The sequence below is a fragment of the Pseudomonas sp. SD17-1 genome (assembly GCF_029201585.1).
Taxonomy (GTDB): Bacteria; Pseudomonadota; Gammaproteobacteria; order Pseudomonadales; family Pseudomonadaceae; genus Aquipseudomonas; species Aquipseudomonas palmensis.
Genome location: NZ_CP104044.1, coordinates 2253002 through 2359285 on the forward strand (window position 1 = coordinate 2253002; position 106284 = coordinate 2359285).

Consider the following 106284-nt stretch of genomic DNA (forward strand, 5'->3'; position numbering starts at 1 on the left):
GTTAGAACCGGCGATCACGATTCACTGGTGTCCTTCACCCCGCTGACCTACCTGGAGGGCATGGACTGGTTGATCGGCGTGGTGCTCGACCAGCGCATCGTGATGGCCGAGGCCGACAGCCTGACCTGGCGTGCAGTGCTGGCCACGCTGCTCGGCGTGCTGGTGAGCCTCGTGGTGCTGGGCCTGCTGCTCGGGCGCCTGCTCAAGCCGCTGGACCTGCTGCACCGCTCGTTCCATGAGGTCAACCAGGGCGACGGCGACTTGACGCGGCGCCTGCCCGACGGCGGCAATGACGAGGTGGCGCTGGTGTCGCGCGAGTTCAACGGCTTTCTGGGCAACCTGCAGAACCTGATCCATCAGGTGATGAGCACCTCCAACCAGGTGCGCGAGAGCACCCACCTGACGTCGGCCGAAGCCACCCGGACCGATGAACGCCTGCAGCGCCAGTTGCAGGAGCTGGACCAGCTGGCCACGGCCATGCAGGAGATGGCCTCCACCGCCGAAGACGTTGCGCGCAACGCCCAGGCAGCGGCGCAGGCCGCAGTGATTGCCGACGAGGAAGCACACGGCGGCGAGGACGTGGTGCGACGCTCGACCGCGGCGATCCGGCAACTGGCCAGCGAAATGGACGACACCGGCCATGCAATCAATGACCTGTCGCGCCTCAGCGACAACATCGAGTCGATCCTGGCGGTGATTACCAGCATTGCCGAGCAGACCAACCTGCTGGCGCTCAATGCCGCCATCGAGGCTGCACGTGCCGGCGAGACGGGGCGAGGTTTCGCGGTGGTGGCCGACGAGGTGCGCACGCTGGCCTCGCGCACCCAGCAGTCGACCCAGGAGATCCGCCAGATGATCGACCAGCTGCAGGCCGGGGTGCGCCACGCCGAGTCGCGCATGCAGCACAACCGCGACAGCGCCGGCAAGACCGCCGAGGAGGCGGGCGCGGCCAACGACAGGCTCGTGCGCATTCGCCAGGCGATCACCCGCATCAACGACATGAACACCCAGATCGCCACCGCGGCCGAGCAGCAGAGCGCCACCAGCGAAGAGATCAACCGCAACACCACGACCATTCGCGACATCAGTCATGAAGTGGCCGCAGGCACCCAGGTGCAGGTGCGCCAGTGTGCGGTGATGGTGGAGCAGGTGGGGCAACAGCACCACCTGCTGGGGCGCTTCAACCTGTGAGGCGGGGGCTCAGGCCTTGAGCGAGGCCATGTCGATCACGAAGCGGTACTTCACGTCGCCGGCGATCATGCGGCTGTAGGCCTCGTTGATGTGCTGGATGTCGAGCATCTCGATGGCGCAGCAAATGCCGTGCTCGGCGCAGAAGTCCAGCACCTCCTGGGTTTCGGCGATGCCGCCGATCAGCGAGCCGGCCAGTACGCGGCGCTTGAGCACCAGGTTGGCGGCGTGCAGGGGCGGCTCCACCGGTTCGATCAGGCCCACCAGGATGTGCACGCCGTCGAACTTCAGGGTTTCCAGGTAGGGGTTGAGATCGTGCTGCACCGGGATGGTGTCGAGCAGAAAGTCGAAGTGCCCGGCCACGGCGGCCATCTGCGCGGCATCGGTGGACACCACCACATGGTCGGCGCCCTGGCGGCGGGCTTCCTCGGCCTTGCTGGCCGAACGGGTGAACAGGGTGACTTCGGCGCCCATGGCCTTGGCCAGCTTGATGCCCATGTGGCCCAGGCCGCCCATGCCGAGGATGCCGACCTTGTGCCCGGCCTTGACCCCGTGGTGCTTGAGCGGCGAATAGGTGGTGATACCGGCGCAGAGGATCGGCGCGGCGCTGGCCAGGTCCATGCCGGCCGGGATGCGCACCACGAAATGCTGGTCGACCACGATACTGCTGGAATAGCCACCCATGGTGTTGCTGCCGTCGACCCGGTCGGGGGTGGCGTAGGTCATGGTCGGGCCTTCGAGGCAGTACTGTTCCAGGTTGGCGGCGCAGGCCTGGCAGTGGCGGCAGGAGTCGACCATGCAGCCCACACCCACCAGGTCACCCACCTGATAGCGGCTGACGCTGGCGCCCACGGCAGTGACCTTGCCCACGATTTCGTGGCCGGGCATCAGCGGGTACACGGCGATGCCCCATTCGTTGCGGGCCTGGTGGATATCGGAGTGGCACACGCCGCAGTAGAGAATCTCGATGGCTACGTCGTCGGGGCGTGGGCTGCGGCGCTGGAAGGTCATGGGGGCGAGGGGTGTGGTGGCCGACTGGGCGGCGTAGCCGATGGCGGTGTACATGGGGGAACCTCGCAAAAGCAATGACGATAGAGGCGGCGCATTGTCCGCGCGGGCAACGGGCGTGCCCACCGGCAATCCTCTGCGTGTCATGCCTGATTCTCCGGACCTGCGGGGGGGGCGCCCGGGCGGGCCTCTTCGCCGGCAAGGCCGGCGCCTACTGGTGAAGAGGCGAGTCGAATCCGGTCAGTGCGCGGCCTGCTCCAACAGCCGGTAGATCCGCTCATCCTGCGCGTGCGCCACATTGAAACGCAGCCACGGCACCACCCGCGCATCGGGCATGAACAGTTGCCCGGGCGCGAGCAGAATCTTGTGTTCGCGTGCGTCCATGGCCAGTGCCGTGGCGTCTTCGACCTGGGGGTGACGGGCCCACAGGAACAACCCCGCATGGGGCTTGACGAAGATCTCCATGCCCACCGCCTCGAGCTTGCGCGCCACCTGTTCATGGGCCAGGGCCAGGTTGGCCTGCAACTGCTTGACGTGCTTGCGGTGGCGCCCCTGCAGCAGCACCTCCAGTGCCAGTTCCTCGGCAATTGCCGAGGTGGTCAGGCCGCTGGCCATCTTCAGTGGCACCAGTTCGTCGATCAGGTCGCGGTGCGCGGCAACGAACCCCACCCGCAGCGACGGCGCGATGCTCTTGGAGAAGCTGGCCACATAGATCACCCGCGCCAGCTGGTCCATGCCTGCCAGCGCCTGCTGGTCGGACGGGTCGAGGTCGGCGTAGATGTCGTTCTCCACGATCAGGAAGTCGTACTTTTCCGCCAGTTGCAGCAGACGGTGGGCCACCGCCAGTGTCAGGCTGGTGCCGGTGGGGCATTGCAGGCGCGTGTTGGTGAAGAACACCTTGGGCCGGTGTTCGCGGATCTGCGCCTCGAGCACGTCCAGGTCGATGCCGTCGCGGGTGCGTGGCACCCCCAGCAGGCGGGCCCCCTGCAGGCGCAGGTTGAGGAACAGGTTGTGGTAGCCCGGTTCGTCCACCAGCACGCTGTCGCCGCGGTGCACCAGGTAGCGCACCAGCAGGTCCAGCGCATGGCTGGCGCCGCTGGTCAGCAGAATCTGCTCGGGGTGGGCGTTGACCCGGGTATCGAGCAGCTTCTCCACCAGCCGGGCGCGCAGGTTGGCGCACCCCTTGGCATGGCCGTAGCCGGTGAACTCGCTCGGGTCGCGACGGCTCAGGGCGCGCAGGCTGCGTTGCACCCCGTCATCGTCGCTCCAGGGCTCGGGCAGCAGGCCGATGCCCGGGCGCAGGTCCATGCCCAGCGGCTGGAACACCTTCTGCAGCAGCAGGTAGGCGTCGAAGTCGAAGGCATCGTCGCTGGCACTGGGCATCGGCGGCGGGGCGGGGGTGTCGGGGGCGCTGCGTACATAGAAGCCGGCATTGCGCACCGCCGTCAGGTAACCCAGGGCCACCAGCCGGTCATAAGCCTCGACGGCGGTGAAATGGCTGACCTTGTGGGTTTGCGCGAACTTGCGGATGGAGGGCAGCTTGGTGCCCGGGCGCAAGCGCTGTTCGTTGATCGCGAGGGTGATGCCCGCAACGATCTGGTTGACCAGCGACTGCGACGAGCTGGCATCCAACAACATCATAGAAAACATCCGTCAGGCGAGGGTGTGGCGGTGGGTGTACTGGTGAAAACACCATAACAGGGCCGGCACAACCAGCGCGTTCTGTGCATGGTGGGCCGCCGGGGGCTGCTGCAACATCCCTGCATGCCGGCGGGCCAAGTGCCCGAAACATACCATGAACAAGGAGGCGCGATGCACCCCAACACCCCGCGGATCGACGCGCAGCAGGTTTCGCCCGAAGAGTGGCAGACCCGTTGCGATCTGGCAGCGCTGTACCGGCTGCTGGCCCACTTTCGCATGACCGATCTGATCGACACGCACATCTCGGCCCGTGTCCCCGGCGAGCCGGGGCATTTCCTGATCAACCGCTACGGCGTGCTGTTTCATGAAATGCGCGCTTCGGACCTGATCAAGATCGACCACCACGGCAACACCATCGACCCTGGCTATGACGCCGGCAGCGTCAACCGTGCCGGCTTCAACATCCATTCGGCGATCCACGCCGCACGTCCGGACCTGGCCTGTGTGGTGCACACCCATACCGCTGCCGGCATGGCCGTGTCGGCCCAGGAGCAGGGGCTGTTGCCGATCACCCAGCATGCGCTGAAGTTCTATCGCCGCCTGGGTTACCACGACTACGAGGGCATTGCGCTGAACCCGGCCGAAGGCGAGCGCCTGGTCAGGGACCTGGGCCCGCACATGGCGATGATCCTGCGCAACCATGGCCTGCTGGCCGCCGGGCGCTGCATTGCCGAAGCCTTCAACCAGATCTACTTCCTGGAGCGCGCCTGCCAGGCGCAGGTACAGGCACTGGCGGGCAACTCGCCGCTGCGCCTGCCGGACGAAGCGGTCTGCGAACTGACCGCGCAGCAGTCCGACGCCGAATTCGATCAGCAACTCCACCTGTTGGCCTGGACCGCCGCCTTGCGCCTGATCAGTGGTGATCAGGTGGATTACCGAAGCTGAAGTGCGACCACCCGAAAGGACGCCCAGCGTGTATCAACTCTGCCAAAACCAATAAATTACAGAGGTAGACATGAAAAGAACCACCATTGCCGCCGTGTTGCTCAGTGCTTTTGCCGCCAACGCCCTTGCTGCCGAAATCACCGTGATTTCGTTTGGCGGTGCCAGCAAGGATGTACAGACCGAGGCCTTCTACGCCCCCTTTGCCGCCGCCAGCCACAGCAAGGTGGTAGCGGGTGAATACAACGGCGAAATGGGCCGGATCAAGGTCATGGTCGACACCAACAGCGTCAACTGGGACGTGGTGCAGGTCGAGAGTGCCGAACTGATCCGTGGCTGCGAGGAGGGCCTGTTCGAACACCTGGACCTCAACCGTATCGGCAAGGAAGCGGATTTCGTGCCCGGCACCCTGTCGGACTGCGGCGGCGGCCTGCTGGTATGGTCGATGGCGCTGGCCTACAACGGCGACAAGCTCAAGCAGGCGCCTACCGGCTGGAGCGATTTCTGGGACACCAAGAAGTTTCCGGGCAAGCGCAGCCTGCGCAAGGGCGCCAAGTACACCCTGGAAGCGGCACTGATGGCCGATGGCGTGCCGTATGCCGACGTGTACAAGGTGTTGTCGACGCCGGAAGGGGTGGAGCGTGCATTCCGCAAGCTGGACCAGATCAAGCCCGACATCCAGTGGTGGGAGGCCGGTGCGCAGCCGATGCAGTTCCTGGCCAGCGGCGACGTGGTGATGAGCACCGCGTTCAACGGCCGGGTGTTCGCCGCACAGGCGGCCGGCGCCAATGTGCACACGGTATGGAATGGCAGCATCTACGCCATCGACTCGTGGGCGATCCCCAAGGGCAGCAAGAACAAGGCCCTGGCCGAGGACTTCATCGCGTTTTCGCTGCGCCCGGAAAACCAGAAGATCCACACCACCAAGCTGGGCTATGGGTCGACCAACCTGCATACCGCCGGGCTGCTTGACCCTGCACTGGCGGCGCAGTTGAACACCGCGCCGGACAACCTGGCACAGGCCATCCCGATGGACAGCGAGTTCTGGGTCAACAACGGCGAAGACCTCGAGCAGCGCTTCAATGCCTGGGTTGCCAAGACCAAGTGAGTGAACCCCTTCGCCAGCAAGGCTGGCTCCTGCACCAATCGTTGTAGGAGCCAGCCTTGCTGGCGAAAGGGGCACAACCGTCAATGCCTCTCGCTGTCAGTTCAGCGACTTCAGCACCGCCTCCAGCGTCTGCACGAACAGATCGGCATGCTCGCGCTGGAAGATCAACTGCGGCCTGATCTTGAGGATGTTGGCCGCCGGCCCCGCCGAACTGATCAGCACGCCACGTTCACGCATGCCGTTCACCACCCGTGCCGTTGCCTCGGTGGCCGGCGCCTTGCTGGCACGATCGGTTACCAGCTCGACCCCCACGAACAGCCCGGCCCCGCGCACGTCGCCAATCAGCGGGTAGCGCTCGGCAAGCCCTTGCAGACCCGCCTTGAAGTATTCGCCCACCGCCGCGCAGTTGGCCATCAGGCCTTCGCCCTGGATCACGTCGAGCACCGCGTTGGCTGCTGCACATGACACCGGGTTGCCGCCGAAGGTGTTGAAGTAGCGGGCGGTGCGACCGAACGCATCGAGCACCTCGCCGCGGAACACCGCACCGGCAATCGGCTGGCCGTTGCCCATGGGTTTGCCCATGGTGACGATGTCGGGCTGCACGCCATGGCGCTGGTAGCCCCACATGTGCGAGCCGGTACGGCCAAAGCCCGATTGCACCTCGTCGGCGATGTACAGCAGGCCCTCTTCGCGGGCCACGGCCACCGCCTGTTGCAGGAAGCCGGCCGGGTCGGACAGCACGCCATCGCTGGCGAAGATGCCGTCGAGCAGCAGTGCTGCCGGCTTGATCCCGCAGCGGCGCAGGTCGGCGATGGCGGCGCGCACGTCGTCGGCGAAGATCTGTGCCACGTTCTCGGCGCTCAGGCGGTAGGCGTCGGGAGCCCGCACGGTACGCACGAAGTCACCCACCGGCACGCCCGCACCCAGGGAAGGCGAGGCGGCGGCGATCTGGTCGGTCACGCCGTGGTAGGCCAGCTGGGTCACGATCAGGCCGGTACCGCCGGTGTACTGACGGGCGATGCGCAGGGCCAGGTCGTTGGCCTCGCTGCCGGTGCAGGTGAACATCACCTGGTCCAGCTCGGGCGGGAAGGTGGCCAGCAGTTTCTCGGCATAGTCGAGGATGCCTTCATGCAGGTAGCGGGTGTGGGTGTTGAGCACCTTGGCCTGCTCGTACAGCGCCTCGACCACCTTGGGGTGGCAGTGGCCGATGGAGGCCACGTTGTTGTAGGCATCCAGGTAACGCTTGCCGTCGGCGTCGTACAGCCACACGCCTTCACCCTTGACCAGGTGCAGCGGGTGTTCGTAGAACAGGCGGTAGGCCGGGCCCAGCACGCGCGCACGGCGCTCGATCAGGGCACGTTCGGTTTCGCTAAGGCGTGCGGCATCTTCGGCGGTGAAGCCATTGATCATGGTCATTTACAGCGTCTCCTCGGAGCAGATACGACGAATCTGTTGCTGCGCGACCTCGCGCGGCACGTCAGCCAGGGCCTTCAGGCCACGCCAGGCAGACGGCGCGTTGCGCAGGATGTAGGTGCGGTTTTCCGGGTACAGCGCAGCGCGCCAGTTGGTGATGGTCACGGTCAGCACCAGGCGGGTGGCGATCAGGTCCACCAGCAGTTCCTGTTCCAGCGGCTCCAGCGGCGCGATGCGGTGGTAGGCGCGGATGAACGGTGCAGCGTGTTCCAGCGGGTCGCCCTGGCTGCCCAGTTGATAGGCGGCGCCCACGGCCAGGTCGTTGACCAGCGGGGCATGCACCATGTCGCCGAAATCGAGGATGTTGCGCACCGGGTGCGGCTGGCTGGCATCGACGATCACGTTGTGCGGGTTCAGGTCGTTGTGGATCACCTGGGCGCGCAGGCCCTTGAGGTGCGGTTGTGCGTGGCGCTCGAAGTTGTCCAGAAAGTGCTGGGCCAGCTGGCGCTCTTCAGGGTCCTGGATCAGGCCGATCTTGTCGCTCAGCCGCGAGGCGTGCTTGAGGTCCCACAGCAGCTCGTGCCCGGCGCCGGGGTGGAAGAAGCCGCGCAGGGCCAGCCCCAGGCGGGCCAGGTGCTCGCCCAGGCTGCTGCGCAGCGCCACGTCGGGGTGTTCGACGCGGTGCAGGCAGATCCCGTCGACGAACGAGAACAGCCGCACCAGCAGCGGCTGGCCATCGAACATCAGCGGGATCTGGTAGCTGCCGCTGGTGTTGGGGTAGATGCGCTGCACCGCCAGGGTCGGGTCGCAGTGCTGGATGTGCAGCAGCGCCTGGTTCTGGAAGTCGGCCACCTGCGGGTCTTCGGCCGCGTTGGAGACCTTGAGCAGGTACTGGGCGCCGTCGGCGCAGGTGATCTGGAAGTTGAGGTCACGCTCGCCGGTGAGCAGGCGGCATGCGCCGTGCAGGCCGAAGTACTGCGCTGCCACGGCCTGCGCCTGTTCGGCCGAAACCTTGGGCGGAGCTGCGACCAGCAATGCGTCGAAGGCAGGGGGTGTGTGAAGGGTCACTGAACATCACTCTGTCGATTGCCGGGAAAGCTGGGGTGTCAGGCCAGCACTGGTTCGAACATAGGCCTGTTTGGCTATATCGGTTATATCCAGAGTTGATCAGTTGTTAAGGCCACTTGTATGCTCGCGGTTCCGATTCCGCCCCTGCAGTGAGGCACCCGATGGCATCGCTTCTCCACGACCTGCTGGTCGGCACGCTGGACCGCGACGGCGGCGTGACCCTGCAGCGCCAGTTGTACCAGGCGATCCAGGCGGCGATCCTGCAGCGGCGCCTGCCGGTCAACCACAAGTTGCCCTCCACCCGGGCGCTGGCCGAGCAGTTGCTGGTCTCGCGCCTGACCGTGTCGCTGGCCTACGACCGTCTGCTCGATGAGGGCTACCTGTACGCCCGGCCCGGCAGCGGCACCTTCGTGGCCGACACCTTGCCCCAGGTGAAAACCGGCGTGCCGGCCCCCGATACGCCCGATCAGGCGCCGCTGTCGGCCCGGGGCAAGGCGATCAACGCGCGCTTCGGCGCGGTGGCGCGGGCCGAGGGCGCCTTCGTGGGCGGCGTATCGGACGCCGACCTGTTTCCGTTTCATATCTGGAAGCGCCTGCACAACCGCTACCTGAGCAAGCGCCAGGCGCACCTGGCCGGCTACGTGGATCAGGGCGGCTACCGCCCGCTGTGCGAGGCGCTCAGTGCCTACCTGTATGCGGCCCGCGCGGTCCGTTGCAGCCCGGCGCAGGTGATCGTGACCCAGGGCACCCACCAGTCGCTGGACCTGGTGGCCAAGCTGCTGGGCGACCCGGGGGACACCGTGTGGGTCGAGAGCCCCTGCCATTGGGGGGCGCCGGTGGTGTTTTCGGCGGCGGGGCTGCACTGCGCGCCGCTGGCGATCGATGCGCAGGGCGCCTGCCTGCCTTCTGCAGTGCCGGCTGCTGCGCCGCGGCTGGCGTTCGTCACGCCGTCGCACCAGTACCCCACCGGCAACATCATGTCGCTGCAGCGCCGGCGTGACTGGCTGGCGTATGCCCAGGCCAACAACCTGTGGGTGGTGGAGGATGACTACGACAGCGAGTTCCGGTACGACATCGAGCCGATGCCGTCGCTGCAGGGGCTCGGTGGCGAAGACCGGGTGATCTACCTGGGCACCTTCAGCAAGGTGATGTTCCCGGGGCTGCGCCTGAGTTACCTTGTGGTGCCCGAGGGGCTGGCCGAGGCCTTCGGCAAGGGCCTGATCCAGCTGTACCGGCCAGGGTACCTGTCGATTCAGGCGGCGATGGCCGACTTCATCCAGGAAGGGCATTTCGCCCGGCACATCCGCAAGATGCGCGCCGAGTACGCCCAGCGCCGCAGTTGCCTGCAGCAGTGCCTGGACGAGGCGTTCGGGGCGCTGATCGGGTACTCGGCGGGGCAGGCGGGGTTGCACCTGGCGGTACGCATCGGTGCCCCGGGCACGGCGCGCAAGATGCTGGCGCAGGCCCCGGCACATGGGCTGGTGCTGCGCGGCGGCTACAGCGTGGAGCCCGACGCCGATGACGACAACCTGCTGGTGCTGGGGTACGGCGGGGTCAAGGTGGGCGAGATCGAGGCGGCAGTGCAGCGGCTGCGGCGGCTGTACGATCAGGTGGCGGCAGGGCCGGCTCCCGCACCTGTCGTGTAGGAGCCGGCCTTGCCGGCGAAACGGCCTGCGCGCTCGCTGCTCTACCGGCCTCCCTTCTGGCGCTTGTCAGCCGGCTGCGGATGCCCGAACAGATACCCCTGAAAATGCGAGCAGCCTTCGGCCTGCAATTGCTTGAACTGCGCCTCGGTCTCCACCCCCTCGGCGGTGGTGTTGATCAGCAGGCTGCTGCTCATGCCGGTAATGGCGCGGATGATCGACATCGCCTCGCGGCTTTCGCCCATGTCGTGCACGAACGACTTGTCGATCTTGATCCGGTCGAACGGGAACGAGCGCAGGTAGCCCAGCGAGGAGTAGCCGGTACCGAAGTCGTCCAGGGCAATACGCACGCCCATGTCCTTGAGCGCCTGCAGGGTACGCAGGTTGCCGTCGCTGTTCTCCAGCAGCACCGATTCGGTGATCTCCAGTTCCAGGCGCGACGGGTCGAGCCTGGCGTCGGTCAGCGCAAGCTGCACCACTTCCACCAGGTCGCTGTTCTTGAACTGCACCGGCGACAGGTTGACCGCCACCGATTGCTCGGTGGCCCAGCTGGCGGCCTCCTGGCAGGCCAGGTTCAGCGCCCGCGTACCCACCTCGTGGATCAGCCCGGTCTCTTCGGCAATCGGGATGAAGTCCATCGGCATGACCTGCCCCTTGACCGGGTGCTGCCAGCGCATCAGCGCCTCGTAGCCGGTGATCTGCCCGTCGTTGCCGATGATCGGCTGGTAGTGCATGTGCAGCTGGCCCAAGTGCAGCGCGGTGCGCAGGTCGGTTTCCATGATGCGGCGGCGCCGCGCGGCTTCGTCGAGCTCGGGGTGGAACAGCTCGTAGCGGTTGCGCCCGTTGCGCTTGGCCTCGTACAGCGCCATGTCGGCGTAGCGCAGCAACTGGTCGGCCTTGTGGTGGTCGACCGGCGCGATGGCGATACCCACGCTCAGGCCCACCGAGAAACTGTGGCCGTCGATCAGGAACGCCGGCGCCACTGCCTCGATCAGGCGCGTGGCGGTGCGCTGGGCATCCTCGAGGCGCGCCAGGTGTGGCAGCACCACGGCGAACTCGTCACCGCCCAGGCGCGCCAGGGTGTCCTGGTCGCGCAGCACGCTGCGCAGGCGCTGGCCCAGGGCGCGCAGCAGGCGGTCGCCGAAGGCATGCCCCAGGGCATCGTTGATGTTCTTGAAATTGTCCAGGTCCAGACACAGCGCCGCAGTCATGTGCTGGCGCGCCTGCCCGTCGGCCAGCGCCTCTTCCAGGCAGTTGTGGAACAGCGTGCGGTTGGGCAGGCCGGTGAGTTCGTCGTGGTGCGCCATGTGGTGAATCTGCGCGTGCGCGGCGATCTCGTCGGTGACGTCGTCGGCGATCTGCAGCACATAGTGGCCCGCACCCACCTGCGGGTTGCGGCTGAGCAGGGTGCGTGAGCGCAGGGTGCGTCGGCCCAGCGGGGTGTCGAGGTGGTCTTCGGTCAGGTGCAGGCCGTTGTGGTTCAGGCAATGCTCGGTGAGGTGTTCGAGGTAGCCGGCCATCACCGGCACCAGGCTCTGCTGCGGGGTACTGCCGACCAGGGCGCACTGCTGGCTGGAGAACAGCTTCTCGGCCTGCGGGTTGGCCAGCAGGATCTGGCGTGACGCCACGTCCAGCACCATCACGCTGGACGGGATGTTGCTGATCACCGAGTCGAGAAACTGCGACAGCGCGGCCATTTTCTCGCTCTGCGCTTCGGCCAGCTCCTTGGCTGCCAGCAGGTCGAGTTCGTACTGGCGGCGCTCGGTGATGTCGCGGGTGATCTTGGCGAACCCCAGCAGCTGGCCATCGTCGTCGTGGATGGCTTCGATCACCACGTTGGTCCAGAAGTGCGAGCCGTCCTTGCGCTGGCGCAGGCCCTGGGCCTCGAAGCGGCCGGTCTGGCGTGCGGCGTCCAGGCACTGGGCGGGCAGGCCGGCGGCGCGGTCCGCCGGGGTGTAGAACACCGAGAAATGCTGGCCGACGATCTCGTCGTGGGTGTAGCCCTTGGCCCGCTCGGCGCCGGCGTTCCAGTTGATCACATGGCCCAGCGGGTCGAGCATGTAGATGGCGTAGTCGTTCACGCCTTGTACCAGCAGGCGGAAGTGACGCTCCTGTTCACGTTGTTCGAGCAGGGCGCGGCGCTGTTCGGTGCAGTCGCGGGTAACCTTGGCAAAGCCGACCAGGTGGCCGTCGTCGTCATGCACCGCGTCGATCACCACGTGCGCCCAGAACGCACTGCCGTCCTTGCGCAGGCGCCAGCCCTCGGCCTCGAAGCGGCCCTGGTCGCGGGCGGTCTGCAGGTTTTTCTGCGGCAACTGCGTGGCGCGCTCCTCGGCGCTGTAGAACACCGAGAAATGCTCGCCGATGATCTCTTCGCCGGTATACCCCTTGGCCCGCTGCGCCCCGGCGTTCCAGTTGCTGACCACACCCTCCGGGGTCAGCATGTAGATCGCGTAATCGATCACGCTCTGTACCAGCAGGCGATACATTACATCGGAGTTTTCAATCATGTCGGCATCTCGGATCGCGTGGGGATGAAGCCAGCGGGGTGGGCAAGAGGAAACGAAAGGCGCGGGTGCGCAAAGCGGCACACTCAATATCAGGGCCGGATGCGAACGGCAATGGTTCTTTGGTACTGATTTTGGCGGCGCTCAGGGATTTGCGCGGCGCGAGGTGGGCATTTGGCCAGCAACGCCGGCTCCTGCAGGCTGCGTGCGCCCGTGCAGGAGCCGGCAATGCCGGCGAAGGGGCTCAGAACTCCAGCTGTGCCGAGAACGTCAGGGTACGCGGCGCGCCCAGGAAGTGGTCGCTCAGCCAGTACGCCTTGTTGGTCAGGTTGCTGACGTTGGCGCGCAGGGTCAGGGCGTTGTCCGCCAGCGGCAGGCGATAACGCGCACCGGCATCGAAGGTGGTGAACGACGGCAGGCTGTAGTGGTTGGCCTCATCCACGTACTGCTTGCCGGTGTAATAGGCGCCGCCGGTCACGGCGAATCCGGGCACGCCGTTCAGGTCGTATTCGGCGTACACCTTGGCCAGCTGGCTGGCCACGCCCACCGGCTTGTTGCCCTCGATGCTGGCGTTGGCCGCCTTCTTCACCTGGGGGTTGAGCAGGGTCAGGCCGCTGACCAGGGTCAGCTGCGGGGTGACCTTGCCGGTGATGCCGAACTCCAGGCCGTTGTTCTCCTGGCGTCCGTCCTGCACGTAGATCTGCTGCTGGTTGGTGTAGCCATTGGGCTTGTCGATGTTGAACAGTGCCAGGGTCAGCAGGGCTTCGCCCACTTCGGCCTTGACCCCCACCTCATACTGCTCGCTGATGGCCGGGGCCATGGCCTGGCCGGCGTTGAGTGCGGTGTTGGGCGCGATGCCGCCGGCCTGCAGGCCTTCGATGTAGGTGGCGTAGGTGGTCAGCCAGGGCAGCGGCTTGTAGATCAGCGAGACGTTGGGCGAGGTCTTGCTCTGGTTGTAGTTGTCGATCTGGCTCGGGGTGCCGAGCGATTCGGCCCACACGAAGTTGTCGCTGAAGGTCTTGATGCGGGTGCGGGTGACCCCGAGGATGGTCGACCATTGTCCGTTGAAGGTGATCACATCGCCCAGCAGCAGGTTGTCGGCCTGGGTGCGCGAGGACAGGCGCTGGTCGCCGTGGCCGATGGAGTAGTCGGGCTTGGCGTACTGCGGGGTTTCATCCAGCGGGATCGAGCCGTTGCCGCCCACCGGCTGGTACTGCGGGCCCGGGAAGGGAATGTAGTCGGTGTAGTCGCGTACCCGCGCCACGTTGCCCTGATAGCCGAAGGTGACCTTGTGGCCGATGCTGGCGGTGTCGAAGGCCGCGTCGGCGAACAGGTAGGCCGAGGTTTCCTCGCGCTCGACCGGGGCGAAGGCGTACAGCGGTTGGCTGTAGACCCCGGGCGAGGTCACGGTGGGGCCGGTGTAGGCGTACTGGGTGCGGTTGCGGTCGTGGGCCACCGCGCCGCGCAGGCTGAACACCTCGTTCAGGCGCCAGTTGAAGCGGCTGCCGACGCGCTCGTGCTCGCTGTCGGAGAACGCCCAGCGCTGGCTGTAGAGCTTGTCGTTGTCCAACTGATCGGCGTCGGGGCGCAGGCGCTGGTCGGCGAAGTACCAGTAGCTGGTCAGGCCGTGGGTCTGGTTTTTCTTGTACGAGGCGTCGAACTGCACCAGCAGGTCGTCGCTGACGTTCCAGTCCAGCGCCAGGCTGACCATCTTGCGACGGCGGTTCTGCAGGTCGATGGCGGTCTCGCCGTCCTGGGCCAGCACGTTGACGCGGTAGGCCAGCACGCCCTGATCGTCGATCGGGCCGCCGAAGTCGCCGTGCACATAGGCGTTCTCGCCGCCGGCGTTGCCCAGGGTCACGCTGTTGTAGCGCTCGTAGGTGGGGCGCTTGAGCACGTAGTTGACCAGCCCGCCCGGGCTGCCGGGGCCATACAGGAAGCCGCTGAGGCCGGTGACGATCTCCAGGCGCTCCATCTCCTCGACGAAGTTGCCGCTGTCGGAGCCATTGCTGAAACGCAGGCCGTCGTTGGCGATGTTGAGATTGCCCAGGTCGTTGAAACCGCGGATCGCCACCGAACTGGCATAGCCGGCGCCCGAGGGCGAGGTGAACTGGGTGAAGGGGCTGAGCTTGAAGATGTCGTCGGTGGAGGTGGCCTGGGTGTTGCGGATCAGCTCGCTGGACACCACGCTGATCGAATAGGGCGTGTCCTTGAGGGCCATGCCGCCCAGGGCGCCGACGTTCTTCAGCGAGTCGGTGAGGTAGCCGGCTTCGGCGCTGCCGTCGGCGATGCGGGTGGCGTTGACGTCGGTTTGCGGCAGGTTCAGCCGGGCTTGGGGCACAGCCTGTTCATCGGCGGCCAGCAGCGGCGTGGCGATACCGGCGCAGGCAATCGCAAGCGCCAGCAGGTGAGGGCGGGGCGTAGGGGCGGCAACGGACATGGGGTCAGGTTCCTGATGTGAATGGTTCTCAGTAACCCTGTTGCCGCACGAGAAACAAAAAGTGACAGAGGCGCTGCAAAATAAATCGTGCAGCGCCTTTTTTTCAGGTTTTGAAGCGCCGTACCAGCGTGTTCATTTCGTTGGACAGCTGGGTCAGGTTGAACGCATCGCTCTTGGCTTCACTGGCCAGTTGCGCCACCCGCTGCGCATCGCCGTGGATCTGGCTGATGTGCTGGTTGATGCTTTCGGCCACCTGGTGCTGCTCTTCGGCGGCGGTGGCGATCTGGGTGTTCATGTCGCGGATCATGTCCACCGACTCGCGGATCTGGCCAAAGCGGGTGCGTGCCTCGCCGATGCGGCTGACCGAGTCCTGCGACAGGCTCAGGCTGGTGTTCATCTGTGCGGCGACCTGGCTGGTGCCGCGGGCCAGGTTGGCGAGCATGCCGTCGATCTCGGCGGTGGAGTCGGCGGTGCGCTTGGCCAGCGCGCGCACTTCGTCGGCCACCACGGCAAAGCCGCGACCCTGCTCGCCGGCCCGCGCCGCCTCGATGGCCGCGTTCAGGGCCAGCAGGTTGGTCTGCTCGGCAATCGAGCGGATGGTGCTGAGGATCGACTGGATGGCGTTGCTGTCGCGCTCCAGCTGCTGCATGGATTGCGCCGACTGGGCGATTTCCTGGCTGAGCTGGTCGACGCTGCCCACGGCGGCGTCGATCTGCTGCTGGCCCTCGGAAGCCTGGCGCTGGCCGTTGTCGGCCGACTCGGCGGCCTGGCTGCACGAACGCGCGACCTCGTTGGCGGTGGCGACCATTTCATGGAAGGCGGTCGACACCATGTCCACGGCCTCGCGCTGGCGACTGGCGGCGTCGGCCATTTCGTTGGACACGCTGGTGGCGCTGTGGGAGTTGGTCAGGATGCCGTCGGCGGCGTGCATGATGTGCTGGATCAGGCTGCGGATCGCGCCCAGGAACTGGTTGAACCAGCCCGAGAGCTGGGCCGTTTCGTCGTTGCCGCGCACATGCAGGTTGCGGGTCAGGTCGCCTTCGCCCTGGGCGATGCCTTCCAGGCCGTGGGACACGTCGTTGATCGGGCGCACGATGACCTTGGCAAAGCTGGCACCGACGAAGGCGAACAGCAGCCCAAGCGCGGCGGCAATGCCGACGATCAGCCAGGTGAGGCGAGTGGCCGAGGCCATCACTTCACTCTGCTTGACCAGGCCGATGAAGCGCCAGCCCAGTTGCTCGGAAGGCCACACGTTGGCCATGTAGCGCTCACCGTCGAGCTCGATCTCCACCAGCCCCTGGGTAGTCTTGGCCAGCTGCGCATAGCCCTGGCCGAGGCTGTCGAGCTGTTTGAAGTTGTGCGCCGGCTGCTTGGGGTCGACCAGGATGTTGCCGCTCTGCTCCAGCAGCATCACGTAGCCGGTTTCACCCAGCTTGAGCTGCTTGATGATCTCGGTCAGTTGCTTGAGCGACACATCCACGCTCACCACGCCGCCGTTGGCGCCCAGCGCGTTGGGCAGGCTGCGCACGGTGCTGACCAGCACCGCGTCGTCGTTGGCCCAGTAGTAGGCGGCGGTACGCAGGGTCTTGCCCGGGTTGGCCTGGGCCATCTTGAACCAGGGGCGCTGGCGCGGATCGTAGTTGGCCAGGCTGGGGTCTTCGGGCCATGAGATGTAGCCGCCCTCGGTGGTGCCGATGGAGATGTAGCCATAGGCCGGGTGGCTGGCGCCGAGGCGGGCAAAGTAGTCGAACACCGGTTTGTCCTGCGGCCCCATCGGCAGCGTGGGGGCGTCGGGCGAAATGTACTTCTTCAGGCTGGCGTCGGTGTTCTGCAGCATGGGCAGCTTGCTGAGAAATTCGATGTTCTGGCTGATGCCGTCGAAGAACAACTGCATGGCATTGGCCACCTGTCGAATTTCGCGGTCGCTGCCGTCGACGAAGTTCTCCCGCGCTTCCAGGCGGATGTTGAGTATCACCAGCGTAGCGACGACCAGTATCGGTACGCAGGCGATGGTCGCGAAGCCCCACGTGAGTTTCTGTTTGATGTTCATATCCGCTCCGCTGACGCCGTTTAATTGTTGTTTCGTCTGGTCGGGTTATCGGCGTGGCGAGCGGCCGCTTGAGCAGCAAAGGCAAGGATTGTAGGACATTTCATCTGCGCACTCCTGCGGTGCACACAAGCGCGTTCATGCGCCGTTTCGGGGCGCAGAAAAGGTGGGTTCGCAGGGGGCATGGAAGGGGCTGGCAGAGTGCTATCTGGCTGGCTTGCGCGTCGGTTTTCAAGGTGGTTTTTTGCGTTGGCCTGGTAGTTGCCTGCCGAATGGACAAAGGAATGTCGTATCGGGAGATGTAAATGTCGCTATCGAACAATTGCATGCAACTGTCCGCCGCAGAAAAGCGCTGGCTGCCATGGTTTGGCAAGACCGGCAAACTGGCCATGGGCTGGGCCTGCCGCCTCAACCGATCGGCGTACCCGGTGATCGGGCAGACCTTCGAAGCCATTGCGCATACCCGCGTCAAGTTGCTGCAGGGCTGGGCCCAGGAGCAGTGGGAGCACCTGGCGGAGCTGGCCGCCAGTGCCGGCAACGACATCCGCAGCCTCGATGGGCAGGTCTTGCAGCAGAAGCTGGCGCAGGCCGAAGACTTTTCCGAATTGTTCGTGGTGGATGCGGCGGGCGAGGTGCTTGCCTCGACCTGGCGCGGCCAGGGCACGCGCCCGCGCATCGACCCACGGCCGCTGGCCGAGGGGCTGAAGGCGCCGTTTCTGCATGGGCCCTACAGCGACCCGCTGACCCTGGCGATCGGCCCGTCGACCTCCAGCTTTCATGATGAAGTGACGCTGATGTTCTACCAGCCGATCAAGGTCGACCGCCAGGTGGTGGGCTGCCTGTGCGCACGGGTGCCCAACGACGTACTGGGCGACCTGATCCAGCGCGAGGCCGGGCATATCTTTGCCGAGTCCGGGGACAACTACCTGTTCATGGTGCAGTCGCGTTTCGACCCCGGCCTGCAGCCGGGGGTGGCCTTGTCGCGCTCGCGCTTCGAGGACGGCACCTTCAGCCACGGCGAGAACCTCAAGAGCGGCGTGCACACCCCGTGGAAGACCGTGCAGGTGCAGCGCCACACCGAGCTTGAGCTGCGCTTCACCGACCCGGCCACCGGGCAATTGCACCCTGGCGTGCGCGAAACCATCCGCACCGGCGCCAACCTGTTCGTGAGCTACCCCGGCTACTCGGACTACCGCCACATTCCCGTGGTGGGCAAGGGTGTGACCTTTCAGTTGCCCGGTTCGCCGGACCGCTGGGGCATGATGTGCGAAGCCGACCTGGAGGAGGTGTACCGGCGGCGCTCGCTGAGCTACGGCCTGATGAAGCCGTACCTGGCGACCATGCTCGGCCTGTTCGTCAGCAACTACCTGGTGCAGCACTACAGCGGCCTCGACCAGGGCCTGATCGATGCGTGCGAGGGCGTGAGCCTGCTGCTGGCCGCGCTGGTGTTCAGCGTGCTGGGGCCGCGGCGCCTCGCCGCGCGCCTGAGCGAGATGACCGGCGTGATCAGGGCCATCGCCGAAGGCGAGGGCAACCTGCGCCAGCGCCTGGACACCACGCGCATGGCCAATGACGAGACCGGCGACATGGGGCGCTGGATCAACAGCTTCATCGACCATCTGGACGCGGTGGTGGGGCAGGTGATCAAGGCCAGCCACAGCGTGGGCACCACCAACCAGATGATGCTGGGGCGCAGCCAGGCCGCCAGCCTCACCTCCGAGGAGGTGGCCGATGCCGTGCACCGCATGATGGTGATCGTGGAGGAGCAACTGGGCGAGATCCAGCAGGCCTCGGCCGGCGCCGAGCAGATGAAGCAGGCCATGGACGAGGTGGTCAGCCGGGCGCGGGAGCAGTTCCTGACCGTGCAGGCGGGCACCCAGTCGATACGCGATGTGGTGCAGCGTTCATCGTCCAGTGTCAGGTTGCTGGACAGCCGCATGGCCGAGATCGGCAACATCACCGGGCTGATCAGCGACATCACCAGCCAGACCAACCTGCTGGCGCTCAATGCCGCCATCGAGGCGGCGCGTGCCGGCGAGCATGGTCGCGGCTTTGCGGTGGTGGCCGACGAGGTGCGCAGCCTGGCGGCGCGCACGGCACGGGCGGCCGACGATATCCGTACGATGGTCGACGGTTTGCACAGCGAGACGCAGCAGGCCGTGGGCTTCATGCAGAGCGGCGTGCAGGACGTGGATGACAGCCTGCGCCTGGCCGAGCAGGCCTCGTCCGAGAACGTGCAATTGCACCGGGCCGTGGAGAACATGTTCGGCATCATCCAGCAGCTCAACCAGCGCAGCCTCGAGTACGGGCGCACCATCAAGGAGGTCGATCAGGCGTCACTGGAAATGCGCCAGACCGTGACGGTGTTGCACACCAGTGCCGAGACCGTGCGCTTGAATGCGAACAAGCTGCAGAAGCTGGTGGGCGTGTTCGAAGTCAGCCGCGGGGCAGGAGAGCCTGCCGCCGCATGACCCCGTTGACGAAAACCCACCCCAAATCTTTTTTAAATCAGGGGGTTGCAAGCCCTCCCGAATGCGGACATAATGGCGTCCATCGAAAGCGACGAGAAATAAAAATCTCAACGTTTTCAATGAGATGCAAATCTCTACAGTTTGTACGTGATTGAGCTGCTTCAGAGGGTTCAGTCATTTGAGGCCGAGTAGCAAAGTGGTTATGCTCCGGATTGCAAATCCGTCTACGCCGGTTCGATTCCGACCTCGGCCTCCATTATTGAAAGCCCCGCAGATTAACGTCTGCGGGGTTTTTCTTTGGGCGAAAGAAAAGGCCTGAGTTCCGAAACTTTGAGGGTGGAGTTCCGAAACTTTTCTATTTAGAAGGCTTCGCGATGGCGCCGATCCTGCGGTAAACGCGCTCGGTAATGCCTTCTTTCGAGTGGCCAAGCAGCAAGCTGGCATCGCCCAGATCTGTGATCTCCGAAGCCGCCTTGGGGCGGATGTCGCGGAACTGAAACTGCGCGATTCGGTTGGCGAGCTCAGGCTGCTTCTCGCTGATGGCTTTCAGTCGGGCAGACTCCCGTGCCTCCTGCCACCGGTTGCGCAGCATCTCCCAAGACAGCCGTTTGCCGCTGGCGCTCAGGATGAAGAATGGCGACAGATGCTCCCGATTCCTAAGCTTGATGCGATCCAGAAGTGTGCCCAGGCTGTTGTTCACCCCATTAACTTCCAAGATGATCCTCAGTCGCTTACCGGTTTTGCCCTGGCTGACCAGCAGGTAGGCCCCTTCCAAGTCGTCCTTTCGCATGGACAGCACGTCCGCTGGCCGCTGGCCGGTCAGGTATGCCAGGTCCATCGCGTCCTTCAGCTCCATCGGGGCCTCTTCATACACCGCTCGCCATACTGCCTCGTTAGCGTAGTAGTCGCGGGGCTTCTCCTTGTTTTTCCTCACCCCCAGGCATGGATTCTGCTGCGTCGTCAGCCCCCACTCGCGAGCCGTGTTGAATACGTGCGACAGAAGCGCGATCTCACGATTGGCCCTGGTCTTCGCGGATCGGCTATCCCTGTACTGCGCGATCATGGCTGGTGTGATGGCATCGATAGGCGCCGAATCGAACACCATCCTCAGTTGCTTCAGTTCGTAGATGTTGTCCTTCTGGGTGCGGGGCGCTTTCTTAGGCAAGATATGTCGTTCGTACTGATCGAAGATCCCTTTCATGGTCGTGAGTTCGGCCGGTATGGTTTTCGCCTCCAGCTCGGCCCATTTGAGTTTGGCCTGGGTCAGATCCGTGCCGAGGGGAATCTCCTTGCCGACGGGGTCTCGGTAGTAATATCCGACCCATTCCTTGCCGCTCTTCCTAGTGCGCTTGCGCCGGTAAACACCAGGCGGCAGGTCGCGATTCTCGGTACTTCTGGGGCGCATTTCATTTCACTCGGGAAAAGTCAGGTGTCCACGCCGCGGTCGGCAGGGGTGGGGGTGTAACAGGCAGAACGCCGAGCGTGATGCCAAGCTTCATGCGCGCGTACTGGCGGCCCACCAGGGGGCGACCGCCGCGGCTCTCGACGAAGTGCCAGTTGCGATCAGTGAGCCAGCGACGCTGCCAGCCCCTGGCCTTGTAGCCAGTCAGGTCAGCCAGCTCTTCGTCCGAAAGGATCTCGGTTTCCATGGGTAGGCTCCAAGCCGCATGTTGGCGGCAATAGCTCTCCATGCCCGCGCATATCGGCGGGCTTGAGTTGTAGGGGGAGGGTTACTGAATCTTGCCGGTGAGGCGTTCGCGCCAGGTCAGGCGGCGGGGTAGGCGCTCGCGGTCCCCGATCTCGACCACCACATAGGCTGTGCGGTCGAAGGCGGCGTCACGGCGCGCTGCAAGAAGGCACGCTTCGTCATCAGCAACTTCATGACTGGTTGCGTTCAGCTCGTGCACGTTGAAGCCGTTGCTATGGACGTGCCAGCCGTGGACAACGGCAATAAAGCGGCTCATCGCGGCCCCCTGTAGATCAGGTAGGCCATGTAGGAGAGGGCGATCATGGCTTCCACCTCTTGCCCACGCGGTACACCATCATCATGTTGTGATGGAGCGGAACTTTGAGGACGTGGTCGAAGAACTCGCCCTTTCCAGAGATGAATCCGGTAGGCACCTTGGTTCCCCCGGCGCCGAATTCACGCCAGCATTCTTCGCCGCCGTTCTTTTCCCAGTAGGCGCGCTCGCGCTTTGGGATCTCATCGTAGGTTTTTTCGAACACGGAGATATCAGGGATATCACAGATCCTGCGCCATGCGGGATTGCGCTTGCACCATTCAGCAGCATGCTGAGAGGCTTGATCGACAGAGTAGAATTCCTTGGTGCTTTGTTCCGTCATGGCATCAGCTCCTTCGGCACCTGGACTGTCCAGCCGGTGATTTTGGTTATGACGGCTCTGCAGATCGCTACAAGCGGGCTTGGGCCCATCAGCCAGTCGGTGGGCTCATTCGGCCTGCTGGGGTAGGCCGTCCATCCGCCCCGCACTGGGCCATCGCCGATCTGATGCTTTGTCTTCAGCGGCCCTCCAAACACCCAGTTCTCTTGCGGGTTGTACCGCTCGCAGCGTTCGGTTGCTTCGCCGCGGTACTGGACGAACACCCTGGCCGGCGCGCCGTAGTGCGGCTTGGCCACATGCACATCCAGCCCCTCGGCCTTGGCGATCGCCCAGGCCAACTGCTCGCCGGCCAGGTCCGCCGTCTTCACTTCGATCAGGTCGGTCATGTTGCCTCCGTATCGGCTTGAAGTAACTGTGCTGCCATCTCGGCAGCGAGGCCAACGGGCCACCAGTAGCGCGGGCGCTGATGATCCGGGTAGCTGGCCTCGCGCAGTACGAGACCTTTTCGCTCAAGAGCCTTGAAAATGCTGAGCACCGAAGCAGCTGCGAGGTCGAGGCGAGCGCCGACCTGGTAGGTCAGCCCGCCAAGCCAAAATGCGCATGCCTGATCGCCGGCCGCCAGCTTCTTGCAGTCTTGCTCGTACAGGTACGGGGTTTTCTCCCGGTACCGCAGTACGTTGGCGCGGGATACCTCGCGCAAGGCATCGAGGACGCGCTGCTGGTTGCTGGTCAGTTTCACAGCTCATACCTCTCATCAATCCAGCGCCCAGGCGCCAGTGCGGGTGTAGGTTCGGGTTGTGTTTCGTGCGGGGAGAGCTGGCGCTCGTTGCCGGCCTGCAGCTGGCTGTCGGGGATGCAGCTGATGCCGCCTTTGCTTGGGCCGTCGTAGATCCAGCAGGTGGCGCCGTTCTCGCCGTCGTGGAAGACGCTGACCCCATACGGCAATGAGTCCGCGCTGGCGCTGGCGGCCAGCAGCAGGAGGCAGAGGGCGAGGCGGGTCATGGCTGCACCTCGCCGCTGTAGCGCTCGTAGCCTTCGCCGTACTCATGGCAGTAGGTCGCAGGCCAGGCACCCCGGGTGCCCTCTGGCACCATGTTGTACATGCAGGCGTAGGTGCCGCGACCCGGGGTTGTCTTGATCCAGACGTGGACAGGGCCGCCAAGCGCCCAGCCCGGATACCGCTTGATGGCTGCGGCCATGAATTGCTCGAGGTCGTGATGCCCCTTGCTCATGACGATGTAGGTGTCTTCGCCAACGCTCTGCACGTCGAGCGGATGCTGTTTCAGCCTCATGGCGTCACCACTCTACGACCCCACCAGCACACCGGACCGTCGTCGGTGTCGTGGATTGCCAGGCAGAACCAGCCATCACCATCGGGCCGGTAGGGTTCCCAGTAGCTGCAGTCCGGGTCGTGGCTTTCGAAGTACCTGTCAGCTATAGCCTCGTCGGCGTATTCCAGGCTGACCTTGCCGACCTCTAGGCCCTGCTCAGCAATCCAGGCCTTGCACTTGTCGCCATCACCCTCGTCGAAGTCGGGTAGGTCCGGGTGCTGGAACATTCCGTATTCGTCGCGCACGACCGGCGCCGGCTGGATCAGTTTGATTTCTTCAGGCATGACTCTCTCCTGCCGCAGGCCGCAGCAAATGATTGAAATTGTACGTTTATTTGTATTTGTACAGGTTATGTAGAAGTTACTTAGCCGGTCGTCTGAAATACGAAAAAGAGCTTCCTAACAGGCTGGCCAGACTCGCCATTTTGAATACGATCAAGTGCTAATAACCGGAAAAAGGAGTCCGAAATGAGACATCGTGGGGAGTGTTACTGGGCGTGGGCGGATCCTCGGTTGCACACCAGAACTCACGACGAAATGCTCGACGACGGTACAACCATCGACGTTCAAGTGAGGTTGTCGAGGACGGGCGCCACACAAATGTTTATCGGTGTGTATGCCGCATGTGGTGTGGCCATTCTCGAAGAGGCTTACGATTCACGCCCGCAAGAATCAATGACACGCGCCTTGGCATGGGGCGTAGGTAGAGCTCGCCGCATTGCAGTTGAGCAGGAACCAGCTCGGGCAGTTGCGAAGCAGGCCTAAATCTCAAGGGATGCGAACCCACCAACTCTGGGCGTAAGCAACGCCTTCGATGATCTCGATTCCTGTGAACGTCGCGCCCAGAGTGGACATACCAGTCATGACTGCTTCATACAAGGGTGGCAAATCAGGCTCGCCCGGGTGAACTTTGAGGATCGACGCCGAGTTCGAAGCCCGACCCAGCGGCGCGAACTCATCCAGGCGCAGGTGCACGTCGCCGCGGATCGGATGGAATGCGCGGATCTCCTTCTGGCTACGCGGCACGCCGCGCACGCGCATTGGAACGATAAGGAAGTGCATAGAGAGTACTGTTCAAATAAACAGTATTTTGTTCCCGCAAAACTCGCCCGTCGATGGCGGTTCGTCGGATGGAGTACAAATGTTCTCTTTGGTCATGCAGCCTTCTTTAATGCCTCGATGACTCGCTGTCCAGCGAGCGGCGGTACCGCGTTGCCTGCCATGTGCATAGTCAGGCGATGGTTTGTTGGGCGCCTGGTATCAGACGGGAATGACATTGCTGCTAGGCCCTCGTCAGCGCTGAGCATTCGCATTCGGGAGCCATCGACCAGGGCCCAGCGATCCACCGTGGTAATTGTGCCGATCGGCCGACCGATATCGCGCCCTGTCGTGCCGGAGCCTCTGCCGTAGTAAGGCATGATGAATCGCTCACCGAAGCGTTGGCGTCCGTTGCGCACCCGGTCAAGCGTGGCCTGGGCCCGACCTGGCTTCTCGATCTGCGACCAACGACCGGTGTCGAAATCGAGAAAGCTGCTCGCCGGTACATGGCGCTCCTGCGGCAACTGAAGCATCAGCGGCGCTTTGCTGCGCGTCAGGACCATGAACAGGCGAACCCGATGCTGTGGCACGCCCAGGTCGGCGCAGTCCACGATGTGAGGCGCCGCCTGATACCCCAGCGCCTGAACAGCCTGCAACCAGGCCGGGTAGAGCACCCAGTCGGTGAACTCCGGCACGTTCTCGATCACTGCCGCTTGCGGCCGGTGGAATTCCAGAGCCGATACCGGCGCCCAGGCTGTCGAGCGTGATGCGTCGTGCTCAGGGTTGCCCGACTTCTTGCCACGGGCCTTGGCGTGACCCTGGCAGCAGGGCGAGGCCAGCAGGATGTCGTGCGCCGGTACATGCTCCCAGCGGGCCTGGTGCAGGTCCTGGCAGACGTGCTGCGTATCGGGGTGGTTGGCGCTGTGCCATTCAACGGCCACCGGCCAGTGGTTTGCCGCCCAGAGAACCTGGACGCCTGCGGCGCGCGCGCCGGTGCTCCATCCGCCGAGGCCGGCGAACAGGTCGATTGCTGTGGTCATGGTGGTCTCGCTGGAGGATCAGTCGAACAGGTGCTCGCGGCGCCCGGTCTCGTGGTAGTGCAGGTCCTGAATTGCCTGCTGCTGGTCGATGGTGAACATGGGGTTGCAGGTGGTGCAGTGGCCGGCGATCTTGATGGCCTGGAACGACAGCGTGATGGATGAGTGGCCCCGGTAGCAGGAAGGGCACGTGATCGAGTCGATGTCGCAGCACAAGCGAGCTTCGTCCTCGCCGTCGTGGATGGTTTTGCATGCTGGGCATTCGAACATCTCTTCCACTTCTGGCTGACAGCACTCCCGGGCTCCATCTTCATCGTCGTGGATGTCGCCACAGGAGCCGCACTTGTAGAGCGTCCTGATCTGAATCTTCATGGTGCCTCCAGGCATGCGCCGCCCTCGCCGGGGAGGCGTTATCGTTGAATAGGGGAAGGCGCTGGCGGGCAGCGCGGAAGGGTCAGACCAGCTCGACCAGAGGTAGCGGCACCTGGGCCTGATCGACGGCACCGGCAGGGCGAACGGTGTTGAACCCTGTCTCAACCGCCGCCAGGTTTTCGATCCAGTGACTTTCCCGCTGGGTGATGTAGGCCGCTCGATTGGTGCAATCTGCCGGGTAGGCGATCACCTCGAGCACGGAAAACTCCCAGTCGGTGATATCGGAGCCGCCCAGGGCCGCGTGGAATTTGCAGCTGGTTGGGTTGCTCAGGTGTTGCCACCACCGCAGCGTGAATGGTTGCGTGGTCTGGCCGACGTAGACGCGGCCGCTAGACTTCTGGCGCACCTGGTAGATCACCGGAGGCGAACGACCCTCGCTTGCCAGTTTGAATTCCGAAAGGTCGCGAAACCTGGCCGCCGCCTGGCACTTCTCGGTGCAGTAGTCGTGGCTTTTGGTTTCAGTGTGCGGGTCGTTGTATTTGTCGATCAACTTGAAGACCGTGCCGCACTCCTTGCATGGCCTGTTTTCGAAGCGACCCAGCAGGTAGGTGTCGTCCTCGTCGATCGGCTGGATGTGCAGTAGATACTCGTGCGCTTCCATGTCCTTGCGAAGCACGCGCGACGGAAACTGGCGCTCGTATTGCTCCTCGACCACGACTTTCGCTGCCTTGCGGTCGGGCCCCTCAACCATGCCGCTGAACACTGGCGGCCAGGCCCATTCATCCTCGCCGTATGCGTTTTTGGCCGGGCGTCGGCCCTTGATCTGGAAGTAGAACTTGGCCATGGCTTTCTCCATGCATGCGCCGCCCTCCGTGCTGGTGGCGGCATGGTGGCAATTTGGTTTGGGATGATGTATTCGTATGCCTTTGTTGCCAAAGGAAATTATCGTGGCGGATTTTGTTCTCAACGGATGCGTAGTAGTTCAAGCAGCAACAGTGGCTATTAATCTTCAGCAATTGGAGGATGAGGGCTTCATCACTAGCGTCCAGCCAAATTATCCGCTGGCAATGCACGACGGCCAGCTTGCCTACTACTGTGAACACCTCAACTCTGAAGTGGGCGAGGAGGATGCATTTGGCAGCAGCTGGATCTGCACTCGTGTAGGGGCTTTTTTGACCATCTATCGCCTAGATGGTGAGTCTGGAGACCTTGGGAGAAAAGCTATCAACGATGCAGCGGATGATTTAGCTCTTGCTGAAGGGTCTAAGCGCGACTGGTAATGGTATTTGGTGCAAATACCTCATCACCCGGGTCCTGCTGAATCATCAGCATGCTCTTGCGGCCTACCGGCTCTCGCCAGGGTCATGCTTCAGCTCGGCCCTACTGGCCGCTTCAAACCTTCGCGCTAGTTTTGGCGATATCTTAAAAGCTGGCGCGTCAGGCTTTTTCAGGCGGCGCGCTTGCTCTCGATGGTCAACAGCAATGAACGCCCAGTGCATGTCCTGCAGCAGCTCCTGCAGCTGGGTGTAGCCGTGAACCTTCATCGCCTTGGTCAGCTCCGCGCGCGTCCCGGCCGCCGTCTCTACAGGCAGCGTCTCGACGCCCAGGCGCTCGGCCTCCGCCTTCTTCCTGTCGCGGTAATCCGCCGAGTGCTTCGCTGCCCCCGTCTTCTTCTCGGCCATCTTCAATTCCTTCTGCTGGGTCTCATGTAGTTAGCGCATGAGACATTTGTGCAAGTTGAAACCTAATTTGAAGCAGACTAAATTTAGAGTTCCATCAACTTTTCGGAGACTCAGGAGCATGCCAACTGATCGCGAGCTGCAGCTCGAACAGGCGCTTATAGCAGTGATCGCATCATCAGAATTACTTGGCTGTAACATTGATTTTCTGTGCAATCGCGCCATTGGCGGCATTATTGGCGGTGTTGAGTTCGCCAATATTCCTGAAGCGCACGTTCAGAGTGTTATCGACGAAATTGAAAGGGCGAAAGCTGCTTCGAAACGCAGTATTGATGCAGCCATTCAACAGGGCTGAAAACTATGCGGCGCCGCTTGGGGAGCTAGGTGGCGTCGAGGTCCTCTTCAGTCCAGCCCATCGAAATATTGAACCCACCTGCTGACCCGCTCGCCTAACCCTGTATCAACCCACAGGGAGCAGCAGTCATGTCCAACCTCGCCATCTATTTCTGGATCGCCGTTGCGGTGATCGTCATCCTTGTCGACCTATGGGCCATCGTCAGTGTGTTTCGCAGTGACAAAACTGATGGCGTTAAGGTCATGTGGTTTCTCGGCATCGTGATCTTCCCGGTTGTGGGATTGATCATCTGGGCGCTGTTTGGGCCAAGGGGAATCAAGCCAGGGACCGGACCAACTTCGCCAGAGCACAGCAAAGGGTGACAGTAGTCACGTTGCCGGCCTGCCCACCAACTTACGGTCGGCGGCAGCTTCCAGCGCCTGGGCGGTGTTGACCGCGACCTTGTAGTTGAAGCAGAACACCCGGGTCTTGCCCGTGGCGCGCTCGATGATGTGGTAGGCCTTGCCCTTAGCGACGACCTGGTAGCGCACCGACTGGGCCGGCGCGGTCAGGCCGAGGATGACGTGCAGGTTTGCCGGCGGCAGGGTGGTTCGTGCACGCATCGCGGCCAGGCCGTCGACGCGCTGCTGCATGGATGGGTGCATGGGGATCTCCAAGGGACGGGCAAGAAAAAGCCCGGCGTACCGGGCTGGCTCAGTAAGTACCACCTCACGTGAGCTACCGAGGCCGCATGTGGCGGTCCGGCAAGGGCTGGCGGTTACATGGCGGCATCCTCCGTTGTTCGCCGCTGGGAAGGCAGTGGCCACCTATGAGTGCAGCTCCACGCTCTCAGCGCGGCGCAGCACGCGAACCTGGGCAATGCGTCGTTCAGGGGCTCGGCGGTCGCGGCGCATCGGGTCACCGCCGCCGGCAGCAAGTGAGTGCATGGCGATCAGCGCGGCGAGCACAAAGCACATGGGGCTGATGATCTGGCGCTTCATGGCCTCGGCTACCGCCGCTGCCCGACGCGCTACACCGAGCTTGAACATCGCCACCGACAGCCGTTTCGCGACGGTGCCCGGTGAAATGTCGAACGCGCGGGCGATCTCTTTGGCAGTCATTCCCTGGGCAACAGCGAGCAAGCACTGAAGCTCGCGCGGGGCCAGGCCGCGCCCGAGGTGACCTTTCCACTGGCCGCTGACGATTGTCGATTCCATGATTTGCCTCGGTGGGTGGCTGCATTGGTCGTAACGCTCGCCGCCGCAAAACTCCCGGACCAGGGGAGGGCGAGCGTCACGACCAATGCAGCCTGGTGCTGGGGAGTACCAGGTGATTGGGCAGTTTGCGTCAGGCTGACGTGGCGCTGGTTGTTTGATGGCTTGCAGCCACCTCACCACTGCCCAGGTGACGGGCATTGCGCTAGGCTGAGCGCTCTCACACAGCACAGCCAGCAAAGGAGGGCGAGCCGCGAATGCGCAAGCTCAAGTTGAGGTACAAATACGACTCTGACGACATGAACCCAAAGCACCTTGAGACCGACCAAGCTATCAAGGTTGGCGACGCGGTTCAGCTTGACGACGGGTATTGGTATGGCGTCATGGACATTCGAATTCTGAAGACAGATATCCAGCTAACTCTCTCGAAATCGTCTCAAGATGCGGAGGAGGCAAAGCTTGTAATGAGCCAGCTATTGTCCGACTGAGAACGATGGTTGCGAACTTGAGGCAGTCTTGTTTGCTGATATCCCGGCTGGGGTGCATTAGCGTGAGCTTCGTCCTCAAGCCAGGGTTGCCATGACATGCGAGCGTCATCAGTGCCGCCTCTATCCTTCCCTGTAGTGATGGCGCTTCCACTGATGGCTTCCTTGAGCCTCCTTTTTGATTCCGCATAGGGCATCTCCTGTTGACTTCCCGTCTGGCCTTGTCGCCAAGGCCAATCGGTGAAATCACCCCGGCCTCGCTACTGGCGTCAGGCCGGGTGCATATCGTTGGTTGTTTTTCCGGCCGCGACCCTTGTCCGCCGGATAACTGTTCTTGGCGCTTTACGCTGCACGCCTGGGTCAGTTGCCAACCCTCTGAACCGTTCAGGCCGGTTCATCGCTGCCTTCAATCTGGCCGGTGGTGATCCGGCGTTGAGGCAAATTTAGAAAACTAAACAAAATTGGTCAAGGTTTATTTTTAAGAAAACTTAACAATTGGCGCGCGGCCGTTTCGAGGCGAGAGATTTCGGAGAGCAAGGAGGGTGTAAGGCGGGCAATAAAAAGCCCGGCGATTGCCGGGCTGTGGCTACTTACGTTTTGGAGATCTTCGCACTGTTGACCACCAGAAGACCCGACCCAGCATTCGGACCTCCTCCTGAAATTGTTCGGCGGTCATAATTTCGTCTGGGTAATCCTCAGTATTTTCGCTTCGAATGCGTACCGCACCTGCCGGCAGGCGATACAGGTACTTCACTCGCAGCATTCCGCCGTGATTGAAGGCGTAGATCTCACCGTCAATGATTGAGGTGTCGGTCAAGTCAAAGCCGATCGCCGCACCGTCAAGGATCAGTCGCTCCATGCTTCTGCCGCGAACGCGGGCGCAGGCTGCGCTATTGCAATCAACACCTGCAGCACGCAGCGTGGCGTTGCTGAACCTAAGCTTCCTATCAGTCACCTCAACTACTTCGGTCATCCCGTGACCACCCGAAAACTCAACTTCGGCGTAGTAGGGCACCTCGCACTCATCGTCATCCAGTGGATCACCTTCGTCCCAAACGGCGAGATCACCGAGCAGCTCTGCGTTGGCCTGGGGCGCACTGCGTCGAGCCTCCTGAGGCCCTTTACCACTCGACAGCCACTCGGGATTGCAATCCAAGGCCTTGGAGAGCGCCAGAAGGTTTTTGCCCTTGGCCCCATTCGTTCCGTTCAGCCAAAACGTAACCGTGGCCCTGGATACGCCAGTGCGCTCACTGAGGTCGGTTGCACGGAGGCCAAGGGCCTCCATGCGAGATTTGAGTCGGTCTTTGAATTCCATATTTAGGATTCTAAACAATGCGTTGTTTAGATAACTTGCCTTCTGTTGTTTATCTTTCTAAACTCGGCGTGAACAGTAGGAGAGACACCCATGACATTCGACGAAGCCCTTGAGTACTTCGGGTCCGGACGAGCCATCGGTGACGCCCTCGGCGTGAGTGGAAGCCGGGTGTCCCAGTGCAGAGCGTCCGGCGGCTTCTCATACCCCATGCAATGCGTGCTTGAAAAAGAGTCGTCCAGCCGCCTTGTTGCGAAGCGAGAGGACGATCCAGCACATGGCTCAGGGAAGACGGCCGCCTGACCACGAAATGAATTATCCGCAACTTGGTGCACCACCAGTAGCGGCCTGCAGTAGCTGTGAATTTAACCAGTAGGAGAGAGCAGATGGATCAGCAGAAGGGATGCCCTGGAGATGGCGACGAAGGCGAAAAACTCGACCACATCGCCGATCAGACCGTGCTGGGCGCCACCATCGAAAGCGCTACCAAGGTTGACGGGTGCCCTGCCTGGCTGCTCACGAAAGGTGGCGGGGTCTACATCAATTCCGCGTATGTGGCTGATTCAGCATGTTCTGGAGTGTTGAAACGTCCATTTTCAGGATTGAAAGCGGCCATTCGTAATCTGATTGCGCGTCTCCGCTGCCACACCCTTGGGCAGGGTTAGCAATGAAGTACTCCGCCGCCTTGGTGAGGGCTTCCCCATCAAAGCCGGGTGTTGAGCGAAGGGTGGACGCCAGAGCTACCAGTGAAGTGATCATTCCCTTTTCAAACGGTGACAAGTTTTCCATGTCCGGTCTCCTTGGACCTTGTTGTGTGGAAGCAAAAAGCTACCACGGATGCACCGGGCACCCATAACGCCTGAATTGCAGGCGAAAAAAAACCGCCTGGCAGGGCGGTCTTCTCTACATCACAACGGGGTCGATTATGCACATAGCAATCGATGCAAGCAATACCAGCCCTATCGCGTCAGGTTTCGGTTTCCCCGTGAACCTGTCGCGTCAGGTCGACATCGGCGAGGGCGGGGCGTGAGCGTTCAAGCAATGACCTGGGCGCTGGCCATCCCGAAGGCCTCGCTCGACAACCCAGCCGCGCGTCATGTGCTGCTGTGCCTTGCGAACTACGCCGGTAGCGACGGTCGTGGGGCATTCCCCTCTGCAGGCACGCTCTCCGAAGACACTGGCCTGTCCGAGCGCACCGTCCGCCTCAAGCTGGACGAGCTGGAGAAGGGCGGTTTCATCGTTGAGGGAAACCAAGCCATCGCTGCGGCGTACATCGACCGCCGGGATCGCCGACCCGTGGTCTATGACCTGCAACTGAAGCGGGGTGCAAATACTGCACCCCGTAAAGAGCGGGGTGCAGCTGACCGCACGGGGTGCAGCTCACAGCAGAACGGGGTGCAGGAAAACGCAGAACGGGGTGCAGCAGCTGCACCCAATCCGTCATTGAACCATCAATTAACCGAAGAGCAGCAGCCGCGCGATCTGGCTGGCGTAATCGAGCAGCAGGATCGACAGGCCATTGAGCCGCAGGAAGATCGCCAGCACTTCGCCATGTTCGCCGAGTGGAATCCACCCACCAACCTGGTTACCGCCCAGCTGAAATTGGCCGGCCTGACCTTTGAGGTTCTGACGGAGGAAGCGCTCCAGAGCTTCCTGGGCTACTACATCGCCAAGCCGCAGGTGTTCGACAGCAACGGCGGCTGGTGCTTCCGCCTGGCCAAGTGGGTCAAGACCGAAAAAGCCAAGGGCGCAGCTGCGCACGAAGAGGCCGGTACCGACTGGACCAAGAAGGGGGTTCGAGTATGACAGCCACCAACGTCCGCCAGCTGTTGGCCAAACGCCGAACCGATCCGACCTATCAGCCTCCGGTAGAGCCGGGAGCGATGCCGATCGATCCGGCAACCCGCCAGGTGATCGAAGACCTGTTTCTTCGGCTACGTGGAGCCTGCGGCGCCTGGCGCCAATCCTGGCCAACTCCTGCGGTGATGGACGCGGCCAAGCTGGAATGGCTCGGCGAGTTTATGCGCTCGGGCATCACCCGTCTGGAGCAGATCGATCACGGCATGCGCGTGCTGAGTGCCAACAAGTCGGCATTCATCCCGGCGCCTGGCGTGTTTGTGAGCTGGTGTTTCGCTCCCGAAGGCCTTGGCTTGCCCGGCGTCGAGAAGGCCTATGCCCAGGGTCTGCGCAACTGCCACCCGGCAATGCGCACATCAGCGAAGTGGATGCATCCAGCTGTCTACCACGCGACTGCTGCGACTGGCTTCCACAGCCTGCCACTGATGTCGCGTGAGCTCGGGCTGGCCTGCTTCGAGAAGCACTATCTGGTGCAGTGCCGGAAGATCTGGCAAGGCGAGAGCCTTGGCCCGGTACCGGTTGCCGAGCTCGCTGCACCGGCCGCCCCGCGCTCGCTGGATGTTGGCCGCGCCGCGCTTGACGCGCTGCGCTCCGCCCGGGGAGGTCGGTCATGACTCATTCAATGTTGGCCGCGCCCGACCTCGCAGAGTACCGCTGGGCGCTCTATGCCTGCGGGCATCTGCTCGACCTCACTACCGAGCCACACCCGCCCGTGGGCCTGTATCGCGACGAGCAGTCGGCGAGGCTGCACGGCCTGCGCATGTGGCCAAGCACCTTCACCGTCATCGATCTGCATAAGGACGACCTCTCATGAGGGCTGCTCGCCTGTTTCCCGCCAAGACCGCGCCCAGCAAGCCGCGCGCCAAACCCGTGGACCGTGAAGGCCAAGAACAGGCCGCACTTATGCGCGAACTGCAGCTGCGCTTTCCGGCCGCATTCAAGCTGATCTACCACGTACCGAACGGCGGGCACCGAGTGAAAGCGGTCGCCGCCAAGCTGAAGGCCCAGGGCGTGAAGGCTGGCATTCCTGACCTGGTGCTGCCGATGGCGCGGGGTGGGCACTTCGGGCTGTACATCGAGTTCAAGGCCATGCCGCCGTTCGATGCGCCGGTCTCGGCCAGCCAGGACGCTTGCATTCAGGCGCTGACCGATCAGGGTTACCTGGCCATCGTGTGTCGTGGCCGGATCGATGCCGTTGAGGCGATCAGGGCCTACCTGTTGCAGCCGCAGACCCGGGTGGCTGCATGAGCGCGACCCGGGAAGTGAAGTTCAGCGAGGCCGAGGTGCGCCGTCAGGCCGCCGACATGTCGGTACGAGACCTGCGCGACGCACGCCACCCCGGCCTGCGCCTGCGATTCTGGAGCAGTCGTGACCGTGGTACTTGGCACCTTGTGCGCGGCAAGCACTGGGCGCCTATTGCTCGCTGGCCCGACCTCAGCGTTGCAGCGGTGCTGACCGAGCTGCCTACGCTGCGTCAGCGCCTGATGCGCGACCCTGTGACCGCGCCCATAGCCTCGGGCATTGCCACTGTAGGCCAACTGCTCGACTGGTACGGCGATCGCATGGCTCGTGATCGGTCACTGTCGGCCAAGCGCAAGGCCAGTGCCCGCTCGGCCATCGCCCAGCACCTGAAGCCGCGGCTGGATGACCTGGCCGTAGTCGATGTGACTGCCGACAGCCTGGACAAGCAGCTGATGTGGCCGAGCCAGGCCGTGGTGTCGCTGTCATACCTGCGCCAGATGTTCGCGCTGCTGCTGACCGCGTTCCGCCAAGCCCTGAAGCTGGGTCTGATTGATCGAAACCCCATGGCCGGGATGCGCTTCAGCGACTTCACCAAGGCCAAGATCCTGCCCAAGGCAGCGCGGCTGCGTGGCGTGCAGTTGCCCGAACTGATGCAGCAACTGGCCCAGGCCTTCGAGCAGGCGCCCGGCGACGCCATGCTGGCCCTGATGATGCTGGCCCACGGCAGCAGGATCGGTGAGACCCGGCTGGCGCGCTGGAGCGATGTGTCCCTGGCCGCTGCCGAGTGGTTCATCCCCGCAGCCAACGCGAAGACCCGCACCGAGCACCGCCTGCCACTGACGGCCCAGCTGAAGGCGCTGCTGAGTCGGTACCGGGCCATCCAGCAGGCCGGGGGCTATGAGGGCGCTTACCTGTTCCCGAATCGTCGCGGTCAGCCGCTGAGCGAGACCCAGGCCAGCGCCGTGTTCACCCGGTTGGGGCAGGGGCAGTGGACCAGTCACGACCTGCGCAAAGTCTCTCGTACCACTTGGACCGACCTCGGTATCGACGGGCACATCGGCGAGATGCTGCTGAACCACTCGCTGGGCAAGATCGCCAGCACCTACATCCACACCCAGGCCATGCAGCAGCGCCGGGCAGCCCTGGAGAAGTGGCACGGCTGGTTAGACAGCATCGGTTTTTCGGCCATTCACGGCCTTACCGAGGCCTTATTTGAAGTTTCACAGAGTCGCGTGCAGCCCACGGTTGGCGGGGCTCCAAGCGGTATTGACGAATTTGTTATTAGCGAGGATTCAAAGTGACAAGGAAGAGCCATGGCCCTGCCTTCAAGAAGGCTGCGATCAAGTTGGCTCAGTGCCCTTTGTGCCGTGGGAGAGCGGTCACTCAGGGTGTGTTTCACGAACTGCCATGCAGCCACTGTCATGCCTCGGGCTTTGTGGCGGCTGCAACCGGCGAGGCCCTGGCCCTGGATGAACTGGTGACCCAGCTCGCCATGAGGCTGCAGGCAGCGACACGGCAGATCGAACAGTTGAAGAAGCCTCGGGCCACTGGGCCGGAGGCTCTGTATCAGGATGGCAACCGGCTGGGCGCCGGCGGCACAAACTACACGGGCGATTGAGGGGAAGGGCATGATCTATAGCAGCGTATCGGGAGCGGTAGTCGCGGCATTGGCGGCTGGCGAGAAGGGATCAGCAAAGGGGCAGGCGTGGCAGAAGCTGTACAAAGCGGCGGAGGAAGAGGGCGGATGCTTGGCGTCGCTTGCCGGCCAGCCGGGAGGCGTCGACCAGGCCCAGATCGACTTCTGGGTGTCTGCGCGACTGCACCACATGCTCAAGCCGCAGCACTGGGATGTATTGGTGGCGAAGTACAGCACGAACAAGGCGAAGAAGGTCCAGGCCATCACCCTGGTGCGGCCGCGCATTGCCAGCCCAGCCTCGCAGCTGTTCATCTACAAGGCGGTCACGGCCTGGGCAATCCCGAAGCTCAAGGGCGCTCGTCGTAAGCCGCCGCGTTCCGTGTCGGTTGAGATTCCTTTGGATGCCTCGGCCTGGCGTCGTGACGCTACCGTGAATGCTGCCGTTGCTGCTGGCCAAGCGGAAAAGAAACGCATCGAGGCGTTACAAGAGGGCGTGATCATCCTGCCGGACAGCTTCTACGACATGAACACCTGGGACCTCGATGCTACTCCGGAGTCGACGCGCCGCCGCTGGAGGGCTGAAATCAACGAGAAACTCGAAGGCCTGGTGGATGACGCACTGGCTGATGTGAAAGTGATTCTGGAGGCTGAAGGGTTGCTGATGAAAGAGGCCGCGTGATTGCCTGTTGACATCAGTGAGCGACTGAGCGAAATTATCCCCATCCTGTCATTCCTGCGCGTTGCTGAGGAGTGGCACAAAAGCCCGGCCATTGTGCTGGGCTTTTTGCTATCTGCAAGTTGTGAAATCATCCACTCTTTATCCGAACAGAGGATGCGAGATGGATCAGAGTACCAAGCAGGAAATCAATGGAATGGTTGAGGCCATTCAGGATATGGCGACGAGGGAATTTGCCGAGTCAAAATCGAGTGAGCCTTTCGAGACTCATGTAGATAGCGGCGATGATCACCCAGATCGAACTCGACTGATTGCAAAAGGCGTGCAGCTCGGTCTCTGTGATCACTTCCGTTCCGATCGGATTAGTGTTGAGGTGGTTGAAACTGGCTACTTCATCCGGATTAAAAGAGATTAAGCCGCGACACTCTAAGTAACATTCTCCACGAAGCCCTGGCATATGCCGGGGCTTTTTCGTTTTCGGCTCCATCACACCCATAGCCCTGAGCTGGGAGTGCTGTTGGGGCCGAATCCATTCCGCTCCCAAAAGGGAGGAACCGAGATGCCAAACATGCCCGAGAAGGATCCTGGCCTGTGGGCCGCTGTGCTCACCTGGGTGCTAGCCCATCAGCCTCAGCTGTATGCCGCTGGCTTGTCAGTCGCCATCGCCGTCCTCCGGGTGGTTTATGGCGGTGGCACTCGCCGGCAGATGTTCTTGGAGGGCGCCTTGTGCGGTCTTATCACCCTGGCCCTGGTGCCGCTGCTCGAATGGATGGGCTTGCCGCAGGGCATGGCCACCTTCGCCGGCGGCATGGTCGGGTTCATGGGTGTTGAGAAGCTTCGCGGCTACTCGGACCTGTTTCTGTCACGCAAAGCACAGGGGTAGAGCATGAAGTTGATCCTAAAGAGACTGATCCCCGGCATCGAGGTAACCAGCCTCGACAGCGAGTGCCGTCACTACGTGCCCGGCCGCCGTGATCACCAGGCCCCGTTTGCGCTGCATACAGAGGATGGCGCCGTGCTGCCGAGCCAACTGAGCACCACCTTGCACAGCGAACCAGGCCAGCCTGTACGCCTGACAGTCGTGTTCACGGTTGACGGGAACAACCTGGCTGTTGAAGGCGATGGCCTGTAGCGGATGCGCCGCCCGGCGCGAACGAATCAACAAATGGACAAAGGTGGCATATGAACGAGCAAGAAGCCTTTTCGCGCCAAATCGAGAGTCTGAGCCCGAAGAAGGGCGACCTGCTGGTGATCAGCGTGCCGTTTCCTCTGAAGGCGGAAGTACGCGAGAAGCTGGCAGGGGTCCTGAAGGGCACGACCGATCGCCTGGACTGTGAACTTCTTGTACTTGAGGCGGGTATCACCGCTCAACTGCAGCCTGGCGTGAGCGACTTGCTGACCGAGCAGAAGAAACAGACCGCGTTGCTCGAGCAGATCGCCAGCCAGAACCTGGCGCTGATCGAAGCGCTGGCCGATGACCAGGCGGCAGACGCTGACGCGACTCCGAGGACCTACCTGGGCGGCGCCCCATGCCGCTGAGGCCGCAGCGGCCTTGCCGAGCCCAAGGTTGCCGTGCACTGCACCGCAATGCCAGCGGCTACTGTGAGGGCCATGCTGAGCTGGCTGCCGAGCAGGCCAAGGCCTGGGCGACTCGCAAGGGATCAGGGCGTGGTGGTCGGCCATGGCGGCGCAAGCGTGAGCGAATCCTGAAGCGAGATCGGTACCTCTGTCGGTGCGATGACTGCACGCAGCTTGGTCGCATCCGCGAAGCGCATGAAGTTGACCACATCGTGGCCCTGGCCCACGGCGGTACCGACGATGACGACAACCTTCGAGCGATCAACCGCGACTGCCACAAGGCCAAGACGCAGCGGGAGTCGAAAACGGTCAAAAAATGATCGAAAACGACGAAAGTGAGAAGAAATCTCGTTGACGGGGAGGGGGAGGGTCAAAAGTCCAGGCCCTTTCGCTCGGACACCGCACCCTCAGTCTTTTTTTCACACCCGCGAAATTAAAAATTCAGGAGTTGCGCGATGGGAGGCCCCGCCACGGTCGCCGGCCGTGGTCGCAAACCCAAGCCGACGGCCAAGAAACAGCTCGCCGGTAACCCCGGCAAACGGGCACTGAACAAGGCCGAACCCGAGTTCACCCGCATCACTGATGTCGATCCGCCGGAGTGGCTGAGCGAGCGCGCAGCTGTCGTGTGGCGGATGCTCGTGCCGGAGCTGCTGCGCGAAAACGTCCTTGCACTGACCGACCTGCACAACGTTGAAGCCTTTTGCACGGCCTACAGCAACTGGCGACTGGCTCAGGATTCTGTCGATCAGTTCGGCATCGTCGTAGAGTCGGCCCAGGGCAGCCCCATAAAAAACCCGGCTTTGACCGCGGCCAACGAAGCAATGCGCCAGATGGTCACTTTCGGCTCGATGCTGGGCCTGGACCCCGCCAGCCGCACGCGGATCATCGGCGGCAATAAGCAGAAATCCACCAACGAGTTTGCAGCCCTACTGAGTTCCTGATGGCCAGAGCCAAGTACACGAACGTCGACAAGGCAATGGTGTGGGCAAGGTCCGTCCTCAAAGGAAAGTTTCCTGCTTGCCTCTTCATCCACCAAGCGATCGAGCGGCACTTCGAGGATGTGGCGGCCAGCCGCTCGAAGAACTATCCGTACAAATTCGATCCGGCCAAGGCTGAGAAGAAACTGCGGCTGATGCAGCTGCTGCCCCACACAAAGGGCGAGTGGGCGTTCAAGCGACAGCTGATCACCCTGGAGCCCTGGCAGCTATTCGGACTGGCCTGCACCTTCGGCTGGGTCCGGAAGAAGGGCGGGTATCGGCGCTTCCGGGAAAGCTATTGGGAAGTTCCGCGCAAGAACGGTAAGTCGGTGATCGCTGCCGGCGTCGGCATCAGCATGTTCGTTGCCGACAATGAGTTCGGCGCTGAGGTCTACTCCGGGGCGACGACCGAGGTGCAGGCCTGGGAGGTATTCCGGCCTGCTCGTCTGATGGTCAGTCGCTCGCCCATGCTTATTGAGGCTGCGGGAATCGAGGTAAACGCCTCGAACATGAACATCCCGTCCAACGGAAGCCGCTTCGAGCCGTTGATCGGCAATCCTGGTGATGGAGCTTCTCCTTCGTGCGCGATTGTCGACGAGTACCACGAGCACGCCACTGCTGCTCAGTACGACACGATGATCACCGGCATGGGCGCCCGCAGGCAGCCGTTGATGTTCATCATCACCACCGCCGGTGCGGACATTGAGGGCCCGTGCTACGACAAGCGCCGCCAGGTCATCGAGATGCTGAACGGCACCGTTCCTGACGAGGAGCTGTTCGGCTACATCTGGACGCTAGACGAGGGCGACGACTGGACTGACCCGAAGAACCTGGCCAAGGCCAATCCCTGCATGGGGGTGTCGGTGTTCCAGGAGTACCTGGAGAGCCAGCTGGCCAGGGGCATCCGCTCGGCACGCTTCACCAATACCTTCAAGACCAAGCACCTGAACCTGTGGGTGACCGCGAAATCTGGCTTTTTCAACATGCAGAGCTGGAAGGCTTGCGAGGACAAGACGCTCTCTCTCGAGCAGTTCGAAGGGCAGGAGTGGATTGCTGGATTCGACCTGGCGCGCAAGCTGGACATGAACTCCCGGGCCAGGCTTTTTTGGCGAGAGATCGACGGGAAGATCCACTACTACAGCGTCGGGCCAGCGTTCTGGGTGCCGGAAGACACCGCCAACGACGTGGACAACAAGCGCATGACTGAGCGCTTCCAGGCCTGGGTCAACACCGGCCATCTGCACACGACACCCGGCGCCGAAGTGGATTACCGGGAAATACTCGAGGACACCAAGGAAGCCAACAAGCTCGCGCCGATCTCAGAGAGCCCGATTGACCCACACGGGGCGACGGGTCTCAGTCACGACCTGGACGACGAAGGACTCAACCCGGTCACCGTCACCCAGAACTACACCAACATGTCCGACCCCATGAAGGAGCTGGAAGCGGCGATCGAGGCGGGCCGTTTCCACCACGACGGAAATCCGATCATGACCTGGTGTATCGGCAACGTGATCGGCAAAAACCTGCCCGGTAACGACGACGTGGTGCGCCCGATTAAACAGGGCGAGGACAACAAGATTGACGGCGCTGTTGCGCTGATCATGGCTATCGGGTCGGTGCTGCGGTTGGTGGCCGAGGGCTCCGGCGGCTTCGACAACTTCTTCGCCAACCCCATCGTGCTTGGCTGACAGGAACCCTATGAAAACTGGCCTCATCATCTTTCTGGCACTCGCCGCCGGCGGCTTGCTGCTGGGCATCGCGGGTGTGTATGTACTGGCGGGCCTGGGCTATGGCCTTTTGGCTGCAGCCTTCGCCTGCCTCGCCGCTGCCGGATTCGTCCGCAAGGGGTTGACCAGTGGCTAAATCTCTCACCCAAGTGCTTGGGCAAGCGCTGTTCAAATCTGCCGAACCGGGAATGGCTTCCAGCGTGGCAGGCTGGGCCGGCAGGCGAATCGGCCTCACCGATTCCACTTTCTGGAGCAAGTTCTACGGCACCGACTCGGCGTCGGGTAAGGTTGTCAGCCAGCAGACAGCCCTGCAGCTGTCGACGGTGTGGGCTTGCGTGAGGCTCATCGCCGAGACAATTGCCACGCTGCCGATCGCGCTCTACGAAGACAAGAACGGCGCGCCTGTAGTGGCCAGCTCTCACCCGGTCAACTTCGTGATCAGCCAGCAGCCCAACGCCGACCAGACGCCGGTGGAGTTCTGGGAAAACGTCATGGCCAGCCTGCTACTGCAGGGGAATTCTTTCTGCGAGCCGCACATGAGCGGCAGGTCACTGACCAGCCTGGAGTTCCTGCTCCCGCAGAACATGTCGCCGCCGCGCCGCCTGGCAGATGGCCGTATTGAATACCGATACACGGACAGCTTCGGCAAGCCGCACACGCTCACCGATGAGCAGATGGTCCACGTCAGGGCGTTCGGAACCGACCCGCTGTGCGGGCTTTCGCCTCTGTCCTATGGACGCCAGGTGCTGGGATCGGCGATGGCCGCTGATGAGTCGGCAGCCAAGATGTTCGCCAATGGGATGAAGCTCGGTGGGGTGCTTTCAACCGACCAGATCCTCAATCCGAAACAGCGCGGCGAGCTGCGCGACGACATGGTCAAGCAGTACGAGGGCGTGACCAATGCCGGCAAGACCATGCTGCTCGAGGCAGGCATGAAGTACCAATCGGTGTCGATGACGCCGGAAGATGCACAGATGCTCCAGACCCGGGCTTTCAACGTCGAGGAGATTTGCCGCTGGTTCCGAGTGCCGCCATGGATGGTCGGGCACACGCAGAACTCCACCAGTTGGGGTACCGGGATGGAGCAGCAGATGATCGGCTTCCTGTCCTTCACCCTGCTGCCCTGGATCAAGCGCATCGAGATGTGCGCCAACCGGCGCCTGCTGCGCCCAGATGAGCGCCGCCGCTTCTACGTGAAGTTCAACCCGGAAGGCCTGCTGCGCATGGACAGCGCGGCGCGGGCGGCCTTCTACAGCTCGATGACCCAGAACGGCATCTACACCCGGGACGACTGCCGGCGCAAAGAGAACCTGCCGCCTGAAGGTGGTAACGCCGCGAAGCTCACCGTGCAATCCAACATGCTGCCGATCGACAAGTTGGGCGAAGACCCCGGCGGTGCCAACCAGGCCAAGTCGGCGCTGCTCGACTGGCTCAACGACCAGCCAAGAGGTAACACCCCATGAGGCACAAGGATCGGCAGGCGGCGGTCAAGTACCGCTCCTTCGACTATGACGTGAAGGCTGTCGGTGACGACGGCCTTTTTTCTGGCTACGGATCTGTGTTTGGCGTGGTCGACAGCTACAACGAAGTGGTGGCACCTGGCGCATTCCTGGATTCAATCGAGGACGCCAAGGCCAAGGGGCGCACCTTCCCCGTGCTCTGGCAGCACCGTACAGGCGAGCCGATCGGCAGCTGGGATATCGCCAGCCTGAAAGAAGACGAGCGAGGTCTGTTCGGCTCTGGCGAGCTCTGGCTGGAAGACGCGCCCTATGCGCGCATTGCCTACCGAGGTATGCAAACCCGCTCCATCACCGGCCTGTCCATCGGCTACTACGTTCGCGAATCCACCTTCGATGAGAAGACCCGTATTCGCACGCTGACCAAGCTGGACCTGATCGAGATCTCCATCGTCACCGTGCCAGCGAACGATGAAGCACGAACCGACACCATCAAATCGAAGCTTGCCCACGGCGGCCTGCCTTCGATGCCCGAGTTTGAGTTGCTCCTGCGCGAGGCAGGCTTCTCGAAAACCCAGTCGGCGGTTATTGCCAACCGCGGGCTGCAGCACCTGCTCCGGAGCGAGTCCGCGGGCGACCTGGCAGAAATCGAAATCGTCGAGGCGCTGAAGTCGCGCCCGGCACTGTCTCTCCCATCGTTTTGAGGATTCACCATGCATAACGCCATGAGCAACCAGGCTCGCGCCGAACACCGCCAGTTCCAGCGCAAGGAACACGCCGACGACAAGATCCAGCTGAAGGCGGTCAATGAACTGCTCGACCAGCGCGACCAGGAAATCAAGGCATTCGCCAGCAAGGCGGCTGCTGAGATCAAAGAGCACGGCACCATCCTGACCGAAACCAAGACCGTGCTGGATGGTTTGGTAAAAGACGGCCTGGGCCTGCAGGACCGTCTGCAGGAGATCGAGCAGAAGCTCGCCCGCCGGTTCGCTGCCAATGACCCGGTTGAGTCGAAGTCGGTCGGCGAGGAGCTGTCCGAGTCCGAGGACTTCCAGTCCCTGCAAACCCGAGGTCGTGGCATTGCGCGTATCGGCCGCAAGGCTGTGACCAACATCACCAGTGCCACTACCGGTACCGGTGGTGTCGGCGCAGGCATCCAGCCTACCCGGGTGCCTGGAATCGTGGTGGGGCCTGAGCGCGAATTCACTATCCGCGATCTGATCATGCCTGGCCGTACCTCTTCGAACTCCGTCGAGTATGTACGTGAAAGTGGCTTCCAGAACATGGCGGCGGCGCAGGCCGGCGAAGGTGCCGCCAAGGCACAGTCCGACCTGTCCTTCGAGCTCAAGGACACCCCGGTGCGCACCATCGCCCACTGGTTCCGAGCCTCCAAGCAGGTGCTGTCCGATATCCCGCTGCTGCAAAGCTATATCAACGGCCGCGCGATCTACGGCCTGAAATACAAGGAAGAAGAACAGATCCTGGCGGGCGACGGTACCGGCCAGAACCTGCTCGGCCTGATCCCTCAAGCCACGGCCTTCAAAGATGCGCTGCGCAAAACTGGCGACACCAAGATCGATACGTTGCGCCGCGCGATCTTGCAGGTCCGCGTCGCCGAATACCGCGCCTCGGCCATCGCGCTGAACCCGGTGGACTGGGCAGATATCGAGCTGACCAAGGATGCCAACGGCTCCTACATCTGGGTCAACGTCCAAGAGGGCGGCGTCCAGCGCCTGTGGAAGCTGCCGGTGGTGGACAGCAACGCTGTACCTGAAGGCGAGTTCCTGGTCGGTGCGATGAACATCGCGGCCCAGGTGTTTGACCGTGAGGAGGCGGCCGTCGAGATCTCCACCGAGGATGGCGACAACTTCCGCACCAACATGGTCACCATTCGGGCCGAAGAGCGTCTGGCGCTGGCGGTTTACCGCGAAGAGTCGTTCGTTCACGGCGAGTTCGACACCACCCCTTAATCAGCCCAGGAGCGCGCCCGGGGAACCGGGCGTGACACAACATGCCAGAAGTCACCGTCAAGACCATCAAGGGCTTCAACAACAACGGCACCTACGCCAAGCGCAACACGGAAATAACCGTGGACGAATTTCGTGCCCGCGACCTGCTGCGCAACGGGCTCATCGAGGACTACGACGTGAAGAAAGCCGAAGAGCCCGAGAACAAAAAGGCCCCTGAGCCGGCCAATAAAGGCGGCAAGGGCGCGAACGCCAAGCCCAAGGAGTAACTCATGGCCGTGATCAGCATCGACCTGGCCATGCATCACCTGCTGGCCGAGCCGGAAGACCAGGCGCTGGTGCAGGCCTATCTTGATGCGGCGGAGGAGGCGGCGATGCAGTTTCTGAATCGCCGCTTCTACCTGGACCAGGTGGCGCTAGACGCGGCCAAAGCAGCATTGCCGGGACACATGCAGGCAGCGCGCGAGGCCAACAGTGAGGGGGTCGCTGCAGCCGAGGCGGAGCAGGATCACGCCGCACGTTGCCGTCTGCTGGAGTACGCCCGCAAAGCACTGGCCGACGCCTACGACCAGGCCGACGCGATCGCCTACGGCATGGTGATCAACGCCGCCATCCAGTCTGCTTGCCTGCTGAAGCTCGGCCACCTGTTCGCCAACCGCGAGGAGGTGGTCACCGGCACTATTGCAACCGAGCTGCCGCTGGCGTCCCAGCACCTGCTGATGCCTTACCGTATCCGGATGGGTGTGTAATGCGCGCCGGCCGGTTGCGGCACCGCATCGATATCCAGGAGCTGGTGCCGGTACGCCAGCCCAACGGTGAGTTCGGCGAGCCTGTCTGGGTGACGCGCTGGCCCAAATGCCCGGCGAGTGTAGAGGACCTGTCTGCGCGGGACTTCATTGCCGCCAAGGCCGGCCAGGCAGAGGCAACCAGCCGGATGGTCATTCGGTACCGGCCTGGCGTACAGCCGACCATGCGCATCATTTACCGCGACGAGATCTACAGCATCGTCGGGCCGCCACTTGCCGACCCTGACTCTGGGCTGGACTACCTGACCATTCTGACTTCGAAGGGGGTGAAGGATGGCTGAAACAGTCGAATTCAGCCTGATCGGGCTGGACAGCCTGCTGGGCAAGCTGGAGGCCGTCAGCTACGACGTGAAGCGCAAGGGCGGCAGGGCCGCGCTGCGCAAGGCTGCCCAGGTCATCATGGCCAAGGCCAAGGAAGGCGCGGAGCGGATCGACGACAAGGAAACTGGCCGGGCAATCTCGGACAACATCGCGCTGCGCTGGAATGGCCGCTTGTTCCGATCTACCGGCGACCTCGGCTTTCGCATCGGCGTGCTGCACGGCGCCGTGCTCAAGAGCGGCGGCGACCTGAGCCAGAATGCACCGACGCCGCACTGGCGTCTGCTGGAGTTCGGTACCGAGAACATGGCGGCAGTGCCGTTCATGCGCCCGGCGCTGGCCGACAGTATCAGCGAGGCGACCAACACTTTCATCACTGAATACGAGAAGTCCGTTGATCGTGCGATCAGGCGGGCACTCAGGAATGGGGTATCTGCCTGATGCGTGCACCGATCTTCGATCTCTGCTCTGCAGACGCGGCTGTCGGCGCGCTGCTGGGCGCCGGCCTGGACACTCGGCTCTACTCGTTCGGCGAAGCGCCCGAGGGGGTCGCCAAGCCCTACGCGGTCTGGCAGGTGGTCACTGGGTCGCCAGAGAACTACTTGGCCGGTCGCCCAGACGTTGACGGCCTCACCCTGCAAGTCGACGTGTACGCGAAAACAGGGGATGTCGCCCGCCAGGTGCGTGATGCGATCCGCGACGCCATCGAGCTCCACGCCTATATCACCCGGTGGGGCGCCGAGTCGCGCGACCCTACGACCGAGAGCTGTCGGGCAGGCTTTGATGCTGCCTGGATTCTCAAGCGCTGACCTGCACCCGTAAAACCCCGCCCGCCTTGTGCGGGCTTTTTTATGCCCGACATTTGGAGAACGACATGTCGATCCTCACGCAAGGAACCCAGATCTACGCCCAGGTGCCGCCGGTGTCCGGTACCGGGCCCCGCACCGTCATGGAGGTGGAGTGCGCCACCAGCTTCGAACCCGGCGGCGCGCCGGCGGAGCAGATCGAGGACACCTGCCTGGTGGCCAAGGAGCGCAGTTACAAGAAAGGCCTGCGCACCCCTGGCCAGGCCTCGTTGGGCCTGAACGCCGACCCGAACAACCCGAGCCACATCCGCCTGCACCAGATGTCCGAAGCCGATGGCGACACCACGGTGCACTGGGCCGTGGGCTGGGCGGACGGCACTGCAGCCCCAACCGCCGTTTCGGCCGGCAGCCTGGCGGTGATCGCTGTGACCAATGCCGGCAGCGGCTACACCAGCGCGCCGACCGTCAGTATCAGCGGTGGTGGTGGTACCGGTGCGACGGCAACAGCCGTAGTTGATGATGGTGAGGTGGTGAGCATCAACATCACCAACCCAGGCAGCGGCTACACCAGCGCGCCGAACATCACCTTCGCCGGCGGCACCGGGACCGGGGCAGCTGCAGCAGCAGAGATCAGCGAGGAGTCCGACTTCGTTCTGCCGCCGTCGCGCACCTGGTTCACCTTCTCCGGCTACGTTGCCGACTTCCCGTTCAACTTCGCACTGAACGCCGTGGTGGCGTCCACCGTCGCGATCCAGCGCTCGGGCGGGTCCGCCTGGATTCGTAAGGTGACCGCATGACCGAGCTGAGCATTGCAAACCTGAAGAAGGCCAAGGCCTTCACGGCCCGCCCGGTGGCCAAGGAGATCGAGTGGGCCGGCAGCAAGTTCACTTGCTACGTGCGCCCGCTGTCCTACCAGACGGCTGTGGGCGACATTGCCGCGCACCGCGGCGCCGACCCACTGGCCTGCCGCATCGCTTCCAGCATCTGCGATGCAGAGGGCAAGCCGGTGTTCACCGTGAACGACATCACCGGCGAGGCCGATCCGGAGAAGGGGGCTCTCGATCCCGATCTGACCAACCTGCTGCTGATCGCCATTGGTGAAGTGCAGAACGGCGCCGCCCCGGGAAAGAAGAAGCGCTAGAGCCGATCGACGAACTATGGTGCGAGCTGGTGATGAATGGGATAGGCGGCCGCACCATTGCCGAGGCGCAGGAGAACATGACCTATCCCGAGTTCCTGGTCTGGGTGAGGTTCCGCCAGAAGCGCGGATCGCTCCACCCTGGCATGCGCCTCGAGGCCACGTTGGCCCAGTTCCAGGCCATGTACTTCAACGCCAAGACCGGCAAGGACGCCCCTCGGCTGTATGCCCAGGACTTTTCTCCGCACATGGACCCAAGGGTCGAGACGCTGGAAGAGGCGATGGACAACTGGGTCTGATTTGGGGCCTGTGTAGAGTAGTGGTAGATTCGCCCCTTTCAATAGGAGGGCGTATGAACAGGGTTGGTTTGGATTTGTGCGTGGCAGTCGCCAAGATAATGGCTGTACTGGTAACCATCGGAGCTTTCATATCCATCTATAACTTCGGCATGGTCGGCATTTCAGGTGCCAATGATTACCTGTCCGCGGGCAAGCAAGTTATCAACTGGCCTGTGATATTTGGATCGGTAGCTTCCGCTATTTATGCGGTTTTGTTCGCTGCAATGATGAGCGCGGCGAGGCATGCCTGCTTCTTCGCTCAAGATGCAAGCGTGGCTGCAAAAGAAAAGTCTTAAGCAGCTTTCGCAACTCGATAGCCCGCCTCGTGCGGGCTTTTTTTTGCCTGGAGAAATGTATGGCAGGGTCCCTTGGAACGCTGACCTTAGACCTCATCGCAAGGATTGGTGGTTTCACCGGGCCTATGGAAAAGGCTTCAAGGGCGGCCAAAACCTCCTCCAAAGAGATGGCCGACGCTGCCAATCAGGCGAAGTTTGCCTGGAGTGCGTTGGGCGAGGTTGCGGCGGGTGTCGTAGCAGGCCTGTCGGTAGCGAGCATCTTCGGGCGCTTTGTCTCGGAAACGAGAAACGCTGAGCGGGAGCAGGCACAGCTCAGTGCTGTCCTTCGGTCGACCGGTGAGTCAGCGGGATTCAACCGCGATCAGCTCAATGGGATGGCCGCCGCTATGGAGCGGGCGACCACATTTTCTGGCGGCGACATCAATCAAGCCCAAACAACCCTTCTGGCTTTCACTGGTGTGGTAGGAAACCAGTTCAACCGTGCACTGCAGTCCGCAGCGGATATGGCGACCCGAACTGGGGTGACAGTTAAAGACGCTGCCGAGACAATCGGGCGTGCGCTGGACGTTCCGTCGAAGGGCCTCACCTCCCTCAGCAAGCAGGGGTTCCGCTTCACCGATGAACAGAAAAAAATGGCTCTGGCGATGGAGTCTACTGGCAATGTGGCCGGGGCCCAGGGGATCATCCTAGATGCACTGGAGGAGTCATATTCAGGGGCAGCTGCCGCAGCCAGGGATACTTTCGGCGGCTCTCTGACCGCGCTGCAGAACACAATCTCTGGCCTTCTGACGGGCGATGGTAGCCTTGAGGGCGCGAAGAATGCAGTGAACGCGCTTAACGAAGTGCTTTCATCGCCCGCAGCCAAGCAAGCAATTGAAGTGACGGCACAGGCCGCCATAGTTCTTGCCGGCGTTCTTTCTGTGAGGCTTGCCTCCGCTGCAGTGAAGGCTGCCGCATCGTTTGCTCTTGTCCAATACGATACTGCTCGGTATCAGGCAACCCTCTCAAGAATGGCGGGCGTATCACGATCAGCCGCAGCGGGCTTGGCAACCCTGACCGCATCTGCCCGAGCCGCATCAGCAGCTATGGCGTTACTCGGCGGGCCAGTTGGTGTGGCGCTCCTGGCTGGCAGCGCACTGGTTTACTTCGCTTCGCGAGCCAGCGAGGCGGACAAGGCTTCGGCGGAACTCGACCAGCGTATCGCCAAGTTGAACGCATCATTCAGCACGCTTAAGGCTGACCAGGCAGCGGCGGCGCTGCCTGACTACACCAAAAAGCTTGAAGACGCCACGATGGCAGCGGACGCTATCAATGCTCGAATTTTCACGCTGAACGAAAATATCCGAAGGTTTCCAGGAAGTCCCAGCCTTAAAAAATGGAAGGCCGATCTTGTCCAGGCAAAAGGCGCAGCGGTTGATGCAAATGAGGCTGTTGATGACCTGAAGTCGAAGATTGCAGAGCTCAACGGAATCATTGAAAGGCCAGTTGTTGCCGGCGCAGTTGCTGAGTCATCAAAGGTCTACACCGAGATGGCCAAGAAGATCGAAGAGCAGATCGTGCTGGCCGGCAAGCGCACGGAAGCCGACAAGCTCGAAGCGCGGATCAAGGCGGGCCTGGTCGAGGGTCTGAAGGCCGGCGAGGGTGACCTTCTGGTGGCTGGTCAGCGCCGCGCCGACGCCGCAATCAAGGCGGCAGCAGCGACCAAGAAGGCCGAGGAGGATGCCAAGTCCAAATCCAAGGCCGCTGCCGACGCCCTGAAGAAGCGCGGCATCGATGCCGAGGAGGGCTACCGCCGGCAGATCGCTCTGATCGACGAGACCACCGGCAAGCAGGGCAAGGCTACCGAGGTGGCCAAGCTCGCATTCGAGCTGGAGGCCGGCAAGCTGAAGGGTGTCAGCGCCGAGCGCAAGAAGGTGCTGCAGGACCTGGCCGCCGAGCTCGATGCCAAGGTCAAGCTGCAGAAGCAGAACCAGGAAGACCTCAAGCTCGCGACCTACGCGGCGAACCTGAAGGACAGCAACACCATCGTGCGCCAGGGCTTCGAGCTTGAGATCGCCGGCGCTGGGCAGGGTGAGAAATTCCGTTCCCGCCTGCGCGAGAACCTGGCCATCGAGCAGGACTTCGCGAAACAACGCAGCGAGCTGTACAAGCAGTTCAAGGAGGCCGACCTGCTCGGCGATCCAGATGCCAAGTCTCGCTACGACAAGGAGACAGCTCTGCTCGAGGAGGCACTGGCCGAGCGCCTGGCCATCCAGCTGGACTACTACAGCCAGCTTGACGCTGCCGAATCCAACTGGGCGGATGGCGCGCGCGCGGCCTGGCAGGACTATTCCGACAATGCCAAGGACATGTCGTCGCAGATGTATAGCGTCACCAGCAATGCTCTGGGCAGCCTGGAAGACGAACTGGTCAACTTCGTGAAGACCGGCAAGTTCAACTTCAGCGCCTTTGCCGAGGGCATCGCAAACGACCTGCTGCACATGCTGGTGAAGATCGGCCTGCAGATGGCGGTCAACGCCGCGATCGGTGACACGGCCGCCGCTTCCTCGGCTGCGGTGGCAGCTGTCACCGGCACGTCGATGGCCGCGGCCTACGCGCCGGCGGCGGCCATGGCCTCGCTGGCATCGTTCGGCGCGAACGCCGCACCTGCATCTGCAGCACTCACCAGTACCACCGCGCTGGCCAGCAGCCTGTCGCTGGTGGGTATGGCGCACGACGGCATCGACAGTATTCCGCGAGAAGGCACCTGGCTGTTGCAGAAGGGCGAGCGAGTCACCACGGCCGGCACCAGCGCCAAGCTGGACCGAACTCTGAGCGACATTCAGGCCAATGGCGGACAGGGCCAGTGGAGCGCTATGCCGCCGATCCAGCAGCACATATCGGTTCAGGGGTCTGCTGATGAGGCCACGCTTGCCCGGATCCAGGAGGCCGCCAGGCAGGGGGCCCAGGCCGGGTACCAGATGGTCCTGAAGGATTTCCGCAGCAACGGACCGGCGCGGCAGCAACTGCGCAAAGGCTGATCGACCACCAGGAGAAAAGTACATGGCAATCGCATGGCCGGATGGCCTGTGCCCGAATGAAATGACGTGGGGGGTCGTCTACAACAACCGTGCATTCACGTCGTCGCTCTCCAACGCTCAGCAGATTGTTGGATACCCGGGGGCCTACTGGCAGTGCCAGTTGACGTTCTCGGCGCTCTCCCGCGATGAGGAGCGCGTTCTGACGGCCTTTATCGGGCGACTGCAAGGCATGTTCGGCACCTTCAACCTCCCGGCGTTCACCCGTACCCGCACCGACTTCATCGGCACGCCGCTCGTCGTCACCGCCACCGCCCAGGCCTCCTTCATGCGCCTGGGCGGCGTCACGGCGAACAAGCAGGTGTTCTCCATGGGTGACTACATCACGATCGCCGGCGAGATGTTCGAGGTCATCGATGACGCTGTTTCAGGCGCCAATGGCCAGGTACTGGTGAACCTCAACAAGCGGATTCGCAAGACGATCGCGGCCGGCGCCGCGGTTGAATACCGGGCGCCCTACGCCGAGATGCGCAGGACCTCCGACACCCACGCACTGAGCGTGCGCCCCCTCGTGGCGAACGGCACGCTCGATTTCCGGGAGGCTTTCTAATGGCAGGGGCATTCCCTTTCAGCCAGCGGGTGGTGGACATCATCGCCCAAGGCAACTTCATGGCGGTGTACGCCTGCCAGCTGGATTTCCCTGACGGCATGGTCTTCGCCCACACCGGTACCGGTGACCTGGTGCTCGACGGCATCACCTACCAGGGCGTCGGCTCGTTTGGCGAAGTCGGCGAGGCGCAGGAGAGCAGCAGTTCGGGCTCGCCGATGAGCGTCGACCTCACCCTCAACGGCCTGGACACAACGATCATCACCGAGACCAGCCTGAAAGGCTGCCGTGGGCGCAACGCCAAGCTCATGTTCGTCGTGATCGACCAGGCCGGTGGGTATGCAGCCGACATTCTCTTCAGCGGCCGGATGGATGCGGCCCAGTTCTCATACGCCGGCAACGGCAGTGACGGCAACGCAATCAAGGTGCCGATCATCGACCGGATGGCCGAGTGGAGTCGCACCGGCACCGAGCGCTGGACCGACGAAAACCACCGGGCCCGGTACCAGGACGACCGCTTCTTCTTCGCCGTCGCGCAGATGGCGGACTGGCCAATCTACTGGGGCGCCAAGAAGGACGCACCCTCATTCAAGTACGAGTAGCCCATGCGCAATCGAGACTGGACAACACAGCTTGCCAACACCATCAAGGCCGCCTCCGAGCGGCCTTTTTCATGGGGCGAATTTGACTGCTGCCTGTTTGCTGCCGACTCCGCGATTGCTGTTTGCGGGGTCGACCCGGCCGCCCAGTACCGCGGCAGATACCGCACCGAGACCGGCGCCAAGCGTTTGCTCAAGAAGTTGCACGGTTCGCTCGACGCTGCCTGGGATGCGTGCTTTCAGCGCATCGATCCCGCGTTCATCCAGCGCGGTGATGTGGCGATGTACGACGGCGAGAACGGCCGGGGCGTGGCTGTGTTTTGGGCGGGCGAGTTCTGGTCGGTGGCCGAGGATGGAGTAGGGCGGATTGCCTGCGACCCTCTGGCCGTCTGGAGGGTTGAATGAGCAAGGCAGTCAAGAAGGTCGCCCTCGTCGCGGCCGGTGCTGCGCTGGGGTTCGTCACCGGCGGCATTGGCTTTGCGCTGATCGGCGGCGCGGTAGGCCTGTTTGTTGGCTCTCAGCAGGGTGCTGCACTCAAGGCTGACGGCACGAGCAGTGAACCGTCCGCACAGACCGTTCGTTCGTCCAAGGCGCCCGCACGGTTCATTCTGGGCCGGGTCAGCACCGGTGGCGTTCTGGTATGGGCTCAGGAGCAGACCGGCAGCCAAAGCACCGGCGAATGGGTCCATCTGGTTTATGTGCTTAGCGAAGGCGCGATTGACGCGCTGGAGGCGGTCTACCTGGGCGAGGAAGATATCTCCACCTACGGCGCGAACGCTTCGTACCAGTTGATTGTGAACCCGACACAGGTCAACGCATTCCTCAAGGCCAACTGCCGGGACTGGAGGAACTCGCAGATCGGTCGCGGCCTGTCCTTTGTCCGTGTATCGCTGAAGCACGACACTGAAAAATTCCCGTCTGGCATTCCCGATGCGCGCTTTGTAGTGCGCGGGCGAAACGACCTGTACGACCCGCGCATCGGTCGCACCAGGTACAGCGAGAACACCGCGCTGCACTTGCTCTGGTACCTGCGTGAGCGCTGCAAGGTGCCGGATGACGAGATCATCTTCGAGACCTTCGCCAGCGCTGCAAACGTCTGCGACGAAGCGGTGGTCAACGCTGATGGCAGGCTGGGCACCCGCTACCGCACAGGCTGCGTGATCGGCGCGGACGAGCAGCGCACCCAGGTGATCCAGAAGCTGGAGGAGTCGTGTGCCGGCCAGCTGATCCGTGTGGGCGGTAAGTGGATGTTGCAGGCCGGGGCCTACTACGGGCCGGCAGACTTCGAGATCACCGAGGACATGGTGATCGGTACTGTGTCGGGTTCGACCGAGGTGACTAATGACGCTGCGATCAACATCGTCACGGGCACCTTCATCGATCCTTCGCAAGCTTGGGCCGAGACGGACTTCCCGGAGGTGCGTGTACAGCAGTGGATTGTCGAAGATGGTGGCGAAGCGCCCGAGTCGATCTCGCTGGGCTATGTGAGTGATGCCTACCAGGCCCAGCGCCTGGCGAACATCAAGGTTCGGCGCGCCCGCGCCGGCGGATCACTGCAGCTCCCGATGAACTTCGCCGGCTACAACTGCCGCCCGGGGCGGGTGGTGAAAGTGAATCTGCCTTCGCTGAACATCGTCGGCGAGTTCATTGTGACCGACTGGAACATGGCGCCGGACGACGGCTGCAACGTCACTGTCTCGCAGTACGAGCCTGCCATTTTCGATGATGCAGTGGGCAAACCCTACGACCCTATCGGCTTCATCAATCTGCCAACTGGGGGGCTGGGTTCACCTACCGGCCTGGCCTGGAGCACCCACGAAACCGCAGAGATCTCCCAGGGCGTGCTGAGTTGGGTGCAACCGTTTGGTATCGTCAATGGGTATGCCGTGACTGTCCGGCAAGACGCGCGCGCCGTGCAGGCACACCAGATCCCGGCAACGGCGGTCCAGCTGGAACTGGCGGGGCTGCCATCTGGTAGCTACACGATGAGCGTCGCGGCTCTGGGGCCGCTGACGCGCTCGGGTGAAGCCAGCATCACGGTCAACATCAACGGCCCAGCAGTGCCCGAGGCGTGCGCGGTGCAGGCGACGATCGACACGATCACGCTGTTCCCGAGCAACGTGCAGCACGGCCTGAACGGTGGAACCTATGAATACTTCTTCAGCATGGACCCGCTGGCGACCGCTGGGCAGGCCGCGTACCTGGGGCAGGGGCTCAGTCTGGTGCACACGGCGCTGGCTTTCTCAACCAACTACTTCTATTTCATCCGCGCTCGAAACGCGTATGGAGTGAGTGGGTTCCTCAAGGTCATCGCCTCAACCTCGACCGACGTAACCACAATGCTACAGGCTCTTACCGGCAAGATCGGCGAGACCCAGCTGGGCAAAGAAGTCGTCGACAAGATCGATGGCCTGCAAGACCAGATCGATGCGCTGGACGGGCTCAAGGCATACGACCCGGGTGAGCCATACGTGAAAGACCAGATGGTCGTGGTCGATGGTCGGATCTACCAGGCAAAAGGCCCTGTTCCTGCCGATGCCTCGGGTGCAAATTCTCCGCCGAACGCGAACCTCTGGGTCGATGTCGGTCAGTCTGTGCAAGCGGCCAACGGCCTTGCACAGCAGGTGCAGACGAACAAGACCAACATCGAGACCGTCGACGGCAAGGTCACGGCGACGGCCGAGAGCCTGCAGGCTCTGCGGGCGTCTGCTCGTGACGACGATGCCGAAGGCGATCTGGCCGGCGCGCTCCACCAGTGGGACGCGACAGCGGCATTTGCAGAGGAAGTGAAGGTCAGCGCCTCTCGCGATGAAGTCATCGTGCGCAAGACCGAGACGCTCGAAGCAACGATGAATGATACGACGGCGGCCGTGCAGACGATCAGCCAGGCCCAGGTCAATGCCGATGAAAAGGCCTCGACGATGTGGGCTGTGAAGATGCAGCTCAACTCGCAAGGCAAGTACGTTGTCGCCGGTATCGGCCTAGGCATCGAGAACGGACCAGCGGGCCTGCAGAGCCAGTTCATCATCAATGCCGACAGGTTCGCCGTGGTCAACGACATCAACGGCACTCCCGCATCGTTTTTCGCGATCCAGGATGGGCAGACGTTTATCCAGGCAGCCTTCATCGCTGACGGCACGATCACGAACGCCAAGATCGGGAGCTTCATCAGTTCGACGAACTACGTGCCGGGCGTCCAAGGGTGGCGACTGAACAAGGACGGAACACTCGAGATCAACGGCGCTATCGCGGGGCAGGGACGGCTCACGATCACGCACCGTGCCGTGAAGGTTTTCGACAGCAATGACCGACTGCGCGTGCAACTTGGGGATCTAACGGCATGAGCTATGGCCTACGGACATTCAGTGAAGGCGGCGTAGTTGAGCTTGATACCGACAGCTTCACCTACCAAGTTCTTCACAGCCAAACCTACACGCTGACGGGAAATGGGGCAGTCGTTTCTGTCCCCATTTCAGGGTTCAACCCGGCAACATGCACGGCCGTGATACTTCCAACAACTGCACGCAAAAACGAGTTCAACGAAAACGCAATGCCCTATATGAGGGTGGCGGTAGGCAATGTGACCGTGCGATCAAAGCACCCGAACCAGCCCGGCACTGAGGATTACGGCTCACACATTCAATTTCGTCTTCTTGTAATGAGGTTCAAGAATTGAGCTTTGGACTTTACGTTAGAAATGACGATGACTACGTGCAGATCGACTCCAACAACCCGAGGCTGTGCGCGCTGTACAGCGGTACTTACTCCGCGACAGGCTCAAGCACTGTAGTCGTCTCATTCCCGGCCCCGATAAGAACGACCGAGCCGCCCTGCATCTTCATTCGCAACTCCCCGAACCAGCCAGACATTCTCTATCGGGAAATGACAATTACCGGCTCTCCAGGAAACTGGACAGGCTTCAGGCTCGAGAGCGGCAATGTGACCTGGCGGCCCACCGGGAAGTGGTTTTCAGCTGTATTTGCCAGCCGCTCAGCAGCGAGTTGGGGGTTGAGGATGTGGGACGAGGCCGGAGTCATCATCTACGACTCCGGGTCAACTCCGATCATATTCACCAAGGCCACAAACTCATGGAGCTATCAGGGCATGGTCCAGCTGGCACTGGGGAATGCCTATTACTACTTGTGCGCTGCTGTGGGGGCGCTGGCTTCGGACGAGTACTTCATGATCAACCCGTTTTCTCGCGGGCTCATGGCACCCAACCAGGCCCTCGCAAATTGGTGTGGTGCAAGATTCAACTACTCAATCAACCGGCTGCAGATCTATTCAGTCGGGACCACGGGCTGGAGTGATCTGGGTCAGCCCGGAGCTGTTTTTGCCCGCTTGCCAGGGACATAACAGTCGCACTCGAAAACAACATTACCCGCCGCGGCGGGTTTTTTATTGCCTGGAGAATTTATGCCCTGGTACAGAGAAGGCAAGGTCGCAATCGCGGCCGGACAAACCACCGTAACCGGTACCGGTACAAACTTCGCAGCGAACTCTCGCGTCGGCGATGCTTTGCAGGGGCCTGATGGCCGTTGGTATGAAGTAACGAACATCGCAAGCGGTACAGTGCTTTCAATTTATCCTGCCTATCAAGGTGCCACCATCGCGGCCGGTACCTACGGCCTCGCGCCCATGAAGGGGTATGTCAAAGAATCAGCCGACCGCCTTCGGCAGATCGTCGAGCAGTTCGGCTCGACTCTGGCGGTGCTCGGCGTCGCCACGACTGCACCGAAGCTTCGGGAGAACATCGGCGCCGCGGCGCGCGGGGCGAATAGCGACATCACGTCACTGACCGGCATGACAACCGCGCTGAGCGTCGCTCAGGGCGGTACAGGCGGCAGCACACAAGCGACCGCCAGGGCAGGCCTGGGCCTAAAGGCTGCCGCAACGGCTGATATCGTCGGCACAGTGAGTCAATCGGGCGGCGTACCAACGGGTGCGATATTTGAGAAGGGCAGCAATGCAAATGGCAGGTACGTCAAATACGCGGACGGCACCGCCACCGCCGAAATGGCAGTAACTACCACGTCTTTTTCTCCTGTCGCGGGCCTGCACGTCTCCAACGATATCGGCACCCCAACCCCAGTAACGTTCATTGCTGGCAGCGCTGTCCTCTCCGGCAATGACGCGTTAAACAACTCATTTCTGGTCGCGGGCCGGGTAGAACCCAACAACATCAGTGTGAAGGCCTACTTCACTTCATCCCCTGGCGTACCGGTGAGAACCATAAACATTGTTGTGCAAGGGAGGTGGTACTGATGCGCATTAAATTGTCACCGTTCAGTGCAGACGAAACACTCGTGCTCAGCAGGAGCGGCGAATCGATCACGATCAACGGCATGAAGCTCGATTTCGAAGGCGTGCATGACGGCGCGATGCTGCCTGCAACTGCGACGAACTGCTCGTGGCTGTATGGGCCAATCGAGCGGGTCGCCGGAGAGCTTACGTTGACCGTCAGGCTTCCTCATGGCCCGATGGCAAGCGCGCAGTCGCGGTTCCCGGTGGATATCGTCAATCCACCAGATGGCCGCGTGCAGCTCCCCACAGACTTCGACCCCCGGCCTGAGCAGTCTGAGGTTTCCTGGCCAGATACCATCGGCTCGATCGACTGGAGCCAGATGGTCACGGCAGAGATGAAGCAGGATGCGGCTGCAGCGCAGCATCTGGCCGGCGTGCAAGCAGAAATCGCCGGTCGACGAGGCGTTGCCGACTCGGCAATCGCACCGCTGCAAGATGCGGTCGACCTCGACGACGCAACCGAGGCTGAAGCCACTGCGCTGAAGGCCTGGAAGAAATACCGGGTCGCGCTGAACCGCCTGCCAGAGCAATCAGGATACCCAGTCGACATCGACTGGCCCGTGCCGCCGGCCTGACTACAGCCGAACAACGATACCCGCCTTGAGCGGGTTTTTTATTGCCTGGAGAAACACATGGCTCGAATTTCCGACTCACTGGCGGGCAGCAAGAACGCTCTCGCTTTCCTCGACATGCTGGCATGGTCCGAAGGCACGTCGATCAGCAAGCACACCCGCGACGACGGCTATGACGTGGTGGTTGGCGGCATCGACAGTCCGAACACCTTCAAGAGCTACAGCACCCATCCTGGCGTGCTGGTGACCGTGAACAACAAGGGCCTGAAGTCCACGGCCGCAGGCCGGTACCAGCAACTCCAGCGCTACTGGCCGCACTACCGCGACCTGCTCAAGCTGCCCGACTTCGGGCCCACCAGCCAAGACAAGCTGGCACTGCACCTGATCAAGGAGCGCGGCGCCCTGGCGGACGTGCACGCCGGCCATATCCAGGCCGCAATCACGAAGTGCCGGAACATCTGGGCCAGCCTGCCAGGCGCTGGGTACGGGCAGCATGAGCGCAAGCTGGATGACCTGCTGGCGCACTACGTCGCCGCCGGCGGGAGGCTGGCGTGAGCGGATGGGCCTGGCGCGCGACAGCCTTGCTGCTGTTGCTGGCGTCGTACTGGGGCGCCTATGAACATGGGCGCACGACGATGGACGCCGAGTGGCAGAGCAGGTGGGCTGCGCGCGATGCCGGGGACAAACAGGCTTGGGCCCTGGCCGAGGCTGCAGAGCGGACCAAGGAGCAGGCCCACCAACAACAAATGAACAAGGCGATTCTGGATGGACAGAAAATCATTGACCGTGCGGTGGCTGATGCTGCCGCTGCTCGCGCTGATCTCAGCCTGCGGGATGAAGCTGACCGAGCAGCCAACCGTATCACCAGTTCGGCCGGCGGCCATTCCTGCACTGCCGCAGCAAGCGCGGCAGCTTCCCGCGTCGCCCTGGTGCTTGCCGACGTGCTCAAGCGCGCTGATGAAAGAGCGGGAGACCTGGCGACAGATGCTGATCAAAGCCGGGGAAGGGGAGCAACCTGCGAACAGGCCTATACTGCCCTGACCGAAATCGGAGGGCAGCATGGACGACTTGCAGGAGAAGATGGCGGCGGGTGAGCCGCTGATGCAGCAAGCGATGGATGCGGTGCGGCGCTATCACGAAGCGCGAGATTCGCTTACCGCGGCAGAAGAGGTCGACCGCTTGCGGCTTGAGGCCGAAGCGCTGATGCAGGCTGTCAGTGAGTATCAGCAGGCTGTGCTTGGAGGCCCGGCGGCAACTCGCCACTGAGTGCGCAGCTCGCTGGGAGCACTCGCCCGGTAGATTTCAGCTGTAAGTCGTGCAGGTCCTTCGTTAGCCCCTCGTTCATTGCCACAAGCTTGGCGATATTTCTGCGCGCCTTACTCAGCTCTCGGGTCAGGTATTCGGCCTCATTCGTCATGAGCACCACCTGGTGCTTCCACATCTCCAGCTCAGTTGGCGCTCCGAAGCCGTCAAAGTCTTCAATTTCCTGGGTCATTTTCGTCACCTTGCGAATACTGTCTGTATATACAGTAATGCAGTCGAGCGGGCGCGGCGAATCAAGGCGACGAATTGCACGGGGAGGGGATTTGTTCTGTCGGCAGGACGCCGGAGGAGGGGTGAAAATCGGTTCCAAAACTAAAACGCGGACCCTTCTAGAGCGCGGCCTGTAGGCGATCGGTTGCGATTTTGTTTTGGAACTATTTTCGCATCGTAGGCCGCAGCTGGCGGGAGTTCTTCTATCGGATTGCAAATCCGTCTACGCCGGTTCGATTCCGACCTCGGCCTCCATTATTGAAAGCCCCGCAGATTAACGTCTGCGGGGTTTTTCTTTGGGCGAAAGAAAACCTGATCGTTTCCGCATCTTGAGGCATCGTTTCCGCATCAGCCCTCTACTTGGTCGGGCTGACCACTTCGCCGACTCGGCGATAAACACGCTTGGTGATTTCCCCTTTCCCTGGTCGAGAAGTGCATGACTGGTGGCTCGTACAAAAAGTCAGAGCCAAAGACCTGGTAACGTCCGTTACAGTCAGCGCCGCCTCATCAGGCGGCGTTTTCGTATGGGGGGAAGGCGCTGGCGGGCAGCGCTGCTGGTGTTATGCTTCGCCGCTTACCAAACAGGGAGAGTGGTAGTGAAACTGCGGGAAAAGCATAAGGCATTTCAGGAATGGTTCACGCCGCGGCGGCGTCGGCGAGCGGGCGGTACGTTGCTCGTCATCTGGACTGTCGGCATCTGCGTTTACCCTGGCAAGCACTGGATCTACGTGATGATTCCCGGAATGATGTGGTTCATGAGCGCTTGGCCTCCCGAACTCCATGACAAGCGCTGAAGCACTGGCGAGCGGCGCCGAAGGGGCAGGCCGCGCGGCGCTTCAGTTGATCAGTAAGCTGCGTTGGCAGGTTGCGGATAGTCAGGCTGCTGCTGTCCTGGTCGAACTCAATCTTGGAGCCGAGCAAGTGAGGCTCGAAGCTGATCGACAAACCCTCTGCTCGACCGGTGTAGCGCCTGAACTGGTTCAGGGTGCGCTTGTGCGCAGTGAAGCTTTCCATCAGGCCGTAGTCCCCGGCCTTGATAAGTTCGGCGAAGGTTGCGGGTCGATCTTCATCGAGCACCTGCACCGTGTAGTGAGGCCCAAATATCAACATCAACCGGTCGGAACAGGGTCAATGCGGGAGCGCATTCAGGTGGGGCAAGACGTAATGCTTCGCGGCGGCATGCGCCGCCCTCCGTGACCTGAGCGCCTACGAAAGTTATCGTGGGGTTATGGATGGATTACTGAAGGAGGCGTGAATGCTGTGGTTCGGAACCGACAAAGCCAGGTTCAAGGTTCAGCGGCGCATCGCGGGCGTCGTGTTGTTCATTGCGATCTTCTTTCTAGCCGCACAGCTCGAAGCATGGCGTTCAGATAACGCCGCATTTGGCGATGTACTGGACGGCATCATCTTGACTGTGTTTGCAGGAGGCATGTTCTACCTGGCAGGCAGATGGTGACTCTGGTGGCCCTCCGTGGCCGGATGCGGCATGGGGGTGAATGAACCTTTTCATACAGCGTCGTCTACATTGGAGAGGCTATCCCCTTTCTGAGAGTACGGCCATGCTCAAATCGAAAACGTTGATCTCAGTGCTATCAAGCCTTGTTTTAGTTACAGGCTCGGTCGGCGCATGCGCTGACCCCGGTAATGGAAAAGGGCAAGGCAACGGAAAGGGTAACGCTCACAATGCTCAAGGCCACGGCAACCAGGGGAGCGGGGCTAAGGGAACGCGTTCAGGGCAAAATGACTGGGACCACGGCCCGAACATTGATCGTGGCAGCGTCCTGAACGTTCTGAACAGTTACCACAATTATTGGGCCCCAGGCCCAGCACTACCGCCTGGCATCCAGAAGAACTTGGCACGAGGAAAACCGCTCCCTCCTGGCATCGCGAAAAAGCTCGACGCAAGACTTATCGGCCATCTACCGCGCTACGATGGCTATGAGTGGCAACAAGCTGGCACAGACTTGATTCTCGTTGCTATTGCCACTGGCATCATCTACGAAGTGATAAATGGAGTGCTGGATTAAGCTCGATCTATTAGAAGCTCGCATCAGGCTTTTCAGGCGGCGCGCTTGCTCCTCTGCATGCGAGTTGGAGGGTTACGGGTGCTGTGCGCTTGGACCGACAAGGAGCCGATAGCGCCTGAAGTACGTACCGTCGATATCAACTTCTCCGTCAGGGCGAAACCCTAGGCGCAGTACACCTTTGATTCGAACTCTGGTTGGTGGAAGCAGTAGGGTAATCGACTCCAGCCTCAACTCCTGAACAGCGCGCCGTACGATTTCATTGAAAATTACCTTTCCCAATCCCCAGTAGTGTGGATGGAGCACCAAGGCAAGATCGGCGTCGTCGCCCTCTTTCTGTAGCCCACCCCAACCGGCAAATTCATTCTCGACAAAGAAGGCCCAGGGCCCATATCCGTTAAGGACCCATTGGGCCTCTTTTTGGGCGACCCATGCCTTGCATTTTTTTTCGTCAAAGTCGGGGCGGCCCAAGGGCATCTGGCGTAAGACATCTGGATTGTTGTTAAGCGCCATGATGTCATCGGTTGAAACATCGCTGAGATGTCGGAACGTTAGCTGCATGATTTGCCTTGCGGATGACTTGATGTTCACCAATACCGGCAACCCACCATTATTTCAATGTCCAGGGGCGTGATGAGCAGACCGATGCCGCCACCATCGCCGACCGGATCAACCAGCAAAAGCTGAACCTGGCCAACCAGTACGGTGACAGCGCCTGCGGCATGAGCCTCGACGAGTACAACCAGAAGCTGGCGGCCCTTAAATTATGCTCATGCAGAAAAATGGCTCAAAAAAAGCCCGCGCTAGACGGGCTCAAGTACGCGTCGGGACAGTGACCTCACACGTTATGAGGGCTCAAATCGGGTGCCGCAAGCATGACAAAGCCAACTACGGCGCCAGACTTCCAACTTGTCGTATTGCGCGACGTTGAACCGCCAATGACGAACAAAACCGATCACGCCGATTGCAATGAACGCAACGCCAATGAAGAGCCTGGTCCAATCGACTCCCCACCAGGTGTTCATGAGTTTAAGGCCGTCATACAGGATGATGGAGCCCACGATCGTAAGTATGACGGGCCCCAGCAAGCGTTTGCCTGGTGGGGGAGAGACGCTGGCGGCCAGGTCAGTCTGATGTTTACCCGTCGTCTCGACCGTAACACTTGGCCCTACTCCGGATTGCACTTGATGAGTGGTTTTGATGCGGGAGGTGCCTGCGGCATGGATAACGGACAGCAGTTGAACATTTTGCCCGTGACAGTGTGGGCACGCGACGGCATTGTGACTTACCACTAGTTCATTCCTTTGAAATGACAAAGTGCGCATTTTAAAACAGCTCCGAACATTCTTGCACTTGGTGGCATTTTGCTTGCAGCCACTTTGCTGGTTGACCGAGAGGGGCTCTTTTCATCTTGAATCCATCGCTGTGGTAGCGCATTCGATTCATCCGCCCCTGCACCAGGGTGGCGTGCACCGTTGAAGTGAGCTATTGCTGATGTTTCGGCACCTGGCCGACTCAGGAGACAATTCGATGAAACAGCTACTGTTGGGCGCCTTGCTGGTGAGCGCTGCCGGCATTGCCCATGCGGACATCCCGCTGCTTAACGCCACCTGCCCAGGCAACATCGAGGTTCACGCCGATGAAGGCGGGCCGATCTATATCAATGGCAAAGAGGCTACGTTGAAGAAAGTCAACGACAACTATTTCGAAGCCAAGGGCAGCGGGATAACCGTGTCGCTCACCATCAGGCCCGACGGCTCGCCGGATGTGTCGTACACCGGCAAGAATCGTGCGAATGGCGTCTGCGAACTGGCCGATCAGGACTGAAACGCCAGCGCCCGGTAAGCGCTGGCACGATGCGTCACTCAACCGCTGCGAAGGCAAGTGCCGCAAGCGTTCTGGCGCGAGGGTCCATCAGCACATGGCTGCCCATGGTGGTGGTCACGAAACCAAAGCTCATCTCCCGGTCTGGGTCTGCGAACGCCACCGGCCCGCCCAGCCCAACATGACCGAATGCCTGCGGCCCCATGCAATAGGACGCGTCAGGGTCGGCGGCATGTTCCATCATGCAACCCAGGCCATAGCGCATGGGGCGCCGCAGGGTCTGGTCGAACCCTGCACTTTGCTCTGTGCCGAACGCCTTCAACAGTTGTGGCCCCAACAACTTGCCTTGCAGCAGGGCACTGTAGAAGCCCGCCAGGCCATGGGCGTTGCCATGGCTGCAGACGCCCGGCTGGTGGTAGCCCCACCAGTGCGGATTACCCGTACGGGTGGGTGAAAGGCTGGGGTTGGTGAATGCCAGGGTCGCCACATGCGCAGGCTCATTGAGGATGAGGGTGCGCAGGTCCTGTGCGAACCGGTCACCCACTCGACCGGGCGCATGCTCGAAGTGAGCGATACGCTTGAACTGATCGGCAGGCACGCCCAGGAACACATCCAGCGCATGGGGTTCGAGGATCTCCTGGTGTATGAAAACCCCGGCGTCGCGACCGTCCACGCGGCGGATCAACTCGCCGATGATCCAGCCATAGGTGGTCGCGCCGTACCCCACCTGTGTGCCTGGCGACCACCACGGTTGTTCGTCTGCTGTCACCTGGGCCATGTGGTTCCAGTCGTACATGTGGGGCGTGCGATCCGGCAGGCGCAGCGCAGGCAAGCCGCTGGTATGGCTCAACACCTGGCGAAGGGTGATTCGTTCTTTGCCGTGTCGGGCGAATTCAGGCCAGTGTTTGGCCACGGGATCATCCAGACCCAGTCGGCCCCGTTCCACCAGCATGAGTACCGCCACAGCGGTGATCGGCTTGATGGTGCAATAGGCGTTGACCAGGGTATCGCGCTGCCAGGGGGCATGGCCGTGCACATCCTTCACGCCGCCCCAGATGTCTACGACGGTCTTGCCGCCGACCTGTATGCAGACACCGCCACCGCGCTCGTGGGGCTCTTCCAGGATGGCGGCGAAGGCCTGGCGGACCGGTTCAAAAGCAGCGTCACATCGTCCTTGTACCTGCATCTCATTGACTCCATTCGATCGAGCGCTGAACTCTAGCCCGTACTGCGCGGTGGGGGTGCCGGTGCCCTGCGCTTGTGCGCACCGTTCGTCCAATGCCCGGCACTCCCACACCCTTCGAAGCTTCTCACGCTTATGCGCGGGCATCCCGTGCAGCAGCCTGGAGAAGCACCATGGACATCGACGAGAACGCACCTGGCAACAGGTCACAGCAGGGCGTTACGCGCACCACCGACAACGAAACCGGTCACGATCCAAGGCGCGAGGCGCCAGAGGTGCCACTGCCGCCTGACGACGAAGCGGCGGTCGAAGAAGACATGACCGATGTGGAGGCCGGCAACTCGGTACTGAGCGAGCATCCCGAGGCAGGAAACCACAGTCGCGACGACCACCCGCATGCGGGCTCGCCATTGCGCGAGCAGGGCGATGAGAGAAAGGAGGCGCGCGACGTGCCTGCGAGCGATCCTGAGTCCGGTGCCTGAACCCTCGCCTGGTCAGTAGGTGGCGGTGATCGCCTGAGCCAGCTGCCGATCTGTCATCAAAGGTGGCCGGGCGGTCGCACGATAATGCCGAGACGCCTGCTCGAACTGTGCGCCGCGTATCTGGCCATCCGAGCCAACGAAGGCCAGCGCATCGCTTCTGGCCGACTTGAACAGATCGGGCGCATTGAAGGTCAGCGCGGTGGTGCCCGCCACCAGGATGCTCGGCACGAACGTGGTGTACATCAGCGCCTTATCGAACGGATTGGCGTTTTCGGCAGCCGCAGCGTGGCTGCTGGCCAGGACAAGCAGGGCGGCGCCCAGGGCGTTCCATACGGTCATTTGCGGTTCCATTGCACCGGGTGGCTTAGCGTGATCTCAGGCTTCGATGCAGGCTCAGCACGCCCTTGTCGTCGAACAGAAAGATGATCTGGTTGCCCACGTTGTCCTGGCAGATGACGCCTTCATTCTGGCTGTCGACGATGCCCTGGCATGCCATGTTCGACACGTAGGGGCGCAGTTGGCACTTGAGCGTCTTGCCATCTTCGATCACCAGTTGGTGGTTGGGCGAGATGCTCTGCGGGTCTGGGGCCGGGCAAGTGCCCTGGCCCCAGTCGATGCCTTGATGATTGGGCTGATGATTGGGCTGGGTGGTGCAGCCGGCCAGCAGCACCAGGGGCAACAGGTACTTGCACTTCATGGTCACGGGTCCTGGTAGTTGCATCATTGTTGCGTTAGCGCTGCAGACTACAGGGTGAGGGTTTTCATTACCCTGCACTGAGTCTCGTTTTGAAAGATTCGCCCGGGCGATACCAGTGCTGCGCCGGGCGGTTCCGCCATCGATGGGGAGTTCGCTAGCGCGCGGGCTCACCGTCGGCCAGCCCTCTGGCCAGGTCCACGGCTGCGGTAATGGCGGCCCTGGCCTGGGGGCTGTTCTTCCAGCAGGTCGAGCCCAATGCGGCAGATGCCTGGGCAAGGATGTCAGTGACATCCGATCTGCCCAGCTCGGCCAGGGAATCGATGCCCATCTGCTCGAGCCGGCTGATGACGGTGGGGCCTACGCCCTTGAGCGCCAGCAGGGCAGTACGTTCTGTCGGGGAAAATGCCATCGATGAAATCCTTTTCTGTTCTGTAGAAGCCTGGCGACAAGCCCACTCAACGCATGAACTTCACGAACACCAGTTCCGGGTCGCCCGGGTCGAGGTTTTCGATTGTCCCGCTGTGTTGATAGCCCAGCTGTGCCAGGAGTTGGCGCATCGGCAGGTTGGAGGTGTTGGTGGATGTGAACACCTTCTGCGCCGAGGCGACTCGCTCCAGGTGTGTCATCAGCTGGCGGCCGACACCGGTGCGCCTGGATGCATCTGAAACGACCACCAGGGGAATGAAGTACTCACCGAAAAAGCTTCGGTCCAGGCAACCATAACCCAAGGGGGTGGCGGCGTCGTTCGCTTCGCAGGCAATCCAGCACTCACGTGCGCGGATGGCCTGCGCAAGCTGCTCGCGGCGGCGTTCATCGTTGCGTGCAACAGCGTCAATGCCTGTCAGGTGGTGGATGTCCTCTGCCAGGGCCTGCCTGATGGATAGGCTCATGGTCTCGCCTTGTCGGTTTGATGCCGCGAAGTGTACTTCAGGGACAGTGAATCCATAAAAGTCGCGATATACGCAACTTGGCGCTAAAGTGCCGAATAGTCCCGTCATGGTCTGAACAAGGAAGTTTGCGATGATAGCGAAGTTGATGGTCACCGTTGGTATCGTGTTTTACGCCGTCGTGGTACCGATCCTCGAAATCAATGATACCCACGTCTTCAATCAGGCCTGGGAGCCACACGCGCGCCTGCATGAAACCTGGCAACTCTTCACCAATACCGCCATTGGTGCGTACAGCGTCTGGCTGGTGTGGGGGCGCGATAACCTGAGGCTGGCGAGCCTGCTGACCCTGTTCGTCACAGGCGGGTTCCTGATGGCGTACTGGCTGCGCGATGGCTACGGCGGCTCGATGGTACTCACAGACGGTTCGGAGAAGATGATCCTGGGCGTCAACCTTGGTCTTTTTGCCTACGCGCTGGCCATTCTGCTGGCGGGGCTTGCGGTCGCCCTCGAGCGGCGCAGGCCCGATAGGTCGCTGGAGGCTGACCAGCGCTAAGCCGTTGACCAAGGGGGGGATGAAGGGGCGCGTCACCCCGCCTGCCGTTCCCGCCGCAGTGTATGCCACAACAGGGCGGCCGACAGCAGGCCGGGCATCATGAAGATATACACGAGCTGCGGGAACTTGTGAGTGAAGCCGGCCAGCACGCCGCCCCATATCAGCGTGACTGCCACGCCGCAGATCAGCAGGCGGCGGTTGGGTACCACGGGTATTTCAGCCATCGCCAGCAGGTAGATCTTCCAGCACGACCAGAGGCCGAACAACGAAATCGACATCAGGCCCATGGCTATGGGTATCGCGAACAGCGGTTGCTCACTGATGACCAACATCGGGAAGAAAAAACCGATGCACCCGGCAATGAACAGCAGCGTCAGGGGCATCAGGCCCAGTACGGCAGCCAGGGTGAGGCCCATTCGAAAGGTGGTGAGTTTGTCCATACAGCTACCTGCGACAACGAAGAGAAAACACTGCAGCCCACGCACTGTGCCATGGCCATGGGCATTTTCAAGGACGCGAAAAATGCGATGCAGACGCTCTACGGCAGTGCGCAAGGGGCCAATTCATGCATGATGGCTGATTGATGTCAATGTTGCCTCCCTGCTGCGCCTTTAAAATCGAGGTACATATCGATAGGCGTTGCGTGCCGGGGAGTTGTGGCAATGTTTGGTAGAAAGTGGCGAGAACAGGTCAACGCACAGGCGCGTGAGTTGCAGGAGCTGAAGCAGCAGAATCTGGCGCTCCAGCAGGAAAACCAGCAACTGACCGATTTGCTGGCGCAAACCCAGGGTGAGCAGGCCGAGCTCAATGCCTACAGCCGTTACCAATGTGATCTGCACAGCAAGATGGGCATGTTCGACGAGTCGATGAAGCAGACCCGTGATGGGGTAGTCAGCCAGGCCGAAACCCTGCGCGGGGAGGTCGACCACCTCAAGGCCAACAGCGGCGTGTTCAGCGAGACGTCCGAACTGCTTTCGTCGTTCTCTACCTCGCTCACGCACATGGCCGGTCAAGGCGTGAGCAGTGTCGAGAGCGTGACCCACCTGCAGGCGCGGGTCAGCGAAATCAGCAGCATCGTGGGCTTGATCAAGGCCATTTCAGACCAGACCAACCTGCTGGCACTCAACGCCGCCATCGAGGCGGCGCGGGCCGGTGAGCAGGGGCGCGGGTTTGCGGTGGTGGCCGACGAGGTACGGGCCCTGGCCCAGCGCACCCACCAGGCCACCCAGGACATCAGCGTGCTGGTGGACGCCATCAATGTCGATACCACGGCGGCGAGCAACTCGATCGGCAACCTCTCCAATGAAGCCACGCGCCTGGCTGGCGACGTGTCGACCTCGGCGCAGACCCTGGACGAAATGGTGGTGATGGGTGACCACATGACCACCCTGATCGAGAACATGGCGCTCAGTTCGTTCTGCGAGGCGGTCAAGCTCGACCACCTGTTGTTCAAGCTGATGGTGTACCTGCGCCTGTTCAATCAGGACCCGAACCTTGAGCTGTCGGACCATAAGCATTGCCGCCTGGGCAAGTGGTACCTGATGCCGGAAACCCAGCAGATCTACCAGCACGACCGGGCATTCGCCCAGCTCGACGACCCCCACCGTATCTGCCACGAATCGGCCAGCCATGCGCTGCACCAGGCGCAGCACAAGGACTGGAGCGCGGTGGTGGCCTCGCTGGACAGCATGGAGACCGCCAGCCTCAAGGTGAACCAGGTGCTGCAGGCGCTCGCCCATCGCGGCGACTGATCGACAGTTGCAGGCACCGGCGCGAGGGAGCAAAAGTGGTAGGATCCGTGCGATCGGATCGGGTAAAGGGAGTGCTGCATGGATGGGGAGCTGGATGAGCGCGACGTCGCGCGTCGTTTCTGCGTTGTCTGTGCAGTCATCATTGCGGCGGTTGGTCTCTGTGCTTCCCTGTACTGCCTGTTGAGCCCGGCCAGCATGTTCCCCTCGCTGGGCCCGGTGCTGGCGATTTTCGCGCTGGCACTGACCAACCTGCTGTGCCTGCCACTGGTGTTTGCCTATTGGCTGTTGGCGTTCCGGCCTGATGGTGCTCGGGTGTTACTGATCGTGCAGGGCATCGCAATGGCGGCATTTGTGCTGTGGTACAGCGTGGTTTGACTGCAACTGTGCTGCAATGCAAAACGCAAACGTCCGGCACATGGCCGGACGTTTGCGTAGTGGCAGGCGACTTAACGGTGGCGGTGCTTGCGCTTGTGCTTGCTGGCGCTGTGCCTGTTGTCATCTGCCAGATGATTGCCCACCGCGCCTCCGGCCGCGCCGCCCAGGCCGGCGCCGACGGTCGAACCGGTGGAGCCGCCCAACGCATTGCCGATCAACGAGCCGCCGGCCGACCCCAGGCCACCGCCCACGGCGGCCTGGGTGCGGTTGCCCTTGCGCGCACCGGCCGCGCTACCTGCAGCGCCACCCAGCCCGGCACCGATGGCGGCGCCGGTGCTGCCGCCGATCTGCTGGCCAACCACATTGCCCAGTGCGCCGCCCAGCCCGCCACCGATGGCGGTGGTGCCGTCGCCGGCAACGGCAGTCAGGGGCAGCAGGATACCCAGGGCGAGGGTAGGCAGGGTGAAACGCATGATGTGAACCTCAGGTACTTGATCTGAAAGATGATTTTTTGGTGCTGTTCAGACCGCGCGCCGAAGGTTTGGTTTCCGGTCGCGCCATTTAAAAACGTGGTGCGCCCTTGCGAGGCTTCGCGGGCCTCGGCGAAGATGGCCGATTGGCTTTTGCACAGTGAGGTTGATATGGCGCAGTACAAGACCGTTGGCGAGCTGGTGGCAGCCTTGTCGCGGCTTCCGCAGGATGCACGGGTGGTGGTTCAGGGTGGCCTGGGCCTGAAGGACATCAGCCTGTTCGGGGCAGGGCAGGTCCAGATCGAGTTCAAGGAGCAGATCATCGACTCCTCGCCGTCGTGGGTAGTGTTCGTCAAGCAGTGACTTCTGCAGGCTGTGCTAGCGTGTACAGATACGGCAATTAACTTGTACAGAAAATTTTCCACGTGCAAGTATCGCCGCAACCCCCCGCCCAAGGGGCTGCCAGGGAGTACCGCATGCGACCGCCACCCATCGCGCTGTGCAGGCTGCTGTTGCTGATCGGTGTGCTGGCCTGCGGTTACGCCCAGGCGGGGTGGCGGGCCGACCTGCCGGATGCGCGTCTGGTAGGCAGTGCTGAATTCAGGACCTGGGGCCTGGATATCTATACGGCGCGATTGTGGGCCCCCGGTGCACGCTTGAACGAGGGCGATGGCTTCGCCCTCGAGATCACCTACCGGCGCGCGGTCAGTCGCGAGCGGTTGGTCGAGGTCAGCCTCGAGGAGATCCAGCGTCTGTCTGCCACCCCGCTGACGGCAGCGCAACGGGACCAGTGGCAGGCGCAGATGCAGCAGGCGTTCGTGGATGTCGAGGCGGGTATGCGCATCACGGGCGTGTACGTTCCCGGGCTTGGCTGTCGCTTCTATGTGGGGGAGCGCCTGCAGCACGAAGTGCGTGACCAGGCATTCGCCCGTGCGTTCTTCGCCATCTGGCTGGACCCTCGCAGCCGCTACCCCGACTTGCGTCGGCAACTCCTTGGAGCCTCCCCATGAAAGCCTGGTACCTGTTGGTGTTCCTGCTGTTGGCCGGCTGCGGCAATGTCGATGTCGAGGCTTACCGCAACCAGTCACCGGCGTTCGACCTGCGTCAGTACTTCAACGGCCGCGTCGACGGCTGGGGCATCGTGCAGAAGCGTTCCGGCGAGGTCATCAAGCGTTTTCACGTGCTGATCGAAGGGCGCAGCGAAGGCGATAACGTGGTGCTGAACGAGCACTTCACCTACAGCGACGGCACCCGGCAGCAACGCACCTGGACCATTCGCCCGGACGGCCCGGGACGTTGGCGCGGCACGGCCGGGGATGTGGTGGAAGAGGCGCGCGGGCAGAACGCCGGTTTCGCCTTGCGCTGGCAGTACGTGCTCGACGTACCGGTGGACGGCAAGACCTGGGCCATCCGCTTCGACGACTGGATGTACCTGCTGGACGATAACACCCTGGCCAACCGCTCCTACATGACCAAGTTCGGCATCGAAGTCGGGCAGGTCACCTTGTTCTTTCGCAAGCAGGTGCAGTAGGCCGGCCGAGACGGTGCAGTACCGGCAGCAGCAAGGCCCACACGGCGGCAAGCACCAGCAGGCTCGGCCAGGTGCCCAATGGCAGCCTGGCACCGGCAAGCTGCACACCGCCCCAGTAGGACAACGGGCCGCCCACCGCGCCCAGCAGGCTGGCCCGCCACCAGGGGTTGGCGGTCCAGTGCAGGCTGTGGCGCAAGGTGCAGGCGAACACCGGCCACAGCAACAGCAGCCAGAACGGCGGCAGCCAAGGATGACCGCCAAACTCGAACACCCCAAGCGCCAGCAGCAGGCTGTCGGTCAGCGAGCCGCACAGGCTGACGGCGACGATCAGGCGCACCTCGCCGGGCTTGGCCAGGCAGCTCAGGTGCGTCACCAGGCAGGCCACTGCCACTGCCAGCAAGGCGGGGTGGCGAGCACCCAGCACGCAGGCGAACCAGCCAAGCTGAAACAGCAGCGCATTGCCCAGCACCGCTGCCCAATGCGCTGTCCGCCGGTTCAGCCTGGTTGCCCCAGCAGCGGTGCGGGCCGTGCGCCGGCCTTGGCCAGCAACAGCTGGGCGGTGCCGATGGCACGCTCCAGAAAGCCCCCCTCGCAGTAGCACAGGTAGAACTCCCACAAGCGGTAGAACGTGTCGTCATAACCCAACGCCTGCAACGGCTGGCGCGCCTGCTGCAGGTTCTGGTGCCAGCAGCGCAGGGTGCGCGCATAGTGCAGGCCGAATTCTTCCATGTGGTGCAGGTTCAGATCGGTGTCGCGGCCCATCACCTGCAGCATCACCCCTACCGAAGGCAGGGCGCCGCCCGGAAAGATGTAGCGCTGGATGAAGTCGACCGAGCGGCACGCCTGTGCGTAGCGCTGTTCGCGGATGGTGATGCTCTGCAGCAGCATCAGGCCATCGGGCTTGAGCAGCCGCGCGCATTGCCTGAAGTAGCTGCTGAGGTAGCGATGGCCGACAGCTTCGATCATCTCGATGGATACCAGCTTGTCGTACTGGCCCTGCAGGTCGCGGTAATCCTCCAGCAGCAGGGTGATGCGGTCCTGCAGGCCGGCTTCGTCGATGCGCCGACGGGCATAGGCGAACTGTTCGGCCGACACCGTGGTGGTGGTTACCCGGCAGCCGTGGTGGCGTGCCGCGTAAATGGCCAGGCCGCCCCAGCCGGTGCCGATCTCCAGCAGGTGATCGTCGCGGGTGAGGGCGAGCTTCTGGCAGATGCGCTGCAACTTGTAGTGCTGGGCCTGTTCCAGGGTATCGTCGGCCCCCTGAAACATGGCCGCCGAGTACATCATGCTCGGGTCCAGCAGGCGCTCGAACAGTTCGTTGCCCAGGTCGTAATGGGCGGCGATGTTGCGTCTGGCGCCGCGCCGGGTATTGCGGTTGAGCCAGTGCAGGCCATGCAGCAGCGGGCGCCCCAGGCGTGCCAGCCCGCCTTCCAGGCCGTCGAGTACCTCCAGGTTCGCCACCAGCACGCGGACCACGGCGGTGAGGTCCGGGCTGGTCCAGTAGCCGTGCACGTAGGCTTCGCCCGCGCCAATCGAGCCGTTGCTGGCCACCAGGCCCCATAGCGCGTCGTCCACTACCTGGACATGCCCTTGCAGGTTCGCGCCGGCGTTGCCGAAGTGGTGCACCACATTGGCTTCGATGACCACCAGTGCGCCGTGGCGCAGGCGTTCGAGCTGGCGCAGCACAGCGCGCCGCAGCAGCATCACGCCGATGCCGTTGCCGGCGGACGCGAAGCGTTTTGCCGGGATTGCCTCAGGGCTTTTCATGGGGGGTGTCCTTTGCGCGGTCGGGTGCATTGATCGGTTTGGCTCGCCGCCAGGTGCCCCGGGCGGCGAAGTGGTCGAACAGGCGATGACGCTTGAGCAGCAGGCGCAACGCCTGCCAATGGATGGCCAGCAGGGTCTTGGCGGTCATCCACGGGAAGCTCAGCAGGTGCCGGTGCAGGCTGCGTCGGTTCAGGTCGATGCGCGCCAGGTTCAGCACGGCGCTGAACACCCGGGTGTGTGCCTGCCAGTCCTCCATGCGCACACGGATACGCGCTGCAGGTGTGCAGAAGTGCATGCGGTATTCCAGGTCGGCGGGCAGGAACGGCGACACATGAAACGCCTTGGCCACGCTGAAGTTCCACGGCCCCGGGCCGTCGGCGGGCAACACGTAGTGAAAGCGTTCGCGCCAGGGCGTGTTGGTGACCTCGCAGAGAATCGCAGCCAGACGCCCGTCACCTTCAAAGCAGTAGAAAAAGCTCACCGGGTTGAAGGCCAGGCCCCAGCTGCGGGGTTGGGTCAGTACGCACACCGGCCCTTGGGGGCGGTGGTGCAGCACCTGTTCGAGCAGGTCCAGCACGGCGCTCTTGAGGGGCGTGCCCTGGTGAGTGGCGGCTGGCAGATAGTCCCGCTCGTCGAAGGCAAAGGCGCTCCACCGGCCCCCGCCGGCCAGCCTCGACAGCGCTGGCAGCTGCGCCTGCTCGTCCAGGTCCAGGTACAGCAGGCCGATGCGGTAGGCAAAGCCGAAATCCCCCCTGGCGGGGCGGCGGTGGCTGACCCAGCCCTGGTAGAGCGCACTGTTCACAACTGCTCACCAAATTCGGCGGCCACGCGCAGCGCGCTGACCACGCCGTCTTCATGAAAGCCGTTGCCCCAGTACGCGCCGCAGTAGTAGCTGTGTCGGGCACCGCACAGTTCGGCGTGACGCGCCTGGGCCCGTACCCCGGCCAGGCTGAACTGCGGGTGGGCATAGGTGTAGCGGCCAAGGACCTTGCCGGGGTCGATGGCGCCGGTCTGGTTGAGGCTCACGCAGAAGGTCTGCGGGGCATCGATGCCCTGCAGAATGTTCATGTTGTAGGTGACGGCGGCCGGCTGGGACTGCGAGCCGCCGAGGCGGTAGTTCCAGCTGGCCCAGGCCAGGGGACGACGCGGCAGCAGGCGGGTGTCGGTGTGCAGGACCACGTCGTTGTCGGCATAGCGCAGCGCGCCAAGAATCTCGCGCTCGGCCTGGCTGGGATCATGCAGCATCAGCAGCGCCTGGTCGCTGTGGCAGGCGAACACCACCTTGTCGTAACGCTCCATGCCTGCTCGGCTGAACAGGCTGACACCGTCGGCATCGCGGGTCACGCCCAGTACAGGGCAGTTGAGGCGAATGCGTTCGGCAAACGGTGCGCACAGCGGGGCCAGGTAACTGCGCGAGCCACCTTCCACTACCCGCCATTGCGGGCGGTCGTTGACCGACAGCAGCCCGTGGTGCTTGAAGAAGCGCACGAAAAACTGCAGCGGGAAGCCCAGCATCTGCGCCAGCGGCATCGACCAGATGGCGGCCCCCATCGGCACGATGTAGTGGTCGATGAAACGCTCGCCGTAGCCGTTCATGTACAGGTAGTCGCCCAGCGAAAGGGTGTCGTTGACTCGCTGCTGCTCCAGGTCGTTCAGGGCCTGGCGATTGAAGCGCAGGATGTCGTAGAGCATGCCCCAGAAGGGCGGCGACAACAGGTTGCGGCGCTGCGCGAAGAGGCTGTTGAGGGTGTTGCCGTTGTACTCGTGGGCGGTCTGCGGGTCGTGGACCGAAAAGCTCATTTCGGTAGGACGCGAGGCGATGCCCAGCTGATCGAGCAGGCGGATGAAGTTGGGGTAGGTCCAGTCGTTGAACACGATGAACCCGGTATCCACCGCGTAGTGTCGCTCGCCAAGCTGCACGTCGACGGTATGGGTGTGCCCGCCAATCCGGTCACTGGACTCGTACAGCGTGATGGCGTGCTGGCGCTGCAGCAGGTGGGCGCAGGTAAGCCCGGCGATACCGCTGCCGATGATGGCTATCTTCATGGGTGGGGTTCCTGGCGCAGTGGCCGTGACAGGTGCTTGCCCAATGCCAGTTGCAGGCTCACCGGCAGCAGCGCGACCAGGCGCAGGCCGGCGATGAACAGGAGCGGAAAGGCAATGGTGTACGGGCGCTTGTGCAGGCGCCGGGCAATATGGCGTGCGGCCTTTTCGGCGGGCCAGCACAGCGGCATGGGGAAGTCGTTGCGCCGGGTCAGCGGGGTGTCGACGAAGCCCGGGCTGACCAGCGTCACGGCAATGCCTTCGCGGGCCAGGTCGATGCGCAGCGATTCGAACAGGTAGCGCACCGCGGCCTTGGAGGCGCCATAGGCACCGGCGCGGGGCAGCGCCAGAAAGGTCACGGCGCTGGCCACGGCCACCAGGTGCGGCTGTCGACCCTGGCGCAGCAGGGGCAGGGCAGCCTCCACGCAGTGGCTGGCACTGAACAGGTTGGAAGCCACCACGCGCTCGACCATGGCGGCTTCGAAGGCTTCGCTGTCCAGGTACTCGCAGGTGCCGGCGTTGAGTATCACCTGGTCCAGGCCACCCCAGGCCTGGGCGATCTGCTGGGCGATCGCGCGCACCTGGTTAACCTCGCGAAGGTCGCCCGGTACCACCAGTACCTGGTCGGGGTAGCGCTGCGCCAATGCCTGCAAGGGCTGGACATTGCGCGCGCTGACCGCCAGGCGATGCCCCTGGGCCAGCAGCAGGGGGGCCAGTGCCGCACCAATGCCGCTGCTGGCGCCGGTCAGCCAGATGCGTCTCATGCCAGCCTCCGCTTGAGCCAGCCGATCACGCAGCCCATCACCGGCAGGTGCTCGTACAGCAGTGCCCCGGCGTCGAAGTAGTCATGGTGCAGGTAGACCTTGTCGCGCCACATCAGGTGCGAGCAACCCTGTACCTGAACCGGGCGCCCACCGTTCAGGCGCGCATGCTGGTAGTACAGGGTCCAGCGCAGGTAGCCCTTCCCGTCGTCCACCTGGTCATAACCGTGGAACTCGAAGCGCACCTGATCGACGTTGGCGTACAGCTGAGCGAAATAATCCTGCAGCGCGGCCATGCCGTGGATCTGATGCAGCGGGTCGCGGAACTGGACATCGTCGCTGTACAACTCGCGCAGCACACCCAGGTTGTGCGCGTCGATGGCGCAGAATCGCTCTGCAAAGCGTTTGAGATACTCGGACATTGCCTGCACCCATGACCATTGTGGTCATTTAGTTGTACACGTATTGTTATTTGTACAAGATATTTGCAGGTTAGAGGGAAATTTGTACAAGTCAATTCATCCCTGCAGATTTTGCTGCAGGGAGATGGACGCAGGGGCAGGGGCAAGGCGGGGGAGAACGCAGGACGCAGAAAGCAGAAAAGCGCCCCAAGGGGCGCTTTTCAGAAGATGGTGCGAGTGGCGGGACTCGAACCCGCAAGGCTCACGCCGGCAGATTTTAAGTCTGCTGTGTATACCAATTCCACCACACTCGCACGGATCATCCGGCTGCAAGGTCAGGCACAGGGTGTGTGCGACACTTTACCTTCCGGATCAAGGCGGCTTTATAACTCATCGTTATATTCGAGTCAACTCGCGCACCCGCTACTTTGCCATGTAACGCCGCAGCCAGCGACGGGGAATCAGCAGTGACACGATGGCCAGTGCCAGGGCGAAGCCACCGCAGGCCATCAGCGCCGCCAGGCCGTAGCGGTGCTCCAGCAGCCCGCCCAGCACTGCGCCGCCGAACATGCCGGACCACGGCACCAGTTGCACGCGCCAGCCCGGACGCCGCTCCCCCATCAGCCAGCGGCCCAGGCCGCGGCCAAAGCGCGACAGGGCGCCGGTTACATAGGTCAGCCCGATGGGCAGCCCGTTCACCTCTTCGACCGCCGCATTGAGCATGCCCATGGCGATGATCGCGCCCAGCAGCGCCGGCAACTGCGCCTGCGCGCCCCACAGGCCTGCCCCCAGCAGCAGTGCCGCCGACAGGGCGAGCAGCGGCCATGCACGCTTGGCGCTCAGGCGGGCGATGATCACCCCCAGCGCGTTGCCGGCAATGAAGGCGCCGATCAGCAGGGCCAGGCGGGCCACCAGTGCCCAGTGCGCATCGCCCAGGGCGACGGCCATGCGCGTGGTGTTGCCGCTCATGAAAGAAACGAAATCGCCGGTGGCGAGAAAGCCGATGGCGTCGGTCATGCCCGCCAGCACCGACAGGGCGGCGACGAAAAACAACCCGACGCGGCCCCGGCGCTTGTAGACGAGGGTAGTCAGCGGCCCGCGTTGGCCCTGTGGGCGCTCTGGCAGCATGGGCTTCTCCGGGGCTAGGGTTCGATGCGGTCGGCCACGCTGCGCAACTGGTCGATCGATGCCTGCAGCCCATTGATGCTGCGCTGCACTTCCAGGGCATCCTGCGGGTGGGCCGAGTGCTGCAGGTAGCGCGCATGCCCGGCCATTTCGCGCGCGATCTGCTCCAGATCGGCGGCGGTGTGCTCCAGGTCATCGTGAATGCCTTTCATCCTTGCATCTGTGGTCAACGTCCTTCCCCCGGTTGCGCTTGCACCTGTGGACTATAACAAGTTGCCCCCCGGCCCGGAACGATTTCCCCGGGCACTGCCCGGATAGGTGAGCACCCGTTGACACCGGGCAATCACTGCGCCACTGTTCCGCCAGTGATTTATCGTTCACGTCCTGCAGGTCGATACGACTGTTTCGAAATTACGGAATTGCAGAGGCACCCGGTTGTCTACCTTCTCATTGTCCTCACTGCGGTGCCTGCGGGTTTGCCATGGATTCTTCCCAGCGCTCTGACCTTCAAACCATGCACGCCAGCCGCTATGAGCAGTTGGTGCAGACCGTTGCGGACTACGCCATCTATATGCTCGACCTCGAGGGCCATGTGGTGTCGTGGAACCTGGGGGCCCAGCGCATCAAGGGCTACAACGCCGACGAGGTCATCGGTCGGCACTTCTCGATGTTCTTCACGCCGCAGGATTGCGCCGAAGGCCGGCCTGGCTGGTTGCTCAATCGTGCGCTGAGCACCGGCGGGGCACAGGACGAAGGCTGGCGCATGCGCAAGGACGGCACGCAGTTCTGGGCCCTGGCGGCACTGGATGTGATTCGGGACGAGCAGGGCGAGGTGGTCGGGCTGGCGAAAATCACCCGCGACATCACCGATCGTCGGGAAGCCGCATTACAGTTGGACGCCATGCGTGCGCAGCTGTTCCAGTCGCAGAAGCTGGAAGCCCTCGGCCAGCTTACCGGGGGCATGGCCCACGATTTCAACAATCTGCTCACGATCATCATCGGCTCGGCCAAGCTGGCCATGACCTCTCGCGACCCGCAGCGTACCGAGCGCCTGTTGCAGCATATCGTCGATGCCGGCGAACGCGGCAGCCAGGTGACCCAGCAGTTGCTCGGGTTTGCCCGGCGCAAGGTGCAAAGCACAAGCCGGGTCGATGTGGCGCAGTTGGTCCGGGCGAGCCAGGCGTTGCTGTCCCAGGCGCTGCCCAAGGGCATCGAATTGCAGGTAGATATCCAGGGCGAGGTATCGGATATCGAGGTGGACAGCGGCCAGTTGCAGATGGTGCTGCTCAACCTGATCTTCAACGCCCGTGACGCCATGGATGCCGAGGGGCGCATCGAACTGGTTGCACGCAACCAGGTGCTGCAGGGGGAGTGGGACGGGCTGGTTGGCGATCATGTGCTCATCAGCGTGCGCGACCCCGGACGTGGTATCGATGCTGCGGTGTTGCCGCGCATCTTCGAACCGTTTTTCACCACCAAGAGTTTTGGCAAGGGAACCGGCCTGGGGTTGAGCCAGGCCTACGGTTTTGCCAAGCAGAGCAACGGTTGCATCAGGGTCGAGAGCGAAAGCGGTCGCGGCACCTGCATGACCCTGTGCCTGCCGGCATGGCAGCCACCCCAGCCCGACAACCTTCAAAGCGAGTGAACCTATCGTGGAGCAGCTCAAGCGTCTTGCTACAGGCATCGAAGGTCTGGACGACCTGCTCAAGGGCGGCCTTGTGGCCGGCTCGTCCTATATCGTCCAGGGTCGCCCGGGCTCGGGCAAGACCATCCTGGCCAACCAGTTGGCGTTCAACCATGTGGCCACGGGCGGGCGGGTGCTGGTGGCGACGCTGCTGAGCGAGTCCCATGAGCGTCTGTTCCAGTACCTGTCCACTCTGAGCTTTTTCGACCCTGCGCTGGTGGGCAACCAGCTGCAGTTCGTCAGTGCCTTCGATACCCTCGAAAGCGAGGGGCTGGAGGCGGTGGTCAAGCTGCTGCGCGGTGAAATCGGCCGCCAGGGCGCCTCCCTGCTGATTGTCGACGGCCTGCTCAATGCACGTTCACGCGCCGAAAACGTGCTCGACACCAAGAAGTTCATTTCAGAGCTGCAAGGCCATGCCGCGTTTGCCGGCTGCACCTTGCTGCTGCTTACCAGTTCGCGCCTGGATGACGGCAGCCCGGAACACACCATGGTCGATGGCGTCATCGAACTGGGCGAGGACCTGTACGGCGCACGTTCGGTGCGACGCATCCAGTTGCGCAAGACCCGCGGCAGCGGGGCGCTGTCCGGGGTGCACGAATGCGAGATCACCGAGCAGGGGCTGAAGGTGTATCCGCGCCTTGAAGCACTCTACAGCCACCCCTCCAGCCCGGGCAGCGAGGTGTTGACCCGCGTCGGCACGGGCCTGGCCAGTCTCGATGGCTTGCTGGGCGGGGGCTTTCCCAGCGCTTCGGTCTCGCTGGCGATGGGGCCGTCGGGTATTGGCAAGACCTCCCTGGGCCTGAGTTTTCTGGCCGGTGCCACAGTGGCCGAGCCGGGCCTGCATTTCGGCTTCTACGAGACCCCGCAGCGCTTGCGCATCAAGGCCAGGGCCATCGGTATCGATCTGCCGGCACTGGAGAAAAGCGGGGCGGTGCACCTGGCCTGGCAGCCCACTACCGAAGGGTTGCTCGATGGCGTGGGCGCCCGTTTGCTCAGCCATGTACGCAAGCACCGCATCAAACGGGTGCTGATCGACAGCCTGGGCGCGTTTGCCCGGCTCGCCACCAACCAGGGGCGGCTCAACGAGTTCTTCCGTGCGCTGATGGGCGAGCTGCGTGCCGAGGATGTGACGGTGTTGGCGACCTGGGAGATGCGCGACCTGTTCGGCTCTGAAATCAACGCACCCGCGTCGGAGCTGTCGTCGATCGTCGACAACCTGTTCCTGATGCGTTTCGTCGAGCTGGACGCCGAGCTCAAACGCTTGCTGTCGATCCTCAAGGTGCGCGACAGTGAATACGATCCGGCCCTGCTGGAGCTGGTCATCCGTTCGACAGGCATCGAGCTCGACAAGGCGTTCGTTCAGGCGAGCGCGGTGATGTCGGGCACCGCTTCATCGGCGCAAGGGGCATGAAAGCCCTGGGCTGGCAGCCATGAGCACGATTCTGGTCGTGGACGACGAGTATGTAATCGCCGATATCCTGGGGTATGCCCTGGAGGATGCCGGCTACAAGGTCGAGAAGGCGCCCAATGGCAAGACGGCCCTGGACGTGCTGGAGAAGGTGCGAATCGACCTGGTCATCACCGACTACATGATGCCGATAATGAATGGCGAGGAGTTGGCCAAAGCGATTCGCAGCAATGCGCAGTTTGCGGACCTACCGGTCATTCTCATGAGCGGGGCCCAGGCAAGTATCGGCAAAGCCATACCTGACCTGTTTTCTGCAGTGTTCGACAAGCCGTTCGATACTGCCAGCATGGTGGCCAGGGTCAGGGCATTCATCGGTGTGGCGGAGGCCGGGCGGGATACGCCAGAGCTTCAGTGAACCGTGTTGCCGGGACCAAGCGCATCCGTGCGACTCGATTAGCCCTGGTTACTGGTGATCATCCCCCTTCTCCGGCGCCGGGCTGCCGGCTTGAATGCGCTTGTAAATCTCTTCACGGTGCACCTGGACATCTTTGGGTGCATCGATGCCGATCCTCACTTGCATCCCCTTGACCCCTAGAATGGTGACCTTGATGTCATCATTGATGACGATGCTTTCGCCAACTTTGCGGGTGAGTATCAGCATGTACTTCTCCTTGGTAACTTTGAATGCCTTGCAGGCGGTAGCTGCACAGGCCGGGTGTGCGCGGTGGCACAGCCGTCTTTCCCTTCATTAAAGACGCATTCGATGGAAATTAATTCCCCGAGCACAAGATTCTGTTGAGGTCTTTAGTCACAGGTTCCGATTGGGCAGATGGGCAATTACGCACAACCGGTATCGCCCATGGACGCAAGCATAGGGGGCTTCAACGCATATGGGAAATTTCTCTGCCTGATGGGGGATATGTCTTTTTTCTATGGAACGGCGGCGTTTAAAAAGTAGGGTTATTTAATGTGCTAGTTAATGATTTTCATTCGTATCGCATGCATTCAATGTCATGAGAAAACCTGCCAGGGCCACCTCGGCCAGCTCCATGCGCTGGCGCGCCCGTGGCCGTGGCAGCGCGTGGAGCTCGCCCAGCACGAAGCGCTCCAGCAGCGCCGGGTGCACATAGCTGCGCCGGCATACGGCGGGGGTATTGCCCAGTCGCGACGCCACCTGCTTGAGCATGGCCACGATCTGTCGGCGCGCTTCGGTTTCCGGTTGCCATTGCAGCTCACGCAGCAACTCCAGCGCCAGCGCGCTGCCGGCCCAGGTGCGATAGTCCTTGGCGGTGAAGTCGGCACCGGTCAATTGCTGCAGGTAGGCGTTCACGTCCGCCGAACCGACGGTGTGACATTGCCCCAGCGCGTCCTGCCACTGGAACAGGTCCTGGCCCGGCAGTTCCAGGCAGCGCTTGACGATGCGTGCCAGGCGCCGGTCCTTGAGGGTCACCTGGTGCTCGATGCCGCTCTTGCCGCGAAAGCGAAACCGTATTGCGCTGCCTTCGACCTGCACATGGCGAGTGCGCAGCGTGGTCAGCCCGTAGGAGCGGTTGTCGCGGGCATACTGACGGTTGCCCACGCGGATCAGCGTGTTGTCGAGCAGGCTGACCACCAGTGCCATGACCTTTTCGCGGTCCAGGCCGGGCCGCGCCAGGTGCTCGTCGAGTTGCTTGCGCAGCCGCGGCAGGCGTTTGGCGAAGGCCAGCATGCGGTCGTACTTGTGGCTGTCGCGCAGTTCGCGCCAGTCGGGGTGATACCGGTACTGCTTGCGACCACGTGCGTCGCGTCCGGTGGCTTGCAGGTGGCCGCGCGGGTCGGCGCAGATCCATACATCGGTATAGGCCGGCGGTATGGCCAGCGCCTTGATGCGGGCCAGGGTATCCGGTGCGGTGATGCGCTGGCCGTGGGCGTCGAAATAGGCGAAGTGCTTGCGCAGCAGGCGCCGATGGAAACCGGGGCGGCTGTCATCCACGTAATGCAGGCCACTGGGCAAAGGGGGCAGGTCGACACTCATGCTGGGCGCTCGCGTAGGGGCTCTGACGATGGACAGCAGCCGTTCGCGCAAGTTAGCCCAGCAATGCCACCGATTTTATCTGCGCCCACAACTGCTGGCCTTCGTGCAGCCCCAACTGGTCGCTCGAGTAGCGCGTCACCCGCGCCAGCAGGGCTGTGCCATCGGCGTCCAGGCTCACCAGAATCTGCGCCGGGTTGTCACCGGCGCGCAGCGCGCACACGCGCACCGGCAGGCGGTTGAGAATGCTCGAACGGCTGTCGTCGGCCAGGCTCAGGCTCACGTCGCGTGCCTGGACCTTGACCCGCAGGCGCGCCCCCGGGGCCAGCGCCTCGTGGGTCAGGCGCAACCTGAGGTCGCTGCCCGGCAGTTTCAGGTCCAGCAACTGGTAGGCCGCGTCGTGGGCGTCCACCTCGCCCTCGATGACCACCCCGGCGTCCTCCTGCAGGGCCAGCGGCAGGTCCAGGCGGGCCAGGGTCTGGCTGATCGGCCCGCTGGCCTGCACCTTGCCCTGTTCGAGCAGCACCAGGTGATCGGCCAGGCGCGCCACTTCGTCCTGCGCATGGCTGACGTAGATCAGCGGGATCTGCAACTGGTCGTGCAGGCGCTCCAGGTACGGCAGGATCTCGCGTTTGCGCGGGCCGTCCAGGGCTGCCAGGGGTTCGTCCATCAGCAGCAGCTTGGGGCTGGTGAGCAGCGCACGGGCGATCCCCACGCGCTGTCGTTCACCGCCCGACAGGGTGTCCGGCTTGCGCGCGAGCAGGTGGCTGATGCCCAGCAGCTCGCAGGCGTGCTCCAGGCCGACCTGGCGCTGGTGCTGGGCGATGCGTCGCCAGCCGAAGATCAGGTTGTTCTTCACGCTCAGGTGGGGGAACAGGCTGGCTTCCTGGAACACGTAGCCGATGGGGCGCTGGTGGGGCGGCATGAAGTACTGGCGTGCGGAATCCTGCCAGACTTCGCCATTGACCTCAATGTAGGCCTGGTCGGCCCGCTCCAGGCCTGCCAGGCAGCGCAGGCAGGTGGTCTTGCCCGAGCCCGAATGGCCGAACAGGGCGCTGACACCGCGCCCGGGCAGTTGCAGGTCGACATCCAGCCGGAAATCGTCGAAGGCCACCTGCAACCGGGCCTGGATCAATGCACTCATCGGTCAGCTCCAGGCCGGCTTGCCGCGGCGGCTGGCGTACAGCGCCAGCAGCACCAGGAACGAGAACACCAGCATGGCGCCGGCCAGCCAGTGGGCCTGCATGTACTCCATGGCCTCGACATGGTCGAAGATCTGCACGGAAACCACGCGGGTCTTGTCGGGAATATTGCCGCCGATCATCAGCACCACGCCGAACTCGCCGACGGTGTGGGCAAAGCCCAGGATGCTCGCGGTAATGAAGCCAGGGCGGGCCAGGGGCAGCACCACGCTGAAAAAGCAGTCCCACGGGCTGGCGCGCAAGGTGGCAGCCACCTCCAGCGGGCGCTCGCCAATGGCGCTGAACGCGTTTTGCAGCGGTTGCACCACGAACGGCATCGAGTACACCACCGACCCGATCACCAGGCCTGTGAAACTGAACACCACGGTGCCCAGGCCCAGCGCCTGGGTGGCCTGGCCAAGCCAGCCGTGGGGGCCCAGGGCGATCAGCAGATAGAAGCCGATCACCGTGGGCGGCAACACCAGGGGCAGGGCCACGATCGCCCCGATCGGCCCGCGCAGCCAGGAGCGCGTGCGCGCCAGCCACCAGGCGATCGGGGTGCCGATCAGCAGCAGGATCAGGGTAGTCAGCGACGCCAGCTTGAACGTCAGCCAGATGGCGCCCAGGTCGCTGGCGTCCAGTGGCATCAGAGTTCGTAGCCGTACGACTTGATCACTTCAGCGGCCTTGGGGCCCTTGAGGTAATCGACCAGCGCCTTGGCGGCGGCGTTGTCCTTGCCCTTGTTGAGAATCACAGCGTCCTGCTTGATCGGGTCGTGCAGGTTGGCCGGCACGATCCAGGCCGAGCCGTTGCTGACCTTGCCGTCCTTGTAGATCTGCGACAGCGCCACGAAGCCCAGCTCGGCGTTGCCGGTGGAAACGAACTGGAACGCCTGGGTGATGTTCTGGCCTTCGACCAACTTGCCCTTGGTGGCCTCGGTCAGGTTCAGCTTGGCCAGTACCTGCGTGGCGGCCAGGCCGTAGGGCGCGGCCTTGGGGTTGGCGATGGACAGGTGCTTGTAGTCGTTTTTCTTCAGGACTTCGCCCTTGTCATCCACATAGCCCGCTTTGGGCGACCACAGCGCCAGGGTGCCGATGGCGTAGGTAAAGCGCGAGCCCTTGACGGTTTCGCCTTCGTTCTCGAGTTTTTCGGGGGTGGTGTCGTCGGCCGACAGGAACACCTCGAAGGGCGCGCCATTCTTGATCTGCGCGTAGAACTGCCCGGTAGCGCCGAAGGAGGCGACCAGCTTGTGGCCGGTGTCCTTTTCGAAATCCTTGGCAATAGCCTGGATGGGCGCGGTGAAGTTGGCCGCGACGGCCACCTGGACTTCATCGGCCCAGGCGCTGTTGAGGGTCAGCATGCCGAATACGGCGGTCAGGGCAAAACGAGGGGCGCGCATTCTCATCAAACAGCTCCATGTGCATGAGGTAATCGTTATGCATTTGAATATATAGCGATTGCCCGACAAACGGAAAGATCTGTTTTACCGTGACATCAATGCCAGCGCCTTTTCTGCCAGTTGGCGCGTCAGTTCGGCCGCCGGCAGGGCTTGGCCAAGGCGCAGCGCCTGGCCGGCCCACAGGTTGCTGAAATCGCTGTTGCCCTGCGGCTCGCTGATGGCGCGAAGGGGCATCAAGGCGCCGCCGGCCAGGGGGAAGGCAGGGGCCAGGGGGCTCATCGGGCCCAACTCACGCATGATGCGGGTATTGATGCCGCGTGCCGGGCGCCCGGTAAACAGGTTGGTGAGCGCGGTATCGCTGGCCTGTGCGCTGTGCAGTGCCTGGCGATGCGCGGCCGACACCTTGGCCTCGGGGCAGAACAGGTAGGCGGTGCCCACCTGAACGGCCGAGGCGCCCAGTGCGAAGGCCGCCACAACACCGCGGGCATCGCCGATGCCGCCAGCCGCGATCACCGGAACCTTGACCGCATCGGCCACCTGGGGCACCAGCGCCAGGGTGCCGATCTGGGTGGTGAGGTCATCGCTCAGGAACATGCCGCGGTGCCCACCTGCTTCATAGCCCATGGCGATGATCGCGTCGCAGCCATGGGCTTCGAGCCAGCGTGCTTCCTCGACCGTGGTGGCACTGGACAGTACCTTGGCCCCGCTGGCCTTGACCCGCGCCAGCAGCTCGGGCGCAGGCAGGCCGAAGTGAAAGCTCACCACTGCAGGCTTGCAGTCTTCCACCAAGGCACAGCCCGCTTCGTCGAAGGGCGCGCGATTGGAGACCGGGGTGGTGGCGCCGAAGTCGGCACCCACTTCTTCGTAGTACGGCTTGAGTGCCTGCTTCCAGCGGATTGCACGTTCGCCATCGGTGGCGGGTGGCCGATGGCAGAAGAAATTGAGGTTGAGCGGGCCGCGACTGGCCTGGCTGAAGGTCGCGATCTCCTGGCGTATCTGCTCGGGGGTGAGCATCGCGCATGGCAGCGAGCCCAGCCCCCCGGCGTTACTGACCGCGATGGCCATGGCCGGCCCCGTGGCGCCCGCCATCGGTGCCTGGATGATGGGCAACTCGATACCGAGCAGGTCGAGGATACGTGGGTTCGGCCATTGGCTCATCGCGGGGCTCCTTGTGTGGGCGTGGGTTACAGCGCCTTGCTTACCTTGATGTCGGTGATCTTGCTGAAGTCTTCGCCGTGCAGTTTGCGCAAGGCTTCCTCGACCTGCTGTGGCGCCGTGCTGCTGAGCACGGCGAAGTCGAAACGACGCTCGCCGTCGAGGTTGTACTTGATGACGTACTTGATGTTTTCGCTCATGGGGTTATCTCAGCTTCGACGACGAACGGCGGATGATCTTGATCGTGTGGGTGAAGGTCGGCTTGCTTACCGCCGACAGGGCACGGGGGCCAACAGTGTCGATGGTGATGTTCCAGAAGCCGTCGCTGGGCACGGTGATCTTCGCCGGGAAGTCGACGAAGGCGCCGCCGTGATAGGTATGCCGGCCGCCATTCTTGAAGCTGCGGAAGTTGGCATCGTTCATCAGGCGGATATTGCAGCGCTGGGAGCAGTGGATGACGACGATGTCGTCTTCATTGAGGTGCTCGCGCTGGTGTACGAATTTCATGTCGCTCTCCGCAAGGGATCTTTTGGCAAATCAAAACGATAGCACGATGTCGGGTTACACTGTGGGGCTGAGTGCCAAGGCCAGAGATAAAACTGCCAATCCAGGGAGCAAATCGGCCTGGCCATGGTCCAACGGTTTTTTATGGAGGGGTACCGATGAAATGGGTTGTACCAGCGCTGGCAGTTGCGCTGACCGGTTGTGCCAATGTAGCCGAAATCGAACAGAGCCCCGAGACCATGAGCGTGATCTCGGGCAAGTCGCCACGCGAGTTTGCCACCTGCGTTCAGCAAAAACTGGCTGATAGCCGTGGCCCGCTGACCATCGAGGAGCGGGGTAGCGGCCTGCGCGTTGTGGTTCCGCAGAAGCTCTCGGACAAGTCCCCGGCTGCAGTGCTGGAGATCAGCGAGCGCTCGAGTGGCAGCGCGGTCAAGTTGCATGAGCGGTTGAGCAATTTTCCCCTGCGCCCGGGGGATGTCAAAGCGGCTGTGAGCGTGTGCATCTCCAAGTGACGGCGTGAGCCGCGTTTAAACGATTCAGTGGTTGTCCCTGCATTTTTCTGTGCCTGCCCGCGTTGTAGCGCTGGCCGGATAGGCCTAGTATCGGTAGGCTTATATTTTATAAGTCTAAGCTTATAACAAGAAAAATGGAGTCCGTGATGATCCCACTGGATCGAATCCTGATAGGCAGCCTGCTGTTGCTTTCAATGCAAGCCGCCACTGCCGCCGATGGCCAGAAGATATTCACCCAGGGAGGGGAGAACCCCTCTGCCATGGCCTGCATGAGCTGCCATGGCCCCGATGGCCTGGGCATGGCCGCCGCCGGCTTCCCACGCCTGGCCGGCCTGCCGGCCGCCTATGTGAGCAAACAGCTCAAGGACTTTCGTGACGGCAGCCGCAAGCAGCCGATCATGGAGCCGCTGGCCAAGGCCCTGAGCGACGCCGAGATCAGCGCCATCAGCGCCACGCTGGCGGCAATGCCGGTACCGCCCACCCCTGATACCCGTCGCCAGCAGATGGCAACCGACCCGGTCGAGTCGCTGGCGCTTTACGGCGACTGGAGCCGAGGCATCCCCGGGTGCGTGCAATGTCACGGGCCGGGTGGTGTGGGGGTAGGCGAGCACTTTCCGCCATTGGCCCACCAGCCTGCCAGCTACCTGGCCGGGCAACTTGACGCATGGCGCGACGGCCGGCGCAGCAACGACCCTAACCAGTTGATGGTCGGTGTCGCCAAAGCCCTGACCGATACCGAGGTCAAGGCGCTGGCTGAATACTTTGCCACCCGCGCCAGCCAGGAGGCCGCCAAATGAATCGCTTGCTACTCACTACCCTGACCCTGTTCATGGGCGGCGTTCAGGCGGCCCCGATCGCCATGGAAGACCAGTCGCAACTGAAGGTGGCGCCGGCCAGCACGCCGGCCAGCTTCAAGCCCCCCGCCGAAAGCGAGTTGCCCGACAACGCCTTCGGCAAGATGGTGCGCGACGGCTATGCGCTGTTCGTCGACACCAAGCGCCTGGCCCCCGAGTATGTGGGCAACGGCCTGAACTGCAGCAACTGCCACCTGGATCAGGGGCGGCTGGCGCATTCGGCGCCGCTGTGGGGGGCTTACCCGATGTACCCTGCCTATCGCAAGAAAAACGACAAGGTCAACACCTTTGCCGAGCGTATCCAGGGCTGCTTCCAGTTCAGCATGAACGGCAAGCCGCCGGCGGCCGACAGCCCCGAGATGACGGCGTTGTCGGTGTATGCCTACTGGCTGGCGAGCAAGGCACCGATCGGCGTCGAGACACCGGGGCGTGGCTACCCGGAGGTCGACAAGCCTGCGCAGGGCTATGACATCAAGCGCGGTGCCCAGGTGTACCAGCAGCAGTGCGCCATCTGCCACGGCGACAGCGGCCAGGGCCAGAAGGTGGCCAAGGACTATGTGATGCCACCGCTGTGGGGCAAGGACTCCTACAACTGGGGTGCCGGCATGCACCGCATCAACACGGCGGCCTCGTTCATCAAGCACAACATGCCGCTGGGCAAGCCAGGCACGCTGACCGACCAGCAGGCCTGGGACGTGGCGGCCTTCATCAACGCGCATGAGCGCCCTCAGGACCCGCGCCTGGTCGAAGGCTCGGTGGAAAAAACCCGGCTCAAGTTCCACGCCAATGACGGCGTCAACCTCTACGGCCAGAAGGTCGATGGGGTGCTGATCGGGCAGGGCACAGGCGGCTAGAACGCTCGCCCATCCGCGTATCCAGGCCTGCCTGCGGGCCTGGATACGCGGATTATTTGCAACCTGCGGGAACTATCTACACTGAGTTTTTCTCTATCATTCATTCGGCCGGGCCACGGGGGCATTGTAAGCGCATCGCCGCCTGATTAGACTGCGCCGAATTTCGTACTGCACAGCCCCTTGTTAAGGACGTTTATGATCAAGAAATGCTTGTTCCCGGCAGCCGGTTACGGCACCCGCTTCCTGCCAGCAACCAAAGCCATGCCAAAGGAAATGCTGCCAGTGGTGAACAAGCCACTGATCCAGTACGGCGTTGAAGAAGCGCTGGACGCTGGGTTGAACGAAATCTCCATTGTCACCGGCCGCGGCAAGCGCGCTCTGGAAGACCATTTCGACATCAGCTACGAGCTGGAAAACCAGATCAAGGGCACCGACAAGGAAAAGTACCTGGTCGGTATTCGTCGCCTGCTCGACGAGTGCTCGTTCTCCTACACCCGCCAGACCGAAATGAAAGGCCTGGGCCACGCGATCCTGACCGGTCGCCCGCTGATCGGTGACGAGCCGTTTGCCGTGGTGCTGGCCGACGACCTGTGCGTCAACCTCGATGGTGACGGCGTGCTCAAGCAGATGGTCAAGCTGTACAAGCAGTACCGCTGCACCATCGTTGCGATCATGGAAGTCGACCCGCAGGAAACCAGCAAGTACGGTGTGATCGCCGGCGACCTGATCGGCGACGACCTGTACCGTGTACGCAACATGGTCGAGAAGCCAAAGCCGGAAGACGCCCCGTCGAACCTGGCGATCATCGGCCGCTACATCATGACCCCGGACATCTTCAAGCTGATCGAAGAGACCGAGCCGGGCAAGGGCGGTGAAATTCAGATCACCGACGCCCTGATGAAGCAGGCCCAGGACGGCTGCGTGATTGCCTACAAGTTCAAGGGCAAGCGTTTCGACTGCGGTGGCGCCGAGGGTTACATCGACGCGACCAACTTCTGCTTCGAAAACTTCTACAAGACCGGCAAGGCCTACTGAGTTCACTCGGTCGGTTGCGTCACAAAGCCACCTTCGGGTGGCTTTTTTGTTTATGGGCCTGGCTGGCGGTATGCTGGCGGCCTGCCAAGGAGACTGATATGGCCTACGATTTTGATCTGTTCGTGATTGGCGCCGGTTCCGGCGGTGTGCGTGCAGCACGTTTTGCTGCCGGTTTCGGCGCAAAAGTGGCGGTGGTCGAAAGCCGCTACCTGGGCGGCACGTGTGTCAACGTCGGCTGCGTGCCGAAAAAACTGCTGGTGTACGGCGCGCACTTTGCCGATGACTTCGAGCAGGCGGCAGGCTACGGCTGGTCGCTGGAAGATGCACAGTTCGACTGGGCACAGCTGATCGCCAACAAGAACCGTGAAATCGAGCGGCTCAACGGCATCTACCGCAACCTGCTGGTCAACAGTGGCGTGACCCTGCTCGAAGGCCACGGCCGCCTCACCGGGCCCCATGAGGTCGAGGTGGACGGCACGCGCTACAGCGCGAAGAACATCCTGATCGCCACCGGCGGCTGGCCACAGATTCCGGACATCCCCGGGCGCGAGCTGGCCATCAGTTCCAACGAGGCGTTCTACCTCAAGACCTTGCCCAAGCGTGTGCTGGTGGTGGGGGGTGGTTACATCGCGGTGGAGTTCGCCGGAATCTTCCAGGGGCTGGGCGCCAAGACCAGCTTGCTCTACCGGGGCGACCTGTTCCTGCGCGGCTTCGATGGCGCAGTGCGCACGCACTTGAAGGAAGAGCTGGAAAAACGCGGTCTCGACCTGCAGTTCAACAGCGACATCCAGCGTATCGACCAGCAGCCCGATGGCAGCCTCAAGGCGACCCTCAAGGATGGTCGCGAGCTGATTGCCGACTGCGTGTTCTACGCCACCGGCCGGCGCCCCATGCTCGACAACCTGGGGCTTGAGAACACCGAAGTGCAACTGGACAAGCGCGGCTACGTGCAGGTCGATGACCAGTACCAGACCGACGAGCCGTCGATTCTGGCCATTGGCGATGTGATCGGCCGCGTGCAGCTCACTCCGGTGGCCCTGGCCGAAGGCATGGCCGTGGCGCGGCGCCTGTTCAAGCCGGAGCAGTATCGCCCGGTGGATTACCGGAACATCCCGACGGCGGTGTTCAGTCAGCCGCCGATCGGCACCGTGGGCCTGACCGAGGAGCAGGCGCTGGAGGCGGGGCACAAGGTGCAGATCTTCGAAAGCCGCTTCCGGCCAATGAAGCTGACCCTCACCGACGTGCAGGAGAAGACCCTGATGAAACTGGTGGTCGATGCCGACACCGACCGCGTGCTGGGCTGTCACATGGTCGGGCCGGATGCCGGCGAGATCATCCAGGGCCTGGGCATCGCGCTCAAGGCCGGGGCGACCAAGCAGCAGTTCGACGAAACCATCGGTGTGCACCCGACAGCCGCGGAGGAGTTCGTGACCCTGCGTACGCCTACGCGCTAAGCGGTGCTTCCAGCGCGGGTCCAGCCCCCTCCCACAGCGATTGCAACGGTCTTTGTGGGAGCGGGCTTGGCCCGCGATCGCATCAACATAAATCGTCTATCTGTACTGAGCTTTATAGCCAAAACCAATCACCAGCATCAGCTTTGCCAATGAGCGCTATTGGCGATGAATGGTTAGGATTCTCCCATCAAGTTTTTCAACCCTGAGGAGAGTCACCGATGCCTATCATCAACAGCCAGGTCAAACCGTTCAACGCTACTGCCTACCACAACGGCGAATTCGTCCCTGTTTCCGAAGCCGACCTGAAGGGCAAGTGGTCCGTGGTGTTCTTCTACCCGGCCGACTTCACCTTCGTCTGCCCGACCGAACTGGGCGACCTGGCCGACAACTACGCTGAATTCAAGAAGCTGGGCGTGGAAATCTACGGTGTGTCGACCGACACCCACTTCACCCACAAAGCCTGGCACGACACCTCGGAAACCATCGGCAAGATCCAGTACCCGCTGATCGGTGACCCGACCCACGTCATCTCGCGCAACTTCGACGTGCTGATCGAAGAAGCCGGCCTGGCCGACCGCGGTACCTTCGTGATCAACCCTGAAGGCCAGATCAAGATCGTCGAACTCAACGACGGCGGTGTAGGCCGTGATGCCAGCGAGCTGCTGCGCAAGGTCAAGGCTGCCCAGTACGTCGCTGCCCACCCAGGCGAAGTCTGCCCGGCCAAGTGGAAAGAAGGCGAAGCTACCCTGGCGCCATCGCTGGACCTGGTCGGCAAGATCTAAGACCGTGAACCAGCCGAGGGCGGGCCACCGCACCTGAAGTCTGTCCCGCCCCGCAAAACGCCCGGGCGACTCTGCCCGGGCGTTGTTTTTTCTACCGTTTGAAAAGGAATCGCCCGTATGTTGGACGCCACGCTTAAAACTCAGTTGAAAGCCTACCTGGAGCGGGTCACCCAGCCGATCGAGATCGTTGCCTCCCTCGACGACGGCGCGAAGTCCCGTGAAATGCACGACCTGCTGCGGGAAATCGCCAGCCTGTCGGATCTGATTACCTTGCGCGAGGACGGTGCCGACGCCCGTCGCCCGTCGTTCTCGCTCAATCGCCCGGGGGGCGATATCAGCTTGCGCTTTGCCGGCATCCCCATGGGCCACGAATTCACCTCGCTGGTGCTGGCGCTGCTGCAAGTCGGTGGCCACCCCTCCAAGGCGAGCGCCGAGCTGATCGAACAGGTCGCCGGGCTCAAGGGTGAGTTCAACTTCGAAACCTACTTCTCGCTGTCGTGCCAGAACTGCCCGGACGTGGTGCAGGCGCTGAACCTGATGGCGGTACTCAACCCCAACGTGCGCCATGTGGCCATCGACGGCGCGCTGTTCCAGGCCGAAGTCGAGGCACGCCAGGTGATGGCAGTGCCCAGCGTCTACCTCAATGGCGAGGTGTTCGGCCAGGGCCGAATGGGCCTGGAGGAGATCGTCGCCAAGCTCGACACCGGCACCAGCGAGCGCCAGGCCGAGAAACTCAACGCCAAGGACGCCTTCGACGTGCTGGTGGTCGGTGGTGGGCCGGCAGGCGCGGCAGCAGCGATCTACGCGGCCCGCAAAGGCATTCGCACCGGCGTGGCTGCCGAGCGCTTCGGCGGGCAGGTGCTGGACACCATGGCCATCGAGAACTTCATCTCCGTGCAGGAGACCGAAGGGCCGAAGCTGGCCATGGCGCTGGAAGAGCACGTCAAGCAGTACGACGTCGACATCATGAACCTGCAGCGCGCCGATGCGCTGGTGCCGGGCCAGGACGGCGCGCTGCACCAGGTGCGCATGGCTAACGGTGCCACGCTCAAGGCCAAGACCGTGATCCTGGCCACCGGCGCACGCTGGCGCGAGATGAACGTGCCGGGCGAAAAGGAGTACCGCAGCCGTGGCGTGGCCTACTGCCCGCACTGCGACGGCCCGCTGTTCAAGGGCAAGCGTGTGGCGGTGATCGGTGGTGGCAACTCCGGCGTGGAGGCGGCCATCGACCTGGCCGGCATCGTCGCCCATGTCACGCTGATCGAGTTCGACAGCCAGTTGCGTGCCGACGCGGTGCTGCAGCGCAAGCTGCACAGCCTGGCCAACGTGACCGTGATCACCAGCGCCTTGACCACCGAAGTGCTGGGCGACGGCCAGAAGGTCAACGGGCTGCGCTACAAGGACCGCAACAGCGACGTGCAGCATGACATCGCGCTGGAAGGGATCTTCGTCCAGATCGGCCTGCTGCCCAACACCGATTGGCTCAAGGGCACCCTCGAGCTGTCGCCCCGTGGCGAGATCATTGTCGATGCGCGTGGCCAGACCAGCGTGCCGGGCGTGTTTGCCGCCGGTGACGTGACCACGGTGCCCTACAAACAGATCGTGATCGCGGTGGGTGAGGGTGCCAAGGCGTCGCTGGCAGCGTTCGACCACCTGATCCGTACCAGCGCTCCGGCCTGAGGCGCATCGCCGGCCTTGCCGGCCTGTGACGGTGCAACAACGCAAAAGCCCTGACAGGTCAGCCTGTCAGGGCTTTTGCGTGGCCTATTCGAACAGCGACCGGCCCTTGTCCAGTTGCTGGTCGACCAGCGACTTGCCCAGTGCAATCGACGCGCGCTGGGCGTTTTCCAGGTCGGCCAGAAACAGCGGCGCGTGGGCACACAATCGCCGGGTGCTGTGCTTGTCTGGGGAGGTGATGCGGCATCCGACTTCGAACGGCAGGGGAATGCCGGCATGCGGGACCACGTTTGCCGTGACCGTGTAGTTGCGGTGGACACATTCAAGGGTGTGCATGAGCGCTACCTCGCTGTGGTGGCTTCAACCGGTATCAGCTCCGGTATACCACAGCCAGGTGCGCCGGGGCGGCGCGCCGACGAGCGCGCCCCCGGGGCCGCTGTCAGAACTCGGTCGGCTGGATGATCTCTACCCAGTAATCGTCCGGGTCCTTGATGAAGGCCAGGTGCTTCATGCGCCCGTCGCTCAGGCGCTTCTGGAAGTTCACGCCCAGCTGTTCGAAACGCTCGCAGGCCGCGCGGATGTCCGGTACGGCAATGCAGATATGGCCGAAACCGCGCGGGTCGGTGTTGCCGTTGTGGTAGGCGAACGCGGGATCGTTTTCGGTGCCGTGGTTGTGGGTCAGCTCGAGGATGCCCGGGATCGACTTCATCCACTCGGTACGCTTGGCCGGGTCGGCCGGAATCTGCGCCTTGTCCACCAGCGCCAGGAAGTACAGGCTGAATTCGGCTTCCGGGAAGTCGCGTTTTTCCACGAGGCTGAAGCCCAGAACGCGGGTGTAGAAGTCCAGGGACTTGGCGACGTCCTTGACCCGCAGCATGGTGTGGTTGAACACGAAGTTGTGGGTCGCGGCATCCGGTTGCGCGGTGACGCCGGGGAGGGTGTCGAGGTTTTGCAGGCTCATGGGCACTCCGCAGATAGGGCCGGCGCTTGGCGCGCCAGCAAAACAGTCAGGGAGCAATGATACGGAACTGAAGCGATTGCGCAAACGGTTTGCGCCCCGTCGGCCAGGCCTGACGGGGCGCAAGAATTAGAAGCCCGCCGAAGCGGGCGTATGGGGCGCTAATCCTTTAGCAGTCTTCATCCTGAGCCAGTACATGTGAAAAAAGTGTGAAGTACTGTTTCACTTGCGCAACCAGCTGTCGACTGTCTGTGCGCCGTACTCCTGCTTCCATGCCTTGAGGCCGTGATGATTGCCGCCCTTGGTTTCGATCAGCTCGCCGGTATGCGGGTTTTCATAGACTTTCACCACGCGCGCACGGCGTTGTTTGGGCGCGCTGGCAGGCCGGCGCGTAGTGGCCGCCGGGTCGAGAATATTGATGATGTCGCGCAAGCCCTTGTCATAGGTTTTCATCAGGCTGACAAGTTTCTGCTCGAATTCGATTTCCCGTTTGAGGCCGGCGTCTTTTTTCAGTGCCTCCAGTTGAGCAAGCTGTTCCTGAAGGGCTTTTTCGGCAGCACGAAACTCTGCAAGTCTGGACACTGTCATCTCTCCTGTTGGTCGGTAAGGGCCGTGCGCGGCGCAACCGCTTGAGGCCGCTATTGATGCCGCGTCACCGGGTAGAAAACAAACAACACAGTAAAAAGAGTGTAGTCAATCGCCCTGCGATAAACATCAAACTTTTACGACAACACACTACGGAACTTTCTTATTGCACAGTGCTCGCCACACTAAAGAATTAATTACCGCATCGACATCTGTTCTAGACCATGGTCCAATGGCCCGTGCCAGAGCGCTTTGGAGACAATAAGCGGTCGCTGCCTAGTTGTGTGCAGCGGCTCTTGCCCAGCCCCGTCGGGGCTGATGGATACCTTGCCCTTCGTTCTGGATACTGCTTTTCATGCGTGCCCCAACTCCCTTCATTGCCCAGCGCCCGGTGGTCGGCGCGTTGTTGTCCTTCGTTACTGTTTCGGCTCAGGCCAGTGGTTTCCTGCAAGACAGCAGTGTCAACATCGAGGCGCGCAATGTGTATTTCAATCGTGACTTTCGTGACGGTCACACCGCCTCCTCCCAGGGCGCGTCGAAACGTGAAGAGTGGGCGCAGGGTTTCATACTCAACGCGCAGTCCGGGTATACCCAGGGCACCGTGGGCTTTGGTATCGATGCGCTGGGCATGCTGGGTTTCAAACTCGATTCCAGCCCGGCCGACAGCAACAGCGGGCTGCTCCCGTCCAGCGGCCACAACCCGCGCCATTCGGCCGATCAGTACGCAAAACTGGGTGTGGCCGGCAAGGTGCGTTACTCGCAGACCGTATTGAAATACGGTGCTATGCTGCCGGACATGCCGCTGCTCAAGTACAACGACGGGCGCCTGTTGCCCACCATGTTCCATGGCGCGATGCTGACGTCCAGAGAGGTCGACAACCTCACCTTCAGCGCCGCGCGGCTCGACAAGTACACCGCCCGCGATTCGACCGACCAGCAAGATATCCGCGTGCACTGCAAGAACAAGCGCTATGCCTGCGACACCCGCGCCGACCACTTCGACACGGCCGGGCTGGAGTACCGCTTCAACGAGCGCCTGAGCGCGCAGTACCAGGTGGCCAAGCTCGAAAACATCTATCGCCAGCATTTCCTCGGGCTGGTGGCCAGCCAGCCCTTGAGCGTGGGCCGCCTTTCGGCCGACCTGCGCCTGATCAAGAGCGACGACATCGGTCGTGCCCGTGCCGGCGACATCGACCACCGTGCCTTCAGCGCCATGCTTGGCTACAGCCTGGGCGGGCACAAGCTCAGCGCCGGCTGGCAGCGCATGTACGGCGAGAACGCCATGCCGTACCTCGATGGCAGCAACCCCTACCTGGTCAACTACGCCCAGGTCAACGACTTCGCTGCGGCCCAGGAGCGGTCCTGGCAGGTGCGCTACGACTACGACTTCAAGGCAGTAGGGCTCGAAGGCCTGAGCTTCCTGACCCGCTACATCAGCGGCGATCACGTCAAGGTGCCGGGCAGCCCGGCACAGGGCAAGGAATGGGAGCGCGACAGCGAGCTCAAGTACCAGGTGCAGAGCGGCACCTTCAAGGACGTCAGCGTGCGCCTGCGCAACTCCACCTACCGCAGCAACTACGAGAAATTCGCCCGCGACATGGATGAGACCCGGGTGATCGTCAGCTACAACTTCTCGGTACTGTAGGCGCAGGCTTTGCCAAGTGGCGCGGGCCGGCCGACAATGGCCGCGCGCCCCAGGGAGAGCTTGCGATGAAACACCTGCTGCTGATTGGAATAGGCCCGGGCAACCCCCGGCAGATCACCCTCGAAGCCATCGACAGCCTGAACCGCGCCGACGTGTTCTTCGTGCTGGACAAGGGCGCCGCCAAGGACGACCTGCTGCGCCTGCGCAAGGAGCTGCTGGAGCGCCACGTCACCCGGCCCTATCGCCTGGTGCAGGTCGAAGACCCGCAACGCGACGCGGCGGCTGCAGACTACGTCGGTGCCGTGGAGGACTGGCACCGCCAGCGCGCTGCGCTGTTTGGGCGCCTGCTGCACGACGAGCTTGCCGAGGGGCAATGCGGCGCGTTCCTGCTGTGGGGCGAGCCGACGCTTTACGACAGCACCCTGCGCATTCTGGAGCGGGTGGCGCAGCCGGCGTTCAGCCTTGAAGTCATCCCCGGCATCAGCAGCGTCCAGGCCCTGGCGGCCGCTCACCGCATTGCACTGAACCGTATCGGCGAGCCGCTGCATATCCTGCCAGGCCGACGCCTGGCTGATGAGTCAGGCATCGACAACGTGGTGGTGATGCTGGACGGGCAATGCGCCTTCTCCGAACTGGACGATCCGCACCTGCACATCTATTGGGGCGCCTACCTGGGCACTGCCGACGAGCTGCTGATCGAGGGGCCGCTGATGCAGGTCAAGGCGCAGATCCTGGCGCAGCGCGAGCAGGCCCGCGCGCGCAAGGGCTGGATCATGGACACGTATCTGCTGCGCCGCCGCTAGGCCGGTTCTTGGCCTCGATCCACTGGGCCATGTACTGGGTGCTCTTGTGGTGATGGTGGCGCAGCATGGCCCCGGTGAAGTTGTACAGGCGCTGTTCATCCAGGTGTGCCAGCGTGTGTTCGATGCGCTGCACCAGGGCCTGGCCGTGCCAGCGCCTGTCGTAGCGGGCGCTCAGCAGCTGGCGCCCGTCGCGCTGGGCCTGCTCCCAGCGCGGTTGCTCGCTGTAGAGCCGCGCCGCGGCATCGGCCAACCCTTCGGCGGTGTCGGCCACCAGGCCTGGCCAGGGCAGGTCGCCGTGCATGGCCTCGGCGCCAATCGGGGTGGTCACGCTGGGCGTGCCGCACAGCATCGCATCGGTCAGTTTGCCCTTGATGCCGGCGCCAAAGCGCAGCGGGGCCAGGCACACCCGTGCGCCGCTCATCACCTGCAGGGCGTCCTCAGCCCAGTTCATCACGTGAAACCCTTCGGCAGCATTGTGCAGCGCGGTGGCCTTGGGCGGCGTGTAGGCACCATAGATGTGCAACTGCGCCTTGGGCAGGCGACGGCGGACCATCGGCCACAGGCTGTGCTTCATCCACAGCACCGCATCCCAGTTCGGCGCGTGGCGGAAGTTGCCGATGCTGAGAAAGTGCTCGCGTTCCGCGAACGGCCTGAAGGCTTCGGTGGGCGGCGCCAGCATCAGCGGGCACCAGTGCAGCAACGCCTCGGGCACGCCGAAGCCATTGACCAGCAGGTCTATCTCGACATCCGAGATCATCAGGCTCAGGTCGCTGCGGTAGATCGCCGCCAGTTCACGCTGGGCCAGGTCGGCACCGGCCATCTGGCGATACAGGTCGGGGCCCGAGGTGTTGAACAGCGCGCGAAAGTCGTTGCTGTCCAGGCCCTCGGCCAGGCGCCGGCGCAGCAACTGATGACGGGCATCGCGCAGGCTCTGCAGGTCGGAGGTCTCGAGCACGCGCAGGGCCGCCGGGCAATGCTTCTCGACGCGCCAGCCGAACTGCTCCTCCATCATGAAGCGATCGAACAACACCACGTCGGGGGCAAGGTCGGCGATGAAACGGTCGAAACTGGCGTTGTTCAGCTCGATGGCCTGCTCGGCGATGCCCAGGCTCGCGAGGTCGGCCTTGTGTTCGCCGATGGCTGCGGGGCTGCTGAAGGTGATGTGCCAGCCGCGCTCCAGAAAACACTCCAGCAGCTGCATCATGTGCCCGCCGGCGGCCGAAGAGCGGGGTTCGGGCCAGACATAGCCGATGACCAGTACGTGGAGGGCGGTTGGGTGCATGGGGAGGGCGGGCCTTTGGGCAAAAAAGGCGTATTAAACCAGAATCCGGGCCACCCGTTTCGGCCCCTTCGGCGGCAGGCCGGCTCCCGCAGGTACAGCGGTGCGGGAGCTGGCGCGCCTAGAGGGCCAGAATCGAGGTCACCTTGTCGCGCAGCTGGTCGATGCTGAACGGCTTGCCGATCATGTGCATGCCCTCGGGCACATCGAAGCTGTCGGCATAGCCACTGGCGAACAGGATGGGTAACAGCGGCCGCAGTTCGCGGGCCTTGCCCGCCAGTTGCTTGCCGTCCATGTCGGGCAAGCCGACATCGGTCATCATCAGGGCAAGGGGTTTGTCCGGGTTGCCCAGCACTTGCAGCGCTTGTTCGGCATCTTTGGCCTCCACCACCTGGTAACCCAGTTCATCGAGCACATCCACCATCAGCATGCGCACGATGGCGTCGTCTTCGACGACCAGAAGAGGGTGATTATCGGGCATGGCAGGATCCTGTGAAAATGGGTGACACACTATCTGTAAACAGCACGCGGTGCTTAGTTCCCTGGATCGTCAAACGTACCAGCCAGTGAGCATAGCGGGCTCTGGCCAAACAGGGAACGTTTGGCGCAGCACTGGCTCAAATACGGGCTCGATGCCCGGCCAACACGGGCACGGCGCCACGCTGCGGGCATTGAACTGGCGGAAAACTGGAACAATTGCTCGAAAATCCGTCACACTCTTTCGTTCGTCTACTTGCTCGGGCCTTTCCAATGAGTCAACCAGCCTCGACCGATCAGCAGAGCTTTCGCAAGCTGCTGAGCCGCAACATCGGCCTGCCCCTGGGGGTCGGTCTGATCAGTGCGGTGGTTTTCGTCGCCGTGATTGCCTACCTGCTGTCGGTCATCCAGTGGGTCGCCCACACCGACCGGGTGATCAACAACGCCAACGAGGCGGTCAAGCTGTCCATCGACATGGAAACCGGCATGCGCGGGTTCCTGCTCACTGGCGACGAGCAGTTCCTCGACCCCTATGAAGTGGCCAAGCCACGCATACAGGCCGAACTCGAGACGCTCAAGGAACTGGTGGCCGACAACCCGCAGCAGGTCGACCGGCTGAGCCGCCTGCAGGCCCTGCAGGCCGCCTGGAACAACTTCGGCAAGGACATGATCGCCCTGCGCCGCGCCAACGACGACTACCGCACGCCCATCAAGCTCGGTCAGGGCAAGCGCCTGACCGACGAGATCCGCAAGGAGTTCGACGATTTCGTCGCGATGGAGCAACAGCTGCGTCTTGCCCGCAACGATCAGGTCAGCAACACCACGAAGTGGTCCATTTCCCTTTACCTGGCCTTCGTGGTGCTGCTCAGCGCATTGCTGGCCTACATCGGCCGCCGCGACCTGCTCAACCTGTCCAGCAACTACGCGGCCAACCTGGAGGCCCAGCAGCGCGCTGCCGAGCGCCTCGAACAGCAGGCCTGGCAGCGCGCCGGGCAATCGCGTCTGGCCGAGCAGGTGCTGGGGCAACTGACCCTGCCGATGCTGGGCAACAACATCCTGCAGTTCTTCGCCCATTACCTGGGCAGCGTGGTGGCGGCCGTGTACGTGCGCGACGAGCATGGCAGCCTGCGCCGCGTGGCCAGCTACGGCTTCTCCCGCGAGCAGCAGGGGCAGGAGCAGGTCGTCGGCGCCCAGGAGGGCATCCTTGCCCAGGCCGTGGCGCAGCGTCGCCTGATGCGCCTGGACGAGGTGCCGCAGGACTACTTCAAGGTCAGCTCCGGGCTGGGCGAGGGGTGCCCACGCAACGTGCTGGTGATTCCGGCGATCAACGACGGCCAGGTCAATGGCGTGGTCGAGCTGGGCTTTCTGCGCGCAGTGGAGGACCGCGACATCGAGTTCCTCGAGCGGTTGGCCGACAACCTGGGCACGTCCATCGAGAGTGCGCGCTATCGCCAGCGCCTGCAGGAAGTGCTGGCCGAAACCCAGCAGCTCAACGAAGAGCTGCAGGTGCAGCAGGAAGAGCTCAAGACCGCCAACGAAGAGCTCGAGGAACAGTCCCGGGTGCTCAAGGAGTCCCAGGCCCATCTGGAGACGCAGCAGGCCGAGCTGGAGCAGACCAACGAGCAACTGGCCGAGCGTACCGACGCGCTGGCCGAGCAGCGCGATGCGCTGGACCGCAAGAACGGCGAGCTGAACCGGGTGCAGGTCGAGCTGCAGGAGCGTGCAGAGGAACTGCAGCGCTCGAGCAAGTACAAGTCCGAATTCCTCGCCAACATGTCCCACGAGCTGCGCACCCCGCTCAACAGCTCGCTGATCCTGGCCAAGCTGCTGGCCGAGAACCCGCAGGACAACCTCAGCGCCGAGCAGGTCAAGTTCGCCGAGTCGATCTATTCGGCCGGCAACGACCTGCTCAACCTGATCAACGACATTCTCGACATCGCCAAGGTCGAGGCCGGCAAACTCGATGTACGCGCCGAAACCACCCACATCAGCCGCATGGCCGAAGGCCTGCGCAGCCTGTTCGAGCCGCTGGCGCAGCAGAAGCAGCTGGCCTTCAGCGTCACCGTAGAGCCGCAGGTACCGGCCACCCTGTTCACCGATCGCCAGCGCCTGGAGCAGATCCTCAAGAACCTGCTGTCCAACGCGCTGAAGTTCACCGAGCGCGGCCAGGTGGCGCTGACCATCGGCTACCAGGCCGGCACCGGCATCGTGTTCTCGGTGCGCGACAGTGGCATCGGCATTGCCGACGACCAGCAGCAGAGCATCTTCGAAGCCTTCCACCAGGCCGACGGCACCACCAACCGGCGCTACGGCGGCACGGGCCTGGGGCTGTCGATTTCCCGTGACCTGGCGCAGTTGCTGGGTGGCCAGATCCGTGTCGAAAGCCAGCTGGGCCAGGGCAGCGTGTTCAGCCTGATACTGCCCGAGTCGTACGAGCCGAGCGTCGAGGCGCAGCCGCTGGCACTGGTGGCCCGCGCCGCCGCGCCGTTGCCCGTGGCGGCCCCCGTCGTGCTGCCGGCCGCCGAAGCCCCGCGTCCGGCGGCCAGCTTCGCCGACGACCGTCACCTGGCACCGTTCAGCAACCGCTGCATCCTGGTGATCGAGGACGAGCCCAACTTTGCCCGCATCCTCTTCGACCTGGCCCACGAACTGGGCTACAGCTGCCTGGTAGCCCAGGCCGCCGACGAAGGCTTCGAACTGGCGGCCAGCTACATCCCCGACGCCATCCTGCTGGACATGCGCCTGCCCGACCATTCCGGCCTTACCGTGCTGCAGCGGCTCAAGGAGCAGGCGTCCACCCGGCACATACCGGTGCACATCATCTCGGTCGAGGACCGTGTCGAGGCGGCCATGCACATGGGCGCGATCGGCTATGCGGTCAAGCCCACCAGCCGCGAGGAGCTCAAGGCCGTGTTCGGCCGCCTGGAAGCCAAGCTGACCCAGAAGCTCAAGCACATCCTGCTGGTGGAAGACGATGACCTGCAGCGCGAAAGCATCGCCCGCCTGATCGGCGACGAAGACATCAAGATCACCGCGGTGGGCATGGCCCAGGAAGCCCTGGAGCTGCTGCGCGAGAACATCTACGACTGCATGATCATCGACCTCAAGCTGCCCGACATGCTCGGCAACGAGCTGCTCAAGCGCATGACCGCCGACGATATCCGCTCGTTCCCGCCGGTGATCGTCTACACCGGGCGCAACCTGACCCGCGACGAAGAGGCCGACCTGCTCAAGTACTCGCGCTCGATCATCATCAAGGGCGCGCGTTCACCCGAGCGGTTGCTGGATGAAGTCACGCTGTTTCTGCACAAAGTCGAGTCGACGCTGTCCCATGAACGTCAGCGCATGCTCAAGACCGCGCGCAGCCGCGACAAGGTGTTCGAGGGGCGCAAGATCCTGCTGGTGGACGACGACGTGCGCAACATCTTCGCCCTCACCAGTGCGCTGGAGCACAAGGGCGCGATCGTGGAGATCGGTCGCAATGGCCGCGAGGCCATCGAAAAACTCGAGCAGGTCAGCGATATCGACCTGGTGCTGATGGACGTGATGATGCCGGAGATGGACGGCTATGAAGCCACCCGGCGCATTCGCAAGGACCCGCGCTGGCGCAAGCTGCCGATCATCGCCGTCACCGCCAAGGCCATGAAGGATGACCAGGAGCGCTGCCTGCAGGCCGGCGCCAACGACTACCTGGCCAAGCCGATAGAGCTGGACCGGCTGTTCTCCCTGATTCGGGTATGGCTGCCGCAACTGGAGCGAATTTGAGTATCGAACGTAACACCGACATTGAAATCCGGCTGCTGATCGAGGCGATCTACCTCAAGTACAGCTACGACTTTCGCGACTATTCCGGCGCTTCGATCAAGCGCCGGGTGCTGCATGCCGTGCGCCAGTTCGAATGTGCCACGGTGTCGGCCCTGCAGGAACGGGTGCTGCACGACCCGAGTGTGTTCATGCAGTTGCTGCAGTACCTCACCATCCCGGTGAGCGAGATGTTTCGCGACCCCGGTCACTTCCTCGCGCTGCGCGAGGAGGTGGTGCCGCACCTCAAGACCTGGCCCTCGATCAAGATCTGGATTGCCGGCTGCAGCACGGGCGAGGAGGTCTACTCCATGGCCATCCTGCTGCGCGAAGAAGGGTTGCTCGAACGCACCATCATCTACGCCACCGACATCAACCCCAGCTCGCTGGAAAAGGCCAAGCAGGGCATCTACTCGATGCAGAACATGCGCGAGTACACCGAGAACTACCAGAAGGCCGGCGGGCGCCGGGCCTTCAGCGACTACTACACTGCCGCCTATGGCAACGCGATCATCGACAGCAGCCTGCGCGAAAACGTGACCTTCGCCGACCACAGCCTGGCCACCGACAGCGTGTTCTCCGAAACCCAGCTGATCTCGTGCCGCAACGTGCTCATCTACTTCAACAAGACCCTGCAGGACCGGGCCTTCGGCCTGTTTCACGACTCGCTGTGCCACCGTGGCTTTCTGGTGCTGGGCAGCAAGGAAACCCTGGATTTTTCCGCTTACGCCAACCGCTTCGACGCGCTGGTCAAGCCAGAACGGATCTACCGAAAGTCATGAAAGGCACCGATGCGATCGTGGTGGGGGCTTCAGCCGGGGGCGTGTCGGCGCTGCTCACGGTGTTTGCCGCCTTGCCCGCCGACTACGCCATTGCGCTGCTGTGCGTGCTGCACCTGCCCGACGACCGCCACAGCCAGCTGGCCGAAGTCTTCAGCCGTCGCTTGCAGCGCCCCGTGCAGGAGGCCCGCGACAAGGAAAGCGTGGTGCCGGGGATGATCTACGTGGCCGGCCCCGGCTATCACCTGTCGGTGGAGCGTGACCGCAGCCTGTCCCTGAGCCAGGAGGACCGCGTGCACTTTTCCCGGCCCTCGATCGACATCCTCTTCGAGTCGGCCGCCGATGCCTATGGCGACGGCCTGGTCGGCGTGTTGCTGACCGGCGCCAACGAAGACGGTGCGCGCGGGCTGGCGCGCATCAAGGAGCACGGCGGTACTACCCTGATTCAGGACCCGCATGAGGCGCAAGTCGCGGTCATGCCCGAGGCGGCGCTGGCGCTGCACCGGCCCGACCACATACTCCCATTGAATGGCATCGGGCAATTGCTCGCCAAGCTGGAACCACGTGCATGCTAAGCCATATCCAAGCAAACCTGCTGATCGTCGACGACCTGCCGGAAAACCTGCTGGCGCTCGAGGCGCTGATCAAGGGGCCGGACCGCAACGTGTACCAGGCGCAATCGGCCGACCATGCGTTGTCGCTGTTGCTCGAGCACGAGTTCGCGCTGGCCATCCTCGACGTCCAGATGCCCGGGATGAACGGTTTCGAACTGGCCGAGATGATGCGCGGTACGGAAAAGACCAAGAACATTCCCATCGTGTTCGTGAGCGCTGCGGCGCGCGAGATGAACTACGCCTTCAAGGGCTACGAGAGCGGCGCGGTGGACTTCCTGCACAAGCCGCTGGACACCCAGGCGGTGAAGAGCAAGGTGGCGGTGTTCATCGACCTGTACCGCCAGCGCAAGGCCCTCGGCCAGCAGCTGGAGGCCCTGGAGCGCAGCCGCCAGGAGCAGGAGCTGCTGCTGGCGCAGCTGCAGGTCACGCGCAGCGAGCTGGAGCACGCGGTACGCATGCGCGACGACTTCATGTCGATCGTCTCCCACGAGGTGCGCACACCGCTCAACGGTCTGATACTGGAGACCCAGCTGCGCAAGCTGCACCTGGCGCGCAACAACGCCGATGCCTTCACCCTGGACAAGATGCACGCCATGGTCGAGCGTGACGAGCGCCAGATCAACAGCCTGATCCGGCTGATCGAAGACATGCTCGACGTGTCGCGCATCCGTACCGGCAAGCTGTCGATCCGGCCCGCATCGTTCGACCTGTGCCAGCTGGTCAGCGACCTGGTCGAGAACTTCGCCGCCCAGGCGGCTGCGGTCGACTCGAGCATCAGCCTGCAGGCCGGCGCCGAACTGGTCGGCTACTGGGACGAGTTTCGTATCGAGCAGGTGATCGCCAACCTGCTCACCAACGCCCTGCGCTATGGCGCCAAGTCGCCGGTGCAGGTGCGCGTGTTCGAGGAACAGGGCATGGCCTGCGTGCAGGTGCGCGACCATGGCATCGGCATCAGTGCCGAGAACCAGCAGCGCATCTTCCAGCAGTTCGAGCGGGTATGCTCCAACCAGAGCAGTGCCGGCCTGGGGCTGGGCCTGTATATTTCCGAACAGATCGTGCTGGCCCATGGCGGCAGCATCACGGTCAGCAGTACCGAGGGCCAGGGCGCGACATTCAGCGTGCGCCTGCCACTGGTACGCAGCCCGCAAGAAAGTGGCGCGCAGCAGGCAACCTCTGCGTGAGGCCGGGGTCGTATAGCGATCCCCCATGAATCAAATACGAGTTGAAGGCATTGGCATGAGTGAAGATGCGCAAGATGTAGTACTGGTCGTCGAAGACGAACCGGTCATTCGCATGATCCTGAAGGACTATCTTCAAGGCGAGGGCTATCACGTGCTGGTGGCCGAAGATGGCGAGCAGGCATTCAAGATCCTGGCCAGCAAGCCGCACCTGGACCTTATCGTGACCGACTTCCGCCTGCCGGGCGGCATTTCAGGGGTACAGATCGCCGAACCTGCGGTCAAGCTGCGCCCGGACCTGAAGGTGATCTTCATCAGTGGCTACCCGGCGGAGATCCGCGAGTCGGGCAGCCCGATCGCGTTCAAGGCACCGATCCTGGCCAAGCCGTTCGACCTGGACAGCCTGCGCGACCAGATTCAGGAACTCCTGAAATAGGCCTGACGTTGGCGTGAGTTCAAGCGGCAGCGTCCAGCGCACCGGTCTGCAGGGTGCGCTCTATCGCCCCCAGCAGCATGTTTTCCATCAGCGCCAGGCGTTGTGGCTGCCCCAGCGGTGAGGCCTGCAACCAGCCGGGCAGGCTGTTGAGCAGCGTGGCGATGACATGGCCGGTCGCCTCCCGGGCTGGCGGCGGCAGGGCCGCGTGAGGGGCGATCAGCTGCAACAGGCGGGTTTCGTATTCACGGCGCAGCTGGGCGATGCGTGCCTG

The 106284-nt window shown here is 62.7% G+C and carries 130 protein-coding genes, 2 tRNA genes and 5 pseudogenes (2 of these 137 only partly in view); 81 read left to right on the forward strand and 56 right to left on the reverse strand.

Going from position 1 to position 106284, the window contains the following annotated elements:
* Positions 1 to 1191, forward strand: partial view of a methyl-accepting chemotaxis protein gene (locus N0B28_RS10095; protein WP_275731644.1) — the 3' portion only. 693 nt of this gene lie to the left of the window's left edge; only the last 1191 of its 1884 coding nucleotides appear in the window; its start codon lies beyond the left edge, outside the window; it ends in the stop codon at positions 1189 to 1191.
* A 9-nt stretch (positions 1192 to 1200) separates the two neighbouring features.
* Here N0B28_RS10095 and N0B28_RS10100 read toward each other — a convergent pair whose 3' ends face one another.
* Positions 1201 to 2253, reverse strand: coding sequence for an NAD(P)-dependent alcohol dehydrogenase (locus N0B28_RS10100; protein WP_275731645.1), 1053 nt, complete (start codon positions 2251 to 2253; stop codon positions 1201 to 1203).
* Positions 2254 to 2436: 183 nt separating this feature from the next.
* Positions 2437 to 3837, reverse strand: a complete 1401-nt coding sequence (locus tag N0B28_RS10105; protein ID WP_043861693.1) for a PLP-dependent aminotransferase family protein — start codon at positions 3835 to 3837, stop codon at positions 2437 to 2439.
* A 171-nt stretch (positions 3838 to 4008) separates the two neighbouring features.
* Between N0B28_RS10105 and N0B28_RS10110 the strand changes: the two genes are divergently transcribed.
* Positions 4009 to 4782, forward strand: coding sequence for a class II aldolase/adducin family protein (locus N0B28_RS10110; protein ID WP_078481037.1), 774 nt, complete (start codon positions 4009 to 4011; stop codon positions 4780 to 4782).
* 70 nt (positions 4783 to 4852) lie between these two features.
* Positions 4853 to 5887, forward strand: coding sequence for an ABC transporter substrate-binding protein (locus N0B28_RS10115; RefSeq protein ID WP_043861695.1), 1035 nt, complete (start codon positions 4853 to 4855; stop codon positions 5885 to 5887).
* Between the two features lie 96 nt (positions 5888 to 5983).
* Here N0B28_RS10115 and N0B28_RS10120 read toward each other — a convergent pair whose 3' ends face one another.
* Together N0B28_RS10120 and N0B28_RS10125 are read right to left on the reverse strand one after the other, a co-directional pair.
* Positions 5984 to 7303 (reverse strand): aspartate aminotransferase family protein, encoded by a 1320-nt coding sequence (locus tag N0B28_RS10120; protein ID WP_078481034.1) that lies wholly within the window; start codon positions 7301 to 7303, stop codon positions 5984 to 5986.
* Entirely contained in the window at positions 7304 to 8368 is a 1065-nt protein-coding gene (locus N0B28_RS10125) for a phosphotransferase (protein ID WP_054914279.1), read from the reverse strand. It lies immediately after the preceding gene.
* Positions 8369 to 8529: 161 nt separating this feature from the next.
* Between N0B28_RS10125 and N0B28_RS10130 the strand changes: the two genes are divergently transcribed.
* Entirely contained in the window at positions 8530 to 10014 is a 1485-nt protein-coding gene (locus N0B28_RS10130; RefSeq protein ID WP_054914280.1) for a PLP-dependent aminotransferase family protein, read from the forward strand.
* Positions 10015 to 10055: 41 nt separating this feature from the next.
* Here N0B28_RS10130 and N0B28_RS10135 read toward each other — a convergent pair whose 3' ends face one another.
* The 3 genes from N0B28_RS10135 to N0B28_RS10145 form a co-directional block, all read right to left on the reverse strand.
* On the reverse strand, positions 10056 to 12521 hold the full coding sequence (locus tag N0B28_RS10135) for an EAL domain-containing protein (protein WP_058540378.1): 2466 nt from the start codon (positions 12519 to 12521) through the stop codon (positions 10056 to 10058).
* Between the two features lie 241 nt (positions 12522 to 12762).
* Entirely contained in the window at positions 12763 to 14958 is a 2196-nt protein-coding gene (locus N0B28_RS10140; RefSeq protein ID WP_275731647.1) for a TonB-dependent siderophore receptor, read from the reverse strand.
* Between the two features lie 103 nt (positions 14959 to 15061).
* Positions 15062 to 17008: a methyl-accepting chemotaxis protein gene (locus tag N0B28_RS10145; protein WP_100632510.1), complete on the reverse strand. Its 1947-nt coding sequence runs from the start codon at positions 17006 to 17008 to the stop codon at positions 15062 to 15064.
* Positions 17009 to 17310: 302 nt separating this feature from the next.
* Here N0B28_RS10145 and N0B28_RS10150 point away from each other — a divergent pair, with 302 nt between their 5' ends.
* Complete coding sequence (locus tag N0B28_RS10150) at positions 17311 to 19476, forward strand: methyl-accepting chemotaxis protein (RefSeq protein WP_100632511.1); 2166 nt, start codon at positions 17311 to 17313, stop codon at positions 19474 to 19476.
* 182 nt (positions 19477 to 19658) lie between these two features.
* Positions 19659 to 19732: transfer RNA gene (locus N0B28_RS10155), tRNA-Cys, on the forward strand.
* A 99-nt stretch (positions 19733 to 19831) separates the two neighbouring features.
* Here the strand turns inward: N0B28_RS10155 and N0B28_RS10160 are convergent.
* The 9 genes from N0B28_RS10160 to N0B28_RS10200 form a co-directional block, all read right to left on the reverse strand.
* Positions 19832 to 20881, reverse strand: coding sequence for a tyrosine-type recombinase/integrase (locus N0B28_RS10160; RefSeq protein WP_275731649.1), 1050 nt, complete (start codon positions 20879 to 20881; stop codon positions 19832 to 19834).
* A 1-nt stretch (position 20882) separates the two neighbouring features.
* Positions 20883 to 21125, reverse strand: coding sequence for a DUF4224 domain-containing protein (locus N0B28_RS10165; RefSeq protein ID WP_088514779.1), 243 nt, complete (start codon positions 21123 to 21125; stop codon positions 20883 to 20885).
* Positions 21126 to 21206: 81 nt separating this feature from the next.
* Positions 21207 to 21440: a hypothetical protein gene (locus tag N0B28_RS10170; RefSeq protein WP_116054775.1), complete on the reverse strand. Its 234-nt coding sequence runs from the start codon at positions 21438 to 21440 to the stop codon at positions 21207 to 21209.
* A 43-nt stretch (positions 21441 to 21483) separates the two neighbouring features.
* Positions 21484 to 21819 (reverse strand): hypothetical protein, encoded by a 336-nt coding sequence (locus tag N0B28_RS10175; protein WP_027609605.1) that lies wholly within the window; start codon positions 21817 to 21819, stop codon positions 21484 to 21486.
* Entirely contained in the window at positions 21816 to 22202 is a 387-nt protein-coding gene (locus tag N0B28_RS10180) for a phage protein NinX family protein (RefSeq protein WP_275731652.1), read from the reverse strand. The genes N0B28_RS10175 and N0B28_RS10180 overlap by 4 nt, the downstream gene beginning before the upstream one ends.
* Positions 22199 to 22555: a hypothetical protein gene (locus N0B28_RS10185; RefSeq protein ID WP_275731653.1), complete on the reverse strand. Its 357-nt coding sequence runs from the start codon at positions 22553 to 22555 to the stop codon at positions 22199 to 22201. Before N0B28_RS10185 ends, N0B28_RS10180 begins: the two co-directional genes overlap by 4 nt.
* On the reverse strand, positions 22552 to 22818 hold the full coding sequence (locus tag N0B28_RS10190; RefSeq protein ID WP_275731655.1) for a hypothetical protein: 267 nt from the start codon (positions 22816 to 22818) through the stop codon (positions 22552 to 22554). Before N0B28_RS10190 ends, N0B28_RS10185 begins: the two co-directional genes overlap by 4 nt.
* Positions 22815 to 23108 carry a hypothetical protein gene (locus N0B28_RS10195; protein WP_275731657.1) on the reverse strand — a complete coding sequence of 98 codons (294 nt, stop codon included), beginning with the start codon at positions 23106 to 23108 and terminating at the stop codon, positions 22815 to 22817. Before N0B28_RS10195 ends, N0B28_RS10190 begins: the two co-directional genes overlap by 4 nt.
* Complete coding sequence (locus N0B28_RS10200) at positions 23105 to 23431, reverse strand: hypothetical protein (protein WP_058541205.1); 327 nt, start codon at positions 23429 to 23431, stop codon at positions 23105 to 23107. The genes N0B28_RS10195 and N0B28_RS10200 overlap by 4 nt, the downstream gene beginning before the upstream one ends.
* A gap of 183 nt (positions 23432 to 23614) precedes the next feature.
* On the opposite strand from N0B28_RS10200, the gene N0B28_RS10205 reads away from it, so the two are divergent.
* Positions 23615 to 23911 (forward strand): hypothetical protein, encoded by a 297-nt coding sequence (locus N0B28_RS10205; protein ID WP_116054764.1) that lies wholly within the window; start codon positions 23615 to 23617, stop codon positions 23909 to 23911.
* A gap of 3 nt (positions 23912 to 23914) precedes the next feature.
* Here N0B28_RS10205 and N0B28_RS10210 read toward each other — a convergent pair whose 3' ends face one another.
* The 4 genes from N0B28_RS10210 to N0B28_RS10225 all read right to left on the reverse strand — a co-directional run bounded on the left by N0B28_RS10210 (position 23915) and on the right by N0B28_RS10225 (position 26437).
* Positions 23915 to 24208, reverse strand: coding sequence for a hypothetical protein (locus N0B28_RS10210; RefSeq protein WP_275731659.1), 294 nt, complete (start codon positions 24206 to 24208; stop codon positions 23915 to 23917).
* Between the two features lie 92 nt (positions 24209 to 24300).
* Complete coding sequence (locus N0B28_RS10215; RefSeq protein WP_275731661.1) at positions 24301 to 25224, reverse strand: DNA cytosine methyltransferase; 924 nt, start codon at positions 25222 to 25224, stop codon at positions 24301 to 24303.
* An 18-nt stretch (positions 25225 to 25242) separates the two neighbouring features.
* On the reverse strand, positions 25243 to 25593 hold the full coding sequence (locus N0B28_RS10220) for a hypothetical protein (RefSeq protein WP_275731662.1): 351 nt from the start codon (positions 25591 to 25593) through the stop codon (positions 25243 to 25245).
* Between the two features lie 82 nt (positions 25594 to 25675).
* Positions 25676 to 26437 carry a GIY-YIG nuclease family protein gene (locus N0B28_RS10225; RefSeq protein WP_275731664.1) on the reverse strand — a complete coding sequence of 254 codons (762 nt, stop codon included), beginning with the start codon at positions 26435 to 26437 and terminating at the stop codon, positions 25676 to 25678.
* A 76-nt stretch (positions 26438 to 26513) separates the two neighbouring features.
* Between N0B28_RS10225 and N0B28_RS10230 the strand changes: the two genes are divergently transcribed.
* Complete coding sequence (locus N0B28_RS10230) at positions 26514 to 26873, forward strand: hypothetical protein (RefSeq protein ID WP_275731665.1); 360 nt, start codon at positions 26514 to 26516, stop codon at positions 26871 to 26873.
* 63 nt (positions 26874 to 26936) lie between these two features.
* Here N0B28_RS10230 and N0B28_RS10235 read toward each other — a convergent pair whose 3' ends face one another.
* Positions 26937 to 27275, reverse strand: a complete 339-nt coding sequence (locus N0B28_RS10235; RefSeq protein WP_275731666.1) for a hypothetical protein — start codon at positions 27273 to 27275, stop codon at positions 26937 to 26939.
* Positions 27276 to 27393: 118 nt separating this feature from the next.
* On the opposite strand from N0B28_RS10235, the gene N0B28_RS10240 reads away from it, so the two are divergent.
* Both N0B28_RS10240 and N0B28_RS10245 read left to right on the forward strand, forming a co-directional pair.
* On the forward strand, positions 27394 to 27627 hold the full coding sequence (locus N0B28_RS10240; RefSeq protein ID WP_275731667.1) for a hypothetical protein: 234 nt from the start codon (positions 27394 to 27396) through the stop codon (positions 27625 to 27627).
* A gap of 128 nt (positions 27628 to 27755) precedes the next feature.
* Positions 27756 to 27989, forward strand: a complete 234-nt coding sequence (locus N0B28_RS10245; RefSeq protein WP_229589100.1) for a PLD nuclease N-terminal domain-containing protein — start codon at positions 27756 to 27758, stop codon at positions 27987 to 27989.
* Between the two features lie 6 nt (positions 27990 to 27995).
* Here N0B28_RS10245 and N0B28_RS10250 read toward each other — a convergent pair whose 3' ends face one another.
* Positions 27996 to 28271, reverse strand: coding sequence for a hypothetical protein (locus N0B28_RS10250; protein WP_275731669.1), 276 nt, complete (start codon positions 28269 to 28271; stop codon positions 27996 to 27998).
* A gap of 162 nt (positions 28272 to 28433) precedes the next feature.
* Positions 28434 to 28823, reverse strand: a complete 390-nt coding sequence (locus N0B28_RS10255; protein ID WP_275731670.1) for a helix-turn-helix transcriptional regulator — start codon at positions 28821 to 28823, stop codon at positions 28434 to 28436.
* 254 nt (positions 28824 to 29077) lie between these two features.
* Between N0B28_RS10255 and N0B28_RS10260 the strand changes: the two genes are divergently transcribed.
* Positions 29078 to 29308 (forward strand): hypothetical protein, encoded by a 231-nt coding sequence (locus tag N0B28_RS10260; protein WP_275731671.1) that lies wholly within the window; start codon positions 29078 to 29080, stop codon positions 29306 to 29308.
* Positions 29309 to 29891: 583 nt separating this feature from the next.
* On the opposite strand, the gene N0B28_RS10265 is transcribed toward N0B28_RS10260, so the two are convergent.
* Positions 29892 to 30620 carry a helix-turn-helix transcriptional regulator gene (locus N0B28_RS10265; RefSeq protein WP_275731672.1) on the reverse strand — a complete coding sequence of 243 codons (729 nt, stop codon included), beginning with the start codon at positions 30618 to 30620 and terminating at the stop codon, positions 29892 to 29894.
* Positions 30621 to 31003: 383 nt separating this feature from the next.
* Between N0B28_RS10265 and N0B28_RS10270 the strand changes: the two genes are divergently transcribed.
* The 41 genes and pseudogenes from N0B28_RS10270 (at position 31004) to N0B28_RS10470 (ending at position 58804) form a co-directional block, all read left to right on the forward strand.
* Positions 31004 to 31282, forward strand: a complete 279-nt coding sequence (locus N0B28_RS10270; RefSeq protein ID WP_275731674.1) for a hypothetical protein — start codon at positions 31004 to 31006, stop codon at positions 31280 to 31282.
* Positions 31283 to 31658: 376 nt separating this feature from the next.
* The gene (locus N0B28_RS10275; protein ID WP_275731675.1) at positions 31659 to 32423 is read left to right on the forward strand and encodes a helix-turn-helix domain-containing protein; all 765 of its coding nucleotides are present in this window, start codon (positions 31659 to 31661) and stop codon (positions 32421 to 32423) included.
* Positions 32420 to 33088, forward strand: a complete 669-nt coding sequence (locus tag N0B28_RS10280; protein WP_275731676.1) for a replication protein P — start codon at positions 32420 to 32422, stop codon at positions 33086 to 33088. The genes N0B28_RS10275 and N0B28_RS10280 overlap by 4 nt, the downstream gene beginning before the upstream one ends.
* Positions 33085 to 33288: a hypothetical protein gene (locus N0B28_RS10285; protein ID WP_236176112.1), complete on the forward strand. Its 204-nt coding sequence runs from the start codon at positions 33085 to 33087 to the stop codon at positions 33286 to 33288. The genes N0B28_RS10280 and N0B28_RS10285 overlap by 4 nt, the downstream gene beginning before the upstream one ends.
* Complete coding sequence (locus N0B28_RS10290; RefSeq protein ID WP_123753187.1) at positions 33285 to 33722, forward strand: VRR-NUC domain-containing protein; 438 nt, start codon at positions 33285 to 33287, stop codon at positions 33720 to 33722. The genes N0B28_RS10285 and N0B28_RS10290 overlap by 4 nt, the downstream gene beginning before the upstream one ends.
* The gene (locus tag N0B28_RS10295; RefSeq protein WP_275731680.1) at positions 33719 to 35017 is read left to right on the forward strand and encodes a site-specific integrase; all 1299 of its coding nucleotides are present in this window, start codon (positions 33719 to 33721) and stop codon (positions 35015 to 35017) included. Before N0B28_RS10290 ends, N0B28_RS10295 begins: the two co-directional genes overlap by 4 nt.
* A complete protein-coding gene (locus N0B28_RS10300) occupies positions 35014 to 35334 on the forward strand; it encodes a hypothetical protein (RefSeq protein WP_275731682.1) in 321 nt (106 codons plus the stop codon). Before N0B28_RS10295 ends, N0B28_RS10300 begins: the two co-directional genes overlap by 4 nt.
* A gap of 10 nt (positions 35335 to 35344) precedes the next feature.
* The gene (locus tag N0B28_RS10305; protein ID WP_275731684.1) at positions 35345 to 36031 is read left to right on the forward strand and encodes a hypothetical protein; all 687 of its coding nucleotides are present in this window, start codon (positions 35345 to 35347) and stop codon (positions 36029 to 36031) included.
* Positions 36032 to 36191: 160 nt separating this feature from the next.
* Positions 36192 to 36443, forward strand: a complete 252-nt coding sequence (locus N0B28_RS10310; RefSeq protein ID WP_275731686.1) for a hypothetical protein — start codon at positions 36192 to 36194, stop codon at positions 36441 to 36443.
* 144 nt (positions 36444 to 36587) lie between these two features.
* The gene (locus N0B28_RS10315; protein ID WP_010952643.1) at positions 36588 to 36911 is read left to right on the forward strand and encodes a phage holin, lambda family; all 324 of its coding nucleotides are present in this window, start codon (positions 36588 to 36590) and stop codon (positions 36909 to 36911) included.
* A 3-nt stretch (positions 36912 to 36914) separates the two neighbouring features.
* Positions 36915 to 37160: a hypothetical protein gene (locus tag N0B28_RS10320; RefSeq protein ID WP_275731691.1), complete on the forward strand. Its 246-nt coding sequence runs from the start codon at positions 36915 to 36917 to the stop codon at positions 37158 to 37160.
* A 50-nt stretch (positions 37161 to 37210) separates the two neighbouring features.
* Positions 37211 to 37567: a hypothetical protein gene (locus N0B28_RS26265; RefSeq protein WP_345799354.1), complete on the forward strand. Its 357-nt coding sequence runs from the start codon at positions 37211 to 37213 to the stop codon at positions 37565 to 37567.
* Positions 37558 to 37926 carry an HNH endonuclease gene (locus tag N0B28_RS10330; protein ID WP_275731692.1) on the forward strand — a complete coding sequence of 123 codons (369 nt, stop codon included), beginning with the start codon at positions 37558 to 37560 and terminating at the stop codon, positions 37924 to 37926. The genes N0B28_RS26265 and N0B28_RS10330 overlap by 10 nt, the downstream gene beginning before the upstream one ends.
* 135 nt (positions 37927 to 38061) lie before the next feature.
* Positions 38062 to 38547, forward strand: coding sequence for a phage terminase small subunit P27 family (locus N0B28_RS10335; protein WP_104572156.1), 486 nt, complete (start codon positions 38062 to 38064; stop codon positions 38545 to 38547).
* Positions 38547 to 40274 (forward strand): terminase large subunit, encoded by a 1728-nt coding sequence (locus tag N0B28_RS10340; protein ID WP_104572157.1) that lies wholly within the window; start codon positions 38547 to 38549, stop codon positions 40272 to 40274. The genes N0B28_RS10335 and N0B28_RS10340 overlap by 1 nt, the downstream gene beginning before the upstream one ends.
* A 10-nt stretch (positions 40275 to 40284) precedes the next feature.
* Positions 40285 to 40449 (forward strand): hypothetical protein, encoded by a 165-nt coding sequence (locus N0B28_RS10345; RefSeq protein WP_275731694.1) that lies wholly within the window; start codon positions 40285 to 40287, stop codon positions 40447 to 40449.
* Positions 40442 to 41776, forward strand: coding sequence for a phage portal protein (locus N0B28_RS10350; protein ID WP_104572158.1), 1335 nt, complete (start codon positions 40442 to 40444; stop codon positions 41774 to 41776). The genes N0B28_RS10345 and N0B28_RS10350 overlap by 8 nt, the downstream gene beginning before the upstream one ends.
* Positions 41773 to 42474, forward strand: coding sequence for an HK97 family phage prohead protease (locus N0B28_RS10355; RefSeq protein WP_275731696.1), 702 nt, complete (start codon positions 41773 to 41775; stop codon positions 42472 to 42474). Before N0B28_RS10350 ends, N0B28_RS10355 begins: the two co-directional genes overlap by 4 nt.
* 9 nt (positions 42475 to 42483) lie before the next feature.
* A complete protein-coding gene (locus tag N0B28_RS10360) occupies positions 42484 to 43740 on the forward strand; it encodes a phage major capsid protein (protein WP_275731698.1) in 1257 nt (418 codons plus the stop codon).
* 41 nt (positions 43741 to 43781) lie between these two features.
* Positions 43782 to 44006: a hypothetical protein gene (locus tag N0B28_RS10365; RefSeq protein WP_100634580.1), complete on the forward strand. Its 225-nt coding sequence runs from the start codon at positions 43782 to 43784 to the stop codon at positions 44004 to 44006.
* 3 nt (positions 44007 to 44009) lie between these two features.
* Entirely contained in the window at positions 44010 to 44486 is a 477-nt protein-coding gene (locus tag N0B28_RS10370; RefSeq protein WP_275731700.1) for a head-tail connector protein, read from the forward strand.
* On the forward strand, positions 44486 to 44824 hold the full coding sequence (locus N0B28_RS10375; RefSeq protein WP_236176128.1) for a phage head closure protein: 339 nt from the start codon (positions 44486 to 44488) through the stop codon (positions 44822 to 44824). The genes N0B28_RS10370 and N0B28_RS10375 overlap by 1 nt, the downstream gene beginning before the upstream one ends.
* Complete coding sequence (locus N0B28_RS10380; RefSeq protein ID WP_275731715.1) at positions 44817 to 45302, forward strand: HK97-gp10 family putative phage morphogenesis protein; 486 nt, start codon at positions 44817 to 44819, stop codon at positions 45300 to 45302. The genes N0B28_RS10375 and N0B28_RS10380 overlap by 8 nt, the downstream gene beginning before the upstream one ends.
* Complete coding sequence (locus N0B28_RS10385; protein WP_104572164.1) at positions 45302 to 45670, forward strand: DUF3168 domain-containing protein; 369 nt, start codon at positions 45302 to 45304, stop codon at positions 45668 to 45670. Before N0B28_RS10380 ends, N0B28_RS10385 begins: the two co-directional genes overlap by 1 nt.
* Before the next feature lie 65 nt (positions 45671 to 45735).
* Positions 45736 to 46059 (forward strand): annotated as a pseudogene (locus tag N0B28_RS10390) (phage tail tube protein); the annotation flags it as partial.
* Positions 46060 to 46299: 240 nt separating this feature from the next.
* Positions 46300 to 46464: pseudogene (locus tag N0B28_RS10395) on the forward strand (phage tail tube protein); the annotation flags it as partial.
* Positions 46461 to 46808: a phage tail assembly chaperone family protein, TAC gene (locus N0B28_RS10400; protein WP_104572166.1), complete on the forward strand. Its 348-nt coding sequence runs from the start codon at positions 46461 to 46463 to the stop codon at positions 46806 to 46808. The pseudogene N0B28_RS10395 and the gene N0B28_RS10400, both read left to right, overlap by 4 nt.
* 32 nt (positions 46809 to 46840) lie before the next feature.
* Positions 46841 to 47104: a hypothetical protein gene (locus N0B28_RS10405; RefSeq protein WP_275731718.1), complete on the forward strand. Its 264-nt coding sequence runs from the start codon at positions 46841 to 46843 to the stop codon at positions 47102 to 47104.
* Between the two features lie 53 nt (positions 47105 to 47157).
* Positions 47158 to 47439: a hypothetical protein gene (locus tag N0B28_RS10410; protein ID WP_104572168.1), complete on the forward strand. Its 282-nt coding sequence runs from the start codon at positions 47158 to 47160 to the stop codon at positions 47437 to 47439.
* Between the two features lie 59 nt (positions 47440 to 47498).
* A complete protein-coding gene (locus N0B28_RS10415; RefSeq protein WP_275731720.1) occupies positions 47499 to 50459 on the forward strand; it encodes a phage tail tape measure protein in 2961 nt (986 codons plus the stop codon).
* A 22-nt stretch (positions 50460 to 50481) separates the two neighbouring features.
* Positions 50482 to 51066 (forward strand): hypothetical protein, encoded by a 585-nt coding sequence (locus N0B28_RS10420; RefSeq protein ID WP_275731722.1) that lies wholly within the window; start codon positions 50482 to 50484, stop codon positions 51064 to 51066.
* On the forward strand, positions 51066 to 51665 hold the full coding sequence (locus N0B28_RS10425) for a hypothetical protein (RefSeq protein ID WP_104572171.1): 600 nt from the start codon (positions 51066 to 51068) through the stop codon (positions 51663 to 51665). Before N0B28_RS10420 ends, N0B28_RS10425 begins: the two co-directional genes overlap by 1 nt.
* Before the next feature lie 3 nt (positions 51666 to 51668).
* The gene (locus N0B28_RS10430) at positions 51669 to 52067 is read left to right on the forward strand and encodes a hypothetical protein (RefSeq protein ID WP_078479990.1); all 399 of its coding nucleotides are present in this window, start codon (positions 51669 to 51671) and stop codon (positions 52065 to 52067) included.
* Positions 52064 to 55006, forward strand: a complete 2943-nt coding sequence (locus tag N0B28_RS10435) for a phage tail protein (RefSeq protein ID WP_275731725.1) — start codon at positions 52064 to 52066, stop codon at positions 55004 to 55006. Before N0B28_RS10430 ends, N0B28_RS10435 begins: the two co-directional genes overlap by 4 nt.
* Complete coding sequence (locus N0B28_RS10440) at positions 55003 to 55338, forward strand: hypothetical protein (RefSeq protein WP_275731727.1); 336 nt, start codon at positions 55003 to 55005, stop codon at positions 55336 to 55338. Before N0B28_RS10435 ends, N0B28_RS10440 begins: the two co-directional genes overlap by 4 nt.
* Before the next feature lie 35 nt (positions 55339 to 55373).
* The gene (locus tag N0B28_RS10445; protein WP_275731728.1) at positions 55374 to 56018 is read left to right on the forward strand and encodes a hypothetical protein; all 645 of its coding nucleotides are present in this window, start codon (positions 55374 to 55376) and stop codon (positions 56016 to 56018) included.
* Between the two features lie 60 nt (positions 56019 to 56078).
* Complete coding sequence (locus tag N0B28_RS10450) at positions 56079 to 56927, forward strand: hypothetical protein (RefSeq protein WP_275731729.1); 849 nt, start codon at positions 56079 to 56081, stop codon at positions 56925 to 56927.
* Entirely contained in the window at positions 56927 to 57541 is a 615-nt protein-coding gene (locus N0B28_RS10455) for a tail fiber assembly protein (protein WP_275731730.1), read from the forward strand. The genes N0B28_RS10450 and N0B28_RS10455 overlap by 1 nt, the downstream gene beginning before the upstream one ends.
* A gap of 57 nt (positions 57542 to 57598) precedes the next feature.
* Positions 57599 to 58093 carry a glycoside hydrolase family 104 protein gene (locus tag N0B28_RS10460; RefSeq protein ID WP_078481928.1) on the forward strand — a complete coding sequence of 165 codons (495 nt, stop codon included), beginning with the start codon at positions 57599 to 57601 and terminating at the stop codon, positions 58091 to 58093.
* A gap of 26 nt (positions 58094 to 58119) precedes the next feature.
* On the forward strand, positions 58120 to 58632 hold the full coding sequence (locus N0B28_RS10465) for a DUF2514 family protein (RefSeq protein WP_275731732.1): 513 nt from the start codon (positions 58120 to 58122) through the stop codon (positions 58630 to 58632).
* Positions 58598 to 58804 (forward strand): hypothetical protein, encoded by a 207-nt coding sequence (locus N0B28_RS10470; protein ID WP_254506177.1) that lies wholly within the window; start codon positions 58598 to 58600, stop codon positions 58802 to 58804. The genes N0B28_RS10465 and N0B28_RS10470 overlap by 35 nt, the downstream gene beginning before the upstream one ends.
* Positions 58805 to 59824: 1020 nt before the next feature.
* Here N0B28_RS10470 and N0B28_RS10475 read toward each other — a convergent pair.
* Positions 59825 to 60151: pseudogene (locus N0B28_RS10475) on the reverse strand (nucleoid-associated protein); the annotation flags it as partial.
* A 175-nt stretch (positions 60152 to 60326) separates the two neighbouring features.
* Here N0B28_RS10475 and N0B28_RS10480 point away from each other — a divergent pair.
* Together N0B28_RS10480 and N0B28_RS10485 are read left to right on the forward strand one after the other, a co-directional pair.
* Entirely contained in the window at positions 60327 to 60527 is a 201-nt protein-coding gene (locus N0B28_RS10480; protein ID WP_100632513.1) for a hypothetical protein, read from the forward strand.
* A 103-nt stretch (positions 60528 to 60630) separates the two neighbouring features.
* Positions 60631 to 61098 carry an anti-virulence regulator CigR family protein gene (locus N0B28_RS10485; protein ID WP_082405690.1) on the forward strand — a complete coding sequence of 156 codons (468 nt, stop codon included), beginning with the start codon at positions 60631 to 60633 and terminating at the stop codon, positions 61096 to 61098.
* Positions 61099 to 61170: 72 nt separating this feature from the next.
* Here the strand turns inward: N0B28_RS10485 and N0B28_RS10490 are convergent, their stop codons facing one another.
* Positions 61171 to 61656 (reverse strand): GNAT family N-acetyltransferase, encoded by a 486-nt coding sequence (locus tag N0B28_RS10490; protein WP_043861704.1) that lies wholly within the window; start codon positions 61654 to 61656, stop codon positions 61171 to 61173.
* Between the two features lie 314 nt (positions 61657 to 61970).
* Here N0B28_RS10490 and N0B28_RS10495 point away from each other — a divergent pair, with 314 nt between their 5' ends.
* A complete protein-coding gene (locus tag N0B28_RS10495; protein ID WP_147303867.1) occupies positions 61971 to 62390 on the forward strand; it encodes a hypothetical protein in 420 nt (139 codons plus the stop codon).
* A 235-nt stretch (positions 62391 to 62625) separates the two neighbouring features.
* Positions 62626 to 62922: a hypothetical protein gene (locus tag N0B28_RS10500; protein ID WP_078481849.1), complete on the forward strand. Its 297-nt coding sequence runs from the start codon at positions 62626 to 62628 to the stop codon at positions 62920 to 62922.
* 34 nt (positions 62923 to 62956) lie between these two features.
* On the opposite strand, the gene N0B28_RS10505 is transcribed toward N0B28_RS10500, so the two are convergent.
* Positions 62957 to 64105, reverse strand: coding sequence for a serine hydrolase domain-containing protein (locus N0B28_RS10505; protein WP_275731737.1), 1149 nt, complete (start codon positions 64103 to 64105; stop codon positions 62957 to 62959).
* Between the two features lie 170 nt (positions 64106 to 64275).
* Here N0B28_RS10505 and N0B28_RS26270 point away from each other — a divergent pair.
* A pseudogene (locus N0B28_RS26270) lies at positions 64276 to 64467 on the forward strand (hypothetical protein); the annotation flags it as partial.
* 129 nt (positions 64468 to 64596) lie between these two features.
* On the opposite strand, the gene N0B28_RS10515 reads toward N0B28_RS26270, so the two are convergent.
* From N0B28_RS10515 to N0B28_RS10530, 4 genes are all read right to left on the reverse strand, one after another.
* Entirely contained in the window at positions 64597 to 64923 is a 327-nt protein-coding gene (locus N0B28_RS10515; RefSeq protein WP_043861709.1) for a DUF2388 domain-containing protein, read from the reverse strand.
* Positions 64924 to 64948: 25 nt separating this feature from the next.
* Complete coding sequence (locus N0B28_RS10520) at positions 64949 to 65281, reverse strand: hypothetical protein (RefSeq protein ID WP_043861710.1); 333 nt, start codon at positions 65279 to 65281, stop codon at positions 64949 to 64951.
* 154 nt (positions 65282 to 65435) lie between these two features.
* Positions 65436 to 65690 (reverse strand): hypothetical protein, encoded by a 255-nt coding sequence (locus tag N0B28_RS10525; RefSeq protein ID WP_058540372.1) that lies wholly within the window; start codon positions 65688 to 65690, stop codon positions 65436 to 65438.
* Between the two features lie 46 nt (positions 65691 to 65736).
* Positions 65737 to 66171 carry a GNAT family N-acetyltransferase gene (locus tag N0B28_RS10530; protein WP_116053619.1) on the reverse strand — a complete coding sequence of 145 codons (435 nt, stop codon included), beginning with the start codon at positions 66169 to 66171 and terminating at the stop codon, positions 65737 to 65739.
* Between the two features lie 130 nt (positions 66172 to 66301).
* Here N0B28_RS10530 and N0B28_RS10535 point away from each other — a divergent pair, with 130 nt between their 5' ends.
* Positions 66302 to 66724 carry a hypothetical protein gene (locus tag N0B28_RS10535; protein ID WP_058540370.1) on the forward strand — a complete coding sequence of 141 codons (423 nt, stop codon included), beginning with the start codon at positions 66302 to 66304 and terminating at the stop codon, positions 66722 to 66724.
* A 32-nt stretch (positions 66725 to 66756) separates the two neighbouring features.
* On the opposite strand, the gene N0B28_RS10540 is transcribed toward N0B28_RS10535, so the two are convergent.
* On the reverse strand, positions 66757 to 67278 hold the full coding sequence (locus N0B28_RS10540; RefSeq protein ID WP_275731742.1) for a hypothetical protein: 522 nt from the start codon (positions 67276 to 67278) through the stop codon (positions 66757 to 66759).
* Positions 67279 to 67797: 519 nt separating this feature from the next.
* Here N0B28_RS10540 and N0B28_RS10545 point away from each other — a divergent pair.
* The 3 genes and pseudogenes from N0B28_RS10545 to N0B28_RS10555 all read left to right on the forward strand — a co-directional run.
* Positions 67798 to 68079, forward strand: a pseudogene (locus N0B28_RS10545) (methyl-accepting chemotaxis protein); the annotation flags it as partial.
* A 102-nt stretch (positions 68080 to 68181) separates the two neighbouring features.
* A complete protein-coding gene (locus N0B28_RS10550; RefSeq protein WP_229590273.1) occupies positions 68182 to 68475 on the forward strand; it encodes a CZB domain-containing protein in 294 nt (97 codons plus the stop codon).
* 78 nt (positions 68476 to 68553) lie between these two features.
* Complete coding sequence (locus N0B28_RS10555) at positions 68554 to 68850, forward strand: hypothetical protein (protein ID WP_275731743.1); 297 nt, start codon at positions 68554 to 68556, stop codon at positions 68848 to 68850.
* Positions 68851 to 68921: 71 nt separating this feature from the next.
* Here the strand turns inward: N0B28_RS10555 and N0B28_RS10560 are convergent, their stop codons facing one another.
* Positions 68922 to 69323 carry a glycine zipper domain-containing protein gene (locus N0B28_RS10560; protein ID WP_043861716.1) on the reverse strand — a complete coding sequence of 134 codons (402 nt, stop codon included), beginning with the start codon at positions 69321 to 69323 and terminating at the stop codon, positions 68922 to 68924.
* Positions 69324 to 69491: 168 nt separating this feature from the next.
* Between N0B28_RS10560 and N0B28_RS10565 the strand changes: the two genes are divergently transcribed.
* The 3 genes from N0B28_RS10565 (at position 69492) to N0B28_RS10575 (ending at position 70851) form a co-directional block, all read left to right on the forward strand.
* Complete coding sequence (locus tag N0B28_RS10565) at positions 69492 to 69683, forward strand: hypothetical protein (RefSeq protein ID WP_043861717.1); 192 nt, start codon at positions 69492 to 69494, stop codon at positions 69681 to 69683.
* A gap of 113 nt (positions 69684 to 69796) precedes the next feature.
* Positions 69797 to 70330, forward strand: coding sequence for a chalcone isomerase family protein (locus tag N0B28_RS10570; protein WP_043861718.1), 534 nt, complete (start codon positions 69797 to 69799; stop codon positions 70328 to 70330).
* Positions 70327 to 70851, forward strand: a complete 525-nt coding sequence (locus N0B28_RS10575; RefSeq protein WP_043861719.1) for a DUF3833 domain-containing protein — start codon at positions 70327 to 70329, stop codon at positions 70849 to 70851. Before N0B28_RS10570 ends, N0B28_RS10575 begins: the two co-directional genes overlap by 4 nt.
* Here N0B28_RS10575 and N0B28_RS10580 read toward each other — a convergent pair.
* The 9 genes from N0B28_RS10580 to N0B28_RS10620 form a co-directional block, all read right to left on the reverse strand.
* Positions 70820 to 71320, reverse strand: coding sequence for a DUF2878 domain-containing protein (locus tag N0B28_RS10580; protein WP_275731745.1), 501 nt, complete (start codon positions 71318 to 71320; stop codon positions 70820 to 70822). The two genes, N0B28_RS10575 and N0B28_RS10580, sit on opposite strands and share 32 nt — an antisense overlap.
* 26 nt (positions 71321 to 71346) lie before the next feature.
* On the reverse strand, positions 71347 to 72618 hold the full coding sequence (locus N0B28_RS10585) for a cyclopropane-fatty-acyl-phospholipid synthase family protein (RefSeq protein ID WP_275731747.1): 1272 nt from the start codon (positions 72616 to 72618) through the stop codon (positions 71347 to 71349).
* On the reverse strand, positions 72605 to 73420 hold the full coding sequence (locus tag N0B28_RS10590; protein ID WP_275731748.1) for a DUF1365 domain-containing protein: 816 nt from the start codon (positions 73418 to 73420) through the stop codon (positions 72605 to 72607). The genes N0B28_RS10585 and N0B28_RS10590 overlap by 14 nt, the downstream gene beginning before the upstream one ends.
* Positions 73417 to 74664, reverse strand: coding sequence for an FAD-dependent oxidoreductase (locus N0B28_RS10595; RefSeq protein ID WP_104572580.1), 1248 nt, complete (start codon positions 74662 to 74664; stop codon positions 73417 to 73419). Before N0B28_RS10595 ends, N0B28_RS10590 begins: the two co-directional genes overlap by 4 nt.
* A complete protein-coding gene (locus tag N0B28_RS10600; protein WP_275731749.1) occupies positions 74661 to 75425 on the reverse strand; it encodes an SDR family NAD(P)-dependent oxidoreductase in 765 nt (254 codons plus the stop codon). Before N0B28_RS10600 ends, N0B28_RS10595 begins: the two co-directional genes overlap by 4 nt.
* The gene (locus N0B28_RS10605; RefSeq protein ID WP_275731750.1) at positions 75422 to 75844 is read right to left on the reverse strand and encodes a nuclear transport factor 2 family protein; all 423 of its coding nucleotides are present in this window, start codon (positions 75842 to 75844) and stop codon (positions 75422 to 75424) included. Before N0B28_RS10605 ends, N0B28_RS10600 begins: the two co-directional genes overlap by 4 nt.
* 208 nt (positions 75845 to 76052) lie before the next feature.
* Positions 76053 to 76137, reverse strand: a tRNA-Leu gene (locus tag N0B28_RS10610).
* Positions 76138 to 76246: 109 nt separating this feature from the next.
* Positions 76247 to 76951, reverse strand: coding sequence for a YoaK family protein (locus N0B28_RS10615; RefSeq protein ID WP_043861726.1), 705 nt, complete (start codon positions 76949 to 76951; stop codon positions 76247 to 76249).
* Positions 76952 to 76965: 14 nt separating this feature from the next.
* Positions 76966 to 77160: a hypothetical protein gene (locus N0B28_RS10620; RefSeq protein WP_043861727.1), complete on the reverse strand. Its 195-nt coding sequence runs from the start codon at positions 77158 to 77160 to the stop codon at positions 76966 to 76968.
* A 269-nt stretch (positions 77161 to 77429) separates the two neighbouring features.
* On the opposite strand from N0B28_RS10620, the gene N0B28_RS10625 reads away from it, so the two are divergent.
* The 3 genes from N0B28_RS10625 to N0B28_RS10635 are packed head-to-tail and all read left to right on the forward strand — an operon-like array spanning position 77430 to position 80455.
* A complete protein-coding gene (locus N0B28_RS10625) occupies positions 77430 to 78593 on the forward strand; it encodes a PAS domain-containing sensor histidine kinase (RefSeq protein WP_043861728.1) in 1164 nt (387 codons plus the stop codon).
* Between the two features lie 4 nt (positions 78594 to 78597).
* Positions 78598 to 80043, forward strand: a complete 1446-nt coding sequence (locus tag N0B28_RS10630) for an ATPase domain-containing protein (protein ID WP_043861729.1) — start codon at positions 78598 to 78600, stop codon at positions 80041 to 80043.
* Positions 80044 to 80062: 19 nt separating this feature from the next.
* Positions 80063 to 80455 carry a response regulator gene (locus N0B28_RS10635; protein ID WP_054914301.1) on the forward strand — a complete coding sequence of 131 codons (393 nt, stop codon included), beginning with the start codon at positions 80063 to 80065 and terminating at the stop codon, positions 80453 to 80455.
* A 48-nt stretch (positions 80456 to 80503) separates the two neighbouring features.
* On the opposite strand, the gene csrA is transcribed toward N0B28_RS10635, so the two are convergent.
* The 8 genes from csrA to N0B28_RS10675 form a co-directional block, all read right to left on the reverse strand.
* Entirely contained in the window at positions 80504 to 80701 is a 198-nt protein-coding gene (gene csrA, locus N0B28_RS10640; protein WP_043861731.1) for a carbon storage regulator CsrA, read from the reverse strand.
* Between the two features lie 315 nt (positions 80702 to 81016).
* The gene (locus tag N0B28_RS10645) at positions 81017 to 82054 is read right to left on the reverse strand and encodes a DNA topoisomerase IB (protein WP_078481841.1); all 1038 of its coding nucleotides are present in this window, start codon (positions 82052 to 82054) and stop codon (positions 81017 to 81019) included.
* A 52-nt stretch (positions 82055 to 82106) separates the two neighbouring features.
* On the reverse strand, positions 82107 to 83195 hold the full coding sequence (gene modC / locus N0B28_RS10650; RefSeq protein WP_275731752.1) for a molybdenum ABC transporter ATP-binding protein: 1089 nt from the start codon (positions 83193 to 83195) through the stop codon (positions 82107 to 82109).
* A 3-nt stretch (positions 83196 to 83198) separates the two neighbouring features.
* Entirely contained in the window at positions 83199 to 83879 is a 681-nt protein-coding gene (modB, locus tag N0B28_RS10655) for a molybdate ABC transporter permease subunit (protein ID WP_054914304.1), read from the reverse strand.
* Positions 83879 to 84637 (reverse strand): molybdate ABC transporter substrate-binding protein, encoded by a 759-nt coding sequence (gene modA / locus N0B28_RS10660; RefSeq protein ID WP_100632574.1) that lies wholly within the window; start codon positions 84635 to 84637, stop codon positions 83879 to 83881. Before modA ends, modB begins: the two co-directional genes overlap by 1 nt.
* Positions 84638 to 84715: 78 nt before the next feature.
* Positions 84716 to 85789, reverse strand: coding sequence for a nitronate monooxygenase (locus tag N0B28_RS10665; protein ID WP_275731754.1), 1074 nt, complete (start codon positions 85787 to 85789; stop codon positions 84716 to 84718).
* A gap of 26 nt (positions 85790 to 85815) precedes the next feature.
* A complete protein-coding gene (locus N0B28_RS10670) occupies positions 85816 to 85986 on the reverse strand; it encodes a hypothetical protein (protein WP_088514404.1) in 171 nt (56 codons plus the stop codon).
* A 4-nt stretch (positions 85987 to 85990) separates the two neighbouring features.
* Complete coding sequence (locus N0B28_RS10675; protein WP_043861737.1) at positions 85991 to 86293, reverse strand: DUF1883 domain-containing protein; 303 nt, start codon at positions 86291 to 86293, stop codon at positions 85991 to 85993.
* A gap of 155 nt (positions 86294 to 86448) precedes the next feature.
* On the opposite strand from N0B28_RS10675, the gene N0B28_RS10680 reads away from it, so the two are divergent.
* The 7 genes from N0B28_RS10680 (at position 86449) to ahpF (ending at position 93461) form a co-directional block, all read left to right on the forward strand.
* A complete protein-coding gene (locus tag N0B28_RS10680; protein WP_043861738.1) occupies positions 86449 to 86802 on the forward strand; it encodes a hypothetical protein in 354 nt (117 codons plus the stop codon).
* A gap of 146 nt (positions 86803 to 86948) precedes the next feature.
* Entirely contained in the window at positions 86949 to 87599 is a 651-nt protein-coding gene (locus N0B28_RS10685; protein WP_043861739.1) for a c-type cytochrome, read from the forward strand.
* Complete coding sequence (locus N0B28_RS10690; RefSeq protein WP_043861740.1) at positions 87596 to 88510, forward strand: c-type cytochrome; 915 nt, start codon at positions 87596 to 87598, stop codon at positions 88508 to 88510. The genes N0B28_RS10685 and N0B28_RS10690 overlap by 4 nt, the downstream gene beginning before the upstream one ends.
* A gap of 195 nt (positions 88511 to 88705) precedes the next feature.
* Complete coding sequence (gene galU, locus N0B28_RS10695) at positions 88706 to 89545, forward strand: UTP--glucose-1-phosphate uridylyltransferase GalU (protein ID WP_043861741.1); 840 nt, start codon at positions 88706 to 88708, stop codon at positions 89543 to 89545.
* 98 nt (positions 89546 to 89643) lie between these two features.
* Positions 89644 to 90999 (forward strand): glutathione-disulfide reductase, encoded by a 1356-nt coding sequence (gene gorA, locus N0B28_RS10700; RefSeq protein ID WP_054914308.1) that lies wholly within the window; start codon positions 89644 to 89646, stop codon positions 90997 to 90999.
* Between the two features lie 218 nt (positions 91000 to 91217).
* Positions 91218 to 91781: an alkyl hydroperoxide reductase subunit C gene (gene ahpC / locus N0B28_RS10705; protein WP_043861743.1), complete on the forward strand. Its 564-nt coding sequence runs from the start codon at positions 91218 to 91220 to the stop codon at positions 91779 to 91781.
* A 117-nt stretch (positions 91782 to 91898) separates the two neighbouring features.
* Positions 91899 to 93461, forward strand: coding sequence for an alkyl hydroperoxide reductase subunit F (ahpF, locus tag N0B28_RS10710; RefSeq protein ID WP_058540356.1), 1563 nt, complete (start codon positions 91899 to 91901; stop codon positions 93459 to 93461).
* 84 nt (positions 93462 to 93545) lie between these two features.
* Here ahpF and N0B28_RS10715 read toward each other — a convergent pair whose 3' ends face one another.
* The 3 genes from N0B28_RS10715 to N0B28_RS10725 all read right to left on the reverse strand — a co-directional run bounded on the left by N0B28_RS10715 (position 93546) and on the right by N0B28_RS10725 (position 94998).
* Complete coding sequence (locus N0B28_RS10715) at positions 93546 to 93794, reverse strand: hypothetical protein (protein ID WP_054914310.1); 249 nt, start codon at positions 93792 to 93794, stop codon at positions 93546 to 93548.
* 103 nt (positions 93795 to 93897) lie between these two features.
* Positions 93898 to 94419, reverse strand: a complete 522-nt coding sequence (gloA, locus tag N0B28_RS10720; RefSeq protein ID WP_043861746.1) for a lactoylglutathione lyase — start codon at positions 94417 to 94419, stop codon at positions 93898 to 93900.
* A 219-nt stretch (positions 94420 to 94638) separates the two neighbouring features.
* The gene (locus N0B28_RS10725) at positions 94639 to 94998 is read right to left on the reverse strand and encodes a histone-like nucleoid-structuring protein, MvaT/MvaU family (protein ID WP_043861747.1); all 360 of its coding nucleotides are present in this window, start codon (positions 94996 to 94998) and stop codon (positions 94639 to 94641) included.
* A gap of 358 nt (positions 94999 to 95356) precedes the next feature.
* Here N0B28_RS10725 and N0B28_RS10730 point away from each other — a divergent pair, with 358 nt between their 5' ends.
* Positions 95357 to 96646, forward strand: a complete 1290-nt coding sequence (locus N0B28_RS10730) for an OprD family porin (protein ID WP_054914311.1) — start codon at positions 95357 to 95359, stop codon at positions 96644 to 96646.
* Positions 96647 to 96711: 65 nt separating this feature from the next.
* Positions 96712 to 97449: a precorrin-6A synthase (deacetylating) gene (gene cobF / locus N0B28_RS10735; protein WP_058540354.1), complete on the forward strand. Its 738-nt coding sequence runs from the start codon at positions 96712 to 96714 to the stop codon at positions 97447 to 97449.
* Here cobF and N0B28_RS10740 read toward each other — a convergent pair.
* Both N0B28_RS10740 and N0B28_RS10745 read right to left on the reverse strand, forming a co-directional pair.
* The gene (locus tag N0B28_RS10740) at positions 97418 to 98731 is read right to left on the reverse strand and encodes a glycosyltransferase (RefSeq protein WP_058540353.1); all 1314 of its coding nucleotides are present in this window, start codon (positions 98729 to 98731) and stop codon (positions 97418 to 97420) included. The two genes, cobF and N0B28_RS10740, sit on opposite strands and share 32 nt — an antisense overlap.
* Before the next feature lie 118 nt (positions 98732 to 98849).
* A complete protein-coding gene (locus N0B28_RS10745; RefSeq protein WP_054914313.1) occupies positions 98850 to 99209 on the reverse strand; it encodes a response regulator in 360 nt (119 codons plus the stop codon).
* A 269-nt stretch (positions 99210 to 99478) separates the two neighbouring features.
* On the opposite strand from N0B28_RS10745, the gene N0B28_RS10750 reads away from it, so the two are divergent.
* From N0B28_RS10750 to N0B28_RS10770, 5 genes are read left to right on the forward strand one after another with little or no spacing between them, the layout of a single operon-like run.
* On the forward strand, positions 99479 to 102970 hold the full coding sequence (locus tag N0B28_RS10750; protein WP_054914314.1) for a response regulator: 3492 nt from the start codon (positions 99479 to 99481) through the stop codon (positions 102968 to 102970).
* A complete protein-coding gene (locus N0B28_RS10755; protein WP_043861753.1) occupies positions 102967 to 103788 on the forward strand; it encodes a protein-glutamate O-methyltransferase CheR in 822 nt (273 codons plus the stop codon). Before N0B28_RS10750 ends, N0B28_RS10755 begins: the two co-directional genes overlap by 4 nt.
* On the forward strand, positions 103785 to 104360 hold the full coding sequence (locus N0B28_RS10760) for a chemotaxis protein CheB (protein ID WP_043861754.1): 576 nt from the start codon (positions 103785 to 103787) through the stop codon (positions 104358 to 104360). Before N0B28_RS10755 ends, N0B28_RS10760 begins: the two co-directional genes overlap by 4 nt.
* Positions 104354 to 105580, forward strand: a complete 1227-nt coding sequence (locus N0B28_RS10765) for a hybrid sensor histidine kinase/response regulator (protein ID WP_275731761.1) — start codon at positions 104354 to 104356, stop codon at positions 105578 to 105580. Before N0B28_RS10760 ends, N0B28_RS10765 begins: the two co-directional genes overlap by 7 nt.
* A gap of 55 nt (positions 105581 to 105635) precedes the next feature.
* The gene (locus N0B28_RS10770; RefSeq protein WP_043861756.1) at positions 105636 to 106013 is read left to right on the forward strand and encodes a response regulator; all 378 of its coding nucleotides are present in this window, start codon (positions 105636 to 105638) and stop codon (positions 106011 to 106013) included.
* A gap of 19 nt (positions 106014 to 106032) precedes the next feature.
* Here N0B28_RS10770 and N0B28_RS10775 read toward each other — a convergent pair whose 3' ends face one another.
* Positions 106033 to 106284, reverse strand: the 3' end of a protein-coding gene (locus N0B28_RS10775; protein ID WP_043861757.1) for a TetR/AcrR family transcriptional regulator. 354 nt of this gene lie beyond the right edge of the window; only the last 252 of its 606 coding nucleotides appear in the window; the start codon falls outside the window, past its right edge; the stop codon is at positions 106033 to 106035.

Excerpts from the sequence above, each read along its gene's own strand:
- N0B28_RS10415 (WP_275731720.1), top strand. The coding sequence starts at position 47,499 with ATGGCAGGGTCCCTTGGAACGCTGACCTTAGACCTCATCGCAAGGATT.
- N0B28_RS10375 (WP_236176128.1), top strand. The coding sequence starts at position 44,486 with ATGCGCGCCGGCCGGTTGCGGCACCGCATCGATATCCAGGAGCTGGTG.
- N0B28_RS10420 (WP_275731722.1), top strand. The coding sequence starts at position 50,482 with ATGGCAATCGCATGGCCGGATGGCCTGTGCCCGAATGAAATGACGTGG.
- csrA (WP_043861731.1), bottom strand. The coding sequence starts at position 80,701 with ATGCTGATACTCACCCGCAAAGTTGGCGAAAGCATCGTCATCAATGAT.
- N0B28_RS10430 (WP_078479990.1), top strand. The coding sequence starts at position 51,669 with ATGCGCAATCGAGACTGGACAACACAGCTTGCCAACACCATCAAGGCC.
- N0B28_RS10520 (WP_043861710.1), bottom strand. The coding sequence starts at position 65,281 with ATGAAGTGCAAGTACCTGTTGCCCCTGGTGCTGCTGGCCGGCTGCACC.
- N0B28_RS10625 (WP_043861728.1), top strand. The coding sequence starts at position 77,430 with ATGGATTCTTCCCAGCGCTCTGACCTTCAAACCATGCACGCCAGCCGC.
- N0B28_RS10730 (WP_054914311.1), top strand. The coding sequence starts at position 95,357 with ATGCGTGCCCCAACTCCCTTCATTGCCCAGCGCCCGGTGGTCGGCGCG.
- N0B28_RS10495 (WP_147303867.1), top strand. The coding sequence starts at position 61,971 with ATGACAAAGCCAACTACGGCGCCAGACTTCCAACTTGTCGTATTGCGC.
- N0B28_RS10360 (WP_275731698.1), top strand. The coding sequence starts at position 42,484 with ATGCATAACGCCATGAGCAACCAGGCTCGCGCCGAACACCGCCAGTTC.
- N0B28_RS10565 (WP_043861717.1), top strand. The coding sequence starts at position 69,492 with ATGGCGCAGTACAAGACCGTTGGCGAGCTGGTGGCAGCCTTGTCGCGG.
- N0B28_RS10615 (WP_043861726.1), bottom strand. The coding sequence starts at position 76,951 with ATGCTGCCAGAGCGCCCACAGGGCCAACGCGGGCCGCTGACTACCCTC.
- ahpF (WP_058540356.1), top strand. The coding sequence starts at position 91,899 with ATGTTGGACGCCACGCTTAAAACTCAGTTGAAAGCCTACCTGGAGCGG.
- N0B28_RS10275 (WP_275731675.1), top strand. The coding sequence starts at position 31,659 with ATGACCTGGGCGCTGGCCATCCCGAAGGCCTCGCTCGACAACCCAGCC.
- N0B28_RS10535 (WP_058540370.1), top strand. The coding sequence starts at position 66,302 with ATGATAGCGAAGTTGATGGTCACCGTTGGTATCGTGTTTTACGCCGTC.
- N0B28_RS10345 (WP_275731694.1), top strand. The coding sequence starts at position 40,285 with ATGAAAACTGGCCTCATCATCTTTCTGGCACTCGCCGCCGGCGGCTTG.
- N0B28_RS10270 (WP_275731674.1), top strand. The coding sequence starts at position 31,004 with ATGGATCAGCAGAAGGGATGCCCTGGAGATGGCGACGAAGGCGAAAAA.
- N0B28_RS10245 (WP_229589100.1), top strand. The coding sequence starts at position 27,756 with ATGTCCAACCTCGCCATCTATTTCTGGATCGCCGTTGCGGTGATCGTC.
- N0B28_RS10400 (WP_104572166.1), top strand. The coding sequence starts at position 46,461 with ATGACCGAGCTGAGCATTGCAAACCTGAAGAAGGCCAAGGCCTTCACG.
- N0B28_RS10425 (WP_104572171.1), top strand. The coding sequence starts at position 51,066 with ATGGCAGGGGCATTCCCTTTCAGCCAGCGGGTGGTGGACATCATCGCC.
- N0B28_RS10515 (WP_043861709.1), bottom strand. The coding sequence starts at position 64,923 with ATGACCGTATGGAACGCCCTGGGCGCCGCCCTGCTTGTCCTGGCCAGC.
- N0B28_RS10595 (WP_104572580.1), bottom strand. The coding sequence starts at position 74,664 with ATGAAGATAGCCATCATCGGCAGCGGTATCGCCGGGCTTACCTGCGCC.
- N0B28_RS10290 (WP_123753187.1), top strand. The coding sequence starts at position 33,285 with ATGAGGGCTGCTCGCCTGTTTCCCGCCAAGACCGCGCCCAGCAAGCCG.
- N0B28_RS10220 (WP_275731662.1), bottom strand. The coding sequence starts at position 25,593 with ATGAAGATTCAGATCAGGACGCTCTACAAGTGCGGCTCCTGTGGCGAC.
- N0B28_RS10110 (WP_078481037.1), top strand. The coding sequence starts at position 4,009 with ATGCACCCCAACACCCCGCGGATCGACGCGCAGCAGGTTTCGCCCGAA.
- cobF (WP_058540354.1), top strand. The coding sequence starts at position 96,712 with ATGAAACACCTGCTGCTGATTGGAATAGGCCCGGGCAACCCCCGGCAG.
- N0B28_RS10340 (WP_104572157.1), top strand. The coding sequence starts at position 38,547 with ATGGCCAGAGCCAAGTACACGAACGTCGACAAGGCAATGGTGTGGGCA.
- N0B28_RS10130 (WP_054914280.1), top strand. The coding sequence starts at position 8,530 with ATGGCATCGCTTCTCCACGACCTGCTGGTCGGCACGCTGGACCGCGAC.
- gloA (WP_043861746.1), bottom strand. The coding sequence starts at position 94,419 with ATGAGCCTGCAAAACCTCGACACCCTCCCCGGCGTCACCGCGCAACCG.
- N0B28_RS10635 (WP_054914301.1), top strand. The coding sequence starts at position 80,063 with ATGAGCACGATTCTGGTCGTGGACGACGAGTATGTAATCGCCGATATC.
- N0B28_RS10560 (WP_043861716.1), bottom strand. The coding sequence starts at position 69,323 with ATGCGTTTCACCCTGCCTACCCTCGCCCTGGGTATCCTGCTGCCCCTG.
- N0B28_RS10765 (WP_275731761.1), top strand. The coding sequence starts at position 104,354 with ATGCTAAGCCATATCCAAGCAAACCTGCTGATCGTCGACGACCTGCCG.
- N0B28_RS10385 (WP_104572164.1), top strand. The coding sequence starts at position 45,302 with ATGCGTGCACCGATCTTCGATCTCTGCTCTGCAGACGCGGCTGTCGGC.
- N0B28_RS10380 (WP_275731715.1), top strand. The coding sequence starts at position 44,817 with ATGGCTGAAACAGTCGAATTCAGCCTGATCGGGCTGGACAGCCTGCTG.
- N0B28_RS10670 (WP_088514404.1), bottom strand. The coding sequence starts at position 85,986 with ATGAGCGAAAACATCAAGTACGTCATCAAGTACAACCTCGACGGCGAG.
- N0B28_RS10115 (WP_043861695.1), top strand. The coding sequence starts at position 4,853 with ATGAAAAGAACCACCATTGCCGCCGTGTTGCTCAGTGCTTTTGCCGCC.
- N0B28_RS10715 (WP_054914310.1), bottom strand. The coding sequence starts at position 93,794 with ATGCACACCCTTGAATGTGTCCACCGCAACTACACGGTCACGGCAAAC.
- N0B28_RS10330 (WP_275731692.1), top strand. The coding sequence starts at position 37,558 with ATGCCGCTGAGGCCGCAGCGGCCTTGCCGAGCCCAAGGTTGCCGTGCA.
- N0B28_RS10570 (WP_043861718.1), top strand. The coding sequence starts at position 69,797 with ATGCGACCGCCACCCATCGCGCTGTGCAGGCTGCTGTTGCTGATCGGT.
- N0B28_RS10150 (WP_100632511.1), top strand. The coding sequence starts at position 17,311 with ATGTCGCTATCGAACAATTGCATGCAACTGTCCGCCGCAGAAAAGCGC.
- N0B28_RS10530 (WP_116053619.1), bottom strand. The coding sequence starts at position 66,171 with ATGAGCCTATCCATCAGGCAGGCCCTGGCAGAGGACATCCACCACCTG.
- N0B28_RS10120 (WP_078481034.1), bottom strand. The coding sequence starts at position 7,303 with ATGACCATGATCAATGGCTTCACCGCCGAAGATGCCGCACGCCTTAGC.
- N0B28_RS10205 (WP_116054764.1), top strand. The coding sequence starts at position 23,615 with ATGAGACATCGTGGGGAGTGTTACTGGGCGTGGGCGGATCCTCGGTTG.
- N0B28_RS10100 (WP_275731645.1), bottom strand. The coding sequence starts at position 2,253 with ATGTACACCGCCATCGGCTACGCCGCCCAGTCGGCCACCACACCCCTC.
- N0B28_RS10285 (WP_236176112.1), top strand. The coding sequence starts at position 33,085 with ATGACTCATTCAATGTTGGCCGCGCCCGACCTCGCAGAGTACCGCTGG.
- N0B28_RS10620 (WP_043861727.1), bottom strand. The coding sequence starts at position 77,160 with ATGAAAGGCATTCACGATGACCTGGAGCACACCGCCGCCGATCTGGAG.
- N0B28_RS10315 (WP_010952643.1), top strand. The coding sequence starts at position 36,588 with ATGCCAAACATGCCCGAGAAGGATCCTGGCCTGTGGGCCGCTGTGCTC.
- N0B28_RS10160 (WP_275731649.1), bottom strand. The coding sequence starts at position 20,881 with ATGCGCCCCAGAAGTACCGAGAATCGCGACCTGCCGCCTGGTGTTTAC.
- N0B28_RS10480 (WP_100632513.1), top strand. The coding sequence starts at position 60,327 with ATGCTGTGGTTCGGAACCGACAAAGCCAGGTTCAAGGTTCAGCGGCGC.
- N0B28_RS10365 (WP_100634580.1), top strand. The coding sequence starts at position 43,782 with ATGCCAGAAGTCACCGTCAAGACCATCAAGGGCTTCAACAACAACGGC.
- N0B28_RS10260 (WP_275731671.1), top strand. The coding sequence starts at position 29,078 with ATGCGCAAGCTCAAGTTGAGGTACAAATACGACTCTGACGACATGAAC.
- N0B28_RS10140 (WP_275731647.1), bottom strand. The coding sequence starts at position 14,958 with ATGTCCGTTGCCGCCCCTACGCCCCGCCCTCACCTGCTGGCGCTTGCG.
- N0B28_RS10605 (WP_275731750.1), bottom strand. The coding sequence starts at position 75,844 with ATGTCCGAGTATCTCAAACGCTTTGCAGAGCGATTCTGCGCCATCGAC.
- N0B28_RS10410 (WP_104572168.1), top strand. The coding sequence starts at position 47,158 with ATGAACAGGGTTGGTTTGGATTTGTGCGTGGCAGTCGCCAAGATAATG.
- N0B28_RS10470 (WP_254506177.1), top strand. The coding sequence starts at position 58,598 with ATGGACGACTTGCAGGAGAAGATGGCGGCGGGTGAGCCGCTGATGCAG.
- N0B28_RS10750 (WP_054914314.1), top strand. The coding sequence starts at position 99,479 with ATGAGTCAACCAGCCTCGACCGATCAGCAGAGCTTTCGCAAGCTGCTG.
- N0B28_RS10450 (WP_275731729.1), top strand. The coding sequence starts at position 56,079 with ATGCCCTGGTACAGAGAAGGCAAGGTCGCAATCGCGGCCGGACAAACC.
- N0B28_RS10180 (WP_275731652.1), bottom strand. The coding sequence starts at position 22,202 with ATGACCGACCTGATCGAAGTGAAGACGGCGGACCTGGCCGGCGAGCAG.
- N0B28_RS10210 (WP_275731659.1), bottom strand. The coding sequence starts at position 24,208 with ATGCACTTCCTTATCGTTCCAATGCGCGTGCGCGGCGTGCCGCGTAGC.
- gorA (WP_054914308.1), top strand. The coding sequence starts at position 89,644 with ATGGCCTACGATTTTGATCTGTTCGTGATTGGCGCCGGTTCCGGCGGT.
- modA (WP_100632574.1), bottom strand. The coding sequence starts at position 84,637 with ATGAGAATGCGCGCCCCTCGTTTTGCCCTGACCGCCGTATTCGGCATG.
- N0B28_RS10490 (WP_043861704.1), bottom strand. The coding sequence starts at position 61,656 with ATGCAGCTAACGTTCCGACATCTCAGCGATGTTTCAACCGATGACATC.
- N0B28_RS10195 (WP_275731657.1), bottom strand. The coding sequence starts at position 23,108 with ATGAGGCTGAAACAGCATCCGCTCGACGTGCAGAGCGTTGGCGAAGAC.
- N0B28_RS10145 (WP_100632510.1), bottom strand. The coding sequence starts at position 17,008 with ATGAACATCAAACAGAAACTCACGTGGGGCTTCGCGACCATCGCCTGC.
- N0B28_RS10690 (WP_043861740.1), top strand. The coding sequence starts at position 87,596 with ATGAATCGCTTGCTACTCACTACCCTGACCCTGTTCATGGGCGGCGTT.
- N0B28_RS10500 (WP_078481849.1), top strand. The coding sequence starts at position 62,626 with ATGAAACAGCTACTGTTGGGCGCCTTGCTGGTGAGCGCTGCCGGCATT.
- N0B28_RS10645 (WP_078481841.1), bottom strand. The coding sequence starts at position 82,054 with ATGAGTGTCGACCTGCCCCCTTTGCCCAGTGGCCTGCATTACGTGGAT.
- N0B28_RS10525 (WP_058540372.1), bottom strand. The coding sequence starts at position 65,690 with ATGGCATTTTCCCCGACAGAACGTACTGCCCTGCTGGCGCTCAAGGGC.
- N0B28_RS10265 (WP_275731672.1), bottom strand. The coding sequence starts at position 30,620 with ATGGAATTCAAAGACCGACTCAAATCTCGCATGGAGGCCCTTGGCCTC.
- N0B28_RS10240 (WP_275731667.1), top strand. The coding sequence starts at position 27,394 with ATGCCAACTGATCGCGAGCTGCAGCTCGAACAGGCGCTTATAGCAGTG.
- N0B28_RS10295 (WP_275731680.1), top strand. The coding sequence starts at position 33,719 with ATGAGCGCGACCCGGGAAGTGAAGTTCAGCGAGGCCGAGGTGCGCCGT.
- ahpC (WP_043861743.1), top strand. The coding sequence starts at position 91,218 with ATGCCTATCATCAACAGCCAGGTCAAACCGTTCAACGCTACTGCCTAC.
- N0B28_RS10280 (WP_275731676.1), top strand. The coding sequence starts at position 32,420 with ATGACAGCCACCAACGTCCGCCAGCTGTTGGCCAAACGCCGAACCGAT.
- N0B28_RS10215 (WP_275731661.1), bottom strand. The coding sequence starts at position 25,224 with ATGACCACAGCAATCGACCTGTTCGCCGGCCTCGGCGGATGGAGCACC.
- N0B28_RS10355 (WP_275731696.1), top strand. The coding sequence starts at position 41,773 with ATGAGGCACAAGGATCGGCAGGCGGCGGTCAAGTACCGCTCCTTCGAC.
- N0B28_RS10485 (WP_082405690.1), top strand. The coding sequence starts at position 60,631 with ATGCTCAAATCGAAAACGTTGATCTCAGTGCTATCAAGCCTTGTTTTA.
- N0B28_RS10550 (WP_229590273.1), top strand. The coding sequence starts at position 68,182 with ATGGTGTACCTGCGCCTGTTCAATCAGGACCCGAACCTTGAGCTGTCG.
- N0B28_RS26265 (WP_345799354.1), top strand. The coding sequence starts at position 37,211 with ATGAACGAGCAAGAAGCCTTTTCGCGCCAAATCGAGAGTCTGAGCCCG.
- N0B28_RS10770 (WP_043861756.1), top strand. The coding sequence starts at position 105,636 with ATGAGTGAAGATGCGCAAGATGTAGTACTGGTCGTCGAAGACGAACCG.
- N0B28_RS10165 (WP_088514779.1), bottom strand. The coding sequence starts at position 21,125 with ATGGAAACCGAGATCCTTTCGGACGAAGAGCTGGCTGACCTGACTGGC.
- N0B28_RS10335 (WP_104572156.1), top strand. The coding sequence starts at position 38,062 with ATGGGAGGCCCCGCCACGGTCGCCGGCCGTGGTCGCAAACCCAAGCCG.
- N0B28_RS10760 (WP_043861754.1), top strand. The coding sequence starts at position 103,785 with ATGAAAGGCACCGATGCGATCGTGGTGGGGGCTTCAGCCGGGGGCGTG.
- N0B28_RS10435 (WP_275731725.1), top strand. The coding sequence starts at position 52,064 with ATGAGCAAGGCAGTCAAGAAGGTCGCCCTCGTCGCGGCCGGTGCTGCG.
- N0B28_RS10320 (WP_275731691.1), top strand. The coding sequence starts at position 36,915 with ATGAAGTTGATCCTAAAGAGACTGATCCCCGGCATCGAGGTAACCAGC.
- N0B28_RS10200 (WP_058541205.1), bottom strand. The coding sequence starts at position 23,431 with ATGCCTGAAGAAATCAAACTGATCCAGCCGGCGCCGGTCGTGCGCGAC.
- N0B28_RS10675 (WP_043861737.1), bottom strand. The coding sequence starts at position 86,293 with ATGAAATTCGTACACCAGCGCGAGCACCTCAATGAAGACGACATCGTC.
- N0B28_RS10305 (WP_275731684.1), top strand. The coding sequence starts at position 35,345 with ATGATCTATAGCAGCGTATCGGGAGCGGTAGTCGCGGCATTGGCGGCT.
- galU (WP_043861741.1), top strand. The coding sequence starts at position 88,706 with ATGATCAAGAAATGCTTGTTCCCGGCAGCCGGTTACGGCACCCGCTTC.
- N0B28_RS10455 (WP_275731730.1), top strand. The coding sequence starts at position 56,927 with ATGCGCATTAAATTGTCACCGTTCAGTGCAGACGAAACACTCGTGCTC.
- N0B28_RS10740 (WP_058540353.1), bottom strand. The coding sequence starts at position 98,731 with ATGCACCCAACCGCCCTCCACGTACTGGTCATCGGCTATGTCTGGCCC.
- N0B28_RS10575 (WP_043861719.1), top strand. The coding sequence starts at position 70,327 with ATGAAAGCCTGGTACCTGTTGGTGTTCCTGCTGTTGGCCGGCTGCGGC.
- N0B28_RS10680 (WP_043861738.1), top strand. The coding sequence starts at position 86,449 with ATGAAATGGGTTGTACCAGCGCTGGCAGTTGCGCTGACCGGTTGTGCC.
- modB (WP_054914304.1), bottom strand. The coding sequence starts at position 83,879 with ATGCCACTGGACGCCAGCGACCTGGGCGCCATCTGGCTGACGTTCAAG.
- N0B28_RS10310 (WP_275731686.1), top strand. The coding sequence starts at position 36,192 with ATGGATCAGAGTACCAAGCAGGAAATCAATGGAATGGTTGAGGCCATT.
- N0B28_RS10665 (WP_275731754.1), bottom strand. The coding sequence starts at position 85,789 with ATGAGCCAATGGCCGAACCCACGTATCCTCGACCTGCTCGGTATCGAG.
- N0B28_RS10555 (WP_275731743.1), top strand. The coding sequence starts at position 68,554 with ATGGATGGGGAGCTGGATGAGCGCGACGTCGCGCGTCGTTTCTGCGTT.
- N0B28_RS10235 (WP_275731666.1), bottom strand. The coding sequence starts at position 27,275 with ATGGCCGAGAAGAAGACGGGGGCAGCGAAGCACTCGGCGGATTACCGC.
- N0B28_RS10440 (WP_275731727.1), top strand. The coding sequence starts at position 55,003 with ATGAGCTATGGCCTACGGACATTCAGTGAAGGCGGCGTAGTTGAGCTT.
- N0B28_RS10745 (WP_054914313.1), bottom strand. The coding sequence starts at position 99,209 with ATGCCCGATAATCACCCTCTTCTGGTCGTCGAAGACGACGCCATCGTG.
- N0B28_RS10585 (WP_275731747.1), bottom strand. The coding sequence starts at position 72,618 with ATGAAAAGCCCTGAGGCAATCCCGGCAAAACGCTTCGCGTCCGCCGGC.
- N0B28_RS10135 (WP_058540378.1), bottom strand. The coding sequence starts at position 12,521 with ATGATTGAAAACTCCGATGTAATGTATCGCCTGCTGGTACAGAGCGTG.
- N0B28_RS10405 (WP_275731718.1), top strand. The coding sequence starts at position 46,841 with ATGAATGGGATAGGCGGCCGCACCATTGCCGAGGCGCAGGAGAACATG.
- N0B28_RS10460 (WP_078481928.1), top strand. The coding sequence starts at position 57,599 with ATGGCTCGAATTTCCGACTCACTGGCGGGCAGCAAGAACGCTCTCGCT.
- N0B28_RS10255 (WP_275731670.1), bottom strand. The coding sequence starts at position 28,823 with ATGGAATCGACAATCGTCAGCGGCCAGTGGAAAGGTCACCTCGGGCGC.
- modC (WP_275731752.1), bottom strand. The coding sequence starts at position 83,195 with ATGAGTGCATTGATCCAGGCCCGGTTGCAGGTGGCCTTCGACGATTTC.
- N0B28_RS10225 (WP_275731664.1), bottom strand. The coding sequence starts at position 26,437 with ATGGCCAAGTTCTACTTCCAGATCAAGGGCCGACGCCCGGCCAAAAAC.
- N0B28_RS10370 (WP_275731700.1), top strand. The coding sequence starts at position 44,010 with ATGGCCGTGATCAGCATCGACCTGGCCATGCATCACCTGCTGGCCGAG.
- N0B28_RS10250 (WP_275731669.1), bottom strand. The coding sequence starts at position 28,271 with ATGCACCCATCCATGCAGCAGCGCGTCGACGGCCTGGCCGCGATGCGT.
- N0B28_RS10175 (WP_027609605.1), bottom strand. The coding sequence starts at position 21,819 with ATGACGGAACAAAGCACCAAGGAATTCTACTCTGTCGATCAAGCCTCT.
- N0B28_RS10190 (WP_275731655.1), bottom strand. The coding sequence starts at position 22,818 with ATGACCCGCCTCGCCCTCTGCCTCCTGCTGCTGGCCGCCAGCGCCAGC.
- N0B28_RS10600 (WP_275731749.1), bottom strand. The coding sequence starts at position 75,425 with ATGAGACGCATCTGGCTGACCGGCGCCAGCAGCGGCATTGGTGCGGCA.
- N0B28_RS10170 (WP_116054775.1), bottom strand. The coding sequence starts at position 21,440 with ATGAGCCGCTTTATTGCCGTTGTCCACGGCTGGCACGTCCATAGCAAC.
- N0B28_RS10505 (WP_275731737.1), bottom strand. The coding sequence starts at position 64,105 with ATGCAGGTACAAGGACGATGTGACGCTGCTTTTGAACCGGTCCGCCAG.
- N0B28_RS10685 (WP_043861739.1), top strand. The coding sequence starts at position 86,949 with ATGATCCCACTGGATCGAATCCTGATAGGCAGCCTGCTGTTGCTTTCA.
- N0B28_RS10105 (WP_043861693.1), bottom strand. The coding sequence starts at position 3,837 with ATGATGTTGTTGGATGCCAGCTCGTCGCAGTCGCTGGTCAACCAGATC.
- N0B28_RS10230 (WP_275731665.1), top strand. The coding sequence starts at position 26,514 with ATGCCTTTGTTGCCAAAGGAAATTATCGTGGCGGATTTTGTTCTCAAC.